We start from the raw sequence: 115,343 nt of genomic DNA, 5'->3' as shown, positions 1-115,343 counted from the left end.
TTGGTGGCGGATTTAATTCAGACAGTGACGTGCTTAAAATGGCTCCCTTCGTGGTAGTCGGCCTATTTACCTTACGTGGTCTGGCTAACTTTCTATCTACTTATGGTATTTCCTATATCAGTGCGCGCATGATCATGGATATGCGTCAGCAAGTTTTTGAGCATTATTTGAAATTGCCTGTGAGTTATATTGATTCTGAAAGTAGCGGCAATCTTATTTCTCGAGTGACTTATGATACCGAACAGATCGCTAGAGCTTCCGGGAGCGCGTTAATTACCTTAGTCCGAGACGGCATTACGGTTATCGGAATGTTGGCGGTGATGTTTTATAGCTCCTGGAAATTATCACTGTGTATCTTAGTGGTTGGGCCGTTAATTGGCTTAGTGATCTCCATTGTCAGTCGCCGTTTTCGTCGTATTTCAAAGCAAATCCAAACGGCAATGGGTGGAGTAACTTCTGTTACTGAGCAGATGATCAAAGGCCATAAAAATGTGTTGGTTTTCGGTGGTCAGAAAACCGAGTCGGCGCGCTTCTCGAAGGTGAATGATGGAAACCGTTCGCGCACGATGAAGTTGGCGCTTGCTCAGGCGATCAGCCAGCCGCTGATCATGATTATTGGTTCCTTCGCTTTAGCGTTTGTTATTTATGCTTCCAGTATTGATAGTTTACGTACCGAATTGACCGCGGGGACTTTCGCGACCATCTTGGCGGCCATGCTCGCAATGTTGGCACCGATCAAGAGCCTGACTAAGGTTAACGCGGAATTTCAGCGAGGTATCGCCGCTTGTAGTACGATTTTTGAGGTGTTAGATACACCGGCCGAAGTCGATAATGGCACTTATGAAACTGACAGAGTGACTGGCAAGTTAAGTTTCAATAAGGTTGATTTTCGCTATAACAACCAAGAAGGTTTGGCTTTAAATCAGATTGATTTCACGGTGAATCCTGGTGAAACCTTAGCCTTGGTTGGCCGCTCAGGCTCAGGCAAGTCTACCATAGCGAGCCTTATCACCCGTTTTTATTCCGATCTTGCTGCTGGCGATATTACATTAGATGAAGTCAGCCTGCGTGATTACAAATTATCTTCACTGCGTCATCAAGTAGCATTAGTGTCACAGCAAGTGACCTTAATTAATGACACCATCGCGGCCAATATCGCTTATGCCTACCCAGGTGAAGTCACCGAAAATATGATTATAGAGGCGGCCAAATTGGCTAATGCTTATGAGTTTATTGAGCAGATGCCGGAAGGGATCCATACTCAAGTGGGTGAAAATGGAGTCATGCTTTCTGGTGGTCAACGTCAACGTATCGCCATTGCCAGAGCCATTTTACGAGACGCACCATTGCTGATATTAGATGAAGCGACCTCAGCCTTGGACACAGAATCTGAGAAGGCAATTCAAAACGGTTTGGATAATTTGCGTCAAAATCGCACTTCCATAGTGATTGCACACCGCTTGTCGACCATTGAAAAGGCCAATCAAATATTGGTGATTGATAAAGGGCAGGTGGTAGAGCGTGGTACGCATGCGGAGCTTTTGGCGCTTGAGGGTGTGTATTTTAATCTTTATCAGATGCAGTTCGGCAGCTAATCGATGCAAAGCTTTATCAATCGTTTATGGTATGGCAAACCGAGTTTACTCAATGTCATTACTGCTTTGCTACTATTGCCTCTGAGTTTGCTGTTTTATCTGCTCTCCAGCTGTCGGCGGTTAAGTTTTCGCTTAGGTTTCAGCAAAGCTTATCGCTTGTCGGTTCCTGTGATTGTGGTGGGAAATATCACTGTCGGTGGCAGTGGCAAGACCCCCACTGTTATCTATTTAATTGAGCTACTTAGACGCCAAGGGTATCGCCCAGGGGTTATTAGCCGTGGTTATGGAGTCGACTTTATCGGAACCCGTTTGGTTAAAATAGGAATGTCACCGAATGAGGTGGGCGATGAGCCTGCGATGATCGTCGGACGCACTCATGTGCCAATGGTGATTGGTCGAGATAGAGTAGCGGCGGCGCAGCAGTTGCTGGCCGAAGCAGAGGTCGATATCATTATTAGCGACGACGGTTTACAACACTATCGATTACACCGTGACGTTGAGTTATTAATCCTTGATGGTGAGCGTCGTTTCGGTAACGGTTTTCTTTTACCCGCTGGCCCACTTAGGGAAGGCGTCTGGCGCCAAAAACAGGTGGATTTCACCATAGTCAATGGTGAGCACTGTCTCGAGAGGGAGTTTGCCATGCAGCTGTTACCCTCTGCGTTTAAGCCTGTTGTAAGTGATAACCTCGATGAGTTCCGCCTTGAGTCTGATGCCGTAGCCTTAGCCGGTATTGGTAACCCACAACGTTTTTTCGACACTTTATCGCAACAAGGCATTAGGGTTTCCCAACATTACAGTTTCGATGATCATCAGGCGTTCAGTTTGAATGACATCGAATCAGTGGCGGCGGATAAACAAGTTTTAATGACCGAAAAAGATGCGGTTAAGTGTCGCGAATTTGCAACACAAAACTGGTGGTATCTGCCGGTTGATGCCAAGATAGACGCAAGATTTGATCAGCAACTGTTAGCTTTGCTGCAACAAAAGAAAATAGAACAAGGAAATAACCATGGCGTTTGATAAGAAGCTTTTAGAAATTGTTGCCTGCCCAGTATGTAAAGGCAAATTAGAGTACCAAAAAGAGAAGCAGCAACTGATCTGTAAGGTTGACAGACTCGCTTACCCGATAGATGAAGGTATTCCTGTGTTATTAGAAAACAAAGCATCGCCTTTAGAAGAACAAGTTTAATCCCCCCTCTAATTTGCGCGCTTAATTTAGCGCGCAATTTATTTTTTCTAACAATTTTTTGTTTGCTGTAGTGAGTCTTTACGATATTAGTTTATTATTTACCAATGGATGTGGTTTCACCTAGCTAGATGAATGGTGAACATGGAGGTGAATTTGTCTGGAGTTACAATTAAATCAGCCATTAAAAAAACGCTACGCGAGAATCAAGGCGAGCGAGCAGTGAGTTTTGAATTTGAAGGACAGCGTTATTGGTTAAAACAAATTGAACAACCAACAGGGGCAATGCGTTGGTTAAAAGCTAATCCTATCAAATCTTTACGTTTAGAAATTGCCAGTTTACAAACCTTTCAACAAACCAATGCACCTGTGGCCAAGTTAATCGATTTTGGGGATAATTATCTGGTGGTTTCCGATGTTGGTCATTCCTTGAATCAGTTTTTATTTACCGATAGCTCGGCAGATGAAAAGCAGGCAAGTTTGATAGCCAGTGCAGTTGCATTAGCTAAGTTACATCAGCAAGGTTTTTCTCATGGACGACCAGTATTGCGCGATATTTGCTGGAAAGAGGGGCATGCGTTTTTTATCGATTTTGAATCTCATCAATTAGGTACGGATATTGATAAGCAGCAGCAACGGGATCTGCTGGTTTATATCCATAGTCTGTTTCGTTACCTTGGTCCGCAGCTAGATATTATCGATCCGGTTATTGAGGCTTATCGCCTGCATGGTGGCGAGTCTATTTGGCAAGCTAGTCAATCTAAGATACTTCGCTGGCATTGGGTGCAGTACCTGTTCTTACCGTTTAAAAACTTCGGTGGTAAAGATCTACGTCCAGTGTACTGGTTATTTCGCCATTTCAAATTAGCCGGAAAGCTTAGCTAAGCGATTCATCAGATACACCTTGGATAAAGTGGGGAATTGTGTTGTCTCAACAAATATAAATATTATCGACAATTTTTAGGAACTGTTTGAATCGCCATACTTTGCTTCATAGCTTAATTTTGCATTTTTTGACGAGTCGATAAAAAGTACTACGAGAGATATTTAGTTCTCTGGCAGCGGCAGAGATATTATGGCTATTACGTTTTATTGCACTGAGTAATAACTCTGTGTCAATTTCAGTGCGATGCTTGGCTAAATGGATCACCTTTGAGGCTGTAGGTGATTCTATGTGTTCTAATCCTAAATCCTCGGCAGTAATACAGCCCGTATCTGCCATTATGATCGCCCTTTGTATGCGGTTTTTAAGCTCTCGAATGTTCCCCGGCCATTGATATTCATTCATTGCGAGGTAAGCATCATGACTAAAACTGAGCGACTGATTCACTGTTGATAGTTTGTCTAGGTAAGTATCGGCCAGCATGGGAATATCCGATTTATGCTGGCGTAGGTTGGGTGTTCTAATTTGTAATATATTGATGCGATAAAATAAATCTTCACGAAAGTGTCCTTCTTCTACAGCGTTTTCTAAATCGACATGGCTAGCAAAAATGATCCGGCAGTCCACATAGGTGGTTTTGTTTGAGCCTAAACGTTCGATGTAATGGTCTTCTAAAAAGTGCAGTAGGTTAATTTGTAACTCCAATGACAGATCGCCAATCTCATCCAGAAATAGTGTGCCATTATTGGCTCTTTCAATGTGGCCGATATATAGCTTATCGGCTCCGGTAAAGGCGCCTTTTTCGTGGCCAAATAGTTCGGAGTAAATCAGCCCTGGTGGTAGTGCGCCGCAATTTACGGTAACAAAAGGACCTTCACATCGTGTCGATAATGAATGAATAAATCGCGCACATAAGTCTTTACCTGTTCCGGTTTCCCCACCGAGTAGTACGGTTTCATCGCTATTAGCCACCTTAAGTAACTTGCTTTTTAGCTGCTGCATAATGGCAGATTGGCCGAAAATCAGTGGCTGTTTGTTATCAAGTAACGCCTTGGCGGGGTAGGATTGATTTTGTATAGCCATTCCATGAAGGTGACCAAGGGTGTGATTAAGACGTGACCAATCGATAGGAAGATGATGATAATCTAAGAAATGATCAGCAATACGCACTTTAAGTTGCGCTAAAGGGCACTCTTTATCATGGGAGATTGCCATCCATAAGAGGAAGGGAAATTGTGTTTTTAGTTGTTTTACCGCTTTGATGGTCGATTGTTGATTGAGACGGTCTACAATAGCAATGGCCACATAACAGGTTTGATTATTGAGTTTTTTCTCGAAGCAAGCGATTGAGTTTGCATGAATAAAATGCCAATGGTGATGGTCTTGAGCATTTGTTAGGCATTCCTTTCCCGTCAGGTTTAATACCAGTACGTAACGCGCTTTATCAGCATCACTTACATTACCATTACTCAAGGAAAATCCTTTGTTCAAGCTAAGAAATTAGCGAGAAAACATACTTCAATTTTAGAAAAGGCTAGGGGATTAGCAAGGATTGTGCTGTTGAGACGCCACAACTCGGACGTCTCATCTAATGGGATTATGATTGATTAAGATCTTGATATAACGTTTTAATCCAACGCTCATCAGGGATAAAACTCCAGCCCCAACCTTTAAGTTCTTCGGGTACACCTTGTTGTTGAATTTCCTCTAAGGTTTTTTGGCTTTCAAGTTGTACTCTCATCCAGTTGATAGAGGCATCTAACATCTGTTTAAAGCGGATTAAATCAGACTTTGTGGCTAGCTCACCGTGGCCTGGAATCACTTTGGTTGTATCATCAATACGCTTGATGATGTTGGAGACGCTGTCTCTGTATCCAAGGACCGAGCCGCCAGCGTCGAGATCGACATAAGGGAAGTGATCCTTGAAAAACAGATCTCCCATATGCACGACCGATTTATCTTGCCAGAGTACAACGCTGTCGCCATCAGTATGGCCGGCACCAAGGTGAATAAGCTGTAGTGTGTCACCATTAAAATGGATGTTGATGCCTTGATCGTAAGTGATCGTGGGTAAGCCTTGTGCTTGGTATTTGTCATTGCCAGCTAAACGTTTAAGTACATTGTCGTGGGCGAAAATTGTCCCGGTTTCACCAAATTTATTGTTACCGCCAGTATGATCGCCATGATAATGGGTATTGATGATGTAACGAGGTTTTCCGGCTTTTATTTCGGCCAGTGCCGCACTAATTTTATCCGCCAAAGGCGCGAATTGATCATCGATAATGATAATGCCGTCGCTACCAACAGAAACCCCAATATTACCGCCGGCCCCCGTTAGCATATAGCTGTGTTCTGTGAGCTTTTGGGGTTTTACCTCAACGTTTGCAAACCTGTCTTCAGCAGCGATACTACAGAGACTGAGTGTGGTCAGGCTTATGGATGCAACAAGACAGGCGTTGTTTATCTGTTTTCTCAACATGGTTTAGACCCTATTTGTATTAAGCGTTATGTAAGCGCGCGTTTAGGTTAATTTATATAGTTGCCTAAAATAAAGACCGCAACAAGCGGCCTTTAATTTATTTAACCATTATTCACAGGTTTTATTACCACAGCGTTAAAGTTTAATGTGCCCATGGCATGAGTCTACGGGTGGTGCGATCCGCTTGCCCCAACTTTATTGCAGCTTGATGTCTGGTGCGGTACAGGGCTTGGTAGCACAAGGGCACTAAATATAAGCTGGTTAAAGTTGAAAAACTTAAGCCCCCGATAATCGCTATTGCCATTGGCGAGTATGCCGGACCTCCGCCACCCAGTTGGGTTTCGCCCATGGCTAAGGGTAATAAACCAAGTACGGTTGTCGCCACTGTCATGAGTACAGGTCGCAGGCGAGTGATACACACCTTATTGATAGTATCTGACAGCTTATCTAGCTCTGGTGTTTGCTGATTTATCTGATCGACCAATACGATACCGTTGTTTACCACGATACCCATTAAGATCAAAATACCGATCATTGCCATGATGGAGATTGACGTTCCAGTAGTAAGCAAAGCCCAAAACACCCCAGTGATTGAGAATAAAATGGAGGTGATAATGGCGGTTGGCAGTAGCAGAGACTCAAACAGTGCCGCCATTACGATATAGATCATGGCGATGGCCAATATCATATTGGTGGCCATTACCGCTTGTTCCTCATCTTGACGTTGGAAGCCACCGCGCAATGAGTAACCATAGCCAGCAGGGAACGACACGGCTTGCATTACTTGTTCGATAGCTTTTTGTGCCTCTTCAGTCGTCAGCTTATCTAGGTTGGCTCCAATGGATAATGCCGTTTGACGATCGTAATGACGAATGGTATCAAATCGAGGTTGAATACTGATATTGGCTAAACTTTCTAAAGTGTAGACGCGGTTACCTTGTCGAATCACGGGTAGCTTTTTCAACTTCTCTAAGGACTTTTGCCACTGTTTTTCAAAGGCTAATTCGATCCGCAATTCACCGCTGGGATCATGTCTAAATGAACGTAGAGGAGAGCCTCTTAGTGCGATAGACACATTTTGCGCCAGCTGATTTAAGCTAAGATCAAGTCTCGCCGCCATGGTGCGGTCGAGTTCAATAACAACTTCTTGCTGAGTGCCATTAAGTTCTGAGCGAACGTCAATTAACCCTTCGACATTAGACAGTAGCGGGATCACTTGTTCACTAAGATTGATCAACTCTGTGGTTGAGCGACCCGTTAGCGTCACACGAATACCATTACTGTCGTTGCCCCAGCCAAATTGAGGCTTCGCCACTGAGAATTTAGGAAAACCTTCACGAATCTTGCGCTTTAGTGCTTTGATATCAAACTCTTTATCTTCTTGCAGGATCAAAGTTGATGACGCATTGTCGGCCGCATAGTAGCTATAAACTGAATCGAGATAGAACTCATCCTTATGAGCATAAAGATAGTTTTCCATATTATTCACTATCGCTTCGGTGACATCTAAGCTGTGACGACCCTCTATTTGATAATTAATATAGAGTCGATTATTGCCTTCACCGTCGGACTGATCTTGTTGAACCAATTGAAGTGGAATGACTGTCGAGGCCAGCATTAACAGTGCAATAGCGCCGGAAATCTTCGGATGGTGTAATACCCAACCAAGACTGCGTTGATAGAAGTTTTGTAACTTATTGGGTTTTGGGTCGGTATCTATGGTGAAGTCGAGCTTACTCAACATCAAGGGAATTAAGGTCTTAGCCACTAACAGTGATGCTGCCAGTGAGATACAGATGGCAATTGCAACGTGCTCTAGGAAGATAGTTAGCTGTACTTTTACGCCAAATATATTGGGCAGAAATACGATGGCTGTGGTCAAGGTGCCAGCCAAAACGGCTAGCGCGACTTTGTTCACTCCAGATAAAACTGCTTGTTGTGTACTCACAGTTTCATCACTCGCATTATTTTGCTGTTTTTGCTGAAGTACGCTTTCACTGACCACTACGGCGTTGTCGATCAACATACCCACGGCCAACAATAACCCCATCATCGAGAGAATATTAAGGCTGTAACCTAGGAAATACATGCCAGCCAGCGTCATACACAGAGAGATGGGTACCGATGAAACTACGACTAAGGTCATCTTTAGGTTACGTAAAAACAGGTACAGTACGGCGAAAGAAAGCAGCGCGCCCATTAAGCCTGCGGCCAGTAGATCTTCAAGAGAGGATTTTACGCCTGATGCCTGATCTTCCATGATGTACAGCTTAATGCCATTAAACTGCTGATCTTGTTTTGCCGCTTCGATGACCTTAAGTACACGATCGGATACATCCACTAGGTTCGCACCAGACTCTTTAAATACATCCAGTCCTACGGCGTAATTTTGATCGAGATGACGGCCATCTAAACGTTCTGGCAGGGCATAACGCACGCTGGCTATATTGCCTAAGGTGATCCCTGGGATTAATACCAGCGAATTTATCTCGTCTAAATCGCGAAATTCGCCTTTGGGTGACACTTGATACACCTTGGCATTTGCCCTAAGCGTGCCAGCACTAACAATAAAGTTTTCTTGGGCTAGACGCGATTGCAATTGCTGCACACTGATGCCACTGGCGCTGAGCTTATCGGCATTAAGTCTGATCTCTATCTGCTTTTGTTCGACCCCATAGAGACGAACTTGAGATACACCTTCTACTCTTTCTAGCGGGCGTTTTAGCTGTTTATCTAACAGATCGAACGCACCAGAAAGCTCCCTGTCACTGGAGATTCGAATGGTCAGCACTGGCATGTCGGCGGTAGAGAATTGTCTTATCAACACTCGCTCGACATCTTTTGGGAGCAGGTGTCGCACAGCATCGACTTTTTCGCGTGCTTCTAAACTCTTGGTGGAGACATTCTCACCCCATTTCATTCGAAGCTCTATTTCGCTACCATTTTGTGATGAACGTGAGCGCAGCTCTTCAATGCCGCCCATAGTAGCCAGAGATTCTTCCAAGACATTGGTGATCTCTCGCTCTACTTCTGCGGGAGTAGAGCCTTTGTAAGGCACTTCTATCATGACCTGTGGAATATCGATGCCAGGAAACATCTCTAATGGCAGTAATCGGCTTGAGGCGAGTCCAAACAGCAAAATTGCCACGAAAAACATGCTGGTGGTGACAGGTCTGCTGATCGCTAAACGGGTGATATTCATTGTGCATCTCCCGTACTTGCAGCAGTTTCTGGAGTGAACTGCTTACGGTCAAACAGGGCGTACAGTGCAGGGATCACGACTAAGGTAAGTAAGGTGGCCAAACAGAGGCCGAAGATCACTGTGATCGCCATTGGTGCTCGTACTTCACTGCCATCACCTAAACCAAGAGCCATAGGTGCTAGACCCAGCGCTGTTGTCATTGTGGTCATCACAATAGGGCGCAGGCGTGATTTCGCAGCCTCCTCAATGGCTTGGCGTTTTTCTACACCTTGCTGACGCAGCTGATTAATTCTGTCTACCAAGACAATGGCGTTATTGACCACAATCCCTGCCAGCATGATAAGACCAATAAATACCACTACACTCAAATGGGTTTGGGTGATAAACAGGCCAAAAATACTGCCACCGACGGCCATGGGTACCGCAATGAGGATCAGCAGTGGATGGATCAAGGATTCAAACTGACTCGCCATTACCAAATAAACCAAGAATACGGCTAACACTAAGGCAATTTGAAGTGACTGGAATGAGTGCTCCATCTCTTCATTTTGCCCTCCAAAACGTACTTGGATCGATGTAGGAAGTTTTTGCTGGCCAATAATATCTCTGGCTTCTGCCACAGCTTCATTAAGATCACCATAGGCTAAATTTGACGACACAATGGCCACTCGTTGCTGACTGATGCGGTTAATGGCGGATGGACCTAAATCTAATGAAACTTTTGCGACAGCACTCAACGGAATAGGCTGATTACTATTGGGGTTGATGATCATCGAATCGATATCACTGATTTGGTCGCGCTCATCTAACTCACTGCGTACCAAAATATCAATTTTTCTGTCTCGAACTGTGTATTGACTGGCAATGGTGCCGCCAATGCGTTGGGCAATACGGTTGGCTACGGTCGGTGCATCCATACCAAGGGCTGCAAGACGGGCATGGTCGAAACGAATACTCAGTTCCGGTTGGCCGTCACGGAGGCTAGTGTTTACATCGGCAAATCTATCCGATTCAGATAAGACTCTGACTAAGTTGTCGGCAGTGGATTTCAGCTGGTTTAAGTCATAACCAATGACCTCGATTTCAAGCGGCGTTTTGAAACTGAATAGCTCAGGATGCTGAATGGTGGCTTCCAATTCTGGAATACGCATGGCGGTGCGGCGCAGTTGTTTGGTTACCGCATCGAAGGCTTGATGGTCGGCCAATACAACCTGGAGACGCCCCCAGTTTTCGCCACCACGAGAGGTATCAGAGGTCATTAAACCGCCACTACCAGCCTGACTATAAGCATGTTTTACATCGTCTCTGTCTTTAATCGATAACGCCAAGGTTTGCAGCACTCGGTCTGTTTCGGTGACTTCTGTACCAGGTGGTAACAAGACTTCGACATAAAACTCACCTTGATTCATCGGCGGGATTAATTCCATACCTAATTTGGGAATAAGTGTCATGGTGGCGGCGGTAAGGCTGAGGGCAATGGCTAAAGTCACCCAAGTGAACCGTAGCGCGTGACGTAACAGCTTGTGATATACCGCTTCGATAAGGTGATAAAACCAGTTAAACAGTTGGCTGACGGGACGCATAATAAGACCAGCGAGCCAAGAAAACCCTCGGGTTAACATTAATACCAAGGTCAGCAGCAGCGAAGGCAAGTAGCTAAACAACACCACAAATGGAAATGAGCAGATGGTGGCACTGTAGTACTTCACTTTAGCCATTTTGGTGGTTAATAGTGGTTTTTCGTTTCGTTTTATCAGTTGGGGCAGAGCTGTGAATCCTTGTCTTGAGGCCAACATTGGGATTGTGGTGAGTGCCACGAGTAATGACGCGAGTAGGGCAAAGGTGACGGTTAAGGCTTGATCGGAGAATAAGGCTCCAGCTACGCCATCGACAAAAACCAGTGGTACGAATACGGCCAGAGTGGTCAATGTTGAAGCGAAAATGGCTCCTGCCACTTCTTTAGTACCAGTGACCGCAGCATCGAGTTTACTCATGCCCAGTTTTTTGCAGCGATCAATATTCTCTAGTACCACAATAGCGTTATCTACCAACAAGCCTACGGCGAGCGCGATTCCGCCTAGGGACATGATGTTGAGACTGATGCCTGCAAAATACATCATATTGAAGGTCGCGATAACCGAGAAGGGGATTGAAATAGAGATGATTAAGGTCGGCACTATGTCGCGTAGAAATAGGTAAATCACCAGCATAGATAATAAGCTACCAATCAGTGCGGCAGAGGTTACTTCACTGACGGCACTTTCGATAAACTCAGATTGGTCATAGATGACTTGCAGCTGATGATTTTTATTAAGCTTATTTAACTCTGCCAGTTTTGCATTTATTTTACGTGCTACGGCAACGGTATTGGCATCACCCTCTTTATAGATAGCCAACTCGATAGATTCTTGTGAGCCGATGCGGGTCACATCGATTCTATCTTTATGACTATCGATAATATCGGCTACTTCAAACAGGCGAACCAGAGTGTGGTTATCGCGATAGACGATGATTTGTCCAAGTTCTTCTAAGGAATTGAACTGATTTAAGGTTCTAACCAAATATTCTTTATCGCCTTGCACCACTTTACCGGCTGAGAGGTTGATATTCTCTGCGGCAATACGCTCGCGAATTTTATCGGCATTTAGATTTAATTGGGTTAGCTTCTCTTGGTTAAGTTGAATATGTACTTCTTGCTCTAGGCCGCCAGATAAGCGCACTGCCGCTACACCTGACAGGGATTCAATTTGTCTTTTTAGCTCCTCTTCGGCAAAGGTGCGCATCTGTTTTAGCTCTTGAGTATTGGCATCTGGTACAGATAAAGCCAGTCTAACTATGGGATCTAAATTAGGGTTAAAGCGCAGTAGTAAGGGCTTTTTAACATCTAAAGGTAGCTCGATGGTATCAAGTTTTTCACGAACATCTAGGCTAGCCATATCCATGTCTGTGCCCCATTCAAACTCAAGCACGACATCAGACATACCCGAGCGAGAAATAGAGCTAATTTTACGTAAACCTTTGACTATCCCAGCCGCCTCTTCGATGGGTTTAGAGACTAATTGTTCGACTTCAACAGGGGCTGCACCTTCATATTGGGTACGAATGGTGATGGTAGGATAGCTAAGATCCGGTAGCAGTTTTACCGCAAGGCGAGAAAACCCCACCATACCGAATAAAATCACCGCTAACATGAACATCCATACCGATACAGGTCGCTTAACGGAAGTAGTAATTATCGACATAATTGCGTTTCCCGTTATTGTTTCGCAGTTGCGACATCAAGAGGTGAGATCACTTCGACTAACGATTGATCCTTCAGGTTCTGTTGGCCGCGAACCACAATTTGTTCGCCAGGTTGGATACCTGAGACAACTTCTACTGTGTCGGCCTCGCGGTAGCCCAGTGTGATTTCTCGGCGTAAAGCGTTTTCGCCATCAATAACATACAGCGCATATTGGTTATCTTGGTTGACGACAGCGTTGTATGGCACAGTGATCACATTAGTATGTGTGTCATATCTTAGTTCGACCCGTGTAAACATACCGGCTTTGAGTTTGGCATCTTGATTCGGTACCGAAAGCGTTACTTTGAAGGTTCCGCTTTGTGCATCGACGATTGGACTAATCCGTAGCACATTTGCATGAATGCTATCGTTAGTCTGTTTATTAATAAACAACTGGGCTTCTTGGCCTAGGCGAAGACGGTTGAGTTGGATTTCGGGAAGGTGAACAATGCCGTAAAGTTCATCTTGATTGACGACATAAAATAGTTGCTCAAATTCTTTTGCCATGTTGCCCGCTTTGACGTAACGCTTTGCGATAACACCATCAATAGGTGAGCGGATCATGCTTTCTTCGACATATAGTGCTGCAAGGTCGCGCTTAGCAATTGCCGCTTGAAGGTTGTATTCGAGTTTAGCCATCGAGTCGGCGCTAACAAACTCTTTGTTGGTCATTTTTTTTAAACGGTTAAGTTCTTGTTCAATAATTTCAACTTCTGCCTGTGAGCGGGCTAAATCGTAACGTTGGCGTTTGGCATCAATCACAGCCAGTAATTGACCTTTTGTCACTCGATCGCCTTCTTCTACTTTGAGATTTTCAATAAGGCCAGCAATACGGGTGACAACATTGGCTTCTTGTGGGGCTTCTAACGTCGCGGTTGTGCTGTAGAAAGAGGAGACATCACCTTGAGATACAGTGGCGGTTTCGACCGGAATGGCGTATTTCTCTTCTTCTTTAACTTGTTCCTCATTTCCACAGGCGCTTAATAGCGAAACCAAAAGCAGTGAAACGGCAATTTTAGATTTTGACAAAGATTCCATGTGAACATACCTAATTTATTTTTCCAATTAAGACCTAATAAGCATGTGTCATGCCAAAAGTGTAAAACTAAATATAATCAATGTTTTGACTCGTATTTGTGCGTTGTTGTAATTTCGGTTTTACGCAAATGTAGTGATTATGTTTACCTTTTGAGGGTTTTGACCAACTGCTCAATAGTCAGTTTAGTGATTTTTTTGCGACATTTTGTATCGTTTGCTTATTTGAGAGAGTTTGTTGCTGTAGAGGGGCGAAGGAGTGAGAGGATTGTTTGTGGATGATTGAAATGGCTAAGGGCGGGCGATGATATTGACTGTACTTATTCCATAAAAAAAGCGCCAAAGAGGCGCTTTTTAATCGGTTAACTCTGCAATTAACGTTTGTCTAAATCAACAAAGTCACGTGCTGGAGCACCAGTATAAAGCTGACGTGGACGACTGATCTTATGTCCTGGTTGGTCTAACATCTCTTTCCAGTGTGCAATCCAACCTACGGTACGAGCTAGCGCGAACAATACAGTGAACATGCTAGTTGGAATACCGATGGCTTTCATGATAATGCCTGAGTAGAAGTCAACATTTGGATAAAGCTTCTTAGACACAAAGTATTCATCTTCCAGTGCAATACGTTCAAGTTCCATTGCTACGTCGAGTAGTGGATCTTGTACTTTAAGCTCAGCAAGGACTTCGTGACAGGTTTCACGCATCACTTTAGCGCGAGGATCGAAGTTCTTGTAAACGCGGTGACCGAAGCCCATCAGACGGAATGGATCGTCCTTATCTTTAGCGCGAGCAATAAACTCAGGGATACGGTCAACAGTACCGATCTCTTCGAGCATATTTAGACAGGCTTCGTTTGCACCGCCGTGAGCAGGGCCCCATAGCGAAGCGATACCTGCTGCGATACAGGCAAATGGATTTGCACCCGATGAACCCGCAAGACGAACTGTAGAAGTCGATGCATTTTGTTCATGGTCAGCATGTAGGATAAAGATACGGTCCATCGCACGTTCGACGATAGGGTTAACCTTGTATTCTTCACACGGTACAGCAAACATCATGCTTAGGAAGTTACCTGCGTAACTAAGGTCGTTACGTGGGTAAATAAACGGTTGTCCAACTGAGTACTTGTAGCACATAGCCGCAATCGTTGGCATCTTAGATACCAAACGGAAAGCAGCAATTTCACGGTGATGTTCATCATTGACATCCAGTGAATCTTGGTAGAACGCAGATAACGCACCAGTCACTCCACATAGCATCGCCATTGGGTGAGCATCACGACGGAAACCACGGAAGAAATGAGCAATTTGCTCGTGAACCATAGTGTGATTTTTTACGGTATGAACAAACTTCTCATATTGAGCTTTGCTTGGTAAATCACCGTAAAGTAATAAATAACACAGGTCTAAATAATCAGATTCGACGGCAAGTTCGTCAATTGCGTAACCACGGTGTAAAAGTATACCTTGGGCGCCATCAATATAAGTGATAGCTGATTCGCAGGATGCAGTTGCTAAAAAACCTGGGTCAAATGTGAAATGACCTTTGCTACCGAGTTTACTGATGTCGATGACATCAAATCCTGCCGTTCCTTTCTTAATTGGCAGATCGATCGAATCGTTCCCTGGTAGTTCTAATTTGGCTATATTATCAGCCATACCCCGTTCTCCTTACTTCATTCTTATGTGAGTGCGGCTTGTTAAGCGCCAATACTTTACAGCGAATCTAGATCACATTTCAATTCAAATAACGGTTTAAATTCGTTAGACCATGGTCTTAATTTATGCTAAGCCCCAGATATCAAGGGCTCTTAGTCGATTTTTTTCTCAAAAAAACAAAATTTGCATAATGTGACGTTTGTATTTGACTTTTTGCAGGCGTATACTTGCTCCCGCTCGAAAGAGCAACAAACAAACCTAATCATAAAGGCTTTTTAACAAGACTTAATTAGTGTTTTTTGAATTAGTTAACTGTTTGTTTCAACTTTTCTTTTGTGGCGAGACGAGGTAGTAAGGTTGCTTGCTGGTGATATTTCGTTCGAAAGAGGTTCAATAACAAAAATAATGCTCAATGGAGCAGAGTGAGCAGAACGTGAAAAAGCAAAGACCTGTCCATCTAGATCTGCAGACCATTCGCTTTCCTGCAACAGCGATTGCGTCAATCCTTCACCGTATCTCCGGTGTCATCATGCTGTTTGCCGTCGGTATTCTTATTTGGTTGTTGAGTGAGTCACTCGCATCCGCAGAAAGTTTCGCTGGCATCCAATCTCTTTTTGATAACTTCTTCGTTAAGTTTGTTGTCTGGGGAATTCTAACCGCACTTGGTTACCATCTGGTTGTGGGCGTACGCCACTTGATCATGGATACCGGTCGCTGGGAAGAGTTAGGCTCAGGTAACGCATCTGCGAAAGTCGCGTTTGTTATTGCAGCGGCACTGTCAATTATTGCGGGGATTTGGGTATGGTAACAAATGCAGCAAGCCTTGGGCGCAGCGGCGTTCATGATTTTATTCTTATTCGTGCTAGTGCAGTTATCCTTACCTGCTACACCATCTTCTTGGTAGGGTTTATTGCCGCTAGTGCTCCACTCACATACGACATTTGGCACGGCTTATATAGCACTCTGCCAATGAAAGTATTTACGCTTCTAGCACTGGTTGCCGTACTTATCCATGCGTGGATTGGTGTTTGGCAGGTGTTAACTGACTATGTTAAATGTGTCAGTGTGCGTGGTGTACTTCAATTTGTCTTCGTCGTGGCTGCCTTCAGTTATTTGGCCGCGGGCATAGTTATTGTGTGGGGTGTTTAAGTGAGTATTCCAGTTCGTGAATTTGATGCAGTTGTTATCGGCGCTGGTGGCGCGGGTATGCGAGCTGCACTACAGATTTCTAAAGAAGGTAAGAGCTGTGCGCTTTTATCTAAAGTATTCCCAACACGTTCTCATACGGTTTCTGCTCAGGGTGGTATTACAGTTGCCCTAGGTAACGCCCATGAAGACCATTGGGAACAACACATGTACGATACGGTTAAAGGTTCTGATTTCATCGGTGACCAAGACGCTATCGAATTTATGTGTCAAACCGGTCCAGAAGCCATTATCGAACTTGAGCATATGGGTCTGCCATTCTCTCGTTTCGAAAACGGTAAGATTTATCAGCGTCCTTTCGGTGGTCAATCTAAGAACTTTGGTGGTGAGCAAGCGGCACGTACCGCTGCGGCTGCTGACCGTACTGGTCATGCCTTACTTCATTGTTTATACCAACAGAACGTAAAGCATAAGACAGAAGTTTTCTCTGAGTGGTATGCACTCGATCTCGTTAAAAACGAAGACGGCGCCATTGTCGGTTGTACTGCAATCGAAATTGAAACCGGTGAAATCGTTTACTTCAAGTCTAAAGCAACCATTCTGGCAACGGGTGGTGCAGGGCGTATTTATGCCTCTACCACTAACGCTCACATTAACACGGGTGACGGTGTTGGTATGGCGATGCGCGCTGGCGTGCAGATGCAAGATATGGAAATGTGGCAGTTCCACCCAACCGGTATTGCGGGTGCGGGTGTATTGGTAACTGAAGGCTGTCGTGGTGAAGGTGGATACCTTCTCAATAAAGATGGCGAGCGTTTCATGGAGCGTTATGCGCCAAACGCGAAAGACTTGGCTTCTCGTGACGTTGTTGCTCGTTCAATGATGACTGAGATCCGTGAAGGACGTGGCCTTGACGGCCCATTAGGTCCACACTGTTTATTGAAGCTGGATCACTTAGGTAAAGAGACCCTTGAAGCTCGTCTTCCTGGTGTTTGTGAATTGTCACGTACCTTCGCTCATATCGATCCAGCAGATGGTCCAATCCCAGTGCTACCGACTTGTCACTATATGATGGGTGGTCTACCAGCCAAAGTGAGCGGTCAGGTTATTCGTAAGAATGATGATGGCAGCGAGCACGACGTAGCGGGTCTATTTGCCGTAGGTGAGATTGCCTGTGTATCGGTACACGGTGCCAACCGTCTTGGTGGTAACTCACTGCTCGATTTAGTGGTATTTGGACGTGCGGCGGGTCAGCATTTAGGTAAAGCGCTAGATGAGACCGCAACCCCGAAAGATGCAACCGATGCCGAAATTGCTAAGTCACTCGAGCGTCTTAACCGTTGGGAAAGCAATAAAGACGGCGAAGATCCAGCTAAGATTCGTAAAGACTTACAGCTTTGTATGCAGCTTAACTTCTCGGTATTCCGTAGTGGTGATGCAATGGCTGAAGGTCTTGAACAACTTAAAGCGATTCGTGAGCGTCTTGCTAATGCTAAGTTGTCTGACAACTCTAAAGAGTTCAATACTCAACGCATCGAGTGTCTTGAATTAGACAACTTGATGGCAACAGCGATTGCAACTGCTTATGCAGCTAACTTCCGTACTGAAAGTCGTGGTGCGCATTCACGTGAAGATTACCTCGAACGTGATGATGAAAACTGGTTGTGCCACAGCCTGTTTGACCCAGTTTCAGAGCAGATGATTAAGCGTGATGTGAACATGGAGCCTAAGCTACGTGCAGCATTCCCGCCAATCAAGCGTACCTACTAAGGAAGATAAGATGAATTTGAAGATTGCTATTTATCGCTATAATCCTGATGTAGACACTAAGCCTTACATGAAGGATTACACGCTAGAAGTGGCTGATGGTACCGATATGATGGTACTGGATGTGTTGATGCAGCTTAAGGAACAAGATCCTACCTTAGCGTTCCGTCGTTCATGCCGTGAAGGTGTGTGTGGTAGTGATGGCGTTAACATGAATGGTAAAAACGGTTTGGCGTGTATCACGCCAATCTCTACCTTTAAAGGTAAGAAGATTGAAATCCGTCCATTACCAGGTATGCCAGTTGTGCGTGACTTGATTGTTGATTTGACTCAGTTCTATAAGCAGTACGAGAAGATCAAACCATACTTGATTAATGACGAAAGAACACCTGCGCGTGAGCATCTGCAATCGCCAGAGCAACGTGAGCACTTAGATGGTTTATATGAGTGTATTATGTGTGCGTGTTGTTCAACCGCTTGTCCATCATTTTGGTGGAACCCTGACAAGTTCATCGGTCCTAGTGGTCTATTGCATGCTTATCGATTCCTTATCGATAGCCGTGATACCGCTACCGAAGAGCGTTTGTCTGAGCTCGATGATGCTTACAGCGTATTCCGTTGCCACGGTATCATGAACTGTGTGGATGTTTGTCCTAAAGGGCTAAACCCAACTAAAGCAATTGGACACATTAAGTCTATGTTGCTTAAGAGAGCAGTATAAATGCCACACACTGAGCTAATTTTAATAATAATGATATAGCTCTTCGAGAGTCACTTTTCCTGTGTGAGAAGTGGCTCTTTTGTGTAATGGAAGACAAGCGCCGTGAAATTTGGACTCTAGGGCGGCAGATATATTGCAATTGCAGTGCGATTAACTGGGATTGCATTTTTAAGACTTTGGCTAAACAAGTGTATAAAGTTTGAAAGGAATAGAAATGCACCAAGGCATCATGAAAGCCTGGCTCGAATCGTCTCACTTAAGTGGTGCGAACTCGACCTATGTAGAAGAGATGTATGAAGCCTATCAAGAGGACCCTCAATCAGTTGGTGACGACTGGAGAGCGGTATTTGATAACCTCCCATATGCCAACGGTGCAACAGCAGATGTGCCCGAAGCTGCCCACTCTAAAGTACGTGAATATTTTCGTAGTTTAGCGTTAGAAGGTCGTCATAAGAGCTCAGCTCGTATGACTGATCCTGATGTTAATGCTAAACAAGTTAAAGTTCTGCAGCTGATTAACGCCCACCGATTCCGTGGTCACCAGAATGCTAATCTGGATCCTCTCGGAATTTGGAAGCGTGAAACTGTTACTGAACTAGCCCCAAGTTTCCACGGGTTAACTGAAGAAGATATGGATCGTGAATTCAACACGGGTTCATTTGCTCATGGTGGTGACACTATGAAGCTACGTGATCTAGTGGGTGCCTTAAAGGCCACTTATTGTGGTTCTATCGGCGCCGAATACATGCATATCACAGATACTGATGAGAAGCGTTGGATCCAGCAACGTTTGGAGCCCTCTCTAGGTAGAGCCAATTACGATAAGTCCACCAAAACCCGAATTCTTGAAGGCCTAAACGCTGCAGAAGGAATGGAAAAGTATCTTGGCGCTAAGTTCCCAGGTGCTAAGCGTTTTTCACTCGAAGGTGGTGATGCGCTTGTTCCTATGATGCGCGAAATTATTTATCGTGGCGGTGAAGCGGGTACCAAAGAGATGGTTGTGGGCATGGCTCACCGTGGTCGCTTAAACCTGTTGGTCAATATTCTCGGTAAGAAGCCTTCTGAACTATTCGATGAGTTTGCTGGTAAACATAGTGATGAATTGAGTGGTTCTGGTGATGTTAAATATCACCAAGGTTTCTCATCTGATTTCGAAACGCCAGGTGGCAACGTTCACTTAGCACTGGCTTTCAACCCTTCACACCTTGAGATTGTCAATCCAGTGGTTATGGGGTCTGTACGTGCTCGTCTCGACCGTCGAGGTTGTAAGACAGGTCGGCAAGTGATGCCAATCACCATTCATGGTGATAGTGCGATTGCTGGTCAGGGCATTGTACAAGAGACATTTAACATGTCACAAACCCGCGCATTTAAAGTGGGTGGTAGCATTCGTATCGTGGTCAATAACCAAGTGGGCTTTACCACTAACTTGACTGAAGATACTCGCTCGACTGAATACTGTACCGATATCGCTAAGATGGTTCAGGCACCGATTTTCCACGTGAATGCTGACGATCCAGAAGCGGTTGCTTTTGTAGCGCAAGTGGCGGTGGATTACCGTAACGAGTTTAAGCGTGACGTGGTCATTGATTTGGTTTGTTACCGTCGCCATGGTCATAACGAAGCCGATGAGCCGAGTGCAACTCAGCCTTTGATGTATGCCAAAATCAAGAAGCATCCTACACCACGTAAGATCTATGCTGACCGTCTTATCGAAGAAAGTACATTAGGTGCCGATGAAGTCACCGGTCTTATCAACGATTATCGTGATGCGTTAGATAAGGGTGACTGTGTGGTTAAAGAGTGGCGTCCAATGACGTTACATACGGTAGATTGGACTCCTTACCTCAATCGTGAGTGGGACGAAGATTATCCAGCACAAGCACCGCTTGAGCGTCTGAAAAACCTGGCTGATAAAATTAGTTATGTTCCAGAAAGCCACAAGCTTCAGTCTCGCGTTGCCAAGATCTATAAAGATCGAGTTGCTATGGCAGCGGGTGATAAATTACTCGATTGGGGCTTCGCCGAAACCTTAGCTTACGCCACAATTCTTGAAGATAAGAAGCGTGTTCGTATTACAGGTCAAGACTCTGGTCGCGGTACTTTCTTCCATCGTCATGCCGTGTTGCACAATCAAAACGATGCTACTGCTTATCTACCACTGCGAAATGTTGATGAAGGCCAAGGTCCAATTGATATTTCAGACTCAGTGTTATCAGAAGCCTCAGTACTGGCTTTTGAATACGGTTATGCTACAGCTGAACCTGGCGGATTAACGATTTGGGAAGCCCAATTCGGTGATTTTGCTAACTGTGCTCAAGTGGTTATTGATCAATTCCTATCATCGGGTGAACAGAAGTGGGGCCGTTTATGTGGTCTGACTATGCTGTTACCTCATGGCTATGAAGGTCAGGGGCCTGAGCACTCTAGTGCACGTTTAGAGCGTTTCTTACAGTTGTGTGCGAATCACAATATGCAAGTGTGCGTTCCTTCTACACCGGCACAGGTTTATCACATGTTGCGTCGCCAAGTGGTTCGTCCTATGCGTCGTCCATTAGTGGTGATGTCTCCTAAGTCACTGCTGCGTCATCCACTGGCGGTATCAACATTGGAAGAGTTAGCCGAAGGCACTTTCCAAAATGTGATCCCTGAGATCGATAACATCGATAGCAGCAAAGTAGACCGTGTGGTGTTCTGTAGTGGTAAGGTCTATTTCGAGTTACTCGAGAAGCGTCGTAAAGAGAACCTTAATAATGTTGCACTCATTCGAGTTGAGCAGCTTTATCCGTTCCCACATGACGATATGACTAAGGTACTTGAACAGTATCAGCACGTTAAAGATTTTGTTTGGTGTCAGGAAGAGCCACAGAACCAAGGGGCTTGGTATTGTAGCCAGCATAACTTCTGGTCTGTGATCCCTGCCGGTGCTCAGTTAACCTATGCGGGTCGTGAAGCTTCTGCGGCACCGGCTTGTGGTTATCCATCACTGCATGCACAGCAACAAGAATCTTTAATTAATAGCGCATTAAATCTGTAGTATTAGACAATTTATAAAAGGATAGCTTTCCATGAGTATCGAAATCAAGGTACCCGTACTGCCAGAATCTGTTGCTGATGCAACCATCGCCACATGGCATGTTAAAGCTGGCGAGCAAGTGTCTCGTGATCAAAACCTAGTCGATATCGAAACCGATAAAGTAGTACTAGAAGTAGTTGCTCCAGAAGATGGTTCAATTGTTGAATTTCTTGCTGAAGAAGGTGATACCGTTTTAGCTGAAGCGGTTATTGCCAAGTTTGTTGCTGGTGCTGTGGCAGGTCAAGAAGTGACTAAAGCTGAAGCTGAAGCTGCAGCGCCTCAGGCCGAAGCTAGCGCAAGTGACGAGTCAAATGATGCGCTAAGCCCATCAGTTCGTCGCTTAATCGCAGAGCATAATGTTGATGCTTCAAAAGTGAAGGGCACGGGTGTTGGTGGTCGTATCACGAAAGAAGATGTTGAAGCTTTCGTTAAATCTGCTTCAGCAGCTAAGCCTGAGGCAGCTGCTGCAGCGGTTGAGCCTCTAGCAGAACGTAGCCAGAAACGTGTTCCTATGACACGCCTGCGTAAGACGATTGCAAACCGTCTACTTGAAGCGAAAAACTCAACTGCCATGTTGACGACCTTCAACGAAGTCAACATGAAGCCAATCATGGATATCCGTAAGCAATATCAAGATATCTTCGAAAAGCGTCATGGTATCCGTTTAGGTTTCATGTCTTTCTATGTGAAAGCGGTGACTGAAGCACTTAAACGTTTCCCAGAAGTGAACGCTTCTATCGATGGTGACGATTTGGTTTATCACAACTACTTCGACGTGAGCATTGCCGTATCGACTCCTCGTGGTCTGGTGACTCCTGTATTGCGTGACACAGATACCATGAGCCTCGCTGAAATCGAAAAGAATGTACGTGAATTAGCCATTAAAGGCCGTGACGGTAAGTTAACTGTTGAAGATATGACCGGCGGTAACTTCACTGTGACCAACGGTGGTGTATTTGGTTCGCTAATGTCGACGCCAATCCTTAACTTGCCGCAAAGTGCGATCTTAGGCATGCATGCCATTAAAGATCGTCCAATGGCCGTTAACGGTCAGGTAGAAATTCTACCTATGATGTACCTAGCACTCTCTTATGACCACCGTATTATCGATGGTCGTGAGTCTGTTGGTTTCTTGGTTGCCATTAAAGACTTCCTAGAAGACCCAACTCGTCTGCTATTAGACCTGTAAGACGACGTTGATTTGATGTCTATCGTTTGGGTAGACATCACCCTCGCTACTGGCTCATAAGAGTTGGTTGGATTTAGAATAGAAGTATATGGATAGATCATCATGAATTTGCATGAGTATCAGGCAAAAGCCCTATTTGCCGAATATGGTTTACCAGTGTCAGAAGGCTACGCATGTGATACCCCTCAAGAAGCGGTAGAAGCAGCGGGTCATATTGGCGGAGATATGTGGGTTGTTAAGTGTCAAGTACACGCAGGCGGCCGTGGTAAAGCAGGTGGCGTTAAAGTCACTGGTGACAAAGAAGAGATCAGAGCATTCGCTGAACATTGGTTAGGTAAGAACTTAGTAACTTACCAAACTGATGAGAAAGGTCAGCCAGTTGCTAAAATCTTAGTTGAAAGCTGCACCGATATCGCAAACGAACTTTATCTAGGTGCGGTTGTAGACCGAGCTACTCGTCGCGTTGTGTTTATGGCATCTACCGAAGGTGGTGTTGAGATTGAGACAGTGGCAGAAGAAACGCCAGAGTTGATCCACAAAGCGATTATCGATCCTTTGACAGGTCCTCAGCCATATCAAGCCCGTGACCTTGGCTTCAAGCTAGGTTTAAACCCAACACAAATGAAGCAATTCACTAAAGTGTTTATGGGTCTAGCAAACATGTTCACCGATCATGATTTTGCACTACTTGAAATTAACCCACTTGTTATCACTACCGAAGGCAACATTCATTGTCTAGACGGTAAGATTGGTATCGATGGCAACGCATTGTTCCGTCAACCAAAAATCCGTGACATGCACGATCCATCTCAAGATGACGCTCGTGAAGCTCATGCGGCTAAATTCGAGCTTAACTATGTTGCATTAGATGGCAACGTAGGTTGCATGGTAAACGGTGCCGGCCTAGCAATGGGTACAATGGACATCGTTAACCTACACGGTGGCAAGCCAGCTAACTTCCTCGACGTAGGTGGTGGAGCGACTAAAGAGCGTGTTGCTGAAGCATTTAAGATCATTCTTTCTGACGATAACGTTAAAGCCGTTCTAGTGAACATCTTCGGTGGTATCGTACGTTGTGACATGATTGCTGAAGGTATCATTGGCGCAGTTAAAGAAGTCGGTGTTGAAGTACCGGTTGTTGTTCGTCTTGAAGGTACTAACGCTGATTTAGGTCGCGAAGTATTGGCTAACTCTGGTCTTGACATTATCGCAGCCGAGTCGCTAACAGACGCTGCTGTTAAAGTTGTTGCTGCTGCGGAGGGCAAATAATGTCTGTATTAATTAACAAAGATACCAAAGTTATCTGTCAAGGTTTCACTGGCGGTCAAGGTACTTTCCACTCTGAGCAAGCTATCGCTTACGGTACTCAAATGGTGGGCGGTGTTTCTCCAGGAAAAGGTGGTCAAGTTCACTTAGGTCTTCCAGTGTTTAACACTGTTAAAGATGCTGTCGCTGAAACCGGTGCTACTGCAACTGTTATCTATGTACCAGCTCCTTTCTGTAAAGATGCCATCCTTGAAGCTATCGACGGTGGTATTGAGCTTATCGTTTGTATTACTGAAGGTATCCCTACTCTGGATATGCTTGAAGTTAAAGTTAAGCTTGAAGAAACGGGCGTTCGTATGATCGGTCCAAACTGCCCAGGTGTTATCACTCCGGGTGAATGTAAGATTGGTATCATGCCTGGTCATATCCATAAGCCAGGTAAAGTGGGTATCGTATCTCGCTCTGGTACGCTTACCTATGAAGCGGTTAAGCAAACGACTGATGAAGGTTTCGGCCAATCAACTTGTGTTGGTATTGGTGGTGACCCAATTCCTGGTACTAACTTCATCGACGTATTGGAAATGTTCCAAAACGATCCATTGACTGAAGCGATCGTAATGATTGGTGAGATCGGTGGTACCGCTGAAGAAGAAGCGGCTGAATACATCAAAGCTAACGTGACTAAGCCAGTTGTTTCTTACATTGCAGGTGTTACGGCTCCTGCTGGTAAGCGTATGGGTCACGCAGGTGCGATCATTGCTGGCGGTAAAGGTACTGCAGAAGATAAATTCGCCGCTCTTGAAGCTGCGGGCGTAACGACTGTACGTTCACTTGCTGATATCGGCAGTGCACTTCGTACTAAGACCGGTTGGTAATATTTTTACCCGATAAAAATACCCAATTAAAAAAGGCGCCTAAGGCGCCTTTTTTGTTGCTGTACGCAATCTAATTACAGATTCACTAAATCAATCTTAATGACGACATCATCAGCGGCAGTTTGAGCAAAACCATCTTTCCAAAAGTTAACCGAATTGACTTGCTTCTCCGATTTGTTGCCTTGGTAGTAAGGTGTTACTAGAGTTTGATCAACTACTTGTAATTCTGCGCCATTGTTAGCGGTTTTGAACAGATAGAACTTGCTGTTGTATTTAACCACAGCAGCGACACCCGCATCGCCATCATTAAGTAAAGCAACGTTTTGAGTATTAAAAGTAATGGTGTTATGTGCAACAACGGACTGAGCACCATTTACAGGATAACCGTTACCGGTCGGTTGCATGGTAAAGAATTCTGATCCTTTATCATCACGGCAATCGATACCTGAAATACTGACTTTAGCGGTAGGGTTTAACCCGTTGTCGTGCTCCATTTGTCCCCAGTAATTTTGATTACATCCCTGAGCGGTTTCATAAGGTTGTCCATTAAAAAAGTTCACACCCTGTTGTGTAATAACCAGAGCAATCTCTGAGGCAATCGCTTTGAACTGGGTAGCGATAGCGAGGGCATCATCATTGGCCACATTAACATCATAGCGATTAGTGCTAGAGGTACTAGTAAAGGTCGCGACGGTTTTGACGTTACCATTACTATTGCCTGAATTAAGGTCGTAGGTTTTAGTCACAGAGAAAGACTCAGTAACGTTATCTGTAGACTCTGAGCCACACCCTGCCAGCAGGAGAGATGCAGATGCCGCAACTAGGATTAACACTTTTTTCATCGTTTAACCTTCCAATTCTTAACAAATAAACAAGATGCTCTAGGCCGTAAGATGGCATCAGGAGCCTTACTTCAGGGTAACTGAGTGGCTACAGAGCGAGACGTACTATGCGTGATGCTTATTTTTTAATCAAATCGGATATCCTTAAACGAAACTTAAATCACAGTTTTTTGTCAAAATGCGCGGTAGGGGGACGCCTTATCAACGCCTGTGAGCAGACCAAAATGCACCGGAAGTGATGCTTAAGCCTATTGTTTACGGTTAAGGCCAAACTCTGCCGGAGTGAGGATATAGGTATCTTCGCAGAAGAAGGTTTCGGCGCTGCACTGCTGCCACCAGGAGGCCCAGGCGGTATCATTCACCCGCTCGTCGATAATGGCATTGGGCTTGAGCGGCGCAACCAGACTGCCGGTTGAGATAAGCAGGCCGTAGGGGGAGCGCTTCTTGATCATCTGAGGCGTCAGTTTGCTTGGGCTGTCCAGTCCCATGCTGCCGACTAGTTCGTAGAAATTTTTCAGGGTGTTACGGTGGAAATTGTTAACTCGATCGCTTTTTACTGCAACATCCAGTGCCTTAGCGCGCGCGGGATCTTGCGTGGCTATGCCTGTAGGACACATATTGGTGTTGCAGTGACGTGATTGAATACAGCCGAGAGATAACATCATGGTTCGGGCGGCATTAACGATATCGGCACCCATGGCGATCTTGCAGAGTAAGTCGAAACTTGATGCCGTCTTTCCCGAGGCGATTAATTTGATTTTATGCCTGAGCCCTACGCCAACAAGTGCGTTGTTGACGAAATAGATCCCTTCGAGACACATCATTCCAAGCCGGTTGGTGAATTCCACTGGTGCAGCGCCAGTGCCGCCTTCGGCACCATCTATGGTGATAAAGTCGGGCGTAATGCCAGTTTTTAACATCGCCTTGCAGATGGCAAGAAATTCGGCAGGATTGCCGATACAAAGCTTAAAACCCACCGGCTTTCCGCCACTTAACTCCCGTAGACGTTTAACAAAATTAAGTAGAGCGATAGGAGTTGTGCATTCTGGGTTTACTGCTGGTGAGATACAATCTTTATCCATAGGAATATGGCGGATAAGGGCGATCTCTGGAGTGATTTTGGCTTTAGGTAATACGCCGCCATGGCCGGGTTTAGCCCCTTGACTGAGCTTGATTTCAATCATTTTTATTTGGGGTCGTTTAGCCATTTTTGTAAAACTGTCAGCATCGAAGTTTCCTTCATTATCGCGACAACCAAACAAGCCCGAGCCGACTTGCCACACCAGATCGCCACCATGTTTTAAATGGTAAGGGCTAACGCCACCTTCGCCAGTATTATGGTAACAACCGGCCTTTACGGCGCCTAAGTTGAGGGCTTCGATAGCGTTTGAGCTTAATGAGCCAAAGCTCATTGCCGAAATATTAAAGTAAGATGCCTCATAGGGCGCAGTGCAATCTGGCCCGCCAATCTTGACTCTTTTGGCTTCATCATGGATGGTTTGTGGCGATAAAGAGTGCCATAGGCTGAGGTAGTTTTCTTCGAGTAGATCTTGCTGGGTTCCAAAAGCAATGGTGTCGCGGACATTTTTAGCTCGCTGATAAACCAGTGAACGCTGTTCACGATTAAAAGGAGCTTCTTCGGTATCGTTGGCAATAAAATATTGCTGAATTTCAACGCGATAAGATTCTAAAAAATAGCGTAAATAAGCGACTACAGGGTAAAGGCGGTTGAGGGTATGGGAGCTGAGATAAAGATCATGTAGGCCAACGAGAGTATAAAGTAGGCTAAATGACAAGAGCAATACGACGGTAAAACCATCCTGAGTGATATATAAATAACCACAAATCGCATTACCAATCGTGGCAATGAACCAGAATACTCGTTGCATTATGGTCATAGGTTCTCTCACTTCGCTAGTCCAATTTATTTGATACTAGCAGAGTCAAGCTAATGATAATATTAGCAACACACTTGATTACTCAGATTTAATCTTGTTGAATATTTAAAAGGAATTAATAACAGTAAACGATGAACTGTATACAAGTTTCGATATATTGAAGCGCAATGGTTTGAGCAAGTCGGTGCGAAACAACGAAAAGACAGTAGAGTAGGGCAATGGATTATATTGAGATAAATAAACAAGCATGGAATAAGCGTACCTTAGTGCATTTTGACTCTAAATTTTATGATGTGGCTGGATTTTTAGAAGGTAAAACATCACTCAACCCGATTGAGTTAGCTCAGGTTGGCAATGTGCAAGGTAAAAGCTTACTGCATCTGCAATGCCATTTCGGACTCGATAGTTTGTCTTGGTCGCGACTGGGCGCAAAAGTCACTGGCGTAGATCTTTCATCTGATGCAATCGATAAGGCTCGATGGTTAGCCGATAAATTGGTTATCGATGCTAACTTTATCGAAAGTGATCTATATCATTTTGGTGCAATTAATAAACAGCAATTTGATTTGGTGTTTAGCTCTTATGGTGCCTTGTGTTGGCTACCTGATCTTAACGGCTGGGCGCAAATTATCTCAGATGCGTTAAATGAGGGTGGGGAATTACATTTAGTCGAGTTTCACGGCATAACGGATTTGTTATCTGGTTATGCCTATTTTGCAAAGGATCAACCTGATGTTGAGCAAGAAGGGACCTATACCGAAAATTGTGTTGGTGAAAAATCGACAACAGTTTGTTGGTCTCATTCACTGAGTGAAGTGATTAATGCCTTACTTTGTGCCGGTTTAACCTTGGTTGAGGTGAATGAATATCCCTATAGCCCTTATAACTGTTTCGAAGGATTAGAATTTGTAGAGGGAGAGGGCTATCAATTGCTATACAAAGGCCAACAGGTTCCTTTGGTATATGCCATCAAGGCGCGTAAATAATTTGATAAAGTCTTGCGGTACCGGACGTGGGCATAACAATATGTTTGCTTATAAAACAAAACAGCCCGCTATTATATAGTGGGCTGTTTTATTTCAATGATAAGCGTGATAGCGATAAGAGTGATAGCCGATAGGCTTATGCTTCACCGTGGTCGCATTTATCGTTGGTGCAAACACCGTAGAGATAAAGGCTGTGGTTGGTTAATTTGATATTGTGCTTCATTGCTATCTCATCTTGGCGACGTTCAATGACATCGTCAGAGAATTCAATAACTTTACCGCAAGATAGACAGACTAAGTGATCGTGATGATGATTTGATGAGAGTTCGAATACCGCTTTACCACTTTCGAAATGATGGCGACTCACAATCCCTGCATCATCAAATTGGTTTAATACGCGATAAACCGTTGCTAACCCAATCTCTTCACCGATATCGAGCAGTTTTTTATAGAGTTCTTCTGCACTGATATGTTGGTTTTCGGGTCCCTGCATCAGTTCGAGGATCTTGACTCGTGGTAAGGTGACCTTTAATCCCGCTTTCTTTAGCGCTTGATTTCCATCTGTCATTATAAGTCTCTTGATTGCAGAACCATTAGCAAAGCCATAGAGGTTCATTTGTTGATGTTGAGAACCATTATAGGGGCTGAATTTGAAAACTTAAACCTTTGATCTGCCATATTGTTCCCTTATATAACAAATTGTCATAAATTGTGTCTTTATATAAGATAATAATGGCAAGTTTGCTTTACTCACTGTTTACTGACTGACCTTGTCTAATACATCTGCTTCGATCACTGTTTATACTAATGCCCAATGTGATTTGGGATTGAGTTCTGGCAGGCTGTAGTGGGTCGACCGAAATAATAAGGAATATCGATGTATCGTCAGATCGTAATATTGACCGGTGCGGGGATCTCCGCCGAATCTGGCTTGAGAACCTTTAGGGATCAAGATGGGCTTTGGGAAGAACATAAAATCGAAGATGTTGCCACCCCAGAGGGTTATCAGCGAGATCCTGAAATGGTGGAGCGTTTTTATAATGAACGCTGGCAGCAGCTTCATAACGGTAAAGTAGAACCCAATGCCGCTCATTATGCCTTAGCTAAGCTAGAACAAGCTTTCGATGGTGAGTTACTGGTAGTGACACAAAATATTGATGATTTGCATGAACGTGCGGGCTCGAGACGATTACTACACATGCATGGCGAGTTAACCAAAGGGCGCTGTCCTCGTTCTCACCAAACCTTTCTATTAACCGATCATTTTGGTGTTAATCATACTTGTACTTGTTGCATTCCGGCTCAGCGTTTGCGTCCTCATGTGGTGTGGTTTGGTGAGATGCCGATTGGCCTTGATCGGATTCAACATGCGTTAGACACTTGCGACTTGTTTATTGCTGTGGGGACATCGGGCTCTGTTTATCCTGCCGCCGGTTTTGTCGATACGGCCAACCATCACGGCGCACAGACGGTAGAAGTGAATTTGGTGGAAGCGGACCGCCATAGCCAGTTCCAATATCACCTTCAAGGCAAGGCCAGTGAGATCTTACCTAAAGTGGTAGAGACCATTTTAAATGGCGACACCATCAGCAATGATCTAGTTAATGGCGTCGGCTGATTGATGAACAAGGATAATTCGCAACAGTGTCAAGATGATGCTGCTGATCTGCCGACTAATCTGGCCATTATCATGCGTGGCTTACCCGGCAGTGGTAAGAGTCATTGGGTCGAGCAGTTTATTGCCGCGTATCCGAGCGAAGTCGCTCAGCAGATTAAACGCAATGGCTATTGTTCGACCGATGCCTTGTTTATTAAACAGGGTCAGTATCAGTTTAATCTCAATCTTTTATCTGAATATCATCAACGTAATCTCACCCTGTTTATTCAGGCACTTTCTAATCGTCAGCCTGTGGTGATTTGCGATAACACTAATATGGCTCGCTGGGAATTTATGGCTTACGATGCGGCGGCAAAGGCTTTAGGTTATCAAGTTCGCCACGTATTAATTGGTGATCCGGCGGATCCTGAGCATCAAGCTTTATGCGCACAGCGGAATCAACATGGGGTGAGTCTGCGTCAAATTCAGCTGATGGCGAAAAAGTTTGAATCTTTCTAGTCTGACCATTAAAGATGAATCCTTATTAATTCATTGTTTGTTTTCTAAGTAAATTCAAACTAATTTGAGTTAAGCCTTTCTATTGTATCCCTTTAAAAACCCACTTCGTTGTTAACTGTAAATCCAAACTGACAAGTTGTTAGACTAAAGTTCACCTTATTTGCGCAGTTAATACTTGCTTTACGTTCGCGTAAACGTCAGAGTGATGTTAATTTGAATGAGATCACAGTTTGGCATGGTGATCCAAGCCAATTAGAGCTTAAATGGAGCGCAAGATGAGTACAGAACAAAGCAATCTAGAAATCGTTATTGTTGCAGCAAAGCGTACGCCAATGGGCGGCTTTCAAGGGGCGCTTTCAAGCGTGCCATCACCCACTTTGGCTGCAACCGCGATTAAAGGATTAATGGATAACACCGCCGTCTCTGGCAGTGACGTTGATGAAGTCTTAATGGGTTGTGTGTTACCCGCTGGACTCGGTCAGGCTCCAGCTCGTCAAGCAACATTGGGAGCCGATCTGCCTCTATCTGTTGGTGCAACCACAGTGAATAAAGTGTGTGGCTCAGGCATGAAAACTGTCATGTTGGCACACGATCTAATTAAAGCGGGCAGTGCCAATATCGTTATTGCTGGTGGTATGGAAAGCATGAGCCAAGCGCCTTATCTGTTAGATAAGGCTCGTGGCGGTATGCGTATGGGTCATGGCAAAGTGCTAGACCATATGTTTTTAGATGGTTTAGAAGATGCCTATACGGGTGGTGCTATGGGCACCTTTGCTCAGAAGACTGCCGATGATTTTGGTTTGACCCGTGAAGCCATGGATAACTTTGCCCTAAGCTCATTACAAAAGGCCAATAGTGCTATTGAAACCGGCGCTTTCAAAGAGGAAATCGTTCCAGTTACTGTTTCAAGCCGTCGTGGAGACGTGGTAGTTGATACCGATGAACAGCCCGGTAACGCGCGTCCAGAGAAGATCCCAACCCTACGTCCCGCTTTTGCTAAAGAGGGCACCATTACTGCGGCGAACTCAAGCTCTATTTCAGATGGTGCGGCGGCGTTAATGTTGATGACTCGTGAGCAAGCACAAAACAAAGGTTTAACCGTGCTGGCAACCATTAAAGGCCATACGACCCATTCACAGCAGCCTTCGATGTTTACCACTGCACCAGTGGGCGCGATGACCAAGTTACTTGAAAAAGTGAACTGGAATAAAGATGACGTCGATCTATTCGAAATCAACGAAGCCTTTGCCATGGTGACTATGTTAGCCATCTCTGAATTGGGGCTCGATGAAGCTAAAGTTAATGTCAATGGTGGTGCTTGTGCTTTAGGTCATCCCATAGGTTGTTCTGGTGCTCGAGTGCTGGTGACCCTGATCCATGCGCTGAAAGCTAAAGGGCTGAAGCGTGGTATCGCTTCACTGTGTATTGGTGGCGGTGAAGCAACAGCGATGGCTGTTGAAATATAACATTGAGGGACAGGGCTTAGCCTTGTCCTTTTTTATTACCTGTACAGCTAGTGAGTATTTTTTGTCACTTACATAGCTTTTAGGTACGCGGCGTAGATCGCGGCTTAAACTGATTAGGAAAGCGATATGACGACTCAAGTTAAACATTACATCGATGGGCAATTTACCCTAGGTGAAGGCACTCAACAGATCTCGGTCACTAACCCTGCCAACAATGAAGTGATTGCGACCATAAATGCAGCGACGACCTCCGAAGTGGAAACGGCTATTGCCAGTGCTAAGGCCGCATTTAGCAGCTGGAAAGAAGTTCCTGTATCTGAGCGCGCTCGAGTGATGTTCCGTTATCAACATCTGCTCAAGCAACATCATGATGAAATCGCCACCATTTTGGCCCAAGAAACCGGTAAAACCTTTGAAGATGCCAAAGGTGATGTATGGCGTGGTATCGAAGTGGCCGAACATGCTTGTAATATTGCCAGTTTAATCATGGGTGAAACCGTTGAGAATGTGGCGCGCAGCATAGATACCTATAGCTACACTCAGCCATTAGGCGTGTGTGCAGGTATTACGCCATTTAATTTCCCAGCGATGATTCCATTGTGGATGTTTCCGTTAGCAATTGCTTGCGGTAATACCTTTGTGCTTAAACCATCTGAGCAAGATCCTATGACACCTCAACGATTGGTTGAGTTGTTCGAAGAAGCCGGTGCGCCCAAAGGGGTTTTACAACTGGTACACGGTGATAAAACCGCTGTCGATGTGTTGCTCACTCATCCTGATATTAAAGCGATTTCGTTTGTGGGTTCAGTGGGTGTGGGTCAATACATCTATAAAACCGGTACTGACAATCTCAAGCGTGTGCAAGCCTTTGCGGGTGCTAAAAACCACTGTGTGATCATGCCTGATGCCAACAAACAGCAAGTGATTAATAACTTGGTGGGAGCCTCTGTCGGTGCTGCTGGCCAGCGTTGTATGGCGTTATCGGTAGCCGTATTTGTGGGTGAGGCTAAGCAGTGGATCCCCGAACTTCGTGATGCTATCGCAAAAGTGAAGCCTGGTCTTTGGGATGATAAGGATGCAGCATACGGCCCAGTGATCAGCCCTGCAGCCAAGGCGCGAGTGCTTAAATTAATCGCCCAAGGTAAAGCCGAAGGCGCCGAATGCTTGCTTGATGGTAGTGACTTTAGCGTTGAAGGTTATGAAAACGGTAACTGGGTAGGCCCTACCATGTTCAGTAATGTAACCACAGATATGAGCATCTATCAGGAAGAGATCTTCGGTCCTGTGCTTTGCTGTATGGAGAGTGAAACGTTAGAAGAAGCTATCGATATCGTCAATGCTAGCCCTTACGGTAACGGTACTTCTATCTTTACCGCTAGCGGCGCCGCGGCACGTAAATATCAACATAATATCGAAGTGGGTCAGGTGGGGATTAACGTACCTATTCCAGTACCGCTACCTTTCTTCTCATTCACGGGTTGGAAAGGCAGCTTCTATGGCGATCAACATGCCTATGGTAAGCAGGCGGTCCGTTTCTATACCGAAACCAAGACTATCACTTCTCGCTGGTTCGAGTCGGATATTACCGAAGCGGAACATCATGCGCCAAACATGACCATCGCACTGAAGTAATTGAACACAACGAGGTCTTAAGTAACAGCTTAAGACCTGCCTTTGGGGGAGCGGCTCAAGCCGCAGTAAGACAAATATTAACAAGCCAAGCACCATAACAAAAATAGCCTAATTAGAGGGCATAAAATCAGGTGCACAAGGAGTATCAGATGGATTTTAATCTGAATGAAGATCAACGTCAGTTTGCCGAGTTAGCCACACAATTTGCCAATGAGGAGTTAGCGCCATTTGCGGCTCAATGGGACGAAGAACATCATTTCCCAAAAGAGGTGATTCAAAAAGCCGGTGAACTGGGTTTTTGCTCACTATACTCGCCAGAATCTGAAGGGGGCATGGGGCTTTCTCGTTTAGATTCTTCGATTATCTTTGAGCAGTTAGCCATGGGCTGTACTGCAACCACGGCTATGTTGACCATTCATAATATGGCAACTTGGATGATCACCAGCTTTGGTTCAGCCACACTGCGTGAAACTTGGTCTGAAGCCTTAACTACAGGTGAAAAATTAGCGTCATACTGCTTAACCGAAGCTGGCGCGGGCAGTGATGCCGCGTCACTTAAAACCAAAGCGGTACGTGATGGCGATGAGTATGTGATCTCGGGCGCTAAGATGTTTATCTCAGGTGCAGGTTCGACTGAAATGTTGGTGGTGATGTGCCGAACAGGTGCTGAGGGTCCTAAAGGCATTTCTGCCATCGCCGTACCCGCAGACAGTGCAGGCATTACCTATGGTAAAGCCGAAGATAAGATGGGTTGGAATGCCCAGCCGACCCGTGAAATCACTTTCGATAATGTGCGTGTGCCAGTGACTAACCTATTGGGTGAAGAAGGCCAGGGCTTTACCTTCGCCATGAGAGGGCTAGATGGTGGCCGTATCAATATAGCGACCTGTTCTATTGGTACAGCGCAGGCTGCGCTCGAACGCGCCACGCAGTACATGAATGAGCGTAAGCAGTTTGGTAAACCTATTGCCGCTTTCCAGGCGCTACAATTTAAATTAGCTGATATGGCAACTGAGCTTGTTGCTGCGCGGCAGTTAGTGCGTTTAGCCGCTTTTAAGCTAGATTGTGGTGACCCCGAAGCGACCGCTTATTGCGCGATGGCGAAACGTTTTGCGACCGATATTGGTTTCCAAGTGTGTGACAGTGCACTGCAGTTGCATGGTGGTTATGGCTACATCCGTGAATATCCGCTTGAGCGTCATTTCCGTGATGTGCGTGTTCATCAAATTCTAGAAGGCACTAATGAGATCATGCGACTCATCATTGCCCGCCGCTTGTTGGACGAAAACGCCAGCCCAATTTTATAATTTTTGCCAAGGAGAGAATCGATGACAGCCATTATTGAAAAGATTGTTGGTCACACTGCTGTGCTGACAATGAATAATCCACCGGCCAATACCTGGACTGCCCAGAGTCTGCAATTGTTAAAGCAGAAAGTGTCCGAGCTTAATGCCAATAAGGATATTTATGCCTTAGTGATCACGGGTGAAGGCGAGAAATTTTTCAGCGCAGGTGCAGATCTAAAGCTATTTGCCGATGGTGACAAAGGTAATGCTGCATCGATGGCAAAATATTTCGGTGAAGCTTTCGAAGCCTTAAGTGGATTTCGTGGGGTGTCGATTGCCGCAATCAATGGTTATGCCATGGGGGGCGGTTTAGAAGTGGCGCTGGCCTGTGATATCCGTATCGCCGAAGAGCAAGCGGTAATGGCATTGCCAGAAGCGACCGTGGGTTTATTGCCTTGTGCTGGCGGCACTCAAAATTTGACCGCATTAGTGGGTGAAGGTTGGGCTAAACGAATGATCTTATGTGGTGAGCGTGTCGATGCTGCGAAAGGTTTAAGCCTTGGATTGGTTGAGGAAGTGGTCGTTAAAGGTGCGGCATTGGATGCTGCAATGACCTTGGCAGAAAAAGTGGCTAAGCAGAGCCCAAGTAGTGTGACAGCTTGCAAAACCTTGATTCAAGCGGGGCGCACCATGCCACGCACCCAGGCTTTACCATTAGAGCGAGAACTGTTTATCGGGCTGTTTGATACACAAGATCAGGCAGAAGGTGTCAATGCGTTTTTAGAAAAGCGCCCAGCAAAGTGGACAAATAACTAATGAGTAATATGCAAACCAATAGTGTGGTATTCCAGACCCTAGGGACCTTATCTGGCAAATTGGTTGGAGTTGCAACCCTCAATATGGAAAAGGCGCTGAATGCGCTTAATACCGAGATGATCCACGCCCTTAGTAAGCAACTGCAAGCCTGGGCTGATGATGACAGTATTGCCATGGTGGTACTCGATGGCGCGGGTGAAAAGGCTTTTTGTGCCGGTGGTGATGTGCGTGCCTTGTATCAGGCTTCGTTGTCGCACCCAGGTGAAGTCACCAATATGGCGCGTGATTTCTTTAAAGATGAGTATCATCTGGATCACATGCTGCACACCTATGATAAACCGGTATTGCTGTGGGGCGATGGCATAGTGATGGGCGGTGGCCTAGGACTCATGGCCGGTGCAAGCCACCGGGTGGTCACCGAAAATTCACGCATCGCGATGCCTGAAGTTACTATCGGGCTTTACCCTGATGTCGGTGGTAGTTATTTCCTAAACCGTATGCCGGGACGAATCGGTCTGTTTCTGGGCATGACCGCCTATAACATGAGTGGCGCCGATGCCTATTTTGTTGGGCTCGGTAATCACTATCTTAATAGCGATGATAAACAGCCATTATTTGATGCCTTAGCCAGTGTGGATTGGGAGTCAGATATTGGTGCCAATCACTGCAAACTAAATTCACTGCTCGATGGTATGAATAGCCGCTGCACCATTCCTATGCAGCCGAGTGTACTTGAGCTGCACCAGAGTGAAATTGACGCATTAATGGCGGGCGACTTAGCGCAGATCATGGCCAGAGTGCAGACCTATGAGACTGAGCATTCATGGCTACAACGTGGCTTAAAAACCTTATTAGCTGGTAGCCCATTGAGTGTTCATCTGATTTATGAGCAGATGCGCCTTGGCTGCGAGCTTTCTCTTGAACAAGTGTTCCAGTTTGAGCTCGGATTAAGTTGTCATTGCTGTGCGTTAGGGGATTTCGTCGAGGGTGTTCGCGCGTTGCTTATCGATAAAGATCGTCAGCCTAAATGGAAATATGCCGGTGTCGACAGCGTGCCACAGGCGGTGGTGCAGCAGTTACTAAGCTCACCTTGGAGTGCATCTGAGCATCCATTGAGTAGCTTGGGTAAATAAAGCATTTTAGGTCAATTGCCATCAAATATTCAGCTTGGGGTAAAGCCTCAACTTAAGGAGTAACAAATGAGTACCGTTGCCTTTATCGGATTAGGAAATATGGGTGGCCCTATGGCGGTCAATCTCGTTAAAGAGGGCTTTACTGTCAAAGCATTCGATTTGTCTAAGCAAGCATTGAGTCATGTGGCTGAGCAAGGTGCTATTCCAGCTCCTAGCGCTTGTGCTGCGGCAGCATCAGCCGATATCGTCATTACCATGTTGCCAGCGGGTAAACATGTTCGTAGCCTATATATAGGGCAAGGTGATGACAAAGGGCTTATCGATGTCGTTGCACAGGGTACCTTGTTGATTGATTGCTCGACCATAGATGCAGAAAGCGCGCGTTTTGTGGCTGAGCAAGCAAAAATAAAAGGGCTTGAGTTCATCGATGCTCCAGTTTCTGGTGGCACGGCAGGCGCGGCAGCGGGTACCTTAACTTTCATTTGTGGTGGTAGTGATAACGCATTCGAACAAGCGCAAAATGTGCTTAATGCTATGGGGGCTAATATCTTCCATGCGGGCGGCCCTGGAGCGGGTCAAGTGGCTAAGATTTGCAACAATATGTTGTTGTCTGTGTTGATGCTTGGCACCAGCGAATCGATTCAGATGGGCATAGATCATGGACTCGATCCCAAAGTGCTTTCAGAGATCATGAAAGTTAGTAGTGGTGGTAATTGGACGCTAGATAAATATAATCCTTGTCCAGAGGTCATGGAAAATGTGCCTTCCTCGAATGGATATCAAGGTGGCTTTATGGTCGATTTGATGGTGAAGGACTTGGGTTTATCCCAAGAGGCGGCGCTGTTAACCAATTCGAGTACTCCGATGGGGGCCTTGGCACGCAGTTTATATGTTAATCATGCAAGGCAGGGTAACGGTCAGCGTGATTTCTCCAGTATTTTTGAGCAGTTTAATAAGAAAGGGTAAGTTGATGGATTTAAAAGATAAGGTTGTCGTTATTACCGGCGGTGCGGGCGGACTTGGTTTTGCAATGGCGCAAGAGCTAGCGGCGGCTGGAGCAAAGTTAGCGCTTATCGATGTCGATCAAGAGAAGCTGGAACGTGCTTGTGCCGACATTGGTGCGGCGACCGAAGTCCAAGGCTACGCCTTAGATATTACTGACGAAGAAGATGTGGTCGCTGGTTTCCGTTATATTTTGGAAGATTTCGGCCAAGTCAATGTGTTGGTCAATAATGCTGGTATTTTACTCGATGGCATGTTGGTTAAAGCCAAAGACGGTGTGGTGAGTGACCGTATGTCACTGGCTCAATTTCAGGCGGTGATCAATGTTAACCTTACTGGTTCGTTTTTGTGTGGCCGTGAAGCCGCCGTTGCTATGATTGAGTCAAAACAGCCGGGTGTAATTATCAACATCTCAAGCTTGGCGAAAGCGGGCAACATGGGGCAGAGCAACTATGCAGCGTCTAAAGCCGGTGTGGCCGCGATGTCTGTTGGTTGGGCCAAAGAGTTAGCGCGCCACAATATTCGCAGTGCCGCCGTGGCTCCGGGGGTGATCGAAACCGAGATGACGGCGGCGATGAAACCTGAAGCCTTAGAACGCTTAGAGAAAATGGTGCCTGTAGGACGTTTAGGTCAAGCTTCTGAAATCGCTTCAACGGTGAAATTTATCATCGAAAACGACTATGTTAACGGTCGTGTATTTGAGATTGATGGCGGTATTCGCCTTTAATCATTAGTTTTCAGCCGGTACAAAAACGGGCATTGGCCCGTTTTTTTGTTCTTTCAATTATCATAGGCGATGTCGTCTGATCCAAATTTATTTTATTCGAAGTTGGTTTTAACTGCCGCTTCAGTGGCCAAGGTGTAGTAAGTCAATGTGTAAAGAGAAAACCAATGTGGATTGAGAAAGTCGCTAAGACCCTGATGCTGGTGGTGGGGATCATAGGTGTGATTGTAATTTATAGCGGTTTCTTTTATCTGCTTTTTAGCAATAAACACAGTGGTAACTTGCCTTGGTATATTTTGTTGTCACCTTGGTTGTGTATCTATTTCGGTTTGAATCAACATCAGCAACATGATGTGCGCCAATGGCTGAAACAAAAGTTTATCTTCAAGCGAAAATAAGCATTTTTGTTAGCTAGCTGGCTTATTCCGACGGTTCATTTGTGGTTTATCTTATTGGTTTTATACCGAGTTAGATTTGCTAAATTGGGCCTAAATCGCTATAGTATCGCGCTTTAATTTATCCCTTTAGCGCGGTTTTTAATCGGTATGCCATCTAAGCTGTTTATACTGTTAGTTCATGGCAACTGGTGTTAAAGCCCATAGGCGCTTCGCTTAACTCAATTTTCGGAATTTCACATTGATCACTACAGCTAATATCACCATGCAGTTTGGCTCTAAGCCGCTGTTTGAAAACATCTCAGTCAAATTTGGCGGCGGTAACCGTTATGGTCTTATCGGTGCCAATGGTTGTGGTAAATCGACCTTCATGAAGATCTTAGGCGGTGAACTTGAGCCAACATCGGGTAACGTGTCATTAGACGTTAATGAACGTTTAGGTAAACTGAGCCAGAACCAATTCGGTTATGAAGAGTTTAGCGTGATCGATACCGTGATCATGGGTCACAGTGAACTTTGGAAAGTCAAGCAGGAGCGCGATCGTATTTACTCTTTGCCAGAAATGAGCGAAGAAGATGGCATCAAGGTCGCTGAACTTGAGATGGAGTTTGCCGAGATGGATGGCTATAGCGCCGAATCTCGCGCTGGTGAATTGCTGTTAGGTGTGGGTATTCCACTTGAGCAACACTTTGGTCTGATGAGCGAAATTGCCCCTGGCTTTAAATTACGTGTGCTATTGGCTCAGGCGCTGTTTAGCGATCCAGACGTATTACTCCTTGATGAGCCTACCAACAACTTGGATATCGATACTATTCGTTGGTTACAAGAGATGCTCAACCAGCGTAACAGCACCATGATCATCATCTCGCATGATAGATACTTCCTTAATTCTGTGTGTACGCACATGGCAGATTTGGATTACGGTGAGCTGCGTGTTTACCCAGGTAATTACGATGAATATATGATGGCGGCAAACCAAGCTCGCGAACGTCTTTTATCGGATAATGCTAAGAAAAAGGCGCAAATCTCTGAGCTGCAAGGCTTCGTTGCTCGTTTTTCTGCTAACGCTTCTAAAGCTAAACAAGCGACTTCACGCGCGAAACAGATTGATAAGATTAAACTTGAAGAAGTAAAGGCCTCTAGCCGTGTTAATCCATTCATTCGTTTCGAACAGGAAAAGAAACTGTTCCGTAATGCATTAGTCGTCGAAAACCTAACCAAAGGTTTCGATCAAGGTCCGCTATTTAAAGACTTCAATCTTATTGCCGAAGTGGGTGAACGTATTGCGGTACTGGGTGAAAACGGTGTGGGTAAGACGACAATGCTGCGTACTCTTATCCATGATATCCCACAAGATAACGGGACAATTCAGTGGTCAGAAAATTCGGCCATCGGCTATTATGCTCAGGATCATGAGTCAGATTTTGAAAATGACATGACACTGTTTGATTGGATGAGCCAATGGCGTAAACCTGAAGATGACGATCAGAGTGTGCGTGGTTATTTAGGCCGTATGCTGTTTAGCTCGGATGACATCAAAAAGTCAGTTAAGGTACTGTCTGGTGGTGAGAAAGGGCGTATGCTGTTTGGCAAGCTGATCATGCAAAAGCCAAATATTTTGGTGATGGATGAACCAACTAACCACTTGGATATGGAATCAATTGAGTCACTTAACAACGCACTAGAGATGTATGAAGGCACATTGATGTTTGTCAGCCATGACCGCGCATTTGTGTCGTCTCTGGCAACCCGTATTATCGAAATTACCGCAGATGGCGTTAATGACTTTAAAGGCACTTATGATGAGTTCCTACGCAGCAAAGGCGTAGAAGAATAAATCATTAGTCACTGCAATTAATCAAAAGCCCAAGTCGATGACTTGGGCTTTTTTGTTGTCTCAGGCTTTTAATATCGCCGTTCGGCTGACGGCTTACACAAGGATTATTTGCTATAGCGTTGCTGTAGGTATTCAAAAACCGCACGAATACCAAAGGCTTCACCACCCACTGGGCGACCCGGTAGTTTGCGGTTATTCCATGCCATCACATCGAAGTGACTCCAGCTGATATCGGAATCAACGAAAGCTTCAAGGTAAAGTGCAGCGGTGATTGCACCACCGAAAGGCGTGCTACCACAGTTAGCGAGATCAGCGATATCACTCTTAGTTAAGTCGAAGTATGCTTGGTGCAGTGGCATGCGCCATACCGGATCTTCAACCTGCAAACCTGCAGAAGTAAAGCCCGCTGCGACCGCTTCATCATTACTGAAAAAGCCGGGTAACTCAGTACCTAAGGCGATACGCATTGCACCGGTCAAGGTGGCAAAGTCGATCAATAGCTCAGGCTTGTCATTACAAGCTTCGGCTAGGGCGTCACATAGTACCAAGCGGCCTTCGGCATCAGTATTATCAATTTCAACCGTTAAGCCTTTGCGAGTAGTGATCACATCGCCAGGACGAAAGGCATCAGAAGATACGGCATTTTCAACCGCAGGTACTAAAACACGCAATCTAACAGGCAGATTTGATGCCATGATCTGGTGAGCCAGACCGATAACATGAGCCGCGCCGCCCATATCTTTTTTCATCAAGCGCATACCTGCACCAGGCTTAAGATCTAATCCGCCGGAATCGAAACAAACACCTTTACCGACTAAGGTCACTTTAGGGGCATTTTCATCACCCCAAGTCAAATCGATCAGTCGGGGTAAGTTGGCACTGGCACGACCGACCATGTGAATGGTGGGATAGTTTTGCTCCAGCAATTGATCGCCGATAATTTGATTAACTTGTGCGCCAAACTCACTGGCGAGCGATTCCATGGTTTCGCCTAAATGCTGCGGCATCATATCGGCGGCAGGAGTGTTGACTAAGTCACGCACTAAGGAAACGGAGCGGGTTAGGGTAAGCACCTGCTCGACAATCGTTTTGCTATCGATAACCAGCTGAGGATACTGCTTATCGTTCTTCTTATAACGGTCAAATTTATAGGCGCCCAATACCCAGCTAAATGCGGCAACATGAAGTTGTTGTGCGTCGGCTTGCAGATAATATTGCCCAGCAGGAAGTTGATTGACGATATCCCCACAAACCCAATATTCATCCGGTTTGTCGGTGACATAGATAATTTGGGCTATGCCGCCTTCGCTGTTCGGGATCAAACTCAATCCCTTACCAGGGAAATGGGTGGCATTGAGCCAGTTTTGTTCGGTTTTAGATTGTTGAGCGAGCCAAGGTTGAAAATCTTGCTCAGCGATAATAGAAAGCGGGGTACCTTGGGTGCCCGATAGCAATAATGATGTCATGAAAGGCTTCTTTGTCGATGGAAAAAACTCATCTAAGACTAGCATGGCGCAACAATAAGGTGAATCGGCTCAGGAGGGAAAGCAGAGAATGTGATTAATTACTGGTGTTATTTTCAGCATCTCGTTTAGTTTGCTGGGCTTTTCGGTTGAGGTTGGCTTTACGTTCAGACAAATTATTAAATGAACTGGGAAGTATGTCGACCCCAACCAATTTACCAAGTTTGACCACCACAGGGATGGTGATTGGAGCAAAAGGCAATACCGCAAAAACACCTAGGCCTAATCCTTTAACTAGATCGGCTAATTGATCATTTGCCTGTTTTAATTCCTCTTTGGTTGCTTGGTTTCGCGTATAGCGCGCATAGGAAACCAACATCTCCTTGGTTTCCTGTTTTTCCTGAGATAAAGCATCCTTCAGCACCAACATGTCACGCTTGAGTCGCAGTGAAAATCTCCGACGACTGATACGCATTACTCGGATAGGGGCTTTATGTAATTTGCGATAAATTTTCATGGCGCGATTGTCTCACAACTTATAGTTGGCAGCATATCTTTTAATCTTCTAGTTGAGATCCAAATTGCGCGGATGGATAGACTTGAATATTCAGCTTGAAGTGTGCCAATCAAGTCTGTTTTAAGACTTTTGTAACGCCTTCAAAATTAGGTGTTAATTATTTTTCAATTTATACAAATCCAGTATCCACTTGGGTTACACGTCATAAGCTTGTTGTTTTGTGGGTTTTCTTAATAAAAATAGTTAAGTGGCGATATATTACAGCTTTATGGGTGTGTTCTTAGTCGGGCAATAATCAAAGAATTAAAGCTGTTAATTGTTAATTAATTGTTTTGCTTTATGTGGGGTTCTTACTGGGATGCCTTTCTTAAGCTCCTGTCATCATATTGACTCTGCCAAAAATCCGACTCTCACACTCTAGCTTTGGGTGTGTGTAAAACTCTGATTTATAAGTGTTAAGTTGCCATCTCGCTGTGGATAAAGATAAATTTTTGCTACAAAACGCTACATTATTTATGACTAGGAGAAATAAAGTTTTACGGGTTTGAATTTGTTACACAAAATTATCATTTGATTAACTTTGCGTGAGTTTCGCGCTATGTACTCCAAAATCTTTTTTTAGTAGATAAGTAGGTGACAAAATAACTTTCGATGTTGCATCGTAAGTAACTATAAGTTTTTTATTAAGATAAAAAACAATAATAAGACAAATTTTAGGAAGTATTATGAAAAGTCGTTTTAGGCTAAACAAACTTGCTGTCCATTGCATGGCGCTGCTAGGAGGTGCATTGTCACTTTCAGCGGTTGCAGAAGATATGGTGGCATTTGAGCATGAAAGTGCAGGATTAGAATTTACGCTGATCACAGGTGATAAAGTCAGCGCGGTAGTGAAAACCGATGGTTCGCTAGCTGGCATCCGTATGGTGGGTAAAGATGGTCAAGATGTTATGACCAGTATCTTTAAACGCGGTAATGATACCTATGTGATCCCTGAAAGTGCACAGCAATTTATTGACAATAAAGTTATTGATAAAGAGTTGTTTAACATCAGTAAGTTGTATCAATCTGGTTATGATGATGCTTCGACAGATAAACTGCCAGTTATCGTGGAATATCCTGATGGGGCTTTGGAAGGCTCGGCGACACCAGCAGAACTTGCAGGTATGTCACTGACAGGTGAAATCGAAATTATTGACAGTGCTGCTTTCGGGATCAGCAAGGATCAGGCGGCTGAAGTGTTTTCGGCATTGACCTCTGATGTTCGTATCGAAGGTGTTTGGCTTGATGCTATGGTGTTTGGTCACAAACAAAATGTGGCGGAAACCCTAGTGCCAACAGTGCCCTTTACTGGTGCCTTAGGTTCAAATGCGATTAATTACAGCGGCGCAGGTGTGCGTGTTGCGGTGCTTGATACCGGATATGACATCGAACATGCTGATTTGATGGGACGAGTCGTGGCTTCTGCTGATTTTTCTTATTCATCAAATGGAGTCGATGATCTTAACGGTCACGGTACGCATACCGCATCGACGATTGCGGGTACGGGTAAAGAGTCCGGTGGTAAGTGGGCTGGTATGGCGCCTGGCGCTGAGTTACTAGTGGGTAAAGTGCTCAGTAATAGCGGTGGTGGCAGTACCTATGGCATTTTGAACGGTATGATTTGGGCGGCCAATAACGGTGCGGATATCGTTAACATGTCTTTGGGCGGCTCTGCCACCAGTTGTGAAGGCCCTATGGTTGATATGGTTGAAGCCCTTCGCGAGCAGACTCTGTTTGTTATCTCTGCCGGTAACAGCTTTACCCGTCAAACCGTGGGTTCTCCAGGATGTGCGCCTAGTGCATTGACTGTGGCTGCACTTGACAGAGATAACCAAACTGCATCCTTCTCATCTCGCGGCCCATCACCAGATGGACATAGTGCTAAACCAGATATCGGTTCTCAAGGGGTGAATGTGGTTGCGGCGGCTTCAGGTGGTAATGGTGCCACAGCTTATCGTGCGCTGTCGGGAACTTCGATGTCGGCGCCTCATGTGGCAGGCGGTGCAGCTTTAGTTTTAGAAGCGCGTCCTGAACTGACACCAATGCAACTGAAAAAAGTGCTGACTTCGTCTGTGGTTGAGAATGATGCACATGTGTTAGAGCAAGGTGCGGGTCCAATGGATGTTAACCGCGCTATGGTGCAAAAGGTGATTGCACAGCCTAATATTGAGTTGGATTCATTTCCTTATGCGGGCAATACCGATGTTACCAATACTTTTGTGACCTTCGAAAACTTATCAGATGAAGATGTGACTTATGATTTGTCACTAGAGCTGATGGGTGAAGATGGTATTACTCGTATGCCAGCTACAATAGCGGGTTTAGGCGTTAAATCTATTACTGTGCCTGCAAATGGTACTGCAGAAGTGCCTGTATGGATTGATCCTACCGTTGGTCTGCGCAGCGGTGCTTATGGCGCTATTACCGGTCGCATCGAAGGTCGTTCAAAAGGTCAAGCCGATGAACAGATCACAGTCCCTGTGTCATTTTGGATCCAGCCTCCTCAAGTATCCTTAAGCTTAAGCGCGACCGATCTACGCGGTATGCCTGCAACCAGTCCTTCAAAAATCTACCTGATCAACGAAGAAGATGATTATGGTAGATATGTGTCGATGAATAGCGGACAAGCTGAAGTTAAAGTGGATGAAGGTAATTACACCATCGTTGCCCATATCATGACTTATGATAATGATGTCAGAACGAGTGGTTTGGTTGAGTCTGCCACGCAGATGGCCTATCTCAATAAGAAAATTTCCTCGAATGAAAGCATTCACTTTGATGCGCAAATAGCACCAAAACTAGAGTTTAAAACGGATAAACCCATTGAAACTCAAGGTTTCTCATTTGGTTTCACCTATGCGCTTGACGATAATAAGTTAGCAAAATTGGCTGCGATTGAGTTGGCACCAGATTATGTTGATAACTTGTATCTGTGGTCACAAGGTCACGATGATCGTTTCCGTGCATTTGCTTCTACTCATGCGACAGCGCCTGAAACTGTGATGACTATGCAAAATGGTGTTGAACTTGATTTAGTTGCTCAAGGCTTAGCGATTGGTTTTGACGGGGAAGGTAGTGCTGAAGTAGTGCCAGTAGGTGATGCAAGTTACAGCACTGACTGGAGCCAATTTGACTTAGCAGGCAAGATTGCTCTAGTACAAAACCCTTTTTACATCGTTAATTATATGGTGAATAATGCGATAAAACAGGGGGCTATAGGCGTACTTTATTACCGCCCTGGAGCACATGGTCGCTATAAGACTTCGTTAACCGGTATTCCTCGCCTGCCAGTGATGGGATTGAGTTCTGAGCAAGGTGAAGTGTTATTTGAGCAGATCAACCAAGGTAATAACATCGTTAGTTGGAAAGGTACTTCGGTAGAGAAAACTCCTTACACTTATGATTTACACCATATTACTGATGGTAGTATCAACGGTGGACAGGTTCGTGTTCATGATAAGGAACTACACCAATTCACTTCATCATATTACTCACAGAATAACGATGAACGTCCAACATTTAAAGATGTTATGGCTCAAACCAATAGTACTGGTGAGTTCTATTCTACAGGTAGCCCACACATGCTACTCGCGCCACTGGTTCGTGAGGAGTATTACACAGCTACACCTAAGAATACTTGGACGAACATCGTGATGCCTCATCCGGATATCAGTACCAATGGAGCTTATTTCGATGGTCCACGTTTCATGACTTCAGGGGCTGAATCTGCCAATAGTTGGTTTAAGGGGCCTAGAGGTGCTAGCTTATCGACAAGTGGTCGCCCGATTGCCTACCGTGATACTAACGTGCTCAGCATGACGTTACCGGTTTATGGTGATTCAGATGGTCACGATGGTTTAGCGGGTCGTAATTCACGTTCAGCATATATGTTAACCCTTAATGGCGAGTCAACTTACTTGTCTAGCGGTACTTTGACTGTGCCTAATGAGACTGCCGAAGTAGGGATTGAGTTATTAAGTTATGCACGTGGCGTGGGAGAACGTTCACCTATCTATGATAACTTAGGCTCTTTATCTCATGTGTTGTATAACTTTACGACTGATGAAACCCTGCAAGGTACGCAAAAAGTGCTTGTGCCTGTTATCGATCTTCCTGTCGATATGCAAAACACCATGACTGCCGGTGTGCCTGCGATGATTAAACTATCGGGCGTGATGGATGGTATTGATAGTGTTGATTTATCAGAAGTGAGCCTACAGTATGGGTATGGACAAGAGTGTGGTGTAAGCTATATTTCGGCTTATATCTATTGCCCAGTTTCAGCTAAGTTTACCGAAGAAGCGTGGGTTGATGCCGAGGTTAAGCAAGTTGATGGCGAGTGGGTAGCAATTGTTCCTAACGCCGCCGCAGCTGGTGAATTTGTTCACCTTCGCGTTAACATGACCGATGAAGGTTCAAGCTCTGCACAAGTTACAACTATGCGTGCTTATGTGCTTAACTAATCAATATTGATTAAAAAGGGTGTTTAATTAAAGCTGGAGAAGTGATTCTCCAGCTTTTTTCGTTTTAATGCAGCAAGATTGATGGCTTCGAGGAATGTTTAGTCATCTGGTTGTCATAAATGCTTCATCTGTTAGTCAAGTTGGCTACTTACTCTGTGAAAAATGAAAAGACTCAAGTGATCAGAGAGTGAGAAAGGTGATGCAAAATACCCTGCTAAAAACGGACGCAAAAGCTGAAATAGCCTCGATAAACCACTCAGAATCTAATCTTATCTTTAGCGTCGATGATGTGGTGTCAAACAATCTGCCTAAACTGAATCAATCACCTTGGTTAGCGACACCGACCAAAGCTTTACTGCGCTATTTTTTGATGGAAAAAGAGTGCCAACAGTTAACGCAAGAGTTTGCCTATCATAAAGGGGTCGACTTTATTGAGCTGGTCCTCGCCAGCTTTAATTTTACCTATAGCGTGCCGAGCAGTGAGATAGAAAATATTCCTCATGAAGGGCGGGTAGTGATTTACGCTAATCATCCCATAGGGTCACTCGACGCGTTGGCGATGATTAAATTAATTAGCCAAGTCCGTCCCGATATCAAAGTGGTCGCCAATGAATTGTTGATGACCTTAGCGCCGCTGCATTCATTATTGCTGCCAGTGAGAAACATGACCGGTGGTACGCCGAAACAGCATCTTAATAACATACATCAACATCTTAAGAATGAAGGCGCGGTATTAATTTTCCCGTCAGGAGAAGTGTCGCGTTTAAGGCCCAGTGGTGTACGCGATCTCCGTTGGCATTCGGGGTTTATTAAAATCGCTAAAGCCTGTCAGGCACCGTTGCTGCCGATGTTCGCCGATGGACGAAACTCGGCTACTTTTTATGGTGTGTCCATGTTGTATAAGCCTTTAGCAACCTTGCTATTGGTGAAAGAGATGTTTAAACAGGCTAAGCGTACTATGCCGATAAAAATCGGTCAGTTGATCCCTAAAGAAGAGGTTGCTAGCAGTGACTTCCCTTTGAAAACTCAGGTTAAGTTGCTGAAGAATCATCTTTATCGTATTGGTAAGAATCGTAGCCCTTTATTTACTACTCAAAATGCGATTGCGCATCCAGAGTCTCGTGCTGATCTCATCGAAGCCTTATCTGGCTGTGAGCTTTTGGGCTGTACTCAAGATAATAAGCAGATCTATCTTTATCGCCACAGCGAGAGCAATCCCATTATGCGAGAGATAGGGCGTTTACGTGAAATTGCCTTTCGCGCCGTGGGGGAAGGCAGTGGAAAGCGCCGCGATATCGATCAATATGATGCGCATTATCTGCATTTGGTACTTTGGGATACTCAGGCGTTAGAGATTGTTGGAGCCTATCGCTTTGCTAGCGCCCAATCTTTGTATCAAGTACAGGCCGATGCGGGGCTTTACAGTCAATCACTATTTGAATATCAGATGGCATTTACTCCCTATTTCGAACAAGGTTTGGAATTAGGGCGCAGCTTTGTACAGCCCAAATGTTGGGGTAAACGCAGTTTAGATTATCTCTGGTATGGAATAGGAGCCTATTTGGCTAAGCATCCGCAATACCGTTATCTGTTCGGCCCTGTAACCATCAGCGATAGCTTACCGGAGCGAGCGAAAGAGATGCTGGTGTATTTTTATCAAACTCATTTTGTTTCGATTGAACGTTTAGCCCAAGCTAAAAATGGTTATCGCTTTACCCAGAGCCGACTAAAAGAACTAGCAAGCCTGTTTCCTGGGCTAGATTATCAAGGGGAGTTTTGCCTTCTTAAACAGGCGCTTGCCAGTATGGGCTGCGCCGTCCCTGCACTGTATAAGCAATATGGTGAGTTATGTGAAGACAACGGTGTTCGCTTCTTGGATTTTGGCATTGATGCCGATTTTGGTGATTGTATCGATGGTTTAGTGCTGGTGGATACCCATAAGCTTAAAGATAAGAAAAGAGCGCGTTATATCGGCTCTCATGGTTAATCTCAAGCTGAGGCCCAAAAGGCTGAGGTATAAATTGAGGATGGTACTTAAATTAAGAGTGAGATTTAAATTAAGACAGGATGAGCAGTCATGTTAGTGGCAGATTGCCTCTAGGGGAGACAATCTGCTACTGGTTTTAGCCGGTGTTTATCCAGTGTGAAGAGCCAATATTTCCTCAAGCGCAAAGGGGGCTGGATAGCGGCAAAAGTCTGTCGTTTGCTGATCTATGGCATAGATAGACATGCGGTCAGCCAATTCATTTCCTTCTATGCCAATATGTGCGGCCACATGGCTTATCTTGAGTTTATCTTTTAACTTGTCATAGATTTCATGGGCGGCTTGAATAATGGCCAAGTTAGCAATATCTCCAGCCGTTTTACGCTTCCAGCCCTTGGCTTTCCAGCCGTAGGCCCAATTAGTGACGCAATTAAGCGAGTATTGAGAATCGCTATGAATATGCACGCTTTTACCTTGAGAAAGGGCATTTTCGGCCATCAGTAATGCTTGATGTAAGGCATTTAGCTCGGCGGTATTGTTAGTGCCAGTAGGATTGTAGAGGCCATACCAAAGCTCAGCTAATACGCCTTGTTGATACAGGGCTAAGCCAGAGCCGGCCTTGCCGGGATTGGGCTCACAGCCACCATCGGTATAAATATCGATATCGCTATCGGGGACAGCATTCGCTGAGGTTTTTGCTGCAGATTTGGCGGTAGGTGTTTTGCTTGTTGAGGCTTTTGCTGTCGATGCTGCGCCACTGCCTCGGTTAAACGCGGCTTTAGCTTCAGCTTCGGTTTTAAAGGATCTGTATTTGGCACCAGCAAAGCCATCGACTAAGGCTTTTGTCTGTGGCCAACTGGTGAAAATACCGGTTTCACGTCCAGCCCAGACAACATAATATTTAGTGGCCATGTGACTCCTTTCTAATGCTGTTGTGGTTTACAGCGTGCTAAAAGATCGATAAAAAACTGACTGCCTTTACGTTCGGCGAAGGCGATATTGCGTTCGGGGATCGATTCTGGAGCATCATATTGTGCTAATGCAAGCTCCATACTGGCTTCACGTATGATGTGCAATGTCGGGTAAGGCGCGCGATTGGTGTAATTGGTCGGGCTATCTTGTGCCTCGCCATCGAAACAATAGTCGGGATGAAAACTGGCTAACTGATAAATCCCTTCATAGCCTTGTTCTATCAGTAGATCGTTGGCAATATCGACCAAATCGAGATAGAGATAAAATCCTTCAAAACCACGCGGTAGAATGAATAAGCTGGTTTCGATTTCTGGGTGCTGGTCTAAAAACTGACATTCGCTAATTAGCTCCGATAACACTTGATCTAGCTTATGGGCTTCAATAACAAGATAACGAATACTGTTGGCCAATACTTCTTTGCGAGCGAAAGGGCAGATATTGTATTTCATGATGACTATTTCGACCCAGTGTTCCATTTCAGTCGCTATTGCTTGGGTAAATTCATCGTTGGCTGGACGTTGCAGGCTCATGTTATCTCCACTAGTGAGGGGCGATCATAGGGATGATAGACAGCACTAGCAAGAGTGCCATGGAGATATTAAACCATTGTTGTTGCTTTTGGTTTTTAAGTAGCCGCTTTAGTGCTACCCCAAAACCAAGCCAAACGATGGCACAAGGAAAGGCCACACTAAAAAATACACTGGCGATGGTCAGCACTTGCGGTGTTAAAGGTTGATCGATGTGGGTAAAGGTCGCCACGGCGCCCACAGCCATGATCCAGCCCTTAGGATTCACCCATTGAAATGCAGCTGCTTGAATAAAACTCAAAGGCTTATTGGTTTGTTTTCCTTCCATTTTATTGCTGCTATTGGCGATAAGCCAAGCTAGATAAAGTAGATAAGTGATACCGACATATTTGATGATCAGATGTAATACCGGGTAATGTTGAAACAGGGTGCTTAGCCCAAGGCCAATGGCCAAGACCATGCAAGGGAAACCAATACAGATGCCTGCGAGATGTGGCAAGCTAGGCTTGATGCCGAAGTTGACTCCAGAGGTCATTAACATAATGTTATTCGGGCCTGGGGTAATGCCTGATGAGAAGGCAAACAGCGCAATGGCGAAGATAAGTTCCATGGAATAGATCAATTTACTCAAAATAAGGGCTATATCATCCCTGACAATATAATTCCTTGCCAGTAAAAAATGATATTTAATCGTGGTGATTATAACTGACTGATATTCATTCGATATTAGTTTGTTACTGTTTTCAATAGTATGGTCATTTAGGGAGTGATATAAGAAAATGACTCGCAATCAAACATTTGCATTGCTATTTTAAGTATTATTTTGATTATAAATGCCGAGATTGGGTCATTATTTGATATGATCATCTCGCTAATTCATTGGACAAGGATGCGTTTTATTATGGTTAAACCCTCAGCAATATTGTTACCCCTGTTATTGCTAACGGCATGTGTCACCGAGCCTCAATCCAAGCAAAAGAGTCAAGTACAAACCGAACGTATTATGACGGTGGCCAGTGGCGATATAAGCTTTATCTCCTCCGATAACCAACGTTTTGCCTTACATCCAAACTTTAGTAAGTTAGCCGTTGATAATACGGTGGATAGTAATGCGTTAATGCATCGTATGCAGCAGGCAATTATCGATACCATGATGACCAAAGGCTATCAGCATGTGCATCCACAGGATATGCCGGATTTTTTGATTGGTTTCGGTGTGGCATTTGAGTCTCAGCTCAGTGATGCACAAATTTTACAAGATACCGGAATGGTGGCTGGGCTCTCAGAGCAGGGCGTTGACATGAGTGAGTATGAGAAAAGTTCGGTGTTGTTAATGTTGTTTGCTGCTAATGAGGTTCGCCCTCGTTGGAAAGTGCTTGCTCAAGGTTTTACCGATCTTGAGCAGCATTTAGATGAAAGTTCTGAGCGACTGCATCATTTAATGCACAATATGTTGGCAGCTTTACCCAACCGCGATTAAGCTCAAAGGGTCAAGGAGGCTTGTATGAGTCAGATGAAACAGATTGCTAAACAATCAGCGATTTTATGTTTAACGTTAGCGATGAGTCTTACCACAATGTTGGCATTTGCAGCCGATGATTGGATCACAATCGCCGAAAAAACTGTGGATTATAAGGCTGAAGTTGATACGGTTAAGCCTCACAACAGTGAGAAAAAAGTCGATAGCATTAAGCTTAAATGTACTCAAGGTACGGTTAATCTTAAGCAAGTCGTGATTAATATGAAAGATGGTGAATCTAAGAGTGTCGATAATTTAGGTGTACTTACTGAAGGCATGTCCAGCCGAGCCATATCAGTTCCCAAAGGAGAGTCGACCATCAGCAGTATTGAACTTAGTTATGATAGTGTTGGTAATCAGAAGCTAGGGTTGGTAGGAGTATCTAAAAAAGGCAAGATCGAAGTATTAGGCCGTAAGGCGGATGATAAATCGGATTAGTCTAACTTGCTAAAGTCACTGACTTTGATGCTTAACTGGTAAATCCCAATATTACAAGAAAAGGCGCCGACGGCGCCTTTTTGATATTCGAATTTTGGCTGAGTGAAGTATAGAAACGACTTAGCCGACAGCTTTTATTATGCCGTAACGCTGATCTCGTATGATGTGAATTTTCTTAGGTTGATCACCCCAGTATCAAAAATCAGATATTGGCCTTTAATTCCCATTAATGTGCCACTGACCACAGGGTTTTTATCAAAGTTATGTGATGCAATTTTACTCGGAAATTCGCTAACTGGATAATCGATATCCACAATCGACTCGTTAAGTCGCTCAATCGCGTATTCACCATGTTCCATTGCCAATTCATGCAACCGGGTTTCAATTTGCGGCAATAATTCATTGGCCTGAACCGTTAAATCTAGCGGCTCGGCATTGCCTTTTAGCATGGTGCGCCAATTGGTCTTATCAGCAATCATTTTGGCCAGTTCCACTTCCACTAATCCAGATAACTGACGGCTTGAAACTTTAAGAATAGGCAAGCCTTGGGTCGCACCTTGGTCTATCCAGCGGGTTGGCAACTGCGTATGACGGGTGATGCCAACCTTGAGCCCTGAAGTGTTAGACAGATATACATAATGAGGAACGAAACAGTTATCTTCTCCCCACTGTGGTTCGCGGCAAGTGCCCTGTGCGAAGTGGCAAGTTTCGGGTTTCATAATGCACATGTCGCAGCTGGCGAGTTTTTTCATGCACACAAAGCAGTGGCCTTGGGAGAAACTCTTCTTGGTTTTTTTATTGCAATTACAACAATAGATATTACCGGTATGGGTAAGGGTGATCTGTTGACCTATCAGCGGATTCATTTCTACCAGATGTTCCGATAATGGCAGTTGATAGTTCACTTGACCATTTGCGTCGAGACTGGACCGCATCTTGCGGATGTTTCCAGTAATGGGGGCATTAGACATTTGAGTTCCAAAAATTTTAAGCTGTTTGAAAATTAAACTAATTCAGCAGGTTATTATTATCATTAATTGAAGTATATCAGATAGTGTTAGCTGTTTTTGAGCCATTTGTAATGGGTTGTTTTGCTTGCTCTTATCAGCGGCAAATGGCTTTAAATAGTACAGCCCTGCATGATAGCAGGGCATGTAAATGGTAAAAGTTGTGTTTAAGGGGTTAATCTAAGACATCGAGCACGACATCATCACCGATAGAGTAGAGGGCTTGGGTGAGTTTTTGCTCCATAGCGTCATCGGGCATATTTAAATTGAAGTTGGCACGAAACAAGAGTACGCCGGTGTGGCTGGCACTTTCGTAGTTGGTAGAGAGCTTTTCGATGTTGATACCTAGATCGCTAATTTTATTTGAAATATCATGAACTAAGCCAGGTCTATCATAGGCTACTAACGAGTAGTGTTTACATTTGGCTGGAGTCATAGCGCGACTGGTTTTGATGTAAGTTAGGCTGAGGCCTTCTATACACTCTAAGTTTTCAAGCAAGGTTTCCCAATTGGCGGCGGGTACTTCAAGTAATAAAATCGCCGCAAAGATACCATCGAGATGACGTAATTCTGAATCGAGCCAGTGACCTCCGTGTCGGCTAACGATATGGGCTATCTGTTCGACTAATCCGGTTCTATCGGTCACTTGTAAGGTAACTAAATATCGTAACATTTCACTAAAGCTCCATAAGTAATTGATGACATTTGTCTGTTGTAACATTAGTGTCATCTTTGCGTCATATAATCTCGAAAGTCAGAAATGGGGTCGTTGTATTTCACTATAGTTAACATAGCTGAAACGACAATCCCAGCGAAAACTCTTAACAACTTTCTTAAATAAGAATAAAACGAGGTTCTTAATGGAAGCTCAGGTCACTCAACCTGGTTCTACAGCAAAAAGTCTGTTGACGGCTAAAGGCTCAAATCGAAGAGCGGTCAAAGACAAACTTACTCAATATGGAGTTACGCTCGGCGGTACTATGGTGTTTGTTGCTTTGCTGCTGATTTTTTTCTATCTGCTTTATGTCGTTAAGCCAATATTTGACGGTGCCGATGTAGCACCTGTCATGAGTGCTGATATTCAAGATAAAACCGTGCCGACCTTGATGGTGGGTAGCGATGAACAAAATGAGCTCCTCTATCGTGTCGCTACCGATGGTAAGGTTTCGTTTTACAGTGCCAGCACAGGACACTTAGTTAACGAGAGTGACATCAAACTTCCGGCTGGTGTTTCGATTGTCAGCAGTGTTGCCGCCATGCCAAGTGAACAGCGTTTTGCTTTCGGACTTTCTAATGGCCAAGTGATTATTGCAGGCGTGAATTTTTCTGTTACGTACCCAAATGATAAGCGTTTAATTACGCCAAATTTACGTTTTCCATTAGGAGAGGCTCCCTTACAAGTTAATGATAGTGGACTCCCCCTGAATCAACTGAGTTTTGTGTATGCCTCAGACAAGATGAGCTTCGCTTATCGAGATACATCAGGCCGTTGGCATGTGACTCGTCACGAAGGTGAAGAAAACATGATGACCGAAGAAGTTGAGTGGGAAGCGACTTCTGAGGTGATTAAAGATGCGCCTTTGCAAGTTGATCAACAATTGATGACGCCGAATCAGCGTCAATTGCTACTTCGCTCAGCTGGTCGTCTGTATGTCTATGATATCCGTGAAGTCGGTGATATTTCATTAGATCAAGTGATCCAACTAGAACGCACCAAGGCCAAAGTAACCGATGTGTCTTTGTTAGCCGGTGCCAGCTCATTGCTTGTCAGCTATGACGATGGCCTTATTCTGCAATATTTTCAGGTTAATGGTGAGAATGGGCGTCAATATCAAGAGATCCGCGAATTCAAAAACAAAGATGGCGTAAAACGTATCGCCAGCGAGTTTTATCGTAAGAGTTTCGCAACCGTGAGTGATTCGGGTGAACTCAATCTGCTTTACACCACCAGTCAGCGTAAATTGTTTTCTAAAACATTCGATCTGAAACAACCTGGAGTAATGGGCTTTAGTCCTCGCTCTAATGCCATTGTGGTTGAAGCGGGCGATAAACTTCATCTGTTCTCGGTTGAAAATAGCCACCCTGAAGTGTCGTGGAGCGCGATGTGGGAAAAGGTGTGGTATGAAGGTTATCCAGAGCCCAAATACGTATGGCAGTCGACTTCTGGCTCAGATGATTTCGAAGCCAAGTTAAGTTTGATGCCATTAGCATTTGGTACCCTAAAAGCCGCACTGTATGCCATGTTGTTTGCAACGCCATTAGCCATTGCAGGCGCGATTTACACTGCTTACTTTATGTCACCTAAGGTACGTTCAATCGTTAAACCTACGATTGAGATCATGGAAGCCTTGCCAACGGTCATTTTGGGCTTTTTGGCCGGACTGTGGTTAGCCCCCTTAATCGAAGATCATTTGCCGGGCATTATCATGCTCATATTGATGTTGCCTATCGGCATATTGCTGACGGCATTTGCTTGGCATAACTTGCCCGCAGTATGGAAGCAGCGTTTGCCTGAAGTGTATCAGGAGTTGATGTTGCTGCCGGTGATCATCTTTATCGGTTGGTTTGCTTTCTATATCAGCCCAACTATCGAAGTGGTTTTCTTCGGTGGCGATACTCGCTTATTTATCACTAACGAACTGGGTATTACTTTCGATCAGCGCAACGCTCTGGTTGTAGGTATTGCCATGGGCTTCGCGGTTATTCCGACCATTTTCTCTATTGCCGAAGATGCGGTGTTCTCTGTACCACGTCATTTGTCTAACGGTAGTTTGGCGCTGGGCGCAACAAACTGGCAGACGCTGACGCGCGTAGTGCTATTAACTGCTAGTCCAGGTATTTTCTCTGCGGTGATGATGGGGCTGGGTCGGGCTGTAGGTGAAACCATGATTGTATTAATGGCCACGGGTAACACAGCGATCATGGAATGGAGTGTTTTTGAGGGCATGCGTACCTTGGCTGCTAACATTGCGGTTGAAATGCCTGAGTCCGCCATTGGTAGTTCGCATTATCGCGTACTGTTCCTTGCTGCTTTTGTACTGTTTATCTTCACCTTCTTGTTTAACACCATTGCCGAGGTGGTTAGACAGCGTCTGCGTGAACGTTATAGCTCGTTGTAATGGAGAACAAGATGATGAATTCTATTTTTTCGCCTGGGATCTTAAGAGGCTTGTGTAATGGGTAAGTGGTTTAAGTCGGGTTCCCCTTGGATTTGGATGACAGGTGGCGCCGTTAGCATCAGTTTGATTGCGGTTTTAGGCTTGTTGCTGTTAATCGCATGGCGTGGTCTGAGTTACTTCTGGCCTGCTCCGATTTATCAGTGGGAGCTGGTGGATCAACAAGGGGTTAAGTCGACCCTAATTGGCGAGATTTATGATAGAGAGGAAGTACCAACGGAGCGTTTAATCGCCGCTGGTCATAAGTTTAACGACGACCCCGGTGAGTTTGTCACTCGCTATCTAGTGAAAACTGGTAACCGTGAATTTGTCGGTTTGGATTTTCGCTGGATACTGGCAACCGATATTGTATCTCGTAGTGAGCCAGCTGAACTCGCAAAACTTGAGCGCAGCAAAAATGGTGATTTCTATGGTTATCCTGTAGCTGTGATTGAAGATGGTAAGCGCCTAGCCCTCGATGATATTGAAGCTTCACTGGAAGAGCATATTGAGCGTGCAGTGGCTATCAGTGACAGAGCGGTATCGTTACAGAAAGGCGATATTGGTTCAATTAACTATCAACTTGAACATCTACGTCTGAAAGAGCGTGGTTATGAGCTAAATGGCAGCTTAACCGAGGCGCGCAAGCAAGAGCTAGCGGCTGAACGTGACAAGCTTCAAACGGAATATCTAGGCTATGAAAAGAATTTCTTTGCACTACGCCAAGAAGCGGCTCGCGATGCGGTAATTATCCGTGATATGCGTGGCCAGGAAGTGACCCTTAAGCTTGATAGCATTCTTAAAGTCACTTATTCAAATCATTTGGGTGTCGTTGGCAAAATTGGTCACTGGTTTGCCGGTGTAGGTAACTTTGTTAGCGCTGACCCTCGTGAAGCTAATACCGAAGGGGGGGTATTCCCTGCGATTTTCGGTACTGTATTCATGGTGATGTTGATGGCGGTTATCGTGACACCGTTTGGGGTTATTGCGGCGGTTTACCTACACGAATATGCCAAGAAAGGCCCAATCACTAAGATGATCCGTATTGCGGTAATTAACTTAGCCGGTGTTCCCTCTATCGTGTATGGCGTGTTTGGCTTAGGTTTCTTCGTCTATATGTTAGGTGGCTCTATTGACCAACTTTTCTACCCAGAAGCTTTACCGAGCCCAACATTCGGTTCTCCAGGGGTGATCTGGTCAGCACTGACTTTAGCTATTTTGACCTTGCCTGTGGTGATCGTGTCTACTGAAGAGGGGCTTAGCCGTATCCCAAGTACGGTTCGTCAGGGCAGTTTGGCCTTGGGCGCTACCAAAGCCGAAACTTTATGGCGGATTATTTTGCCTATGGCCAGTCCAGCAATCATGACGGGGTTAATCCTCGCGGTCGCGCGTGCGGCGGGTGAAGTTGCACCGCTAATGTTGGTGGGTGTGGTTAAGCTTGCACCGACCTTGCCCATTGATATGAATTTCCCATTTGTGCATTTAGAACGTAAATTCATGCATTTAGGTTTCCATATTTATGATGTTGGCTTCCAGAGCCCTAACGTTGAGGCTGCACGCCCACTGGTTTATGCCACCTCATTTTTGTTGGTTTCTGTGATTGTCAGCTTGAACTTAACGGCGATTGCAGTACGTAACCATTTACGTGAAAAGTATCGTTCACTTGAGCACTAATACTTAACAAACCAATGCTTAGTAATCAGTGCTTAAAAAAGAGTGCTTGAACAATAATTCAATACCGCCTGAGCTAGGTTCGGGCGTTAAAAATTTATCCTGAAGTGATATTAGGAATAGAGATGATTTCGATAGATAGTTCGGTAATGACAACAGAAACGGTTGATCTGGCTAATTTAAACAGCGAACAGACTGCGCTTGAGATCCGTAACTTAGATCTTAAGTATGGCGACAAGCAGGCGTTGTTTGATGTGTCGATGAAGATCCCTAAAAACCAAGTGACCGCTTTTATTGGACCCAGTGGTTGTGGTAAGTCAACTTTACTGCGTTGCATCAACCGCATGAATGATCTGGTTGAAAGCTGCAAAATTAGCGGTGAGATCTTACTTCATGGTGAGAACATCTATGGCAAACAAGTGGATGTGGCTACGTTACGTCGTAACGTCGGTATGGTATTCCAGCGTCCGAACCCATTCCCTAAGTCGATTTATGAAAACGTGGTTTATGGCTTACGTTTACAAGGGATCAATAATCGTCGCGAACTGGATGAAGCCGCCGAGCGCTCGCTACGTGGTGCAGCAATTTGGGATGAGGTGAAAGATCGTTTACACGATAATGCATTCGGCTTGTCTGGTGGTCAGCAACAACGTTTGGTTATTGCTCGTGCGATTGCGATTGAACCTGAAGTCTTGCTGCTTGATGAACCGACATCGGCACTAGACCCCATTTCAACCTTAACTATCGAAGAGTTGATCACTGAGCTTAAATCAAAATATACCGTGGTGATTGTTACCCATAACATGCAGCAAGCGGCGCGGGTATCTGATCAAACGGCGTTTATGTATATGGGTGAACTGGTCGAGTATGCCGATACCAATACCATCTTCACAACGCCGAAAAAGAAGAAGACGGAAGATTACATTACAGGTCGTTACGGTTAATCGGCAAGGCTTGAATAGACAGATATAGATAAGGTTGAACCCAATGGATAACATGAATTTAAATAAACATATCTCTGGTCAGTTCAATGCTGAGCTAGATGATATTCGCCACCGTGTTTTAGCTATGGGTGGCTTGGTAGAGCGTCAATTAGAGCAGTCTTTAGATGCCTTAGGTAATTTAGATGCTGAGCTAGCACAAAAGGTGATTGATGGCGATCACAAGGTCAATGGCATGGAAGTGTCTATCGATGAAGAGTGTACTCGTATCATCGCTAAGCGCCAGCCTGCAGCAAGCGATTTACGTTTGATTATTGCCATTTCTAAGACCATTGCCGATTTAGAACGTATTGGCGACGCCTGCGTAAAAATTGCCAATGCAGCACTTGATAAGCGTCTTAAAAATCAGCAGCCATTACTAGTTAGTATTGAGAATATGGGCCGTCACGCGACACGAACGCTACATTCTACACTCGATGCGTTAGCACGTATGGATGCAGATGTGGCGATGGAGCTGCATAAAGAAGATATCAAGTTAGATAGCGAATATGAGGGGATTATTCGTCAGCTGATGACCTATATGATGGAAGATCCTCGCTCTATTCCTGAAGTACTCGATGTACTGTGGGCTGCGCGTGCGGTAGAGCGTGTTGGCGACCGTTGCCAAAATATTTGTGAATACATTATTTACTATGTCAAAGGTAAAGATGTGCGTCACATTAGCTATGAAGATATGAAAAAAATCTAATCCAATACTAGACATGAATGTATTAAAAAGCAGCAGTTTAGCTGCTTTTTTGTTTTCTTATGGCAGTAAAGCTATCATCTATATCAGTTAATAAAAAATAGGTTATTGCGGGGGGCTAATGAAATCATTAATCGAAGATAACCGCATCTTTAGCTGGATAGTGATGGTTATTGCGGTGATTTTGTTAATTCCGTTGACAGCGATGCAGTTTAGTAAAGAAGTAAATTGGGATGTTGGTGATTTTGTCGTGATGGCGGCAATGTTGACTTTAGCCAGTACGATAGCTGTATATACTGCACGTTCAATCCCACGAAAATATCATCGCTTATTGATGATTATGATTAGTTTGGTAGTGTTATATTGCTGGGCAGAAATGGCTGTGGGTATCTTTTTCTCTATTGGCAGTTAAATTAAGTCATTAGTCATATTCTCAACGTGTACTCTACTTTGCTTGTTCAATTTCTATAAAAATGCCGACTCAGTTGAGTCGGCATTTTTATCTTTGATTGAGTTTTTAAGCCCGTTTATCGAGATCTTAATTTTCGATCCCAGAATTGTTTAGGCCTTAGTTATCGAGACTAGCCCAATCAGGTTGCTGCTTTCATGTTGCGAGTAAACTCGGCTAATGCGGCTAATAGTGCCGTTTTATCGTGTTGATTTGCTTCGATGATTTTCACTACGGCTGAGCCTGAAATCGCTCCGGCTGCACCGGCTTCAATGGCGGCTTTTACCTGAGCAGGCTCGGCGATACCAAACCCTAGTAATGGTGGGGCGCTTTTAAAGCTCTTAAGCTGTGACAAGATATCGCCTATGGGCATACCGGCTTTAGATTCTGTACCGGTAACGCCTGCTCGTGATAATAAATAAGTGTAGCCTTCACCTTTTGCAGCCACTTGTTTTAAGGTATCGGCATCGGCATTAGGCGGTGCAATAAAAATAGGCGCGACGTTGTGGGCTTTGGCCGCATCGATAAAGGGTTGCGCCTCTTCCACGGGAACATCGGCGATTAACACTGAGTCGACACCTGCCGCTTGGGCTTTGGCATAAAAATTATCGATACCATTGGCATACACAAGATTGGCATAGAGTAGGAGTCCAATGGGCAGCTGTGGATACTTAGCGCGAATTTGGCTTAGCATCTCAAAACACCGACTCGGCGTAGTCCCAGACGCAAGGGCGCGAAGGTTAGCGCCTTGGATCACTGGGCCGTCGGCGAGGGGATCAGAAAAAGGAAAGCCCAGCTCTAAGGCGTCGGCCCCATTTTCGACCAAGGTGTCAATAATATTGAGTGACACTTCTGGGCTTGGATCGCCAAGGGTAACGAAAGGAACAAAGGCGCCTTGTTGTTTGGTTTTTAAGGCGGCGAATGCTGCTTGATAACGGTTACTCATTGCCGCTCTCCTGTGCTGCTTGTGTTGGTTGCTTGTTGTTTTCCAAGATGTCGGCAACGGTGAAGATATCTTTGTCGCCGCGGCCTGATAGATTGACCACCAAAATGGTTTCTTCAGTGGCTTTTTCTGCCATTTTTATTGCATAGGCAAGGGCATGGGCCGATTCTAAAGCCGGGATTATGCCTTCGCTGCTGGCAAGTAATTGGAACGCTTCGAGTGCTTCATCATCGGTTGCTGATTCGTAGCTTGCACGTCCGGTTGCCGCAAGATGTGCATGCTGTGGACCCACAGATGGAAAGTCCAAACCTGCAGACACCGAGTAAGATTCTTCAATCTGGCCTTCAGCATCTTGCATTAGCGGGGCCTTCATTCCGAAGAAGATACCTGTCTTACCATGTTTTAACGGTGCGCCATGTTTAGGCGTGTCTATGCCTAATCCTGCAGGTTCTACTCCAATTAATTGAACGCTGGCTTCATCGATAAAATCAGCAAACATGCCGATGGCGTTTGAACCTCCGCCGACACAGGCAATCACCGCATCAGGTAAACGTCCTTCACGTTGTAGCAATTGTGCTTTGGTTTCTGCACCTATCATGCGCTGAAATTCACGTACGATAGTCGGGAAGGGATGCGGGCCTGCGGCTGTGCCGAGCAGATAATGGGCTTTATCGTAACTGCCTGACCAATCGCGCATCGCTTCGTTACAGGCGTCTTTAAGGGTCGCAGAGCCTGATGTTACCGGGATAACTTCTGCGCCCATGAGTTTCATTCGAAATACGTTAGGCGATTGACGCTCAACATCTTTAGCCCCCATGTAGACCTTGCATTTAAGGTCGAGCAGAGCACAGGCCAGTGCGGTTGCAACGCCATGTTGTCCGGCACCGGTTTCGGCAATAATTTCCTTCTTGCCCATGCGTTTTGCCAGTAGCGCTTGACCAAGCACTTGGTTTGTCTTGTGAGCGCCACCGTGCAATAAATCTTCCCGTTTTAAGTAAATCTTAACCAGTGGGTTAGGGCTCAAGTTACGAGTCAGGGTGAGTGCGGTGGGGCGACCGGCATAGTTTTTTAATAAGTCAGTAAATTCAGCCTGAAAAGCCTCGTCTTGCTGAGCATCTATAAATGCCGATTCGAGTTGTTTTAGAGCGGGCATTAATATTTGTGGTACATACATACCACCATATTCACCGAAATAGGGATCAAGCTTAGTCATTTTGTTTTCCTAATCGCTAACCGTACAAATGTGTTTTGTCGGAGGTTAATCTTAAAATTTAATTCGTTAACTTAATATTGGCGTAGTGCAGCAAACACTTGTTGTAACTTTTGGCTGTCTTTTATACCGGCAGCAGATTCAACGCCTGAGTTAAAATCTAAACCGTAGAAACCTTGATTGGCGGCCTCAAGTGCATTCTGCGGATTGAGTCCACCTGCTAGCATGGCGGCTTGCTTATTGGGAAGTGGCTGTTGCCAATTAAAACATGTTCCCGTGCCGCCAAATTGGACTCCTTGCTCATTAGTGCTTTTGCTGTCAAACAGGATGCGATCAATATTATTTGGTAGCTTTAAGTTGGCTAGTGTTAATGTGTCCCTTGATGGAGCGTCAACATCAACAGCTATGGCCTTCCATATTTCAGTTTGGCAGCCAGCAGCTTGAAGTGCTTGGCGCAATTGGTCGATTTCATATTCTGTTTCATCACCATGCAACTGTACCGCAAATAAACTTAAGTTCTTTGCCAGTTCGACTATGTCAGCGATCTCTTGGTTAACAAATACGCCAACAAAGTTGAGTGCCTTACCGCTTTGGCGTTGTATTGAGACCAACTGTTGTGCTCGTTCTGGTCTTATATAACGCGGCGATTTTTCGGCGAAAATTAACCCTGCATAAATCGCTCCAGCCGCAGCAACAGCGTTGGCATCTTCGACTCGAGTCAGACCACAAACCTTGTTATGACCCAAGGTAAGGGTACGACAGGCAAGATCAAGATCGGCTTCTGCCATTAATGAGCTACCTACCAGAAAGCCATCAACTAAGGGACTCAAGCGTCTTACCTGGCTTTGGTTATAGATCCCCGATTCACTAATCACGACCCTATCAGATGGGATTTGGGGCGCGAGTGCTTCTGTGGTGGCAAGATCGGTAGAGAGATCGCGCAGATTTCGGTTATTGATGCCAATAATGGCAGCATCTAAGTCGATAGCACGTTTTAGTTCAGCCTCATTACTGACTTCGGTGAGCATGTCTAATTGATACTTCTGTGCTTCTTGTGCCAGCAATCGATATTGCTGATCATCGAGTACCGATAACATGAGCAGAATCGCATCGGCACCTTGATGAGCCGCGAGTCTGACTTGATATGGTTCGACAAAGAAGTCTTTGCATAAAATAGGTTGTGTCACACGAGCGCGAACCTTGGGGATATAATCCATATCTCCTTGGAAAAATTGTTCGTCGGTGAGCACAGAAATCGCTGCCGCATAATTTAGGTATACATCGGCAATCGCCTCTACATCAAAATCTTGACGGATTAAGCCTTTGGAGGGACTGGCTTTTTTACATTCAAAAATAAAACCTGCATTTGGTGCCTTGAGTGCATCGAATAAACTTCTATCCGAGGTCTTAGGTTGTAATGTCGCTTCGGGGAAACGCTGTTTTAAGGCATCAATATGGGCAGCCTTAGTATCGACAATCTTGGTCAACACATTACTTTGCTCTGCTGAACTACTCACTCTGACTCCCAATTTAATTTGCTTGGCGACTAGCTTCGGCTAGTTGCGCGAGTAAACCGTAGGCGTTACCGCCGTTGATGGTATTTAATGCGAGCTTGACACCCGACTGGGGCGAATCACAAACTCCGGCAATATACAGGGCGCAACCGGCATTGACTGCTACCGCATCTCTATGTGCAGATTGTCCTTTGCCTTGTAAAATAGCGCGCGTGATGTCGGCATTTTGCTGTGGGGTACCGCCCTCAAGTTGACTGAGAGGTGCTTTCTCAACACCTAGCTGCTGAGGGGTTAAACGGTATTGACTTAACTCGCCGTTATTGAGTTCGCACACCTGGGTATCACCATGTACAGCGACTTCATCTAAGCCACTACCATGCACCACCATGGCGCGCTTCATTCCCAGCGCCTTAAGGACATTCGCGATAGGCTCGACTAATTCACTGCTATAGACGCCAAGTAAAATATAATCGGGACGAGAAGGGTTGATCAAGGGGCCGAGGACATTAAACAAGGTGCGGGTCTTGATCGCCTGACGAACAGCTACAGCGTGTCGAACGCCACCGTGATAATGAGGTGCAAACAGGAAACACAATCCGAAACTGTCTAAGCAATCCCTTGCCGTTTCTGGCGTCATGGCCAAATCAATGTCAAATTGCGCCAGAAGATCAGAAGAGCCCGATTTGCTCGATACGCCTCGGTTACCATGTTTAGCCACTTTTGCTCCAGCCGCAGCGGCAATAAAAGCTGCCGTGGTTGAGATGTTGATGGTGTTATGACCATCTCCACCAGTGCCGACAATATCGATGATGCCTTGTTTTTTAGTGGCATCGTTTGGAGTAGGAAAAGGCTTGGCTGCTGCCAGTAGTGCATCTGCTGCACCAGAGATCTCTTCGATCGTTTCGCCGCGCATCTTCATTGCGACTAACATTCCTGCCATGGCGGCTTCACTCATTTCACCTTGAACGATAGCGCTGAACAAGTGTTTAGCTTGTTCACGACTGACGCTTTGACCGCTATAAAGTTTATCGAGAATAGGCTGAAGGTCGTTCATCTACAGGCTCCTTGTTGATTGCCATTTAACTGAATGCCATCAGTGAGATAGTCAAGGGTCTGAGTTAATAACTGACTGCCCAAGGTGGTTAAAATTGACTCTGGGTGAAATTGAAAACCTATGGCTTTGTATTGCTTGTGAGAGATTGCCATCGGCATATTTTCAGTAGTGGCAATGACATCTAAACAATCGGGTACTTGAGTCGCCACCAAACTGTGATAGCGCGCTACAGGTAGAGGTGAGGGGAGATTGTGAAAAATCCCTAATCCATTATGTATTGTCGGACTGGCCTTGCCATGTACTACTTGATTGGCTCGTTCGATTTTGCCGCCGAAATGTTCAACCATTGCCTGGTGTCCCAAACAAATACCGAGCATAGGCACTTTACCTGCCAATAGGTCGATGAGCTGCATTAAGCAGCCTGCTTCATGGGGCGCGCCAGGACCTGGAGATAACACTAGTACCGCTTGTTGCTCACTGAGTAATTTGTTGGCGATGAAGTTTGCGTCGAGATCATTACGGTAAACGACGACGTCAAAGCCAAGGGTTCTGAACTGATCCACTAAGTTATAGGTAAATGAATCGAAGTTATCTAATAAGTAGAGTTTCATAGTCCACCTCCCATTTTAATTGCCGAGATAACGGCTTGCGCCTTTTGACGTGTTTCATCGGCTTCCGCTTGCGGATCTGAGTCATACACTACGCCTGCACCGGCTTGTATATGTGCTGTGCCATCTTTAACAAAGGCCGAGCGGATCACAATGCAGGTATCCATATCACCTAATCCATTGATATATCCAACCGCGCCACCATAACTGCCACGTCGTTGCTGCTCGGATTTACGAATTAACTGGGCTGCACTGACTTTAGGTGCGCCTGTTAATGTGCCCATATTCATACAGGCTTGATAGGCATGCAGGGCATCCAAATCTTGTCTTAATTGTCCGGTTACTCGACTAACAAGGTGCATTACGTGAGAGTAACGGTCGACTTTAAGTAGCTCTGGCACTTTACGGCTGCCACTTTGACTGATACGCGCCACATCGTTACGAGCAAGGTCGACCAGCATTAAATGCTCAGAGAGTTCTTTTTTATCTAGACGCAGTTCGAGTTCATTGCGGCTGTCAAGATCAAAGTCGATTTCGCCGTTGGCTTTCTTGCCGCGTTTACGTGTGCCAGCAATGGGATAGATTTCAACTTGGTTGGTCGCCGCTTCATATTTAATGGCACTTTCTGGCGAGGCACCAAACAGGGTGAAATCTTCGCCTCTAAAATAGAACATATAAGGGCTAGGATTAGTTAAACGTAACGCGCGGTATGCACCTAAAGTATTGGGGCATGGCAGGCTAAAGCTGCGTGATGGTACTACCTGAAAAATATCACCCGCTACAATATGTTCTTTTAGGTCGCTGACTATTGCCTTAAATTTATCATCGCTGATATTCACTTGTAGTTCAGCTTCAACAGGCGTTAATGCATCGATAGCATTAAGGCTTTGGCTGGCTTGTTTCAGCTCGGTCATCCGGTTTTTTAGGCTTTGGGATAACTGAGCGTCACCGTTGAAATTGTGAGTAATGATGTCAGCATGCTGCTGTTGGTGGTCGACTAAAATCAGTGTTTCAGCAAGATAAAACAGATAGTCGGGGCAAGTATTATCGCTTGGAGCAACTTGAGGTAGTGGTTCTACGGTGTCTATTAAGTCATAAGCCAGTACACCACCTAAAAAAAGTGATTCAAATTGGTCAGGCTTATCGATTTCTATATGTTTTACCAGTGCTCTGAGGCCATCTAATGGCGACGTGGCTTTTAATCTGGCATCTTCATCGAGTTGTTCAGGGCTTTTTGTGAGTTCTAGCGTTAACGTGTCTGCAGTTAAGGTTGCAGTTTCAAGATTAAAGAAGGCGTTGATTGGTTGCAGTAAAGATTGCCCATTAGGGGTAAGTGCCTTGAAAATGAGCCGGTAACCTTCACAACGAATAATCATGGCAGCATGGGTCAGTATGATACTTTTTAAATGATCCTTACTGTCAATTTCAGCCGACTCCAACAACATGGTATTGGGGGCATTTTGAGTCAGATGTTGATATAAATTCAATGGATCATCGTGATAGGTGATCCGCTCCTTGATTGTACTGACGCTTGCCAGAGTACCGTTTGCCATTGTTATCGCTCCAAGCCTGTTGCTAGACTAAATAATATCTTGTTAGCTTTGTTGAAAGCTTTGCAAATTATTCTATAAAAATTAAACCATTAAACGAAAAAAGCCCGCATTAAATGCGGGCTTTTTGTTGAATCTTGTCTCTTTTACATGAGCACAGAGTTTCACACCACCCGCTAAGTTGGGAAGTGCCACCACCAGTTGATGTTGTTAAACGCTGTAGTCTGTGTCATCTGTTTATCAAATTAAGAGTAAATTTGTTTGTGGCTCTATAAAAACATTGTCACCGTCTTGATGTCAATTGAATATTTTTCTATTTGAGAAGTATTTGGTCTAACAAATATGCTGACAAGCAATTATTCCGCTTATCTTGAGCCAATTTGATGTTTCTACTGATAAAGTCGAGTAGAATGAACAGATGACAGAAGAAACACTTTTGATTGATCTACACAGCCATACCACTGCATCTGACGGGCAACTTTCGCCATCCGAACTTGTGGCTCGAGCGCTCGAAAAAGGCGTGCAAGTATTGGCGATAACCGATCATGACACCTTAGATGGATTAGCTGAGGCGCATCAATATAACAATGCGCAAACGGTGCCGCTGAAATTGATTAATGGCACAGAGATCTCAACCTGTTGGCAGAACTTCGATATTCATATTGTGGCGTTAAATGTCGATATTAACGATCAACAACTCAATGAATTTCTTAACAAGCAGCGACAATTACGTGAAGCCCGTGCCAAAGAGATTGGCTTACGTCTTGAGAAGGCGGGGATTGCTGGAGCCTATGAAGGCGCCTCAGCATTAGCCGATGGCGCGGCGCTGAGTCGAGGTCACTATGCTCGCTGGTTGGCGGATAATGGTTATGCCACAGCCCCTGCTGCAGTGTTTAAGAAGTATTTGGCTAAGGGAAAAACAGGTTATGTGCCTAATAACTGGGCTGATATGGCAACGGCCATCGAGTATATCCACCGAGCTAAAGGAATTGCGGTATTAGCGCATCCTAGTGGTTATAAGTTGTCAGCTAAATGGTTAAAGCGTTTGGTGCGTGATTTTAAGGCTGCCGGTGGCGATGGGATGGAAGTAGTTTTGGGCCAGCAAACGCTAGATGATCGCAACAATTTAATTGCGCTGAGTAAACTTAATCAATTATTTGCCTCCCTTGGAAGTGATTTTCACTTTCCCGGAAGTTGGATTGAATTAGGTAAAAATATGTTCCAGCCCCAAGGTGTCGATTGGGTCTGGCAGATGGATAAGTGGACGGAAACACTATGAGTCAGTTTTTTTATGTACATGAGGAAAATCCTCAAACACGTCTTATTAATCAAGCGGTTAATTTGATTAAACAGGGCGGTGTGGTGGTTTATCCAACGGATTCAGGTTATGCCTTAGGCTGCCTGTTGGGTAATAAAGATGCCATGAGCCGAATCGAGCGTATTCGACAAATTGAGCAAGATCATGACTACTCATTGATGGTACGTGATCAATCTGAATTAGCGAGTTATGCAAGAGTCGATAATCAAGCCTATCGTGTGTTAAAACACAATACGCCGGGGCCTTTTACCTTTATTTTTAAGGCGACCAAAGAAGTGCCTAAGCGCTTACAAAACCCCAAGAAAAAGACCATTGGCATAAGAGTGCCTGACAATATTATCGCACTTGCTTTACTTGAAGCCTTGGATGAACCCTTGATGTCTACCAGTTTGATCATGCCTGGCGAAGAGTTTACCGAGTCAGATCCTGAGCATATTCGCGATATTTTGGAGCATCAAGTGGATGTGATCATTCATGGTGGCTATTTAGGTCAAAAGCCCACCACAGTGATCGACCTATCTGAAGGGGATATAGAAATCCTGCGTGAAGGTGCTGGTGATGTTAGCCAATTTGGTTAAGTTGTACATTCGCCAACCAGCCAGATAAATATCTGTCTATTCATTATGCAAATCGGTATAATCGCGCGTTTGGTGAAATTCAGCTTGTTTTGAGTGTTTTACCTTGCTGTCAATAGCAAGGCTAAGTCGATAACAGAGCTAAACAGGAAGATCGGATGCAGGGAATACAGCAAAGTTTACCCTTAGCCGTGGTACGCGGTGAGGTGGTCAAGCAATTACCCGCCGATCTGTTTATTCCTCCTGAAGCTCTAGAAGTCTTTTTAGAAACATTTGAAGGACCCTTGGATCTGCTGCTGTATCTCATTCGTAAGCAAAAGCTCGACATTGTCGAAATGGCAATTTTTCCGGTAACGGAACAATATTTAGAATATATCGAACTGTTACAGGGCGCTAAAGTTGAAATTGCCGCAGATTATTTAGTGATGGCTGCAACATTAGCGGAGATTAAATCGCGCTTGTTATTGCCTAAACAGGTTGAAACTGAGGATGAAGAAGATGATCCTCGAGCACAATTGATCAGGCAACTAAAAGCTTATGAAGTGATCAAAGAAGCGCAGCAGCGTCTCGATGATTTACCACGATTAGAAAGAGATACTTTTCAGGCTAAGGCTTTGCCCGCTGAAGATATTAAACCTGTTGTCGTGCCGCCAAGTGTATCTCTGGTTGAACTTGCCAGTGCGTTTGCCGCAGTATTAAAAAGAGTCGAAGCGACTGAGCATCATCACGTTCGCCGTGAGACGTTGTCGACACGAGAACGAATGACACAGATTTTAGCTATGCTAGAAGGTAAATCCTATGTGCCATTTGAGCAGTTATTTGATTTCAGTGAGGGACGAGCCGGTGTGGTTGTCAGTTTTCTCGCTTTGATGGAATTGGTCAAAGAGTTATTGGTGGATTTGATCCAGGCAGAACCATTATCAAGCATTCATGTTAGGGCTTATGGCATTGTCGAAAAATAAACTGCAGATAAATCAACAACAATTAAAGCAGCTTATCGAAGCAAGTTTGTTTGTGATGGCCAAAACGGTGTCGATAAAGCAGTTAATTGATACAGTTTTAGCGGATTTCAGTGTGTCGCGCCCAAGAGTCAAAGAGGCTCTACAAGCATTACAGCAAGAGTATCAAGAACGGGGCATAAATTTAGTGAATGTAGCTGGTGGTTATCGTTTTCAAACCATCGAAACATTAAGCCCATATTTACAGCGTTTATGGCAAGAGAAAGCGCCAAAATATTCGCGAGCAACGCTAGAGACGTTAGCGGTGATCGCTTACCGTCAACCCGTAACCCGGGGAGACATAGAGTTAGTCCGTGGTGTGGCTGTTGGCAGTCATACCATCAAAAGCTTATCCGATAGAGATTGGATTAAAATCGTAGGCCATAAAGAGGTGCCGGGACGGCCCGCTCTGTATGCGACTACAAGCGAATTTTTAGCCTATTTTGGCTTAGATACGATAGCGGATCTTCCCGCATTATCCGACGCTGAGTCATTGGCTGCGTTGTTTTCTGGGGTGACAAATTCCAAGGTGAATTTGTTAGCTAATGAATCAACGCCCGAAACCACAGAAGAGTCAACTAATGAGTGAAAAATTGCAGAAAGTCTTGGCCCGTGCAGGCCATGGCTCCCGTCGTGAGATGGAGGCATGGATTGCTGCAGGCCGAGTTAGTATTGACGGTGAAATTGCCAAACTGGGTGATCGCGTCGAAGCGGATGCCAAGATCAGAATTGATGGTCGTGCGGTCTCGATAAAATCTGAAGAAGATATTGTCTGTCGCGTGATTGCTTATCATAAGCCGGAAGGTGAGATTTGTAGTCGTAAAGACCCTGAAGGTCGTCCTACCGTGTTTGACCGTCTACCTCGTACCCGAGATTCTCGCTGGGTTGCAGTGGGACGTTTAGATATTAATACCTCAGGTTTATTGTTATTTACCTCTGATGGTGAACTGGCCAATCGTTTAATGCACCCATCCCATGAAGTGGAGCGTGAGTACGCAGTACGGACTTTTGGTGAAGTGACCGATGCGTGTGTGCAGCGTTTACGCACAGGGGTGACCTTAGAGGACGGTCCTGCTCACTTTGATAAGATTAAACCAGCAGGCGGCGAGGGCATGAACAAGTGGTGGCATGTTTCTCTCGCTGAAGGACGTAACCGTGAAGTGCGCCGTTTATGGGAATCCCAAGAGGTTCAGGTGAGTCGATTAATCCGTATTCGTTACGGTATGATTGAATTACCTAAGTCGTTACCTCGTGGTGGTTGGGTTGAATTGCCTATCGAGCAAGTTAATTACTTGAGAGAAATGGCGGGCATGGAACCTGAAAACCGTACATTAATGGGCACTGATAAGCACAGTGTTGCTCGTGCTAAGGTGAAAAGCGCCAAGATCCGCCGTGCGGTACGTAAGCATAAGACCACTGCAGGTAAGACACCTCGCCAGCGAAGCTGATCTCGTCATCTTTCTAAAAAGCCGCATTAGCGGCTTTTTTTTATCTATTTCATTTGTGCATGTCTTAAACGCGACCGAAATCGAGAGCAATCAGCTAAGTTTATCTGAACTTGGGTTTACAAGTGATGAGTATAGTTGTTAAACGGTCAAACTCTTAACACTGCATCTGAATTACTAAAACTTCCCTGTTAGGCGTGATTTGGCTTCCCAATTTTGGCTTGAATTGCCTGACGAGGGAATAATTATTCCATCATCCACTGCTTTGAATGAGTAGCCAAACAATACGCACAATGGAGCACTTTCAAATACTGATTGCTCAACAAGCGTATCTCCATCTGGGAGCGATTTTGATCTTCACAGGTTATCTCACAAGGGACTCATACAAGATGCACGATTAGCAAGTCACTTATAACAAGCACCAAGCTGTTTTGTTAATTTTTATAACTCAGTTAACTTTTATTGACGTTTATATTGATTTAAACAGAAGGTTAAATATCAGATTGTTAATTTGTTGTTTCATTTTATTCTTTTTTTAAAGCGTTTTTCGAACCTACACATTTTACAATGTGATACCTATGTCTTTTTAAATGTCGCTTTAATTATATTTGATTAACTTTTAAAACAAATCATATACACATGTATTTATTTGTATCATTCACTTGTGACATTTGTATTTATTGTTATTTCTATTTTGTATCTATCTAAGATGTTGATTTAAAAAGATTTAATTTGCTTATGTGTTGACTTGTTTTAATTTGTATCACATTAAATGTATCAATTGTTATCAGTTGGGTTATTTTATTGTGAATATCGTTGACTTATTATTGCTTTTTAAACAATATCATCACCGAAGGAATTAACTTCTCATTCAAAAATAAAACAAATAAATATCAACATAAGCGAGAACTAATTAATTTTAATATCTCGTGCATGAGGGAAATATATGAACTCTTGGTCTCTAACAGCAAAAGCAGTACGCGTTGGCTTAGTTGCCGCTGCGACCTCAAGTATTGCTTTTTCAGGAATGGCATTTTCTGCAGATGAAGAAAATGGTGAAAAAGTAGAACGTATCGAAGTGACTGGCTCACGTATTAAGCAGGTCGATATGGAGACTTCTTCTCCTGTGACTGTTTTGACTGCTGCTGATATTCAAATGACGGGTGAAGCAACAGTTGCTGATGTATTGAACAACTCTTCAATTAACAGCTTCGGTTCATGGCGTGGTACATCTGGTTACGGTTCTGGCGCATCAGCTACAAGTAGCGTTCAGATGCGTGGTCTAGATGCTAAATATACTCTAATTCTTCTTGATGGCCGTCGCATGCCTGGTACCAGCTCTAGTTCTGGTGCTGCTGCTGATACTTCTCGTATCCCTATGGCGATCGTTGAGCGTATCGAAATTCTTCGTGAAGGTGCATCTGCAGTATACGGTTCTGATGCGGTTGCTGGTGTAATCAACATCATCACTAAGAAAAACTTTGAAGGTCTAAACTTCACTTATGATACAGAGCTTCCAAGCATCGAAGGTGGTGATCAAAACCGCTTTAATGTGACGACTGGTTACTCAAGCGACAAAGGTAACATTACGCTAACTTACGAGTATGTGAATACTCAGCACGTAATGGATAATGAAATCTGGAAATTAGACGATCCTACTTACGGTGCTTACTCTTCTTATAGCTCAGTTGTTAACGGAAATGGTGCAAGTGGCTGGGTGACTAATAGTGCTCTTTGTAATGATACAGAAAACACAGTTGATGCAACGGACGGTAGCAATAACGGCCGTTGTTTATACAGCTACGGTGAAGTGACCAAGCTATTTGGTGACAATGTTCAAAATTCAGTATTGTCTAACTTCAATTACAACTTAACTGATGATCTTCAGTTCCGTGGTCGTGCAAGTGCTGCATTGTCTGAAACTGATACCCGTTATGCGGGTACGCCTGTATCGACTAACTTACCAAGTATGGATGCTGGCAACGCATATAACCCAGTTGGTGAAGATTTAACTCTGTACATGCGTTCTGCCCCTATCGGTGAGCGTGATACTCGTACAGAGATCAACTCTATCGACTTCTTAGGTGGTCTAGTTGGTTACACTGATGTCGGTAACGGTCTTGACTGGGAGATTAATGCTCAACATAGCCGTTCTTCAACTAACGTATGGAACACTAACCTGATTAATGATGATATCGTTCAGAACCTGATTGATAGTGAGCAGTATGATATCTTCAACACTACAGGTATGAGCACTGCTGATTATGACACCATGATTACTGATTTCTATGGTCAAGCTGCTCACACTGGTACTTATAAAGCTGAATTTACCAGCACCCAAGTTGATGGCTTAGTGTCTACGCTGCTACTTGAAAGTGGTGACTTCTCGCTAGCAGGTGTAGTTGGTGCCGAGTTTGAACACGTTGAATTTGTTCAGAAGAGTGACCCACAATCTGCATCGGGTCGAGTTTCTGGTGGCTCAGGTGGTGACGATGTAGACGCGACTCGTGACCGTACTTCTGCCTATGTTGAGCTACAAGCTTCTTTACCATTTAATATCGATGTAAACGCTGCTGTTCGTTATGACGAATATGACCAAGAAGGTGACGTTGGTGCACAGCTAGTAAGCGGTAAGTTTGATAGCACGACACCACAAATTGGTGTTGCATGGCGTCCAGTGGATTCACTGCTTGTTCGTGCTAGCTGGGGTGAGTCATTCCGTGCACCAAACATGGGTGAAATGTTCTCTACTCAAGCGCTAAGTTTCGAGACTGCTGATGATAACCTATGGTGTGATGCGGGTAACAATGCTGCTGCGGATCCTATTTACTGTGCACAAGGTGGTTCACAGCACAAAACATGGTTCGGTGGTAACCCAGATCTTAAGCCAGAAGAAGGTGAGTCATTCACGACAGGTTTCGTGTGGAACGCGACTGATGCTCTATCTTTCGAACTTTCTTACTATGACCTTAAGCTTGAGAACCAAATTGCTTCTACCAGCTTGACTCGCTTACTAAAAGATGAAATCGACAACGGTGGTTCAACTGCAATCGTTCGTGATGCTAATGGTAAGATTGATGTTGCTTATAGTTTCGACCGTAACATGGCATCATTGGAAACTTCTGGTCTTGATTTCAAAGCCGCTTACTTCCTAGAAACTGCAATCGGTGACTGGACATTCAAGACAGAGCTTGGCTATGTTGATGAGTACGCGCAAACTTCAGCCGCTGGCGAAGAGCCGTTTGACTATGCGGGTCTGCAAGATTACCCACAATATCGCGGTAACGTGAACATTGGCTGGACTCAAGGTGACTGGAACGCTGCATGGACCACTTATTACATTGGTTCACAAGAATCTGGTAACGAAGAGTTCGGTACTGACTATCTAGCTGACGTTCCATCATACTTCAAACATAATGTTCAAGTGAGCTACATGCATCCATGGAATGGTAAGCTGACTCTAGGGGTTAATAACTTACTTGATGAAGAGGCACCAACTTGGTATGACGGTTTCGTTGATTACCGTGATATCAAAACTGACCTATATGACGTGTTAGGTAGAACAATCTTCTTCAAGATTGAACAAACCTTCTAATACTTGTTAATAACACTCCCTGTTACTTAACAGTAAAAAGCCTCCTTAATTCGGAGGCTTTTTTTTTGGTAATTTATATCGTTTAATCGACAAGTTGTGGGGTTGGCAATCCTTCCCAGTATTGATTATTTGGATTAGTAAGTGAGGCGAAGCTCGTGTCTATGTTCGTGGGAATAGTTGGCGGCGCAGCGAGCACATCGTTGCTCTAGTGGGTTGTCGGATAGTCGCTCTGCTTCTATTTCAGATTCACAATCGGAACACAGTCCATAAAGCCCAAGATCAAGTTGACATATTGCAGCATCAAGCTGGGTCAGTTTAATAAACAGTGGCTGGTCGCATAATTTAGCGGCGCTCATACTGTCTATTAATGCAGACAAGCTCAGCGCTGAGCAGTCTAGTTTTAGCTGATGCAGAGCAAAGAGTTCACTAAGCTCGATTCTGATATTGGCTTCAAGTGTCGACAGTTGGTGTCTAATATGGGAGCTGCTCACAAATTATCGCCTGAGTGATTTTATAGAATATAAAGTCTAAACAGCTTGCCTAAGTTGGCTATGACTAAGATCAAATCACAGCGATATTTTATTGATAGTTGCGTCAATTTGTCACTTAAGTTGCGCCATTTTGACCTACATCAATTCTGCTAATTAACTTTCCTGCAGTAAAGAGAGGATTTGGTCGGTATCTTTTAGTACGCGAACCTGCAGAAAGAGTTGTTCCGCTTCGGGGTAATGACGAGAAATGAATCGCAGCCATTGCTTAATTCGAGCTGGGTAGTATTTTTGTTTTTCACTGACAATTTCAAAATCAGAGTAATGCACTAACAAGGCTTTGACCTCTGGCCAGCTCATAGCCTGCTGTTGCCCTCTAACGACATGGGCAAGGTTAGGCACAGTTAAAGCACCGCGACCGAGCATGACATCATCACAGCCACTGGCTTGTTGGCACTTGAGGTAATCCTCACGGCTCCAGACTTCACCATTAGCAATGATAGGCAGCTTAGTGTGCTGCTTAATTTTGCTTATGTATTGCCAATGTGCAGGCGGACGATAGGCTTCTTCTTTTGTGCGGGCATGTACCGTGAGTTCCGTTGCGCCAGCTGATTCTATAGCCTGCGCAATTTCGATACAGCGACTTTTATCATCCCAACCTAAACGAATTTTGGCCGAGACAGGTTTATTTTGAGGAACGGCTTCACGCACCGCTTTGGTCACTTGATAAATGGTTTCAGGCTCTTTTAGTAATGCTGCGCCACCATTGCTGCGATTTACCATAGGAGCAGGGCAACCATAATTGATATCGACCCCATGAGAGCCTAGTTCGATAGCTCTTAGGGCATTTTCGGCCATCCAGTTCGGATGTTGCCCTAAAAGCTGAAGTCTAACCGGAGTACCTGTTGGGGTATGGCATTGATATTTTAGTTCGGCACACAAGCGAAAGAAGACTTTCTCTGGCAGCAGTTGATCAACCACGCGAATAAACTCGCTGACGACTAAGTCATAACCACCTACGCTGGTGAGCAATGCCCGCATGGGGGCATCGGCGACACCTTCCATTGGGGCTAATATAACGCGCATTGAATCTTCTCTCTAACGGTCAGTGACTCGAATTAATCTTGGGTTTTCGCTGTTTTTAGGACTTGAGCGAAAGGGCGCTTATTCTACGTTAGCTGCTGTAGAGTTTCCATGTTAATCAAAGAGAGTTATCGCGAAATGACGTTAATTTCGGTTGTACTATCATCAAATATGTTGCATAACTGTGATAATTGATCGGTTTTTGAAATAAAATCATAAGCTGTCTGGTCATATTATCCGAGCCAGCAAGAAGCGATGTTGGCAACCCTTGCTATATATGGGATTAACTAAAGGAACATATTATGAAATTAACCAAGAATACTGCAGTGGCTGTTGCGTTAGGAACCGTTTTTGTTGGTGGCAGTCTCAGCATCGAGGCTCAAGCAAATCCATTTGGCTATAGTGAAATGCAGGCTGGCTACCAACTTGTTGACGGTGAAGGTAAATGTGGTGAAGGCAAGTGTGGCGAAAATATGAAGAAAGCGGCAAAAGAAGGGGAGCGAGGTGCCAGTGAAGCTGCCAAAGAAAAAGCCAAGGATAAAAGTAAAGAAGGCCAATGTGGTGCTCAAATGAAAGCCATGAAAGAAGGCAAAATGAAAGAAGGTAAGTGCGGCGAGAAGATGGAAAAAGCCAAAGAGGGTAAATGTGGGGCCGATAAAAAAGCCAAAGAAGGTAAGTGCGGTGGCGAGCAATAACCTATTGTTAACTATTTGAAAATACCAGTATTAGGCCAGTCATTCGCTGGCCTAATTTATTGATAGAGGTGGATATGTCGGTTCAAGCAAAAGTGGGGCTCGGACTGCGACGGGAAATGCTCAATGAGTTTTGTCAGGCAGTGCCAAGTGCAATTGATTTCTTCGAGGTTGCCCCTGAAAATTGGATGAGTTTAGGCGGTAAGTTTGGTCGGCAATTTAAACAACTCAGTGAGAAACATCGCTTTTTTTGTCACGGGTTGTCATTATCGATTGGTAGTCCTGCTGAGCTCGATATTCGCTTTGTAAAACAGGTGAAACACTTTCTTGATAGTCATGGTATCGACATCTATTCAGAGCATCTTAGCTACTGCTCAGGTGCAGGCCATCTTTACGATTTAATGCCGATGCCTTTTACCGATGACGCGGTTATTCACATCGCAAACCGTGTAAAGCAGGTGGAGGATATTCTAGAGCGGCCGCTGATCTTAGAAAATGTGTCTTTCTATACCGCACCTGGCAGCCAAATGAGTGAGCGTGAGTTTGTAACTCATGTACTTAACGAAGCCGATTGTAAGCTGCTTTTGGATGTGAATAACATCTATGTTAATTCGATAAACCATCAATACGATCCCATTGCTTTTATGCAAGCCATGCCGACTGAACGTATCGCTTATCTGCACATTGCCGGGCATTATGAAGAGGCGCCCGATCTGATGATTGATACCCATGGTAGTGATGTTATTGACCCAGTTTGGCAGTTACTTCAAGCCTGTTATGCCTACCATGGGGTGTTTCCTACCTTACTGGAGCGTGATTTTAATATTCCAGCGACCCAAGTGTTACTGCAGGAGGTTAATCAGATCCACCGCTATCAAAGAGATGCTCTATCTCAATGTGAGCGGAGTGCCTAATATGGATTTTGTAGAGGTGCAGCAGTCTTTCATCGATCATATTCGTGATCCTCAGCAACCTTTACCCATAGGTACGGACGAGCGGCGGATGAAGGTCTATCGTGAGTTATTTTTTAATAATATAAAGGGATTCGTTTCAAACGGATTTCCTGTGCTTTGCTCTTTATATAGTGAGGAGCGATGGCAAGCATTAATACAGCAGTTTTTTGTTCAACACGATTGTAAGACACCGATTTTCATCGAGATAGCCCAAGAGTTTATTAGTTTCCTGCAACATGAGTATCAAGCTAAAGCGGACGACCCATCATTTATGTTGGAGCTGGCGCATTATGAATGGCTAGAATTGTTGGTCGCGACAGCATTTGATAACCCATCATATCAACGGGTTGATAATATTGAGTCAGATAAACTCGTGCTCAGTAATAGTGCTAAAGTCGCGCAATATCATTATCCAGTGCAAAAGATCTCTAGTGACTATCGTCCAATAACACCCGATGAACAACCGAGTCTTTTTTGCATTTACCGTGATGCAGAAGATGAAGTGTGTTTTTTGCAATTAAACCCGCTTGCGGCTCAAGTGCTTGCTTATATTGAGCTGCAAGAGGCAATAAGCTTTGATGATATTTGTCAGTGGCTTAGGGACACATACTCAGAAATGGATGCGCAAATGTTGGTGTCTGGATGTCGGCAGATGCTACAGCAGATGGCTGACAAGGAAATTGTGTTATCTAGTCAGCGTTAATTTATCCTATTTTAGGGGTTTCTATCGGGTGTCCAACTCTCTATAATGGCGGCGAAATTTGATCTAGATCAATAAATGCAGTCAATCATGTTATAGAGGAAGTTATGAGTCAGCCGTTTAAAGACCCGTTTAATATCGTGTATTTTGTTGGATTTTTGCTCGTTCTACTGCTGCCAACACTACCAGCTACGCTATCATGGTTGAAGCACCTACAATTAATGTAGTCTTAAGTCTTACTTAGGTATACTAACCACTCATTTGAGTGGTTTTTTTATGGGGATTTGATGGCTTTCAAACGCAGCATCTTGCTATTAATAGGCTGTATCAGTTTGTTATTGGGAGTGATTGGTATTTTTTTACCTTTGCTGCCAACAGTGCCTTTTATCCTACTTGCCTCGTTTTGTTTTGCTCGTTCTAGTGAGCGATTGCATCAATGGTTAATGACTCATCCTTGGTTTGCCGAAGCGCTGCGCGACTGGGAAAGCAAGCGGGCTATTCGTAAAGGCTTAAAGCGTAAAGCCTATTTGGCAACGACGTTAAGTTTTACCGTGAGCATTATTATTGTGCCTCTGCTTTGGGTAAAACTGATGTTGTGCTGCATGTTGATGGCTTTATTACTCTATTTACGGCAAGTCCCCGAGTTAGAGGATTAGATCGTCACCTAGGTAACGCTTTGTGACCTGATCGGTTGCAACAGGCTATAAAGCGGCTTAAGCTTTAGCCGAAAACTCTCCTATGAACTCATTCGACAGTGAGTTTAACCCTGAAATGGGCTTATTGAATAAAGATGATATTAATGAATACAGACAAATTGAATTTGATCAAACAGAGCATCAAAACCATCCCGAATTATCCAAAGCCGGGGATCATGTTCCGTGATGTGACCAGCTTAATGGAAGATCACGATGCTTATCATACCGCGATCGAATTGTTTGTTGAGCAATATAAAGACCTAGGTTTTACCAAAATTGTGGGTACCGAAGCGCGTGGGTTCTTGTTTGGTGCTCCCTTAGCTTTAGCGTTAGGCGTCGGTTTTGTTCCTGTTCGTAAGCCAGGTAAGTTACCGCGCGAAACCATTCAAGAGAGTTATGAACTTGAATATGGTCATGATTCACTTGAATTACATATCGATGCGATTACGGCTGAAGATAAGGTGTTGGTTGTTGACGACCTTTTAGCCACTGGCGGCACGATTGAAGCCACGGTTAAATTAATTCGACGTTTAGGCGGTGAAGTTTCTCATGCGGCGTTTGTGATTTCATTACCTGAGTTAGGTGGCGAGAAGCGTCTGCAAGATATTGGTCTTGAGTTAGTTACCCTATGTGAATTTGAAGGCGAATAAAGCTCGATTTAGCGTCACTATAAATGCTCACTTTGCTTAGCTAAGTGAGCATTTTTTATGTCTGAAGGTGAGCAAATTATCAATATTACAAGCGAAAGTTATTATCGGTGTTTCCACAATGTCTGCTTTATTTTCAACCACTAATGGTGAGTGACGCAGCAGTTTTCATCGTTTTATATTTGCTTTACTTTAATCTTTAAAAATAACGTTTGTGATCGTGTCTGCTTGCTAGCGAGTTGGGGGTTTGCATGTTATTGTTTGCTGATTATCTTCTGATTCGTTGATCCATTTTGGGGAGTTCTATGTCATATCAGGTGTTAGCCAGAAAGTGGCGCCCTGCTAAGTTCGAGCAAGTCGTTGGTCAGTCACATGTTTTACATGCTTTGACCAATGCGTTGACGCAGAACCGATTACATCATGCCTATCTATTTTCCGGCACGCGTGGCGTGGGTAAAACCAGTTTGGCACGTTTATTTGCCAAAGGCCTAAACTGCGAGCAAGGTGTTACCGCCACCCCATGTGGTGTGTGTTCGAGTTGTGTAGAAATAGCCCAAGGGCGGTTTGTCGATTTAATTGAAGTCGATGCCGCCTCTCGAACCAAGGTAGATGACACCCGTGAGCTATTGGATAATGTGCAATATCGCCCATCCCGTGGCCGATATAAGGTCTACCTTATCGATGAAGTGCACATGCTTTCCCGCAGCAGTTTTAACGCCTTGCTTAAGACTTTAGAAGAACCCCCTGAGCATGTGAAGTTTCTGCTGGCTACGACAGATCCACAAAGACTGCCAGTTACTGTCTTATCTCGTTGCTTACAATTTAATTTAAAGAGCCTTACCCTTGATGAAATTTGCCTGAAATTGGCAAAGGTTTTGGGGCAGGAGAGTATCTCATTTGACGATGGGGCCATAAAGTTACTCGCTAAAGCTGCCAATGGTAGTATGCGTGACGCGTTAAGTTTGACCGATCAGGCTATCGCATTTGGCGCAGGGCAAGTGCAGCTAAACCAAGTACAAACCATGCTGGGGACTATCGACGAGCATTATGTAATTGTATTGCTTAAAGCCTTGTGTGATGGCGATATTGGTAATTTATTACAAGTCACCGATGAAGTCTTATCATTTGGTGCCGATCCAATTGAAGTATTGCGTAGCTTGTTGGAATTGTTGCATCAAATCACTTTAACTCAGTTTGCACCTGCTGCGGCGCAGTTATCTAAGTATGCTGAGCAAATTCAAGCGTTTGCATCACAATTAACACCCGAGCAGGTGCAATTGTATTATCAGTTGTTATTGACGGGACGCAAAGATTTACCTCATGCTCCCGATCCTAAATCGGGTTTAGAAATGGCATTACTGCGTGCTGTAGCTTTTGTGCCTGAAACTCCTGTGAAAAAGTGGCAGTCGACGCCTTTGGCTGAAAAGTTAGTGTTACCTACAGCAAGTGTTACTGATGATGCAAGTAACAAGATATCTAATCCTAGCCATGTTGATCCTTCGTCGAAATCGCAGCTTCAAGCTAAACCGTCCACTCCTGCTTCTGCGCCCGAGTCAGATGACTGTGAAGATGAAGTTCTATTGTCTGAGCAAGCGTTGATTTTAAGCCAAGCTCAGAGCCAGTTACAAGCCTCATCAACTCAGAAAACCGCTGAATCCGATCAGAAACCTGAGCCGCGATCTGAGCAGCAATCGGACACGCAACAACGCGCTGCAGAAGATATGACTTCATCAGAGGTCGATTTACAGGCTTATGCCGATTTTGAGCAACAAGCTGATTCTGATCCCGATTCATATAGTGATCTGTTTGCCGAGGCACAAGCTTCTGAGGCGCAACCCCCTGAAATCGTTGCCGAACAAGTTAGCCAGAATGTGGCAAAGAGTCACAATGACATCACAGATGAAACCAAGAGCGAAGAGAGTGCTGATGATAGTACAAACGCTGCTGAAACCCTTGTAGATTCAAATAAACAGGTGGTAACCGCAGCTTCACCTGCGCTGGAGGATGATTTACTGGATGCAGTTTTAGCCGCCAGACAGTCGTTACTTACCGACCTAGATGACACTTCATCTAAGGAGAGTGACACAAAAAAGCCTGAGGTGGGACCCAAAGCGTATGTACCACCTAAGCGTAAGCAACCAGTTAATAATCCCAATGAGGAGTCTGAAACTCAGACCACAGTAGAGCAGCTTAATAGTGATGCTGAAGATAGACCGCCTTGGGAAGCTCCTGCGGAATCATCGCCTCAATTACAAACTCAGCAAGTTGATAACGGTGATATTGAAAGCGTGTTAGTTGCAGCAGATGAATCTGTTGCAACATTAGAGGCCGAGATATCAACGGAGTCTGCATTATTACCTCAAGCTGAACGTGAAACTAATCTAGCCGCTGGCGCGGAAACTGCTGTGTCAGCTCAGGCTGTTCAAACTCCAACGCCATATAGCGACGAGATAAAGGGCAATAGTATCGATCTTAAGTGGTATCGCTTGATGTCGGCATTAGATATTGGTGGGCGAGTGCGTCAATTAGCGGTTAATTCTGTGTGTCAGCAGTTTGTTGACCCATTGCCTTTGGTGTTAAAGCCAAATCAGAAACATCTCGAAGCCCCGGGAGCGGTTAGCCAATTAGAAGCGGCGTTATCCAAGGCATTAGGTGCGGATTGCCAGGTGAGTTTTGCAGTAGGTGTCGAAGCAGGGCGGGAGACGCCACTGGAGATCCGTAAACGCTTTCATCGAGAACTGTTGCAAAAGTCGCAGCATGATTTGTTAAATGATGACAATATACGCTGGTTGACTGAGGTAATGAATGCCGAAATTGATCTCGATAGCCTCAGTTATCCCAATGAATTACTTGGCCAACGGGCTCAAACTATTGAGCTTATCGATAAATCGAACTTTATCGAGTTGGTTCAGTCTTAACTTTATTCGTAACCCTCTTAGGGTGTTAGTTGGTAGATTGGCGATCAGCTTTGATTGCTTATTGGTGCTAATTCAGTAAGATTAGCCAGTTTTTTAATATTGAAGAGAAGTCGATATGTTTGGAAAAGGCGGTATGGGCAACCTAATGAAACAAGCCCAGATGATGCAAGACAAAATGGCCAAGGTGCAAGAAGAGATCGCACGCATGGAAGTTACTGGCGAAGCGGGTGCTGGTCTTGTTAAAGTCACAATGACAGGCTCTCACAGTGTTCGTAAAGTCGAAATTGACCCTAGCTTGTTAGAAGACGACAAAGAGATGCTAGAAGATTTGATTGCCGCTGCATGTAACGATGCTGCGCGCCGAGTTGAAGAGAGTCAAAAAGAGAAAATGGCTGAAGTGACCGGCGGTATGCAATTACCTCCTGGCATGAAGATGCCATTCTAAAATATGAAATTTAGCCCCCTTGTCGATGAATTGATCCAATCGCTGCGTTGTTTACCCGGTGTAGGCCCTAAATCAGCCCAGCGAATGGCATTTCAATTACTCGAGCGTGATCGTAAAGCGGGTCAACAATTGGCTCAGTCTTTGGCTAGTGCAATGAGCGATGTGGGACATTGTAATAGTTGTCGTACTTTCACAGAAGAGACGCTGTGCCCTATATGTGCCAGTAGCCGTCGTGGTCAATCTGAACTTATTTGTGTGGTTGAAACCCCTGCAGATGTGTTGGCAATTGAGGCGGGGGGCTACTTCTCTGGGCGCTATTTCGTGCTACTTGGGCATCTGTCGCCTCTCGATGGTGTAGGGCCTGATGAACTGGGGCTGAGTCTGTTAGAGCAGCATTTAGCCAGTGGTGAGGTAAGTGAGTTAATCTTAGCTACAAACCCAACGGTAGAAGGGGATGCCACCGCGCATTTTATTGCCGATATGGCGAAGCAGCACGAAATTAACGTGAGCCGTATTGCTCATGGTGTACCAGTAGGTGGAGAGCTTGAATATGTTGATAGTACGACGTTAGCCTTATCATTTAATGGGCGGCTTCCTTTGTAATATCGCGCTTTAACTCCTCGTTATGATGAAATCCAGCACCAGTGTGCTGGATTTTTTTTGAGCAAATAAAATTCATAACGACATTTTGGCTTGAAAAGCAAAATTCTAACCCCATCTCTTTAGCCATAGAGCGTTATTTGTGAATTTAAGAAGGAATACTCGATGTCACAACAAGAAACCCATGGCTTTCAAACCGAAGTCAAACAACTACTTAATTTGATGATCCACTCTTTGTACTCAAACAAAGAGATTTTCTTGCGTGAATTGGTCTCCAATGCTGCCGATGCGGCTGACAAGCTTAGATATGAAGCATTAACCAAAGACGAATTGTATGAGGGCGATGGTGAGCTTCGTGTTCGTGTTAGCGCCGATAGCGAAAAAGGCACTGTCACCATTGAAGATAACGGGATCGGTATGACCCGTGATGGTGTGATTGAGCATCTGGGGACGATTGCTAAGTCAGGCACTGCGGAATTCTTTAAAAATCTCTCTGGTGACGAGTCAAAAGATTCACAGTTGATTGGTCAGTTTGGTGTGGGTTTTTATTCAGCCTTTATCGTGGCCGATAAAGTCACTGTACGCACCCGTGCAGCAGGTCATAGTGCCGATGAAGCGGTGCAGTGGGAATCTGCGGGTGAAGGTGATTTCACGGTTGAGAACATAGTTAAAGAGTCACGCGGAACCGAGATCATTTTGCATCTGCGTGAAGATGAAAAAGAGTTTGCTGACGACTACCGTCTGCGCTCAATCATTACCAAATACTCTGATCATATCTCTGTTCCTGTTGAGATGTGGCAAGAAGGTACCCCAGCTCAAGAAGCTACTGAAGAGGGCGGTGAGGCTGTTCCAGCAACAGAAGGTCACTGGCAAGCGATGAACAAGGCCACTGCGCTTTGGACTCGTAATAAGAGCGATGTGACCGAGGAAGAATACCAAGAGTTTTATAAGCATATTTCTCATGACTTTGTTGACCCATTACTGTGGAGCCATAACCGCGTCGAGGGGAAACAGGAATACACGAGTTTGCTGTACATTCCTGCGAAAGCACCTTGGGATTTATGGAATCGCGATCGTAAACATGGTCTGAAACTGTTTGTTCAGCGCGTGTTCGTGATGGATGATGCTGAGCAGTTTATGCCAAGTTATCTGCGCTTCGTGCAAGGTTTGATTGATTCAAATGACTTGCCACTGAATGTGTCGCGCGAAATTTTGCAAGACAACAAGATCACCACAGCACTGCGCACTGCGGTAACTAAACGTGTACTGAGTATGCTTGAAAAGTTAGCCAAGAATGATCCTGAGAAGTATCAAACTTTCTGGGCTGAATTTGGCCAAGTGTTAAAAGAAGGTCCGGCTGAAGATTTCGCGAATAAAGAGAAGATTGCTGGTTTATTGCGTTTTGCTTCGACGCATACCAATGAAGCGGCTCACACTGTGTCATTGGCTGATTATGTGGAGCGAATGAAAGAGGGACAAAGCAAGATTTATTATATTGTTGCCGATAGCCATGAAGCAGCGAAAAACAGTCCTCATCTTGAATTGTTACGTAAGAAAGGCATCGAAGTATTATTGATGTCGGAGCGCATCGATGAGTGGTTAATCAACCACTTAACAGAATTCGATGGCAAGCAGTTACATTCAGTGACTCGTGGTGATCTTGAACTAGGCGAATTAGAAGATGCCGCAGACAAGGAAGCCCAAGAGAAGTTAGAAACCGAGTCTGAAGGCTTAGTTAAGCGTGTTAAAGAAGCATTAGGTGATAAGGTTTCTAACGTCAAAGTGACGACGCGTCTGACTGACACTCCAGCCTGTGTCGTTGCTGGTGAGGGCGAGATGTCATCACAGATGATTAAGTTGATGCAAGCAGCGGGTCAAGCGGTACCTGAGAGCAAGCCAGTATTTGAGCTTAATCCTGAGCACCCATTAGTGGCTCGCTTAGATGCTGAGCAGGATGAAGAGCAGTTTGGACAATGGGCTGACTTGTTATTACAACAAGCGCAACTTTCTGAGAAAGGTAGCTTGGCCGATCCATCAGCCTTTATTAAACTAATGAACAAGATGCTGCTGGCGAGTGTAAAATAACCATCAATTTAATAAGAGGCAGCAAGACTGCCTCTTATGCTTTCTCGCTTAAGGAAAATTATGGATACAGTATTGGATCTAACCAAAGAAAATATCCAGCAGGTTGTCGATGCTTCGATGCAGCAAGTGGTGGTTCTGACCTTTTGGAGTCAACAAAGTCCAGAAAGTATGGCTCTGGTACAAACTCTGCAACAGATGGCAGCGAGCCAATCGGGACGCTTTATACTAGCTAAAGTGAATTGCGATGCCGAAATGGAGATTGCTAACTACTTTCAGATACAAAGTTTGCCGACAACGCTAGTGCTACGCGAGGGCAAACCTATCGATGGCTTCGCTGGAGTGCAGGAGCAACCGCAAATTCAAGCGATGTTCGAGCAGCACCTTCCTCAGTTGTGGCAGTTACAATTAACTGAAGCTAAAACTTTATTGGCTAATGACAATGCTGAGCAAGCTTTACCACTGTTAAAGGAAGCTTATCAAGCCAACCAACAAGCTGAGGTGGCGTTAGTGTATGCCGATGCCTTGTTAAAACTTGGGCAAATCGAGCAGGTGAAAGTCCTGCTTAGTGGCATCGGATTGGCAGATCAAGACAGTTATTACCAAAGCCTTCAGGCTAAATTATCATTAGCTCTGGATGCCGCCGATACGCCTGAGATCCGTAATCTTCAGGCTGATTTAGATGCTAACCCGAACGATTTATCTCTGCTGCTTGCGTTATGCAAGGCACTTAATAGTGCCAAGCGCGATGAAGAGGCTTTAGAGAAACTTTTTAGCGTGTTGGTGAAAGACATTACAGCTCATGACGGCGGGGTAAAGCAGTTATTCATGGAAATATTGACCGCTATGGGTCCAGGCAATCCGCTTGCTAACCAATATCGTCGTAAACTCTATAGCTTGTTGTACTAAGTCTTTGGGTGATAGAGGGCTTGTTTAGTATATTCAACTGGGTTTGGTTCTGAAGTTAGTAGAAAAACTTGTATCAACCTAAAGTCGAATGAAAACTAAGGTTTCGTGACTTCAAATAAGCGGTCATTTGTGCGAAGATCGCCGCCCAATGATAAAAATAAATATTCTAAATTATGCGAAATAAGAGGACTCTCAGATGCGCATTATGTTATTAGGTGCCCCAGGTGCCGGAAAAGGTACCCAGGCCCAGTTCATCATGGAAAAATATGGTGTGCCACAGATCTCTACTGGCGACATGTTACGTGCAGCGGTTAAAGCTGGCACTCCTCTGGGCTTAGAAGCCAAAAAAGTGATGGACGCAGGACAACTGGTATCTGATGAGCTAATCATTGGCTTAGTAAAAGAGCGTGTTGCTCAAGATGATTGTGCCAAAGGCTTCCTGCTTGATGGTTTCCCTCGCACTATTCCGCAAGCTGATGCCATGGCTGCTAGCGGTATCGAAATCGATCATGTTATTGAAATCGATGTGCCAGACGAAGAGATCGTTAAGCGTATGAGTGGTCGTCGTGTTCATCCTGGTTCTGGTCGTGTTTATCATCTTGTGTACAATCCACCTAAAGTGGAAGGTAAGGATGATGTCAGCGGCGAAGACCTTGTTATTCGTCCAGATGATGAAGAAAGTACTGTGCGTAAGCGCCTAGGTATCTATCATGAACAAACTAAGCCTCTAGTTGATTATTACGGCAAAGTTGCGGCTACGGGTAAACTTACTTATAACAAGTTTGATGGTACTCAAAGCGTTGCATCGGTAAGCGATGCGATTGCAAAAACCATAGGTTAATCTTGCTAACTGCATGAGATGTATCTCATAATTTAAAAAGCTCACCACGGTGGGCTTTTTTTATGGCTAAGGCGATGCTAGCCTAGCCTTACAGCAGTTTTACATTTCAGCTAGGGAGTCATGGAACTCAATGTCTTATACAGATACAGCAAAAGTCGGCGTGTTATTAGTGAATCTAGGAACCCCTGATACGGCCACCCCTAAAGATGTTAAACAGTTTCTGAAGCAATTTTTAAGCGATCCTCGCGTTGTTGATGTTAATCCGCTTATTTGGAAACCGATCCTTAATGGTATTATTTTAAACACCCGCCCTAAAGCTGTGGCTAAGCTATATCAGTCAATCTGGTGGCAAGATGGATCACCGTTGATGGTGATAAGTCAACGCCAGCGTAATGCTTTGGAACAAGTTTTAGCAGAGCAATTTGCTCAGCCCATTCCGGTTGAGTTGGGAATGAGTTACGGCAATCCCTCTTTACAAGCAGGCTTAGATAAGCTCATCGCTCAAGGTGTTAAAAAAGTTGTGGTATTACCGTTATATCCGCAGTATTCATGTTCGACTGTTGCACCGGTTTTCGATGCTATTGCAAAGATTTATCAACAGCGCCGTGATTATCCTGAGACACGTTTTAGTAAAGATTATTATCAACATCCTACTTATATTAAGGCGCTGGCCGATTCGGTTCGTCGTCATTGGGATAAACATGGACAGGCGCAGTGCTTGTTGATGTCTTATCATGGCGTGCCGCTCAGATATGTGACTGAAGGCGACCCCTATCAGAAACAGTGCCAGCGAACATCTGAGTTATTAGCTGCAGAGTTAGGCTTGGTTGAGGAACAGTGGCGCCTGTGTTTCCAATCCAAATTTGGTAAAGAGGAATGGCTAACGCCTGCGACCGATGCCATGTTGGAATCCTTACCAGAAACTGGAGTGAAATCGGTGGATATTATGTGTCCGGCATTCTCGGTGGATTGTCTGGAAACCTTAGAAGAGATCTCAATTGCTGGTAAAGAAAGTTTTATTGAAGCCGGTGGCGAGAGTTACCGTTTTATTGATTGCCTCAACGACGATCCAGTGCATATTCAGCTATTAGCCGAAATTGTTACTGAGCAAGCCGGTGGTTGGTTAACGGCGAAATAAACCATCTTCTAGCAAGGCATAAATCACTACTCAATGCTATTTTATGTGGTAGGATCTGCGGCTATTTTATTAGATTAGGCTGCGGCTCCTATCAATAGAGACGCTGCTTGATAAATAGTGAACTAAGGGGTCTAGTTTACTGTTTATTTCGATTCCAATTTGCAGGGATGCGACAAGAGTGAGCTCGGTATGAAGTTTCCTGGTCAACGTAAATCAAAGCATTATTTTCCCGTCAAAAACCGTGATCCATTGTTGGCTCAGCTAACACAGCAGCCGCAACATATTCCTACTCATGTCAGTGGTATAGATCAAACCCTAGTCGACATCGAAGCTAAGGTGGCCGATGAGTTGTTGCATCGCTATGAATTACCTAAAGGCAATTCGACACTGATCGATGACGATAAAGCTCACAAGCTTTATAACGAGCTAAAGCAATCAAACTTGATCTGCGACGAGTTTGCGGGCGGCACCATAGGTAATACAGTACACAATTACTCAATTTTAGCCGATGACCGTTCGGTGTTATTTGGTGTGATGAGTAACAATATTGAAGTGGGCAGCTATGCCTATCGTTATTTATGTAATACCTCTTCTAAAGTGGATTTGAACTATCTGCAGCCCGTCGATGGCCCTATCGGGCGTTGTTTTACACTGATCTCCGAATGTGGTGAGCGTACTTTTGCAATCAGTAAAGGTTCGATGGATAAGTTAACCCCTGAGTTTATTAATAAAGAAATAGTGCAGTCCTCTTCTGCGTTGGTGCTGACGGCGTATCTAATGAGGGCCAGTGGCGGCGATCAAATTGGTGCTGCAGCCTTAAAGGCCATCGAGTATGCCAAAGCGGCAGATGTACCTGTGGTACTGACTTTAGGCACGCGTTTCTTAATCGAAGAAGATCCCTTGTGGTGGCGAGATTTTATCAAACAAAATGTCACAATTTTAGCGATGAACGAAGATGAAGGCGAGGCGTTAACGGGTTTCCGCGACCCATTAAGTGCCAGTGATGCTGCATTGGAATGGTGTGATTTAGTTCTGACCACCGCAGGGCCTTTGGGGTTGTATATGGCGGGATATACTGAGGATTCTGAGAAGCGAGAAACCAGTCATACTCTATTACCTGGCGTGATCCCCGAGTTTAACCGTTATGAGTTCTCAAGACCCAAATTAAAAAGTGATTGTGATACTCCACTTAAAGTGTTTGCGCATATTGCGCCATATATGGGCGGTCCAGATATTATTCGCAATACCAATGGTGCCGGGGATGGTGCATTAGCCGCTTTATTGCATGACTTGGCGTCGAATACTTACCACAAGGCCAATGTGCCAGGTTCAAGTAAACATAAACGTGATGGTTTGTGTTACTCCTCTTTTTCACAGGTTTGTAAATATGCTAACCGAGTAGCCTATGAAGTATTGGCTCAGCATAGTCCGCGCTTATCTCGCGGTTTACCAGAAAGAGAAGATAGCCTAGAAGAGGCATATTGGGAAAGGTAATAGTGGTTTGAATATTTACTTTTTTCAGTGCTAACGCTGTCAAAAAAGGCGCCCCAGATAAGTATCATGGGGCGCCTTTTGCGTTTAGCTTAAAGGTTAGTTACGTTTTAATCTTTGACTTCAGCGTTAACTTGGTCGACGAAGCTACCAGTGGTTTTCCCCGCTTGCGTATCGTTAAATAGCTCTTCGTTAAAGGCTGATTCAGACTTAGCAATGATCACTGTCGCTACACTATCGCCCGTGACGTTTACAGCAGTACGAACCATGTCTAATAATCTATCAACACCCATGATAAGCGCGATGCCTTCAACGGGTAGGCCGACTTGGTTTAATACCATGGCAAGCATGATAAGCCCAACACCAGGAACCCCTGCGGTGCCAATAGAGGCTAAGGTCGCTGTAACGACCACCATGACGTAATCTGTGATGGTTAAGTCGATACCAAATACCTGAGCGATAAACACCGTGGCAACCCCTTGCATGATTGCGGTACCGTCCATATTAATGGTCGCACCTAGTGGCAGGGTAAATGAAGCGATTTTGTTATCGACACCAAGTCGATGCTCTGCGGTTTCAAGAGTCACAGGTAATGTGGCATTTGAACTTGCGGTGCTGAATGCAAATAGTTGCACATCTCTCATTTTACGGATGAAGATCAGCGGACTTAAACCGGAAAAGGTTTTTAGTAGGAAAGGGTAAACAATAAAGGCGTGGAATAATAAGACACCTAGTACCACGAAGAAATATTTAACGACGCTTTCAAATGTTTCTAAACCGATAGAAAGAGCCAGTTTACCCATTAATGCGAAAATACCATAAGGTGCAAGTTGCATGATTAAGGTAACGACGCGCATGATCACTTCATTTAAATCATTAAATAGTGCTGCAACGCGTTTTCCTCGCTCTCCAATATGTGAAATGGCGAAGCCAAAAATAACTGCAAAGATAATGATCTGTAGCATATTACCTTCGGTCATAGCCTGAATTGGGTTGCGTGGTACCAGATTAATCAAAACATTGGATAAGCTGGGCGCTTCTTTAACCGCATAGTGCATATTTTCAGAAGCAAGAGAGGCGTTACCTGGGTGAATTAACAGCGCGACTAAAATAGCAACAGTTAAAGCGATTGCGGTGGTAAATAGATAAAAAACGATGGTTTTTCCACCTAAACGTCCTAACGTAGATGGGTCACTTAGTGAGCAGGTACCACAGACTAAAGAGACAAATACCAAGGGGACAACTAACATCTGTAAACTTGAAATGAAGATGCTACCGATAACATGTAAGAGACCTTCAGTAATATATTCTTGAATAAAATTACTTTCGGGAAATAAATTACGCAGTAAGAGCCCAAATAAAATGCCCCCAGCCATACCAATAAGTATTTTAGCCGTTAAACCGAGCTTTTTGTTTTGAGTTAGAGCCATAGTGCTTCCTGTATTATTTTTAGCCATTTCTTTTATTGACATAAAGCCTAGCAAGAAACCTAAATTGATGAAATGGCTTTGTGGTTAAAGTTTTTATCCATTTTTAGCAATTAAACACTGATTGTGATGGAAAAGTTGTAGGAAAATTGTGTAATGTTAATCTATAAGTAATAAGCAGATGCTTAACATTATAATCTAAGTAACAGGGAGTCTGACAATGAAGTCAGCGTTTAAAGTTTTTACCTCATATTTGTTTCTACTTTTTATCGTTGCCTGTAGTGGTGGTGGTAACGTTACGGACGACGGCACTGGTGGCACTACCGATCCCGAATCTATTACAATCGATCTTTCCATCGATAACACTCAAATTTCTGTTGCCGCACCTGCAACATTAACCGCTAAGGTGAAATATGCTGGTGGCTCTGCCGTGGATACCTTAGTGTCTTTCTCTCTTAATAACGATACCTACGGTACTTTTTCTCCGGGTACGGGCGAAGTGGCTACCGATTCAAGTGGTGTGGCGACTATCCAGCTTAACACTGCGGCGATTAATACCGGTGCCACAGTGACTGCGACCACTTCATCAGGGGAAAGCGCTTCTGTGAATGTCACTATGGTCGGTGATGGCGGTGAAGCCGGTGGTGGTGCCCAAGTATCACTCGTGCTTACCGATGATAGCGGCAATGCGATTCAGTCAATTAGCACATTGTCACCAGGTAAATTAACCGCAACGGTAACAGGTATCAGTAAGCCTGTTATTGTCACGTTTGATAGTGCTATTGGTGATTTACCTATTAAAACGGCTGTAACCGACTCTCAGGGTAAGGCGACTGTTGATATCTACGCTGGTAGCGCTTTAGGTGCTGGTGAAGTTACTGCAACCTTATCAACCAATGAAGTGGGTAAAACCATAGTTGTCGTTGGGGCGACAAATGTGGTGATGGGGAGTGGCTCTCCTTTCGTTAAGGGGCAGGCATCTGTAAGTACAGATACGCTTTCTGCGGGTGGTACCGCAACTATCTCGGTTGAAATCCAAGATGAGCAGGGTAATCCTTTTACCCAGCCTGTTGATGTGAACTTCTCATCGACGTGTGCTACTTCATCGCAGGCACAGCTGAGTTCTCCTGTCTCTTCTAGTAATGGAGTCGCGACCACCACATACCTTGCTAAAGGTTGTGTAGGCGATGATCAAATCAATGTCACAGCTAATGCCGGTGGTATTAGCCTTTCTGCAACGGGCACAATCAATGTACTGCAAGCTGATATTGGCAGTATCGTTTTTGACTCAGCAACCCCCGAAAATATCAGTATTTTAGGCACAGGCGGTATTGAGTCTTCTGTAGTTAAATTTAAGGTGCTGGATAAAAATAGTAATCCCGTGAGTAATCAAAACGTACTCTTTGCGCTTAATACCGTCGTTGGTGGAGTCTCTCTTTCTCCAACATCGGCCACAACAGATGCGTCGGGGATTGTACAAACGGTTGTGACCACGGGTACGGTATCGACTTCTTTGCGCGTAACTGCAACAGTAGATAACGGTGCAACACCAGCGATTTCGAGTCAGTCCAATCAGTTAATCGTATCGACAGGTATTCCTGATCAAGACAGTTTCTCGCTGTCTGCTGAATTATTAAATGCAGAAGGTTGGGATATTGATGGCACTACAGTGAAAGTCACCGCGCGTATGGCCGATGCCTTTAACAACCCAGTTCCAGATGGAACAACTGTGTCGTTTACTACTGAGGGTGGTTCGATTACTGATTTCTGTCAGACAGTGGCCGGTGCGTGTTCCGTGACTTGGACTAGTCAATTACCAAGACCTGAAGGCAATCTTATTTTAGATGGTAGTGGTGCTATGGTGAACAACCCTGATGCCACTTTGGCTTACGATGCTAGCCTTGGAGTTTACGGCAACGTGTATGGTCAAAAATATGGTGGACGCGCTACTATCACGGCTACGGCGATCGGTGAAGAATCTTTCCCTGACCTCAATGGTAATGGCCGCTTTGATGCCAGTGAAATGACCGAATTTACCTCAGGTACTGATGTGACAGGCCACTCTTTTGATTTGACAGACGCTTTCAATGACTATAACGAAGATGGCCTGTTTAATCCGCAGCAAACTGGTGGACAAGCTGGTGGTACCCTTGAAGAGTTGATCGATTTCAATGCAGATGGTGTATTTGCCGACAAAGATGGTTTGTACAATGGCGTGCTTTGTTCTGACCCTGTGCATGCAGGTTGTGCTGACGGTGTGAACGATTCTAAGTCACTTTATATTCGTCGAAGTTTAGTGATTGTCATGTCGGGTAGTACCGCCTATGCGACAGCCCCTGCTGATGTAGCTATTGATGATAAAAATGGTCCACACACGGGCGGCGGAATCACCATCGTTGGTGAAGGTTCAGCGACGGTTGGCTTTACCATTTCAGATCAGCATAACCAGCAGATGCCTGCTGGCAGTATAGTAAGGTTTACTGCTACTGCAGGTTCTGTTGTCAGCTCTAGTTCATACACTTGGCCAAGCACCAATTACAATGGTGGCCGACAGTTCAACGTGACGTTAAAAGGTGAGGCGCAGCCGAACTCTGGGGTTTTACTGGTTGAAGTGGAAACGCCAAGCGGTCATGTGACTGAAGTACTGTCAGTGGGGATCACGATTGAGTAACGCTTGTGCTGAAATTCTGATTAAATTTTAATAATGCGTTAAGTTAAATAAAAAGGTGCCCTAGGCACCTTTTTATTGGGTCGCTTTAAGCGTTAAAATAACGAAGTGAGGGTTAAATGTTATTTTTGAAACTGGTAAACACAACCCAGCTTCATAATTTGTGTCAGCTCATCTAGTGCGGTGCGAGATTCAATAATTAATTGCGGATCGGCTAAGTCCTCGACGGCGAGTTCGTCACGATAGTGTTTATCGACCCATGAGTTGAGGCGCTCAAATAATGCATCATTTAACAGTGTGTGTTGATTCACAGCATTTACTTCGCTTTCAGTCATTGCAACCCGTAATCGTAAACAGGCCGGGCCACCACCGTTTTGCATACTCTGCTTAACATCAAAATAATGTACCTGTTTAATGGGAGTTCCTAAGGTGACGACCTCATTTAAGTAGTCGAATACCGCCGGATTTTCTTGGCAATTAGTTGGGGCAATAATCGCCATCTCTCCATTGGGCAAGGTGATGATTTGAGTATTGAATAGATAGGTTTTAACCGCATCTTCTATGCTGACTTTAGCGGTTGGTACTTCGATAAAATGTAATTCATTGCCATTAAATTTACGGCGTATTTCATCAAGCTTAGTTTGAGTGTCGACAAAGGCTTGCTGATGGTAAAACAACACGTTTTGGTTGCCTACAGCAATCACATCATTGTGAAATACGCCTTGGTCGATCACGTCTGGGTTTTGCTGTATAAATACGCTGTTTTCTTCATCAAGTTGATGCAGGCGAGCAATCGCCTGTGAGGCTTCTAAGGTTTGTCTTGCTGGATACTTACTCGGCTTAGGTGCCGTAGGATTTGTGGCCTGTTGACCATAAACAAACAGTTCTAATCCTTCGTGACCATATTCACGACATAAGCGGGTATGGTTAGCAGCACCCTCATCGCCAAAACTTGTATGTTCTGGAAGATGTTGGTGATGTTGGAAATAGCGCGTGTTATTAAAAGTCGCTGCGAGGATGTTGCCCGTGGTTACTGGTTCGATACTGCGGTGCAGTTTATCGACGAGATTAGCAGGGGTGAAATGAATCTTCCCGTCATGGGTATCGGCACTGGGGGAAACTGTCGCCGCGTTAGCTGTCCACATACTTGACGCACTACAACATGCTCTAAGAAGCTCAGGAGCCTCTTTAGCGGCTTTATTTAACACTTCTGCATCTGTACCTGAAAATCCAATTCGGCGCAGAGTATGAAGGTCTGGTCGCTCCTGAGGTGCTAACATACCTTGTACCATTCCCATATCGGCCAGCGCTTTTGCTTTTTTTAGCCCCTGTTTAGCGGCGGCTTTCGGATTGGATTTTGCGGCGGCATTATTGAGTGAAGCCACATTTCCATAAGAGAGTCCCGCATAATTATGGGTGGGTCCAACTAGGCCATCAAAGTTAGCTTCATAATGCTTCATTGCACATCCTTTTATTTTTTATCTAGGTTTACAAATCAGATGAATTAAAAGATTAAGGTCATTGATTTGTTGAAATTGTGCATCAGTATACTTGAGCGATTAGGCTTAACAAGGTAGGTAAATTGAGTTGGTATTGTGATATCTGCTTAAAAATGCATAACTATTACTTGCTTGATACTTAATAATGAAATATTAGTTTTTAATTACGCAATATTATTTTTCACATTTTTTTCAAAAACGGTTAAAAATTGGCTCTCCGAGACAAATAATAGAGGGATTAGCTTGAAACTATCGATACAACCCTCTATATATGGAGCCAATTTACAGAATTTTGAGACTTTTTGGCGCAGATCATTCTATGGGTAAATCGCTAGTTATTGTCGAATCACCGGCCAAAGCCAAGACTATTAATAAATATCTCGGCAAAGATTACATCGTAAAATCGAGTGTAGGGCACATCCGTGACTTACCAACATCTTCGACTGCGGAAGCGGGTTCGGCAACGAAAACCCCTGCAGAAGTTCGTAAGATGTCCCCTGAAGAAAAAGCCAAATATAAGGCAGATAAAGCCAAGAAAGCGCTTGTTGCCCGAATGGGGATAGACCCCGAACGTGGTTGGAAAGCCAAATACCAGACCTTACCTGGTAAAGAAAAAGTGGTTAAGGAATTACAGTCTCTTGCAGAAAAAGCTGACCATATCTTTCTCGCAACCGATTTGGATAGAGAGGGAGAGGCGATTGCCTGGCATTTGCAAGAGGTGATCGGTGGCGATCCTGAACGCTATCAGCGCGTGGTCTTCAACGAAATTACTAAATCAGCGATTCAAGATGCGTTTAGTCATCCATCGACCCTTGACGCCAACATGGTTAATGCCCAACAAGCTCGTCGCTTCTTAGACAGAGTCGTGGGTTTTATGGTTTCGCCATTGCTGTGGAAGAAAGTTGCCAGAGGTTTATCCGCTGGCCGAGTGCAGTCGGTAGCCACTCGCTTAGTCGTTGAGAGAGAAGGTGAGATTAAGGCGTTTGTTCCTGAAGAGTTCTGGGATATTCACGCGCAGCTCAATACCTTATCTGACGAAGCGTTAAAAATGCAGGTGGCTAAGTATCAGGGACAAGCTTTCAATCCTGTTAATGAATCACAAGCAATGGCTGCAGTCGACGCACTTTCTGGTGCCAGTTTTGTGGTTTCAGCTCGTGAAGACAAAGCCACATCGAGCAAGCCTTCAGCGCCTTTCATCACTTCAACTTTGCAGCAAGCCGCCAGTACTCGCTTAGGCTTTGGCGTGAAGAAAACCATGATGATGGCACAGCGTCTCTATGAGGCGGGCCATATTACTTATATGCGTACTGACTCCACCAACTTAAGCCAAGAAGCACTCGATAACGTGCGCGAGATGATTGGCAGTGAGTTTGGTGATAAGTATCTGCCGGCCGATCCGATTCGTTATGGCAGTAAAGAAGGCGCTCAAGAGGCTCACGAAGCGATCCGTCCATCTAATGTTAAGGTGAGTGCCGCGAGTCTTTCCGATATGGAGCGCGATGCGCAGCGTTTATATGAATTAATTTGGCGTCAATTTGTAGCTTGTCAGATGACGCCTGCAAAATATGATGCGACCCGTTTAACCGTTTCGGCCGGTGATTACGAGCTTAAAGCCTCTGGTCGTACGCTTAAATTTGATGGTTGGACACGAGTTCAAACCGCCATCAAGAAGAAAAACGAAGAAGACAATACGCTGCCATTTGTGGCTCAAGGTGATAACTTGTCGCTGCAAGAGTTACAACCAAAGCAGCACTTTACTAAGCCGCCAGCGCGTTATAGTGAAGCATCATTAGTTAAAGAACTTGAAAAGCGGGGCATTGGTCGACCATCGACTTATGCGACGATCATCTCAACCATTCAAGATCGTGGTTACGTTAAAGTTGATAACCGTCGTTTCTATGCTGAAAAGATGGGTGAGATTGTTAGTGAAAGTCTGATTGGTAGTTTTGAAGAGTTGATGAGCTACGATTTCACTGCGGGTATGGAGCAGACATTAGATAATGTGGCTCAAGGCCAGCTTGAATGGAAGAAAGTACTCGATAACTTCTATAAAGATTTGACCGCTCAACTCGAGAAGGCCGATTTACCACCCGAAGAGGGCGGAATGCGACCTAACGAGATGGTGCTGACTGATATTAAGTGTCCAACCTGCGATCGTCCAATGGGGATCCGTACCGGTACTACCGGGGTATTCCTCGGCTGTTCAGGTTATGCGTTACCGCCGAAAGAGCGTTGTAAAACCACGCTTAACCTGACTGCGGGTGAAGAGGCTATCAGCGAGAATAGTGAAGATGCAGAAACCGATGCGTTACGTGCTAAGCACAGATGTGGTGTTTGTGGCACCGCAATGGATAGCTATCTGATCGATGAAAAACGTAAGCTGCATGTTTGTGGTAATAACCCTATGTGTGCCGGTTATGAAGTCGAGCTGGGACAGTTTAAGATTAAAGGCTACGAAGGCCCTATCTTAGAGTGTGATCGTTGTGGTAATGACATGGAGCTGAAGAATGGCCGTTTCGGTAAGTATTTCGGTTGTACCAATAGCGAATGTAAAAATACCCGTAAACTGCTGAAAAGTGGTGAAGCGGCGCCACCAAAAGAAGATCCTATTCATCTGCCTGAGCTGAAATGTACTAAGTCAGATGGTTACTTCGTACTGCGTGATGGTGCTGCAGGTATCTTTATGGCGGCGAGTACTTTCCCAAGATCTCGTGAGACAAGGGCGCCTTTGGTTGAAGAGTTGGTGAAATACCGTGAGCTATTATGGCCTAAGTATCAGTATCTTGCTGATGCTCCAGTGACCGATGATGAGGGTAACAAAACCTTTGTTCGATTTAGCCGTAAGACCAAGGAGCAATATGTTGCTACTGAGGTTGATGGTAAAGCAACGGGCTGGACTGCCAAATATGTAGGTGGTAAGTGGGTGAGTGAAGCTAAAGCGAAACCTAAGCCGAAGAAAAAATAGCCATTAAAAGCCCTAACTTAGATTAGGGCTTTTTTATATCCTTGATTTATAGATCAATCTATTGAATATTAGGCTATTATGAATTGCAATATTCATTAATGGATAGACAACCCTGAGGTTTTTATCACATCAATGGACTCACATTCACGAGCAGGAGAGCAAGATGAAAACACTATTATTAGGCTTAGGTTTGGCAGTATTAAGCAGCAATGTTGTTGCGGCAGATTGGCAGGTCAGTAATCAAGATTCGATAGTTAATTTTATCTCGGTGAAGAAAGGTGATATTGCCGAGGTACATAAATTTACCGAAGTTGCCGGTAAACTCGACGATAAAGGGGCATTTTCTCTGTCTATTCCGCTGACAAGCGTGATGACTAACGTTGAGATCCGCGATACTCGCATGAAAGAGATCTTATTTGAAGTTGAGAAATACCCTTCGGTTAAATTAACCGCTAAAGTCGATGCAAAAATGGTCGATAAATTGGCTATCGGTGGCACAGAATCTGTCGCGTTAGACGCTGAGCTCGATTTACATGGTACGAGCAAGAAGTTGATGGTTAATGTGCGTGTAGCCAAGTTGGCTCAAGATAAATTGATGGTCACCAGTGAGTATCCGATTATTTTGAATGCAGCCGACTTTGGTTTGAGTGATGGTGTTGAGAAACTCCGTGAGTTGGCTGGATTAAGTGAAATTAGTAAGGCGGTACCTGTTTCATTTGTTTTAACCTTAAGTAAATGATTCAGGTTGAAAATCTCATTCTTAATAGGTCAGCATAGCGATAACAATAAACGATGAGCATGGTATCCCATGCTCATACGATAAGGGCTAGTAGACGATAGATGGTCACAGATACAGACGGATATATACACTTAATACAATATCTCACAGAGCATTTAGGCTTGTTTGAGGCGTCAGAGAATATGGCCGACAATGATCACACCATTATGGAGCTATTTGAAGAACAGCTAGCCGCACAAATCATCATGGTGTGTGGTCAAAACCCTAGGTTAACTTTCTCTGAGCGTAACATGGTGATACGAGAGATAGATGCCATAGTGTATGACTTAGAAGAGATCCTCGCTAAAGTCGCCGATCATAAGGCTTCTGTGGAGCAAAGTATTTTTATCAGTGATTTTTCAGGTTTGATTAAAAACTTGTTTGATCAACAAATTGCTTTACTTACCAAGTAAAAACTTTCTAACAGATAGTTACAACTCTGCAGTTGTTAACATAAGTAATAGTCCTTAATCTGGTACTAAATCCGCAGCAGAGATAGTGAATGTTATCGAGTTATCCTAATAAACAGCACTTTATTATCTACGCTGTACTCTTTTTATTTTGGAATGTGTTTCAATTGTTTAGCATGAATGCTACCGGTTTTGGTTGGGGCTTCATTCCATTTGTCATTTCATTACCCTTCGTGCCTTTTATTCTTGTTTGGTTAGCAGTGCAATTTGTTCGTCACTATCGCCGAATTAATACGCGTCCTAGAGCTAATATGGATTTAGTTCATTGTCTCTGCTGTGGAGCTTTGTTTATGTTATTCGTCTATCAATTTGTTTATTAACTACAATTAGATAAGTTATACCAATCAAAGTAAATGAGTGATCAGCCCGTTTGTAACAGAAAAGGGCGCAGAAAAAATTGTCGAGAACAAGGCGTAACTTGCAGTAACTATTTATTCTAATCACAAAATTTACAACACGGTTATCGGCGATTTTAACTAGCAAGAATGATCATATAATTACTGCAATGGGTATTAATAAGGAGTGATTATGATAGAGCTGCTAGAAGGGTTTGAGCATGATGTGGTCGCTATTAAGGCTCGTGGTGTGCTCAGTAGTGATGACTATCAACAAAAATTGGTTCCTGAGATTGAATCTAAGCTAAAAGATCATTCAACCATTAAGCTTTGGTATGAATTTAGTGATCAATTTGAAGGCATTTCGGTGGAAACCCTGTGGGATGATGCCAAATTAGGACTTTTTCATTTGACTGATTTTTCTAGAGTTGCCATTATCAGCGACAGTGAATGGATCACTAATATGGCTAAATTGTTGGCGTGTATGGCGCCGTGTCCTGTGCAGATTTTTTCTAAAGAACACTTACCCCAGGCTCTGCATTGGTTAACCGAAGCCGACACTGTCTAGTAAATACCTAATATGGAGTGAGCCGACTTTTGTCGGCTTTTTAATTGATTGCTCGAGGTTTTAAATGCTTAAAAGAATTATGTTATGTGCCATTTTTATTGTGACATCGGCTAGCGCAGATGAGAAAGCGATTATCGGTCCGACAGCAGATATGAGGGTTGCTGAAGCAGGTCTCAATTTTGAGGCGAGAATTGATACCGGTGCTGGTAATACTTCTTTAAATGGGTTTGATTTAGAGATCGAAGGCGGCAGCGCCAAAAAGATGAAAGATAATGTTGGCAAGACCCTCTGGTTTAGTACCGAGAATAATAAAGGTGAGAAAAAACGCTTAAGCGCAAAGATTGTTAAAACCTCAACTGTAAGTAATTCTCAAGGCACTGAAACCCGATATATGGTGGCACTGCATGTAGGCTTTGCGGGCAAAGAACGACAAGTTAACGTTAATCTGCGTGAGCGTGAACACATGGATTATAAGTTGCTGATTGGACGAAATTGGTTGAAAGACAAGTATATTGTTGATGTCTCTGAAAAAAACGTCATTGGCCCTTTAGCGCCTATTAGTATCGTTGAGACGGGTTTGATTTATAACACTCGTATCGACAGTGGTGCGGTGGAAAATTCATTACATGCTATCGACTTAAAAGTGGCCGATGGTGACAAGGATATGGAGAAAAATGTCGGTAAAATGCTCTCTTTTACCACTGAAAATGAGAAGGGTGAGTCACAGAGAGTGCATGCGCGAATCGTTGAAACCTCATTGATCCGCAATGCTCAAGGCAGTGAGATACGCTACATGGTTGAGCTTAATGTGGGTGAGCAGGGTAAGGAATATAAGGTCAAAGTGAACTTGCGAGACCGTTCCAAAATGACCAATAAATTTCTTATCGGCCGCAACTGGCTACAAGGGCATTATTTAGTGGATGTATCGCTGTAGTTAGTCGAGCGACTATGATGAGGAGTCATGCTCCTCATCATAGGTTTTAACTGTTTTAACTAATGGTTAATGGCTAAGCGATTAACTGTTGCTGATATTGAGCTGACACTCAATTGTGGTAAATTGATTAATCTTAGAGTCAATAGATACAGTCCCTTGAAACTCCGCTTTTAACCAACGATTTATTTCGGCTAAGGTGCCATATCCACTTTGCTCATCTAATTGCTTATCAATGGCCTCTAGGAGCGCTGAGGTCATCCCGACACCATTATCGGTAACACGGATCTTCAACAAGTTTTGCTGTTGCTCAACTTTAATCTGTAATTGCTTATCTTTATTTTCGGTGACTTCTTCGGTAAACGCATGAAACACCGTGTTATTAATTAATTGATAACACAGGGTAAATAATTGCCATGCCGGGAGGGTGATCGCTATCTGTTTCGGACAGTCGACAGAACAAGTGATCGCCTTACTTTTAAAGTGTGGTGCGAGAACGGTGAGTAGATCTTGTAAATATTGCTCAAGGATGATGGCCTTACTCTGTTGTGTGCTTTTTATCAATGGTTGGCTACGGCGTAAAATATCAATCTGTTCAGTGAGTTTTTCACTTAATAGGGGATGATTTAAACTCGGATCGGTTTGTAGCACAGTAAATAGATTTTCCAATGCTGCCAATTGTTGTTTATTTAACTGATTTATCATCTGCAGCATTAATTTTTGATGAGTAAGTTCAATGGTACCAGCGGCTAACTGTGGCTGCGGTTTCGCTTCTGCAGTGCTATTACTGGCTTGCTGTTTTGCTTTCTCTAACCATTTTTCTAATGTGACCAATTTTGCCGTGAGTGATTGAATAGATTGTTCTTGCTCGGCTTGTTTCTCTTTTAAACTACTGACATCAACGGCCATGGCTCCTAGGCCAATGGTATTTCCGTCGGCATCTTTTATTGGGTACTTGGTGATTAAAAACACTCGTTCGCCATGAACCGTCGGCATAGGTTGCTCAAAGCTGTGAGCATTATCAGACTCTTTAATTAATCGATCTTGATTGGCTATCATTTTAGCTACGTGTATCGGAAATATATTGCTGTCTTTTGCCCCTAATATGCGTTCACGTTCTATGCCTAAAATTTCACAAAACTTATCGTTGACTAAGGTGTACTTTCCATCGGTGTCTTTAATACAGATAATATTTTGCGAGGCATTGAGCAAAGAGTTGATTAATTCCCGCTTGGTTTCTAGTTCAGATTGGGCTAGACGTTGCATTTCCAGTTGTTGTTCTAAAGCTAAGTTGCTGGCATCTAGGCTAGCGTAGGCGATTTCAAGCTGATTACTACGAGAAATAAAGGCCTTAGCCAGCTGACCGACTTCGTCTTGTCGATGGTTAGCGTCGAGTTCTAATTTACCAATATTGCCACTCTGTAAGGCGGAAACAATCTGATAAATAGGGCGAATAAACAGTTTATGCTGAAAGCTGAACAGGATGATTAATGCCAGCAGTTGTGACAGTAGCAAAAAGCTACCAATTTTTATCGCTATCGAGTTGGCTTGTTGTGACAGGCTTGAGACTGGCGTAACTAAAATGATTTTCCATTGTGTTTGCGCCATGGTCAAAATAGACACCAATACCGGCTCGTCAAATAGTGGGCTGGATGGCAGCTCTAATGTGACAACATCTTGTTTGGTGGTTTTTGACTGTAGCGCCGAGTTAATTAACGCCGTTAAACGCTTTTGTTGCTGCGGTGGCGTGTGTTGCAATAAAGTTTGTAACTGCTCAGAGCGGTATGCTGGGTGCTCAATGGCTTGTTGATAAAAGCGATCGTCCAACTCATTAATCGCATTTTCTATTGGATGCAATACCGGGAAACGTTTGAGTAACTCTTGTAGTGGCTTACCCAAAAATGGTGTTTGGCTGCCAAGCTCATCGAAAGGATCGGATAACAAGTTGTTATAAGCGTCGAGGGCTAAAATGTAGCCTTTGGATAAAGGGTTTTGATCGGAAAAGGTAAAGTGCTTATCTAATCCTGAAAGTGAAATATCAACAGTCGCTACGCCAATAAAGTTATGCTCCGAACGCATCGGCACCGAAGCGGTTACCATTAACTCTTTCGTGTAAGGGTCTACATATGACTCGGACCAATTAATATGGGCATTTTGAAAATACTTGATTGGCCGATACCAATCTTCTTGGTGATATCCCGCTCCCTCGATGTTGTTGTATCCATCAACCTGTTCATATTGGCCAGTGTCATTTCTGGCCCAGAATAAACTGCTACCTTGTTGATTCTCAAAAAACACTTTCGGCTCAGGCCAAATGCCACCGCCCGCAATTAACTTATCAGTGCCTTCAACGGTGAGTAGAGAGGGGACAAGCTGTTTTATGACTTGTGGCTGATCTTTATAAGTTTCGCCAACAATACTGATGGCGTTGGCCAATGTATCGATTTTAGCAACAACATTTTGCAACTGTTCAATCACTGAATGGGCGTAGGTTTGGCTCAGAGACAGTTGAGTTTCCATATGGTGTTTTTTTTCGGTAGAAAAAAGCAACCAGATACTAGAGGCTATGATCAAGGTCGCCACAATAATTTGGATAATAGTAAATTTAAAAGTAAGGCTGTTTTTCCAATGTGTTTGCGCGACTGACGCCTTATTTTTGTCTACAGTTACCATTTTCCTTGGGCACTCCCTTTCCTCATTCGATTAATCAAGGTTAAATCATATTCTTTAAAGTTAAAACTAGCATTGATTGAACTTCTTAATTGTTTTTTATGATCATTATTTGTTTTTGCACTTTGTTGGGCCAAAGCTGGGTTAAGTTTCAGTTAGTCTGAACCGTTAGTTAATCAATTGATCGAAGGAGCTGTTCGATGCTAATTGGATACAAAAATGCCAGTTGACTTGCATCAACTGGCATTTTATTTGGATTTGTTTGAGGTGCGCTAAACTTTCAAGCCAATTAGTAGCTTATCTAATTGCTCAGCCGTGGTATGCAGCTCATCACAGCCTGATACGGATTGATTGGCGGATAGCTCCACATCGTGTGACTGATTGCGAATCTCCATCAAATTGCTAGCTATCTCATTAGCGACCGCGGATTGTTCATCGGCTGATGTGGCAATCAACACACTCATTTCAAAGACTTTTTCGCTATGATTAGCAATCGCTTTAAGGTCGTCACCAGTATCAAGTACATGGCGTTTACCTTCGTTGGCTTTTTCTACGGTGCGTTTCATTACTTGAGTCAAGGCCTGAGCACCGGTTTGAAGCGCTTCAATCATTGACTTAATTTCGACAGTGGCTGCTTGCGTTCGTCCAGCTAGTGTTCGCACTTCGTCAGCAACGACAGCAAAGCCTCGTCCCTGTTCGCCAGCTCGTGCGGCTTCGATAGCTGCATTCAGGGCAAGTAGGTTGGTTTGCTCTGAAATAGCGTTAATGGTCGTTACCACTTCATCAATCTTTGAAGCGTTGTCGTTCAATGTATCAACTGCTTGTGATGCATCGTTTATTTCGTTTGATAACTCTCCGATAGCATTGACGGTCGTGGCGATATCTCGTGAGCCTGCATCAACCTGTTGGTTAGCTTCTTGGGTTTCTTGTGAAGATTGCTCTGCGTTACGTGCCACTTCTTTCACTGCGGCGGTCATCTCTTCCATCGCAGTTGCTAGCGAGTCTAAGTGTTGTCTTTGCTCTGCCGCTAGGCTTTGACCTTCCTGCGCAGTTTGTCTAAAGCTTTGAACTACAGTTCGAATTTGTGAACTGGCCTGGGTCATCTGCATCACCAGTTTGTGCTGCCTTTCCACTAAAGTATCGATACTCACAGCCAAGATGCTGAATTCATCTTTGACTTGGAAAAATTTCAAACGTCCAGTGAGATCACCATCGGCGGCACGTTTAAGTGCCATTACGCTGGTATAGAGGGCACCACCGACAAAAGTGGAGATGTAATAGCTGCTAATTAAGATCACCAAAATTAACAGCAGTAAGCTGGTAATAACATACACTTTGGCAGAATTAAGGACTTGATCAAGATTATTAACATTAGTGATAGCAACCAGTCCCTGTGGGGTGGCTTTGCTATAACTTATTAGCGAGCCATTTTCCTTTAGTGTTTGGCCGCCTTGTTGTACAGCTTTTAATGCGACATTAGACAGGCTTTGTTTGGGGCTCACTATACCTTGTACGATCAAGGCATTTTGATAGTCGGTTTGTTGGGCAGCGGGTACATACTCAAGGCTTAATTGAAGTATTTGAGCCATTTTTTGTGCTTCATCTAGCGAAGTCTGTTTATGGCTATTGATTAGTTGGTCATTAAACTGGCTATATAAGATAAATGATAACCCCACTAAAGTAATGATGGGGATCACAGCTAATATAGTAAATTTTGTTTTTAATGTCATATGGATAAGATATTGGTCTATCCAACGAAACTTCACTTCTCTCATCGCAACTCTCTACTGCCTCTCCTAAGATATTTGTTTATCGGCCTGAGCTTGAGCGACTTAAGCTGATATTTAGCTTAAAACGCCTGTTAGTTGGTTATTTGTGCATTTATTTATCAGGGATACTCGCTAAATCTTGTGAGCTCATTTTAAGTGTAAAATAATGAAATTTTTGTCAGCCTCCTAATATCACACACATATGGATGTGCTATTTTTAATCGAGTCGGTTTTCTAGCAGATTTCGCTTGAAAAATAACAAATAAGCCCTAGTCAAATGCCTTAGGGTCACGTAAAATTTGTCTCTTTTTCTATTTTCGAAAGATGAATAGTTAGCCTATAGAAAGTCTTAGCTCCTATCTTGGGGCAGGCGCACTGGAAGAGATGATGTCACAGTTAACAGAAATCGTAGAGCAGGCCTTGCAGGCAATCGAAGGGACAGAGGATCTGAAAGCCCTCGACGAACTTCGTGTCGATTACCTAGGGAAGAAAGGTAAAATCACCGACATGATGAAGATGATGGGAAAACTAAGTGCAGAAGAGAAGCCTGCCTTTGGTCAAGCCGTCAACCAAGCGAAACAAGCGGTACAGCAAAAACTTTCTGAGCGTATTGAAGGGCTAAAAGCACTTGAACTGACTGCTAAGCTTGCTGCAGAAAGTATTGATGTTACTTTGCCTGGTCGCCGCATCGATAACGGTGGCTTACACCCAGTTACACGCACTATCGAACGTATCGAAACCTTCTTTGGTGAACTAGGGTTTAGTGTTAAGCAAGGTCCTGAGATTGAAGATGATTTCCATAACTTCGATGCGTTAAATATTTCTGAGCATCATCCAGCTCGTGCCGATCATGATACTTTCTATTTCAATCCTAAGGTGATGCTGCGTACGCAAACCTCAGGCGTGCAGATCCGTACCATGGAAACTGAAAAGCCGCCACTGCGTATCATCTCTCCTGGTCGTGTTTACCGTAATGATTACGATCAGACCCATACACCAATGTTTCATCAGGTAGAAGGTTTGTTGGTCGATGAAAATGTTAACTTCGCAGAACTGAAAGGGATCTTGCATGATTTCCTGCGTAACTTCTTCGAAGAAGACTTACAAGTACGTTTCCGTCCTTCCTATTTCCCGTTTACAGAACCTTCTGCAGAAGTGGACGTGATGGGTAAAAATGGTAAGTGGTTAGAAGTGTTGGGTTGCGGCATGGTACATCCAAATGTACTGCGTAGCGTCGGGATCGATCCTGAAAAATACCAAGGCTTTGCCTTTGGTATGGGGGTTGAACGTCTATCTATGTTGCGATATGGCGTTAACGATCTGCGTTCATTCTTCGAAAACGATCTGCGTTTTCTAAAGCAATTCAAATAACGGAGCGAGTAAAAAATGAAATTTAGTGAATCTTGGCTTCGTGAATGGGTTAACCCAAGTGTCACCCGTGACGAACTTTCACATCAGATCACCATGGCAGGTCTTGAAGTTGATGCTGTGGATGGCGTTGCTGCAGAATTTAGTGGTGTTATCGTCGGTGAAGTCGTTGAATGTGGCCAACACCCAGATGCTGACAAGCTACGTGTAACCAAAATTAATGTCGGTGAAGACGAACTTATCGATATCGTTTGTGGTGCACCTAACTGTCGTCAAGGCTTAAGAGTTGCGGTGGCTATGGTTGGCGCTGTGTTACCGGGTGACTTTAAAATTAAGAAAGCCAAACTTCGTGGTCAACCTTCGTTTGGTATGTTGTGTTCCTATGGTGAGCTAGGCATCGATATTGAAAGCGATGGTATTATTGAGCTTCCGTTGGATGCCCCTATTGGTCAAAGCGTCCGCGAATACTTAGATCTTGATGATGCGATTATCGATGTGGATTTGACCGCTAACCGTGCCGACTGTTTAGGTATGGCTGGTTTAGCTCGTGAAGTCGGTGTTCTTAACCGTCAAGCAGTAACAGAGCCAACATGGCAAGCAGTATCGGCGACGATCGATACTCGTGTTGTCATTGATAATCAGGCGCCTGAGTCTTGTCCTCGTTATTTGGGTCGTGTGGTTAAAAATGTTGATGTGGCTGCCGAAACTCCACTTTGGATGCAGGAAAAGCTACGTCGTAGTGGTATTCGTTCTATCGATCCAATCGTCGATATCACTAACTATGTATTGATTGAATTCGGTCAGCCAATGCATGCTTTCGACTTGGCGATGCTGGAAGGCGATATCACCATTCGTTTAGGTAATGGCGAAGAGAAGTTAACTCTGCTCGATGGCAATGAGATCACTGTTCCTGCTGATACGCTAGTCATTGCCGATCAGCAAAAAGCCTTAGCTCTAGCCGGTGTGTTTGGTGGCGAAGCATCAGGCGTAACCTCGGCGACCAAAGATATTATGCTTGAGTGTGCCTTCTTTGCTCCTCTGGCCATTATGGGTAAATCTCGTCGTTTAGGTTTACACACAGACTCATCACACCGTTTTGAACGTGGTGTCGATCCACAGCTGCAACACAAGGTTATTGACCGTGCTACCCGTTTAGTGCTTGATATTTGTGGCGGTGAGGCTGGTCCTGTGGTTGAATCTAAATCAGATCAACATCTACCTCAGCCAGTTAACATTACATTGCGCCGCAGCAAGCTTGATAGAGTGTTAGGTCATCATATCGGTGATAACGATGTCACTGAGATTTTAGAACGTCTAGGCTTTAAGGTTGAAGTGGGCGAGGGCTGCTGGAATGTAACCACGGCTACGTACCGTTTCGACATGGCTATCGAAGAAGACTTGATTGAAGAAGTTGCGCGTATTTATGGTTACAACAATATCCCGAATACCGCACCGGTTGCCGCGTTAAGTATGCCCGATCATAAAGAGTCTGATATCAGCCTTAAACGTGTTCGCGCTATGTTAGTCGCGCGCGGTTTCCAAGAGGCTGTTACCTACAGTTTTGTTGATCCTAAACTGCAAGAGTTGGTACATCCTGGTGAAGCGGCGATGATTCTACCTAACCCTATTTCGGTAGAGATGTCGGCTATGCGTTTATCGACTTTTACGGGATTATTGACCGCAGTGGGCTATAACCAGAGCCGTCAGCAAAATCGCGTCCGTTTATTTGAAACCGGTTTACGCTTTGTGCCTGATGAAGCAGCAGAATCTCAAGTTCGTCAACAGGCTATGCTAGGTGCGGTTATCTCGGGTAACCAAAATGATGAACATTGGTCTATGGAGTCAAAAACCGTTGACTTTTTCGATCTGAAAGGTGACCTAGAAGCAATTATCGGCTTGACAGTTTCCGATGATGAATTTACTTTTAAATCAGCATCGCATCCAGCGCTTCATCCTGGGCAATGTGCTGAAATATTAAGAAATGATCGTGTAATAGGTGTGATTGGTGCCGTTCATCCAAGCCTTGAAAAGCCATTTGGATTGAATGGAAAAACAATTGTTTTTGAGCTTGAATTAGATGCGCTATTACATGCAAATTTACCTCAAGCCCAGACTGTGTCTAAGTTTCCAGCTAACCGTAGGGATATCGCTATCCTAGTCGATGAATCGGTGTCAGCAGGAAATGTGCTAAATTTGATAAGAAAAGTTGGCGAAAATCAGTTGGTTGGCTTAAACTTGTTCGATGTATATCAGGGTAAAGGTGTTGAACCAGGTAAAAAGAGTCTGGCGATAGCACTTACACTACAAGACAACACTCGTACACTTGAAGAGAAAGAAATTGCTGAGATGGTTGATAAGGTAGTTTCTGAACTTAAGTCAGAGTTCAACGCATTGTTGAGGGAATAAAAGTATGGCACTTACCAAAGCCGAAATGGCAGAACATCTTTTTGAAACGCTTGGAATTAATAAGCGAGTGGCTAAAGAGATGGTTGAGGCATTTTTCGAAGAAATTCGTCAAGCACTCGAAAACGGTGAGCAGGTCAAGTTATCTGGCTTTGGCAACTTTGACCTAAGGGACAAAAATCAAAGACCGGGAAGAAACCCTAAAACAGGCGAGGATATCCCCATTTCTGCTCGCCGAGTGGTGACTTTCCGTCCAGGTCAGAAACTAAAGAGTCGAGTTGAAAAGGAAAACGCAGGTAAATAGTGTTTCTCGATATCTGATTAAGGCCACTCTTTGAGTGGCTTTTTCTGTTTTTATCACATAGTATTTTTTATTCTTAGCAAGTTTGAGGTTTAACTACTTGTCTCGTAAACCAAAATATTTTGATCGCCGTTTTAAGGCTGAACTACTACATCCAAAATACTGGCTGACTTGGTTGGCAATCGGAATTTTAGTGATATTTGGCTTAATGCCAGCCTGGCTTAGGGATCCCATTGCGCGATTATTGGCGAAATTAGTCAAGAAAATCGCCACTAAACCTCTGAGAGTCGCACGAGTTAATTTAACCACCTGTTTTCCCGAAAAGTCTGATGCAGATATTGAGCAGATTCTTCAAGATAACATCGAAAACTTTGTGATGATCTTGTTGGCACAATCAGAGCTGTTAGTACGTTCAACAGAAAACTTACGTCAACGAGTCGAGCTTGAGGGTTTTGAACATGTACAACAAGCTCGTGATGCGGGTCAGCCAGTCATTTTTATCATGCCCCATGTTTGGGGAATTGAATATGCAGGTTTGAGGTTAAATATTGAGTTGCCTATGGTGACCATGGCAAAGGCTCATCGCAATAAGTTATTTGATTGGTTCAACAACGTCATGCGCAGCTCTCGAGGCGGAAATGTATACATGCGTGAGGCGGGGATCCGTGCTTTGCTTGCCGAACTTAAACAAGGTAATAGTTTTTTCTATTTGCCGGATGAAGATCTTGGCCCTGATAAAAGTGTATTTGCACCATTTTTCTCAACGGTTAAGGCGACAATCCCTGTGGTCGGGAGGCTTTCCACTGCCGGGAATGCTCAAGTGTTACCGGTTAAAATTGGTTACGATCAACTGCGCCGCAAATACAAACTTACAGTGATGCCAGCTATTGCTCCTGAGGAGATGCAGGGGAAAGAAAATGAGGCTTTGGCTCTTAATCGTGTAGTGGAGCAGGTGATCTCAGCGTATCCTGAACAGTACATGTGGTTCTTAAAATTACTACGTACACGTCCACCCGGCGAGCCTTCAATTTATTAAGTATAGCGCTAAGCTATAACGGATTAATTAAATTAAGTGTGAACAGAAAATAAAGCGGTGACCCAAAGGTCACCGCTTTTTTATGCTAACTGTCCAGCGCTTAGTTGACTATCTAACCGCTTGTAAACTTGGCGCTTGTTAAATTAGTCGACGAGTCCACGACGACGAAGAAGCGCATCAACAGAGGGTTTCTTGCCTGTGAAGTTGATGTAATCTTGCATCAGATCTTCACTGTTACCTTTTGAGAGCACGTTATTACGGAAGTTATTACCGTTACTTAGGGATAAGCCGCCATGATGACGCATAAAGTCGAATGCATCGGCTGCGAACACTTCTGTCCAAAGGTAAGCGTAATAACCCGCAGAGTATCCACCGGCAAAGGCATGGCTAAAGTAAGCTGATTTGTAGCGTGGGGGTACAGGAGTAAAGTCTATACCGTGTTTAGCCAAGGCTTGATGTTCAAACTTCTCAATATCTTCGACCTTAGTATCAACACCGATAGAGTGCCATTCCATATCCAGTAGTGCAGCAGCTAAATATTCAGTAGTATCAAATCCTTGACCGAACTTGCTCGCCGCTAGCACCTTGCTGAGTAGCTCTGCAGGAATGGGCTCGCCAGTTTGGTAATGTTTAGCATAATGCTCCAACACGAGAGGATCGATAGCCCAGTCTTCGTTAACTTGGGATGGGAACTCGACGAAATCTCGAGCGGTCGCAGTACCGGCTAAGCTTGGGTATTTAACATCAGAGAACAGACCGTGAACTGCATGACCAAATTCATGGAACATGGTTGTCACTTCATCAAATGTCATTAGGGTAGGGCCTGTAGCCGGTTTTGGAATATTAAGCGCGTTATAAACCACTGGTTTAGTGCCTAATAGTCCGCTTTGAGTGACAAATTCGTCCATCCAAGCGCCACCGTTTTTACCTTCTCGAGCATAAGGATCGAGGTAGAAAATACCCACAGAAGTATCATCTTTATTAAATACTTCAAAAGCTAATACGTCAGGGTTCCAAACTGGAAGATCTTTACGTGGTTTAACTGTGATGCCGTAAAGCTTATTCATCGCAAAGAACATGCCGTCATTGAGTACACGGTTAAACTCGAAATAAGGTGTGACTAAGCTCTGATCTAGGTCGTACTTCTCTTTACGCACTTTCTCGGCGTAATAAGCCCAGTCCCAAGGTTCCAGTTTAAATGTTTCACCTGATTTGGTGATTTCAGCTTGAATATCAGCCGCCTCCTGCTTGGCTTTTGCCACTGCTTTAGGCGCCAGATCATCGAGGATTTCATAAACTGCACTTGGTTTTTTAGCCATTTGATTGGCAACGGTATAAGCCGCCCAAGAATCAAAACCTAACAGTGCTGCTTTTTCTGCATGCAGGTGAGATTGCTTGATGATGTTCGGGCCATTAGCTTCAACGGCACGATTGGCTGAGGTTTCCCAGATACGCTTACGTAATTCACGGTTGTTTAATTGAGATAGTAAAGGCTGGCGCGTAGTGTTTACCAAGGTAATGAGATAACCCGTTTTACCAGCATCTTTGGCGGCTTGAGCCAAGGTTGCTATTTCAGCATCGGATAGACCATCAAGTTGGGCTTTATCTTCAACAATAATCACTTCATTTTTGAAGGAGCCTAAGACGTTATTGGAAAACTCTGTGGTTAAGCTGGCTAATTGACCATTGAGTTCACGCATCTTTTGCTTATCGGTATCGGATAATTTGGCACCAGCGCGAACGAAAGCTTGATAATAGAATTCCACCAAGCGCTGGTCGGCAGCATTAAGTGACTCACGTGCTTGATAGATGGTTTCTACACGAGCAAAAAGATCGGCATTAAGGAAAATATTATCCCAATGATCAGAAAGCTGTGGTGCGAGTTTAGCTTGTAATGCTTGCACTTCATCGGTTGAGTTAACGCTGGCAATGTTAAAGAAAGTCTTAGATACGCGGCTTAAGAGTGTACCGGCTTTTTCCATCGCGACTATGGTATTGTCAAAAGTAGCAGCTTCTTTGTTGCTGACAATTTTCGCAATATCGGCGTCATGTTCACTGATACCTTGGCTAAATGCTGGCGCGTAATCTGCAAAAGTGATTTTATCAAACTCAGGAGCTTGATCTTGCAGAGGGCTTTTATGCAATAGCACGTTGCTACTGGTATTTGCTTTACTAACTTCTGCGGTTTGAGCGGGTTGTTGTTGTTGAGTAGTAGGGGCTTCAGAACAGCCTGAAAGGGCTAGGCCGGCTAAAACAGCCGTGGTGATAATAGAC

General features: G+C 44.4%; 91 protein-coding genes (2 of these 91 cut by a window edge). 62 read left to right on the top strand and 29 right to left on the bottom strand.

The genetic code is table 11. The features are described 5' to 3' along the window. From msbA to L1D21_RS08240, 4 genes are all read left to right on the top strand, one after another. On the top strand, window positions 1-1,595 hold the 3' portion of the coding sequence (msbA, locus tag L1D21_RS08255; RefSeq protein ID WP_239844756.1) for a lipid A export permease/ATP-binding protein MsbA. 220 nt of this gene lie to the left of the window's left edge; 1,595 of the gene's 1,815 nt are visible here — the last part of the coding sequence; its start codon lies off the left edge, out of view; the stop codon is at window positions 1,593-1,595. 3 nt (window positions 1,596-1,598) lie between these two features. Further along, the gene (gene lpxK / locus L1D21_RS08250; RefSeq protein ID WP_239844755.1) at window positions 1,599-2,618 is read left to right on the top strand and encodes a tetraacyldisaccharide 4'-kinase; all 1,020 of its coding nucleotides are present in this window, start codon (window positions 1,599-1,601) and stop codon (window positions 2,616-2,618) included. Then, window positions 2,608-2,787, top strand: coding sequence for a Trm112 family protein (locus tag L1D21_RS08245; protein ID WP_239844754.1), 180 nt, complete (start codon window positions 2,608-2,610; stop codon window positions 2,785-2,787). Before lpxK ends, L1D21_RS08245 begins: the two co-directional genes overlap by 11 nt. A 153-nt stretch (window positions 2,788-2,940) precedes the next feature. Then, on the top strand, window positions 2,941-3,669 hold the full coding sequence (locus L1D21_RS08240; RefSeq protein WP_239844753.1) for a serine/threonine protein phosphatase: 729 nt from the start codon (window positions 2,941-2,943) through the stop codon (window positions 3,667-3,669). 106 nt (window positions 3,670-3,775) lie between these two features. Here L1D21_RS08240 and L1D21_RS08235 read toward each other — a convergent pair whose 3' ends face one another. The 6 genes from L1D21_RS08235 to L1D21_RS08210 all read right to left on the bottom strand — a co-directional run bounded on the left by L1D21_RS08235 (window position 3,776) and on the right by L1D21_RS08210 (window position 15,327). Beyond that, window positions 3,776-5,140: a sigma-54 dependent transcriptional regulator gene (locus L1D21_RS08235; protein WP_239844752.1), complete on the bottom strand. Its 1,365-nt coding sequence runs from the start codon at window positions 5,138-5,140 to the stop codon at window positions 3,776-3,778. Between the two features lie 124 nt (window positions 5,141-5,264). Continuing rightward, complete coding sequence (locus tag L1D21_RS08230) at window positions 5,265-6,146, bottom strand: MBL fold metallo-hydrolase (RefSeq protein WP_239844751.1); 882 nt, start codon at window positions 6,144-6,146, stop codon at window positions 5,265-5,267. Window positions 6,147-6,288: 142 nt separating this feature from the next. Beyond that, complete coding sequence (locus tag L1D21_RS08225; protein ID WP_239844750.1) at window positions 6,289-9,348, bottom strand: efflux RND transporter permease subunit; 3,060 nt, start codon at window positions 9,346-9,348, stop codon at window positions 6,289-6,291. After that, window positions 9,345-12,590, bottom strand: a complete 3,246-nt coding sequence (locus L1D21_RS08220) for an efflux RND transporter permease subunit (protein ID WP_239844749.1) — start codon at window positions 12,588-12,590, stop codon at window positions 9,345-9,347. The genes L1D21_RS08225 and L1D21_RS08220 overlap by 4 nt, the downstream gene beginning before the upstream one ends. Before the next feature lie 14 nt (window positions 12,591-12,604). Beyond that, window positions 12,605-13,669: an efflux RND transporter periplasmic adaptor subunit gene (locus tag L1D21_RS08215; protein WP_239844748.1), complete on the bottom strand. Its 1,065-nt coding sequence runs from the start codon at window positions 13,667-13,669 to the stop codon at window positions 12,605-12,607. 371 nt (window positions 13,670-14,040) lie between these two features. Then, entirely contained in the window at window positions 14,041-15,327 is a 1,287-nt protein-coding gene (locus L1D21_RS08210; protein ID WP_239844747.1) for a citrate synthase, read from the bottom strand. Between the two features lie 412 nt (window positions 15,328-15,739). Here L1D21_RS08210 and sdhC point away from each other — a divergent pair, with 412 nt between their 5' ends. The 8 genes from sdhC to sucD all read left to right on the top strand — a co-directional run bounded on the left by sdhC (window position 15,740) and on the right by sucD (window position 25,367). Next, window positions 15,740-16,135 carry a succinate dehydrogenase cytochrome b556 subunit gene (gene sdhC, locus L1D21_RS08205; RefSeq protein WP_239844746.1) on the top strand — a complete coding sequence of 132 codons (396 nt, stop codon included), beginning with the start codon at window positions 15,740-15,742 and terminating at the stop codon, window positions 16,133-16,135. Beyond that, window positions 16,129-16,476 (top strand): succinate dehydrogenase, hydrophobic membrane anchor protein, encoded by a 348-nt coding sequence (gene sdhD / locus L1D21_RS08200; protein WP_239844745.1) that lies wholly within the window; start codon window positions 16,129-16,131, stop codon window positions 16,474-16,476. The genes sdhC and sdhD overlap by 7 nt, the downstream gene beginning before the upstream one ends. Next, window positions 16,477-18,243 (top strand): succinate dehydrogenase flavoprotein subunit, encoded by a 1,767-nt coding sequence (gene sdhA, locus L1D21_RS08195; protein ID WP_239844744.1) that lies wholly within the window; start codon window positions 16,477-16,479, stop codon window positions 18,241-18,243. Window positions 18,244-18,253: 10 nt separating this feature from the next. Next, window positions 18,254-18,961 carry a succinate dehydrogenase iron-sulfur subunit gene (locus tag L1D21_RS08190; protein WP_239844743.1) on the top strand — a complete coding sequence of 236 codons (708 nt, stop codon included), beginning with the start codon at window positions 18,254-18,256 and terminating at the stop codon, window positions 18,959-18,961. A gap of 214 nt (window positions 18,962-19,175) precedes the next feature. Beyond that, window positions 19,176-21,998, top strand: a complete 2,823-nt coding sequence (gene sucA, locus L1D21_RS08185) for a 2-oxoglutarate dehydrogenase E1 component (RefSeq protein ID WP_239844742.1) — start codon at window positions 19,176-19,178, stop codon at window positions 21,996-21,998. Window positions 21,999-22,029: 31 nt separating this feature from the next. Then, window positions 22,030-23,226 carry a 2-oxoglutarate dehydrogenase complex dihydrolipoyllysine-residue succinyltransferase gene (gene odhB, locus L1D21_RS08180; protein WP_239844741.1) on the top strand — a complete coding sequence of 399 codons (1,197 nt, stop codon included), beginning with the start codon at window positions 22,030-22,032 and terminating at the stop codon, window positions 23,224-23,226. A gap of 102 nt (window positions 23,227-23,328) precedes the next feature. Further along, window positions 23,329-24,495 (top strand): ADP-forming succinate--CoA ligase subunit beta, encoded by a 1,167-nt coding sequence (sucC, locus tag L1D21_RS08175; protein WP_239844740.1) that lies wholly within the window; start codon window positions 23,329-23,331, stop codon window positions 24,493-24,495. Continuing rightward, window positions 24,495-25,367: a succinate--CoA ligase subunit alpha gene (gene sucD / locus L1D21_RS08170; protein WP_239844739.1), complete on the top strand. Its 873-nt coding sequence runs from the start codon at window positions 24,495-24,497 to the stop codon at window positions 25,365-25,367. The genes sucC and sucD overlap by 1 nt, the downstream gene beginning before the upstream one ends. 74 nt (window positions 25,368-25,441) lie before the next feature. Here the strand turns inward: sucD and L1D21_RS08165 are convergent, their stop codons facing one another. Together L1D21_RS08165 and L1D21_RS08160 are read right to left on the bottom strand one after the other, a co-directional pair. Continuing rightward, on the bottom strand, window positions 25,442-26,209 hold the full coding sequence (locus tag L1D21_RS08165; protein WP_239844738.1) for a hypothetical protein: 768 nt from the start codon (window positions 26,207-26,209) through the stop codon (window positions 25,442-25,444). A 248-nt stretch (window positions 26,210-26,457) separates the two neighbouring features. Next, on the bottom strand, window positions 26,458-28,107 hold the full coding sequence (locus L1D21_RS08160; protein WP_239844737.1) for an FMN-binding glutamate synthase family protein: 1,650 nt from the start codon (window positions 28,105-28,107) through the stop codon (window positions 26,458-26,460). Window positions 28,108-28,325: 218 nt separating this feature from the next. Here L1D21_RS08160 and L1D21_RS08155 point away from each other — a divergent pair, with 218 nt between their 5' ends. Then, window positions 28,326-29,093, top strand: coding sequence for a class I SAM-dependent methyltransferase (locus L1D21_RS08155; RefSeq protein ID WP_239844736.1), 768 nt, complete (start codon window positions 28,326-28,328; stop codon window positions 29,091-29,093). A 136-nt stretch (window positions 29,094-29,229) separates the two neighbouring features. Here the strand turns inward: L1D21_RS08155 and fur are convergent, their stop codons facing one another. Then, window positions 29,230-29,661 carry a ferric iron uptake transcriptional regulator gene (fur, locus tag L1D21_RS08150; RefSeq protein WP_239844735.1) on the bottom strand — a complete coding sequence of 144 codons (432 nt, stop codon included), beginning with the start codon at window positions 29,659-29,661 and terminating at the stop codon, window positions 29,230-29,232. A 309-nt stretch (window positions 29,662-29,970) separates the two neighbouring features. On the opposite strand from fur, the gene cobB reads away from it, so the two are divergent. The 11 genes from cobB (at window position 29,971) to L1D21_RS08095 (ending at window position 41,500) form a co-directional block, all read left to right on the top strand. Beyond that, a complete protein-coding gene (cobB, locus tag L1D21_RS08145; RefSeq protein WP_239844734.1) occupies window positions 29,971-30,711 on the top strand; it encodes a Sir2 family NAD+-dependent deacetylase in 741 nt (246 codons plus the stop codon). A gap of 3 nt (window positions 30,712-30,714) precedes the next feature. Next, the gene (locus L1D21_RS08140; protein ID WP_239844733.1) at window positions 30,715-31,209 is read left to right on the top strand and encodes an ATP-binding protein; all 495 of its coding nucleotides are present in this window, start codon (window positions 30,715-30,717) and stop codon (window positions 31,207-31,209) included. Between the two features lie 275 nt (window positions 31,210-31,484). Beyond that, on the top strand, window positions 31,485-32,675 hold the full coding sequence (locus L1D21_RS08135; RefSeq protein WP_239844732.1) for an acetyl-CoA C-acyltransferase: 1,191 nt from the start codon (window positions 31,485-31,487) through the stop codon (window positions 32,673-32,675). A gap of 126 nt (window positions 32,676-32,801) precedes the next feature. Beyond that, on the top strand, window positions 32,802-34,307 hold the full coding sequence (locus L1D21_RS08130; protein WP_239844731.1) for a CoA-acylating methylmalonate-semialdehyde dehydrogenase: 1,506 nt from the start codon (window positions 32,802-32,804) through the stop codon (window positions 34,305-34,307). 149 nt (window positions 34,308-34,456) lie between these two features. After that, the gene (locus L1D21_RS08125) at window positions 34,457-35,614 is read left to right on the top strand and encodes an acyl-CoA dehydrogenase family protein (protein ID WP_239844730.1); all 1,158 of its coding nucleotides are present in this window, start codon (window positions 34,457-34,459) and stop codon (window positions 35,612-35,614) included. A 21-nt stretch (window positions 35,615-35,635) separates the two neighbouring features. Then, entirely contained in the window at window positions 35,636-36,409 is a 774-nt protein-coding gene (locus tag L1D21_RS08120; protein ID WP_239844729.1) for an enoyl-CoA hydratase, read from the top strand. Continuing rightward, window positions 36,409-37,542: an enoyl-CoA hydratase/isomerase family protein gene (locus tag L1D21_RS08115; protein WP_239844728.1), complete on the top strand. Its 1,134-nt coding sequence runs from the start codon at window positions 36,409-36,411 to the stop codon at window positions 37,540-37,542. The genes L1D21_RS08120 and L1D21_RS08115 overlap by 1 nt, the downstream gene beginning before the upstream one ends. A gap of 66 nt (window positions 37,543-37,608) precedes the next feature. Then, window positions 37,609-38,508: a 3-hydroxyisobutyrate dehydrogenase gene (gene mmsB, locus L1D21_RS08110; RefSeq protein ID WP_239844727.1), complete on the top strand. Its 900-nt coding sequence runs from the start codon at window positions 37,609-37,611 to the stop codon at window positions 38,506-38,508. Window positions 38,509-38,512: 4 nt separating this feature from the next. After that, complete coding sequence (locus tag L1D21_RS08105) at window positions 38,513-39,271, top strand: SDR family oxidoreductase (protein ID WP_239844726.1); 759 nt, start codon at window positions 38,513-38,515, stop codon at window positions 39,269-39,271. A gap of 164 nt (window positions 39,272-39,435) precedes the next feature. Beyond that, the gene (locus tag L1D21_RS08100; protein WP_239844725.1) at window positions 39,436-39,666 is read left to right on the top strand and encodes a hypothetical protein; all 231 of its coding nucleotides are present in this window, start codon (window positions 39,436-39,438) and stop codon (window positions 39,664-39,666) included. A 238-nt stretch (window positions 39,667-39,904) separates the two neighbouring features. Beyond that, entirely contained in the window at window positions 39,905-41,500 is a 1,596-nt protein-coding gene (locus L1D21_RS08095; RefSeq protein WP_239844724.1) for an ABC-F family ATPase, read from the top strand. Between the two features lie 104 nt (window positions 41,501-41,604). Here L1D21_RS08095 and L1D21_RS08090 read toward each other — a convergent pair whose 3' ends face one another. Both L1D21_RS08090 and L1D21_RS08085 read right to left on the bottom strand, forming a co-directional pair. Continuing rightward, the gene (locus tag L1D21_RS08090) at window positions 41,605-42,966 is read right to left on the bottom strand and encodes a leucyl aminopeptidase family protein (RefSeq protein ID WP_239844723.1); all 1,362 of its coding nucleotides are present in this window, start codon (window positions 42,964-42,966) and stop codon (window positions 41,605-41,607) included. Window positions 42,967-43,060: 94 nt separating this feature from the next. Then, window positions 43,061-43,480 (bottom strand): LETM1 domain-containing protein, encoded by a 420-nt coding sequence (locus L1D21_RS08085; protein ID WP_239844722.1) that lies wholly within the window; start codon window positions 43,478-43,480, stop codon window positions 43,061-43,063. Window positions 43,481-44,205: 725 nt separating this feature from the next. Here L1D21_RS08085 and L1D21_RS08080 point away from each other — a divergent pair. Next, a complete protein-coding gene (locus L1D21_RS08080; protein WP_239844721.1) occupies window positions 44,206-47,982 on the top strand; it encodes a S8 family serine peptidase in 3,777 nt (1,258 codons plus the stop codon). A gap of 199 nt (window positions 47,983-48,181) precedes the next feature. Further along, a complete protein-coding gene (locus L1D21_RS08075; RefSeq protein WP_239844944.1) occupies window positions 48,182-49,969 on the top strand; it encodes a lysophospholipid acyltransferase family protein in 1,788 nt (595 codons plus the stop codon). Between the two features lie 147 nt (window positions 49,970-50,116). Here L1D21_RS08075 and L1D21_RS08070 read toward each other — a convergent pair whose 3' ends face one another. Genes L1D21_RS08070 through L1D21_RS08060 form a run of 3 tightly spaced genes read right to left on the bottom strand, consistent with a single transcriptional unit; the run spans window position 50,117 to window position 52,075 of the window. Further along, window positions 50,117-50,878 carry a ribonuclease H family protein gene (locus L1D21_RS08070; protein WP_239844720.1) on the bottom strand — a complete coding sequence of 254 codons (762 nt, stop codon included), beginning with the start codon at window positions 50,876-50,878 and terminating at the stop codon, window positions 50,117-50,119. Window positions 50,879-50,889: 11 nt separating this feature from the next. Next, the gene (locus tag L1D21_RS08065) at window positions 50,890-51,468 is read right to left on the bottom strand and encodes a DUF1415 domain-containing protein (RefSeq protein ID WP_239844719.1); all 579 of its coding nucleotides are present in this window, start codon (window positions 51,466-51,468) and stop codon (window positions 50,890-50,892) included. 10 nt (window positions 51,469-51,478) lie between these two features. Beyond that, window positions 51,479-52,075, bottom strand: a complete 597-nt coding sequence (locus L1D21_RS08060) for a LysE family translocator (RefSeq protein WP_239844943.1) — start codon at window positions 52,073-52,075, stop codon at window positions 51,479-51,481. A gap of 291 nt (window positions 52,076-52,366) precedes the next feature. On the opposite strand from L1D21_RS08060, the gene L1D21_RS08055 reads away from it, so the two are divergent. Both L1D21_RS08055 and L1D21_RS08050 read left to right on the top strand, forming a co-directional pair. Beyond that, the gene (locus L1D21_RS08055) at window positions 52,367-52,945 is read left to right on the top strand and encodes a DUF4136 domain-containing protein (RefSeq protein ID WP_239844718.1); all 579 of its coding nucleotides are present in this window, start codon (window positions 52,367-52,369) and stop codon (window positions 52,943-52,945) included. Window positions 52,946-52,969: 24 nt separating this feature from the next. Next, window positions 52,970-53,422, top strand: a complete 453-nt coding sequence (locus L1D21_RS08050; protein WP_239844717.1) for a hypothetical protein — start codon at window positions 52,970-52,972, stop codon at window positions 53,420-53,422. A 137-nt stretch (window positions 53,423-53,559) separates the two neighbouring features. Here the strand turns inward: L1D21_RS08050 and L1D21_RS08045 are convergent, their stop codons facing one another. Both L1D21_RS08045 and L1D21_RS08040 read right to left on the bottom strand, forming a co-directional pair. Then, window positions 53,560-54,378: a DUF2797 domain-containing protein gene (locus L1D21_RS08045; protein WP_239844942.1), complete on the bottom strand. Its 819-nt coding sequence runs from the start codon at window positions 54,376-54,378 to the stop codon at window positions 53,560-53,562. Window positions 54,379-54,604: 226 nt separating this feature from the next. Next, window positions 54,605-55,102 (bottom strand): ACT domain-containing protein, encoded by a 498-nt coding sequence (locus L1D21_RS08040; protein WP_239844716.1) that lies wholly within the window; start codon window positions 55,100-55,102, stop codon window positions 54,605-54,607. A gap of 187 nt (window positions 55,103-55,289) precedes the next feature. On the opposite strand from L1D21_RS08040, the gene L1D21_RS08035 reads away from it, so the two are divergent. From L1D21_RS08035 to L1D21_RS08015, 5 genes are all read left to right on the top strand, one after another. Continuing rightward, complete coding sequence (locus tag L1D21_RS08035) at window positions 55,290-57,548, top strand: ABC transporter permease subunit (RefSeq protein ID WP_239844715.1); 2,259 nt, start codon at window positions 55,290-55,292, stop codon at window positions 57,546-57,548. Between the two features lie 57 nt (window positions 57,549-57,605). After that, window positions 57,606-59,258, top strand: a complete 1,653-nt coding sequence (gene pstA / locus L1D21_RS08030; RefSeq protein ID WP_239844714.1) for a phosphate ABC transporter permease PstA — start codon at window positions 57,606-57,608, stop codon at window positions 59,256-59,258. A 122-nt stretch (window positions 59,259-59,380) separates the two neighbouring features. After that, window positions 59,381-60,199, top strand: a complete 819-nt coding sequence (gene pstB, locus L1D21_RS08025; protein ID WP_239844713.1) for a phosphate ABC transporter ATP-binding protein PstB — start codon at window positions 59,381-59,383, stop codon at window positions 60,197-60,199. Window positions 60,200-60,242: 43 nt separating this feature from the next. Continuing rightward, window positions 60,243-60,944, top strand: a complete 702-nt coding sequence (gene phoU, locus L1D21_RS08020) for a phosphate signaling complex protein PhoU (RefSeq protein ID WP_239844712.1) — start codon at window positions 60,243-60,245, stop codon at window positions 60,942-60,944. A 118-nt stretch (window positions 60,945-61,062) separates the two neighbouring features. Next, window positions 61,063-61,353: a hypothetical protein gene (locus L1D21_RS08015; RefSeq protein ID WP_239844711.1), complete on the top strand. Its 291-nt coding sequence runs from the start codon at window positions 61,063-61,065 to the stop codon at window positions 61,351-61,353. 178 nt (window positions 61,354-61,531) lie between these two features. Here L1D21_RS08015 and trpA read toward each other — a convergent pair whose 3' ends face one another. The 6 genes from trpA to L1D21_RS07985 all read right to left on the bottom strand — a co-directional run bounded on the left by trpA (window position 61,532) and on the right by L1D21_RS07985 (window position 68,271). Further along, the gene (gene trpA / locus L1D21_RS08010; protein ID WP_239844710.1) at window positions 61,532-62,335 is read right to left on the bottom strand and encodes a tryptophan synthase subunit alpha; all 804 of its coding nucleotides are present in this window, start codon (window positions 62,333-62,335) and stop codon (window positions 61,532-61,534) included. Beyond that, window positions 62,328-63,545, bottom strand: coding sequence for a tryptophan synthase subunit beta (gene trpB, locus L1D21_RS08005; RefSeq protein ID WP_239844709.1), 1,218 nt, complete (start codon window positions 63,543-63,545; stop codon window positions 62,328-62,330). Before trpB ends, trpA begins: the two co-directional genes overlap by 8 nt. A 71-nt stretch (window positions 63,546-63,616) precedes the next feature. Then, window positions 63,617-65,059 carry a bifunctional indole-3-glycerol-phosphate synthase TrpC/phosphoribosylanthranilate isomerase TrpF gene (gene trpCF / locus L1D21_RS08000; protein ID WP_345773509.1) on the bottom strand — a complete coding sequence of 481 codons (1,443 nt, stop codon included), beginning with the start codon at window positions 65,057-65,059 and terminating at the stop codon, window positions 63,617-63,619. Between the two features lie 13 nt (window positions 65,060-65,072). Beyond that, window positions 65,073-66,110 (bottom strand): anthranilate phosphoribosyltransferase, encoded by a 1,038-nt coding sequence (gene trpD, locus L1D21_RS07995; protein ID WP_239844708.1) that lies wholly within the window; start codon window positions 66,108-66,110, stop codon window positions 65,073-65,075. Further along, complete coding sequence (locus L1D21_RS07990; RefSeq protein WP_239844707.1) at window positions 66,107-66,721, bottom strand: aminodeoxychorismate/anthranilate synthase component II; 615 nt, start codon at window positions 66,719-66,721, stop codon at window positions 66,107-66,109. Before L1D21_RS07990 ends, trpD begins: the two co-directional genes overlap by 4 nt. After that, window positions 66,718-68,271, bottom strand: coding sequence for an anthranilate synthase component 1 (locus tag L1D21_RS07985; RefSeq protein WP_239844706.1), 1,554 nt, complete (start codon window positions 68,269-68,271; stop codon window positions 66,718-66,720). Before L1D21_RS07985 ends, L1D21_RS07990 begins: the two co-directional genes overlap by 4 nt. Window positions 68,272-68,686: 415 nt before the next feature. On the opposite strand from L1D21_RS07985, the gene L1D21_RS07980 reads away from it, so the two are divergent. From L1D21_RS07980 to L1D21_RS07955, 6 genes are all read left to right on the top strand, one after another. Next, complete coding sequence (locus tag L1D21_RS07980) at window positions 68,687-69,547, top strand: PHP domain-containing protein (RefSeq protein WP_239844705.1); 861 nt, start codon at window positions 68,687-68,689, stop codon at window positions 69,545-69,547. Next, window positions 69,544-70,164, top strand: a complete 621-nt coding sequence (locus L1D21_RS07975) for an L-threonylcarbamoyladenylate synthase (RefSeq protein ID WP_239844704.1) — start codon at window positions 69,544-69,546, stop codon at window positions 70,162-70,164. The genes L1D21_RS07980 and L1D21_RS07975 overlap by 4 nt, the downstream gene beginning before the upstream one ends. A gap of 155 nt (window positions 70,165-70,319) precedes the next feature. Further along, on the top strand, window positions 70,320-71,123 hold the full coding sequence (locus tag L1D21_RS07970; protein ID WP_239844703.1) for a ScpA family protein: 804 nt from the start codon (window positions 70,320-70,322) through the stop codon (window positions 71,121-71,123). 1 nt (window position 71,124) lies between these two features. Next, complete coding sequence (gene scpB, locus L1D21_RS07965; RefSeq protein WP_239844940.1) at window positions 71,125-71,748, top strand: SMC-Scp complex subunit ScpB; 624 nt, start codon at window positions 71,125-71,127, stop codon at window positions 71,746-71,748. After that, complete coding sequence (gene rluB, locus L1D21_RS07960; RefSeq protein ID WP_239844702.1) at window positions 71,741-72,607, top strand: 23S rRNA pseudouridine(2605) synthase RluB; 867 nt, start codon at window positions 71,741-71,743, stop codon at window positions 72,605-72,607. Before scpB ends, rluB begins: the two co-directional genes overlap by 8 nt. A 943-nt stretch (window positions 72,608-73,550) precedes the next feature. Further along, on the top strand, window positions 73,551-76,199 hold the full coding sequence (locus tag L1D21_RS07955) for a TonB-dependent receptor (RefSeq protein ID WP_239844701.1): 2,649 nt from the start codon (window positions 73,551-73,553) through the stop codon (window positions 76,197-76,199). A 134-nt stretch (window positions 76,200-76,333) separates the two neighbouring features. Here L1D21_RS07955 and L1D21_RS07950 read toward each other — a convergent pair whose 3' ends face one another. Both L1D21_RS07950 and dusC read right to left on the bottom strand, forming a co-directional pair. After that, window positions 76,334-76,690, bottom strand: coding sequence for a TraR/DksA family transcriptional regulator (locus tag L1D21_RS07950; protein WP_239844700.1), 357 nt, complete (start codon window positions 76,688-76,690; stop codon window positions 76,334-76,336). 153 nt (window positions 76,691-76,843) lie between these two features. Further along, on the bottom strand, window positions 76,844-77,773 hold the full coding sequence (gene dusC / locus L1D21_RS07945; RefSeq protein ID WP_239844699.1) for a tRNA dihydrouridine(16) synthase DusC: 930 nt from the start codon (window positions 77,771-77,773) through the stop codon (window positions 76,844-76,846). A 299-nt stretch (window positions 77,774-78,072) separates the two neighbouring features. On the opposite strand from dusC, the gene L1D21_RS07940 reads away from it, so the two are divergent. From L1D21_RS07940 to L1D21_RS07880, 13 genes are all read left to right on the top strand, one after another. Beyond that, window positions 78,073-78,465: a hypothetical protein gene (locus tag L1D21_RS07940; protein ID WP_239844698.1), complete on the top strand. Its 393-nt coding sequence runs from the start codon at window positions 78,073-78,075 to the stop codon at window positions 78,463-78,465. Window positions 78,466-78,539: 74 nt separating this feature from the next. Further along, the gene (locus L1D21_RS07935; RefSeq protein WP_239844697.1) at window positions 78,540-79,376 is read left to right on the top strand and encodes a DUF692 domain-containing protein; all 837 of its coding nucleotides are present in this window, start codon (window positions 78,540-78,542) and stop codon (window positions 79,374-79,376) included. A gap of 1 nt (window position 79,377) precedes the next feature. Next, a complete protein-coding gene (locus L1D21_RS07930) occupies window positions 79,378-80,118 on the top strand; it encodes a putative DNA-binding domain-containing protein (RefSeq protein WP_239844696.1) in 741 nt (246 codons plus the stop codon). Between the two features lie 284 nt (window positions 80,119-80,402). After that, the gene (locus L1D21_RS07925; RefSeq protein WP_239844695.1) at window positions 80,403-80,771 is read left to right on the top strand and encodes a YbaN family protein; all 369 of its coding nucleotides are present in this window, start codon (window positions 80,403-80,405) and stop codon (window positions 80,769-80,771) included. Window positions 80,772-80,908: 137 nt separating this feature from the next. Beyond that, window positions 80,909-81,460 (top strand): adenine phosphoribosyltransferase, encoded by a 552-nt coding sequence (apt, locus tag L1D21_RS07920; RefSeq protein WP_239844939.1) that lies wholly within the window; start codon window positions 80,909-80,911, stop codon window positions 81,458-81,460. 302 nt (window positions 81,461-81,762) lie between these two features. Further along, window positions 81,763-84,375, top strand: coding sequence for a DNA polymerase III subunit gamma/tau (dnaX, locus tag L1D21_RS07915; RefSeq protein ID WP_239844694.1), 2,613 nt, complete (start codon window positions 81,763-81,765; stop codon window positions 84,373-84,375). A 115-nt stretch (window positions 84,376-84,490) separates the two neighbouring features. Beyond that, window positions 84,491-84,820 carry a YbaB/EbfC family nucleoid-associated protein gene (locus tag L1D21_RS07910; protein WP_011866032.1) on the top strand — a complete coding sequence of 110 codons (330 nt, stop codon included), beginning with the start codon at window positions 84,491-84,493 and terminating at the stop codon, window positions 84,818-84,820. A 3-nt stretch (window positions 84,821-84,823) separates the two neighbouring features. After that, window positions 84,824-85,423 (top strand): recombination mediator RecR, encoded by a 600-nt coding sequence (gene recR, locus L1D21_RS07905; RefSeq protein WP_239844693.1) that lies wholly within the window; start codon window positions 84,824-84,826, stop codon window positions 85,421-85,423. A 162-nt stretch (window positions 85,424-85,585) separates the two neighbouring features. Then, entirely contained in the window at window positions 85,586-87,505 is a 1,920-nt protein-coding gene (gene htpG / locus L1D21_RS07900) for a molecular chaperone HtpG (RefSeq protein ID WP_239844692.1), read from the top strand. A 60-nt stretch (window positions 87,506-87,565) separates the two neighbouring features. After that, window positions 87,566-88,411, top strand: a complete 846-nt coding sequence (locus L1D21_RS07895; RefSeq protein ID WP_239844691.1) for a tetratricopeptide repeat protein — start codon at window positions 87,566-87,568, stop codon at window positions 88,409-88,411. 196 nt (window positions 88,412-88,607) lie between these two features. Continuing rightward, window positions 88,608-89,252, top strand: coding sequence for an adenylate kinase (gene adk, locus L1D21_RS07890; RefSeq protein ID WP_239844690.1), 645 nt, complete (start codon window positions 88,608-88,610; stop codon window positions 89,250-89,252). A 130-nt stretch (window positions 89,253-89,382) separates the two neighbouring features. Then, a complete protein-coding gene (hemH, locus tag L1D21_RS07885) occupies window positions 89,383-90,390 on the top strand; it encodes a ferrochelatase (RefSeq protein ID WP_239844689.1) in 1,008 nt (335 codons plus the stop codon). A gap of 189 nt (window positions 90,391-90,579) precedes the next feature. Continuing rightward, a complete protein-coding gene (locus L1D21_RS07880; protein ID WP_239844688.1) occupies window positions 90,580-91,884 on the top strand; it encodes an inosine/guanosine kinase in 1,305 nt (434 codons plus the stop codon). A 107-nt stretch (window positions 91,885-91,991) separates the two neighbouring features. Here L1D21_RS07880 and L1D21_RS07875 read toward each other — a convergent pair whose 3' ends face one another. Then, window positions 91,992-93,311, bottom strand: coding sequence for a dicarboxylate/amino acid:cation symporter (locus L1D21_RS07875; protein WP_239844687.1), 1,320 nt, complete (start codon window positions 93,309-93,311; stop codon window positions 91,992-91,994). 217 nt (window positions 93,312-93,528) lie between these two features. Between L1D21_RS07875 and L1D21_RS07870 the strand changes: the two genes are divergently transcribed. Then, window positions 93,529-95,979: a hypothetical protein gene (locus tag L1D21_RS07870; RefSeq protein WP_239844686.1), complete on the top strand. Its 2,451-nt coding sequence runs from the start codon at window positions 93,529-93,531 to the stop codon at window positions 95,977-95,979. Window positions 95,980-96,098: 119 nt separating this feature from the next. Here L1D21_RS07870 and astB read toward each other — a convergent pair whose 3' ends face one another. Then, on the bottom strand, window positions 96,099-97,436 hold the full coding sequence (gene astB / locus L1D21_RS07865; RefSeq protein ID WP_239844685.1) for an N-succinylarginine dihydrolase: 1,338 nt from the start codon (window positions 97,434-97,436) through the stop codon (window positions 96,099-96,101). Window positions 97,437-97,794: 358 nt separating this feature from the next. Between astB and topA the strand changes: the two genes are divergently transcribed. The 5 genes from topA to L1D21_RS07840 all read left to right on the top strand — a co-directional run bounded on the left by topA (window position 97,795) and on the right by L1D21_RS07840 (window position 103,525). After that, window positions 97,795-100,440 carry a type I DNA topoisomerase gene (topA, locus tag L1D21_RS07860; RefSeq protein ID WP_239844684.1) on the top strand — a complete coding sequence of 882 codons (2,646 nt, stop codon included), beginning with the start codon at window positions 97,795-97,797 and terminating at the stop codon, window positions 100,438-100,440. Between the two features lie 163 nt (window positions 100,441-100,603). Then, window positions 100,604-101,179, top strand: coding sequence for a YceI family protein (locus L1D21_RS07855; RefSeq protein ID WP_239844683.1), 576 nt, complete (start codon window positions 100,604-100,606; stop codon window positions 101,177-101,179). A gap of 101 nt (window positions 101,180-101,280) precedes the next feature. Next, window positions 101,281-101,631: a DUF3802 family protein gene (locus tag L1D21_RS07850; RefSeq protein WP_239844682.1), complete on the top strand. Its 351-nt coding sequence runs from the start codon at window positions 101,281-101,283 to the stop codon at window positions 101,629-101,631. 585 nt (window positions 101,632-102,216) lie between these two features. After that, the gene (locus tag L1D21_RS07845) at window positions 102,217-102,591 is read left to right on the top strand and encodes an STAS/SEC14 domain-containing protein (RefSeq protein WP_239844681.1); all 375 of its coding nucleotides are present in this window, start codon (window positions 102,217-102,219) and stop codon (window positions 102,589-102,591) included. Between the two features lie 64 nt (window positions 102,592-102,655). Beyond that, window positions 102,656-103,525 carry a RimK/LysX family protein gene (locus tag L1D21_RS07840; protein WP_239844680.1) on the top strand — a complete coding sequence of 290 codons (870 nt, stop codon included), beginning with the start codon at window positions 102,656-102,658 and terminating at the stop codon, window positions 103,523-103,525. Between the two features lie 81 nt (window positions 103,526-103,606). Here L1D21_RS07840 and L1D21_RS07835 read toward each other — a convergent pair whose 3' ends face one another. Then, window positions 103,607-106,195, bottom strand: a complete 2,589-nt coding sequence (locus L1D21_RS07835) for a PAS domain-containing protein (RefSeq protein ID WP_239844679.1) — start codon at window positions 106,193-106,195, stop codon at window positions 103,607-103,609. Window positions 106,196-106,464: 269 nt separating this feature from the next. Further along, window positions 106,465-107,967, bottom strand: coding sequence for a methyl-accepting chemotaxis protein (locus L1D21_RS07830; protein ID WP_239844678.1), 1,503 nt, complete (start codon window positions 107,965-107,967; stop codon window positions 106,465-106,467). Between the two features lie 381 nt (window positions 107,968-108,348). On the opposite strand from L1D21_RS07830, the gene pheS reads away from it, so the two are divergent. The 4 genes from pheS to lpxM all read left to right on the top strand — a co-directional run bounded on the left by pheS (window position 108,349) and on the right by lpxM (window position 113,069). Next, window positions 108,349-109,332 carry a phenylalanine--tRNA ligase subunit alpha gene (gene pheS / locus L1D21_RS07825; RefSeq protein ID WP_239844677.1) on the top strand — a complete coding sequence of 328 codons (984 nt, stop codon included), beginning with the start codon at window positions 108,349-108,351 and terminating at the stop codon, window positions 109,330-109,332. A gap of 15 nt (window positions 109,333-109,347) precedes the next feature. Further along, a complete protein-coding gene (gene pheT / locus L1D21_RS07820) occupies window positions 109,348-111,735 on the top strand; it encodes a phenylalanine--tRNA ligase subunit beta (RefSeq protein ID WP_239844676.1) in 2,388 nt (795 codons plus the stop codon). Window positions 111,736-111,739: 4 nt separating this feature from the next. After that, window positions 111,740-112,036 carry an integration host factor subunit alpha gene (ihfA, locus tag L1D21_RS07815; RefSeq protein ID WP_239844675.1) on the top strand — a complete coding sequence of 99 codons (297 nt, stop codon included), beginning with the start codon at window positions 111,740-111,742 and terminating at the stop codon, window positions 112,034-112,036. 97 nt (window positions 112,037-112,133) lie between these two features. Then, window positions 112,134-113,069, top strand: a complete 936-nt coding sequence (gene lpxM / locus L1D21_RS07810; RefSeq protein WP_239844674.1) for a lauroyl-Kdo(2)-lipid IV(A) myristoyltransferase — start codon at window positions 112,134-112,136, stop codon at window positions 113,067-113,069. Window positions 113,070-113,212: 143 nt separating this feature from the next. Here the strand turns inward: lpxM and L1D21_RS07805 are convergent, their stop codons facing one another. Then, window positions 113,213-115,343 carry the 3' portion of a M3 family metallopeptidase gene (locus tag L1D21_RS07805; RefSeq protein WP_239844673.1) on the bottom strand. 8 nt of this gene lie beyond the right edge of the window, so only the last 2,131 of its 2,139 coding nucleotides appear in the window; the start codon falls outside the window, past its right edge; its stop codon occupies window positions 113,213-113,215.

Origin of the sequence: Shewanella sp. Isolate11 (assembly GCF_022398315.1) — a bacterium.
Classification (GTDB): domain Bacteria; phylum Pseudomonadota; class Gammaproteobacteria; order Enterobacterales; family Shewanellaceae; genus Shewanella.
Note: the sequence above shows the minus strand (reverse complement) of the source record. Positions and strands in the feature narration are given on the sequence as shown.

Excerpts from the sequence above, each read along its gene's own strand:
- L1D21_RS08100 (WP_239844725.1), top strand. The coding sequence starts at position 39,436 with ATGTGGATTGAGAAAGTCGCTAAGACCCTGATGCTGGTGGTGGGGATC.
- L1D21_RS07980 (WP_239844705.1), top strand. The coding sequence starts at position 68,687 with ATGACAGAAGAAACACTTTTGATTGATCTACACAGCCATACCACTGCA.
- L1D21_RS08050 (WP_239844717.1), top strand. The coding sequence starts at position 52,970 with ATGAGTCAGATGAAACAGATTGCTAAACAATCAGCGATTTTATGTTTA.
- L1D21_RS08225 (WP_239844750.1), bottom strand. The coding sequence starts at position 9,348 with ATGAATATCACCCGTTTAGCGATCAGCAGACCTGTCACCACCAGCATG.
- L1D21_RS08165 (WP_239844738.1), bottom strand. The coding sequence starts at position 26,209 with ATGAAAAAAGTGTTAATCCTAGTTGCGGCATCTGCATCTCTCCTGCTG.
- sdhD (WP_239844745.1), top strand. The coding sequence starts at position 16,129 with ATGGTAACAAATGCAGCAAGCCTTGGGCGCAGCGGCGTTCATGATTTT.
- htpG (WP_239844692.1), top strand. The coding sequence starts at position 85,586 with ATGTCACAACAAGAAACCCATGGCTTTCAAACCGAAGTCAAACAACTA.
- L1D21_RS08055 (WP_239844718.1), top strand. The coding sequence starts at position 52,367 with ATGGTTAAACCCTCAGCAATATTGTTACCCCTGTTATTGCTAACGGCA.
- trpD (WP_239844708.1), bottom strand. The coding sequence starts at position 66,110 with ATGAACGACCTTCAGCCTATTCTCGATAAACTTTATAGCGGTCAAAGC.
- L1D21_RS08115 (WP_239844728.1), top strand. The coding sequence starts at position 36,409 with ATGAGTAATATGCAAACCAATAGTGTGGTATTCCAGACCCTAGGGACC.
- L1D21_RS08130 (WP_239844731.1), top strand. The coding sequence starts at position 32,802 with ATGACGACTCAAGTTAAACATTACATCGATGGGCAATTTACCCTAGGT.
- L1D21_RS07940 (WP_239844698.1), top strand. The coding sequence starts at position 78,073 with ATGAAATTAACCAAGAATACTGCAGTGGCTGTTGCGTTAGGAACCGTT.
- L1D21_RS08190 (WP_239844743.1), top strand. The coding sequence starts at position 18,254 with ATGAATTTGAAGATTGCTATTTATCGCTATAATCCTGATGTAGACACT.
- L1D21_RS07985 (WP_239844706.1), bottom strand. The coding sequence starts at position 68,271 with ATGGCAAACGGTACTCTGGCAAGCGTCAGTACAATCAAGGAGCGGATC.
- L1D21_RS07875 (WP_239844687.1), bottom strand. The coding sequence starts at position 93,311 with ATGGCTCTAACTCAAAACAAAAAGCTCGGTTTAACGGCTAAAATACTT.
- L1D21_RS08105 (WP_239844726.1), top strand. The coding sequence starts at position 38,513 with ATGGATTTAAAAGATAAGGTTGTCGTTATTACCGGCGGTGCGGGCGGA.
- L1D21_RS08065 (WP_239844719.1), bottom strand. The coding sequence starts at position 51,468 with ATGAGCCTGCAACGTCCAGCCAACGATGAATTTACCCAAGCAATAGCG.
- L1D21_RS07930 (WP_239844696.1), top strand. The coding sequence starts at position 79,378 with ATGGATTTTGTAGAGGTGCAGCAGTCTTTCATCGATCATATTCGTGAT.
- dusC (WP_239844699.1), bottom strand. The coding sequence starts at position 77,773 with ATGCGCGTTATATTAGCCCCAATGGAAGGTGTCGCCGATGCCCCCATG.
- L1D21_RS07970 (WP_239844703.1), top strand. The coding sequence starts at position 70,320 with ATGCAGGGAATACAGCAAAGTTTACCCTTAGCCGTGGTACGCGGTGAG.
- rluB (WP_239844702.1), top strand. The coding sequence starts at position 71,741 with ATGAGTGAAAAATTGCAGAAAGTCTTGGCCCGTGCAGGCCATGGCTCC.
- L1D21_RS08075 (WP_239844944.1), top strand. The coding sequence starts at position 48,182 with ATGCAAAATACCCTGCTAAAAACGGACGCAAAAGCTGAAATAGCCTCG.
- sucD (WP_239844739.1), top strand. The coding sequence starts at position 24,495 with ATGTCTGTATTAATTAACAAAGATACCAAAGTTATCTGTCAAGGTTTC.
- L1D21_RS07840 (WP_239844680.1), top strand. The coding sequence starts at position 102,656 with ATGCTTAAAAGAATTATGTTATGTGCCATTTTTATTGTGACATCGGCT.
- hemH (WP_239844689.1), top strand. The coding sequence starts at position 89,383 with ATGTCTTATACAGATACAGCAAAAGTCGGCGTGTTATTAGTGAATCTA.
- L1D21_RS08060 (WP_239844943.1), bottom strand. The coding sequence starts at position 52,075 with ATGGAACTTATCTTCGCCATTGCGCTGTTTGCCTTCTCATCAGGCATT.
- astB (WP_239844685.1), bottom strand. The coding sequence starts at position 97,436 with ATGAAGCATTATGAAGCTAACTTTGATGGCCTAGTTGGACCCACCCAT.
- L1D21_RS08085 (WP_239844722.1), bottom strand. The coding sequence starts at position 43,480 with ATGAAAATTTATCGCAAATTACATAAAGCCCCTATCCGAGTAATGCGT.
- L1D21_RS07855 (WP_239844683.1), top strand. The coding sequence starts at position 100,604 with ATGAAAACACTATTATTAGGCTTAGGTTTGGCAGTATTAAGCAGCAAT.
- trpA (WP_239844710.1), bottom strand. The coding sequence starts at position 62,335 with ATGAGTAACCGTTATCAAGCAGCATTCGCCGCCTTAAAAACCAAACAA.
- pheS (WP_239844677.1), top strand. The coding sequence starts at position 108,349 with ATGTCACAGTTAACAGAAATCGTAGAGCAGGCCTTGCAGGCAATCGAA.
- L1D21_RS08230 (WP_239844751.1), bottom strand. The coding sequence starts at position 6,146 with ATGTTGAGAAAACAGATAAACAACGCCTGTCTTGTTGCATCCATAAGC.
- sdhC (WP_239844746.1), top strand. The coding sequence starts at position 15,740 with ATGGAGCAGAGTGAGCAGAACGTGAAAAAGCAAAGACCTGTCCATCTA.
- L1D21_RS07830 (WP_239844678.1), bottom strand. The coding sequence starts at position 107,967 with ATGAGAGAAGTGAAGTTTCGTTGGATAGACCAATATCTTATCCATATG.
- phoU (WP_239844712.1), top strand. The coding sequence starts at position 60,243 with ATGGATAACATGAATTTAAATAAACATATCTCTGGTCAGTTCAATGCT.
- L1D21_RS08155 (WP_239844736.1), top strand. The coding sequence starts at position 28,326 with ATGGATTATATTGAGATAAATAAACAAGCATGGAATAAGCGTACCTTA.
- topA (WP_239844684.1), top strand. The coding sequence starts at position 97,795 with ATGGGTAAATCGCTAGTTATTGTCGAATCACCGGCCAAAGCCAAGACT.
- L1D21_RS08040 (WP_239844716.1), bottom strand. The coding sequence starts at position 55,102 with ATGTTACGATATTTAGTTACCTTACAAGTGACCGATAGAACCGGATTA.
- L1D21_RS08210 (WP_239844747.1), bottom strand. The coding sequence starts at position 15,327 with ATGGCTGATAATATAGCCAAATTAGAACTACCAGGGAACGATTCGATC.
- L1D21_RS08080 (WP_239844721.1), top strand. The coding sequence starts at position 44,206 with ATGAAAAGTCGTTTTAGGCTAAACAAACTTGCTGTCCATTGCATGGCG.
- lpxK (WP_239844755.1), top strand. The coding sequence starts at position 1,599 with ATGCAAAGCTTTATCAATCGTTTATGGTATGGCAAACCGAGTTTACTC.
- L1D21_RS07895 (WP_239844691.1), top strand. The coding sequence starts at position 87,566 with ATGGATACAGTATTGGATCTAACCAAAGAAAATATCCAGCAGGTTGTC.
- ihfA (WP_239844675.1), top strand. The coding sequence starts at position 111,740 with ATGGCACTTACCAAAGCCGAAATGGCAGAACATCTTTTTGAAACGCTT.
- L1D21_RS08160 (WP_239844737.1), bottom strand. The coding sequence starts at position 28,107 with ATGACCATAATGCAACGAGTATTCTGGTTCATTGCCACGATTGGTAAT.
- trpB (WP_239844709.1), bottom strand. The coding sequence starts at position 63,545 with ATGACTAAGCTTGATCCCTATTTCGGTGAATATGGTGGTATGTATGTA.
- pstA (WP_239844714.1), top strand. The coding sequence starts at position 57,606 with ATGGGTAAGTGGTTTAAGTCGGGTTCCCCTTGGATTTGGATGACAGGT.
- odhB (WP_239844741.1), top strand. The coding sequence starts at position 22,030 with ATGAGTATCGAAATCAAGGTACCCGTACTGCCAGAATCTGTTGCTGAT.
- sucC (WP_239844740.1), top strand. The coding sequence starts at position 23,329 with ATGAATTTGCATGAGTATCAGGCAAAAGCCCTATTTGCCGAATATGGT.
- L1D21_RS08070 (WP_239844720.1), bottom strand. The coding sequence starts at position 50,878 with ATGGCCACTAAATATTATGTTGTCTGGGCTGGACGTGAAACCGGTATT.
- sucA (WP_239844742.1), top strand. The coding sequence starts at position 19,176 with ATGCACCAAGGCATCATGAAAGCCTGGCTCGAATCGTCTCACTTAAGT.
- cobB (WP_239844734.1), top strand. The coding sequence starts at position 29,971 with ATGTATCGTCAGATCGTAATATTGACCGGTGCGGGGATCTCCGCCGAA.
- dnaX (WP_239844694.1), top strand. The coding sequence starts at position 81,763 with ATGTCATATCAGGTGTTAGCCAGAAAGTGGCGCCCTGCTAAGTTCGAG.
- L1D21_RS07935 (WP_239844697.1), top strand. The coding sequence starts at position 78,540 with ATGTCGGTTCAAGCAAAAGTGGGGCTCGGACTGCGACGGGAAATGCTC.
- L1D21_RS07870 (WP_239844686.1), top strand. The coding sequence starts at position 93,529 with ATGAAGTCAGCGTTTAAAGTTTTTACCTCATATTTGTTTCTACTTTTT.
- L1D21_RS08220 (WP_239844749.1), bottom strand. The coding sequence starts at position 12,590 with ATGTCGATAATTACTACTTCCGTTAAGCGACCTGTATCGGTATGGATG.
- L1D21_RS08090 (WP_239844723.1), bottom strand. The coding sequence starts at position 42,966 with ATGACATCATTATTGCTATCGGGCACCCAAGGTACCCCGCTTTCTATT.
- fur (WP_239844735.1), bottom strand. The coding sequence starts at position 29,661 with ATGACAGATGGAAATCAAGCGCTAAAGAAAGCGGGATTAAAGGTCACC.
- L1D21_RS07880 (WP_239844688.1), top strand. The coding sequence starts at position 90,580 with ATGAAGTTTCCTGGTCAACGTAAATCAAAGCATTATTTTCCCGTCAAA.
- L1D21_RS07850 (WP_239844682.1), top strand. The coding sequence starts at position 101,281 with ATGGTCACAGATACAGACGGATATATACACTTAATACAATATCTCACA.
- L1D21_RS07975 (WP_239844704.1), top strand. The coding sequence starts at position 69,544 with ATGAGTCAGTTTTTTTATGTACATGAGGAAAATCCTCAAACACGTCTT.
- L1D21_RS07925 (WP_239844695.1), top strand. The coding sequence starts at position 80,403 with ATGGCTTTCAAACGCAGCATCTTGCTATTAATAGGCTGTATCAGTTTG.
- L1D21_RS07990 (WP_239844707.1), bottom strand. The coding sequence starts at position 66,721 with ATGAAACTCTACTTATTAGATAACTTCGATTCATTTACCTATAACTTA.
- pstB (WP_239844713.1), top strand. The coding sequence starts at position 59,381 with ATGATTTCGATAGATAGTTCGGTAATGACAACAGAAACGGTTGATCTG.
- L1D21_RS07835 (WP_239844679.1), bottom strand. The coding sequence starts at position 106,195 with ATGGTAACTGTAGACAAAAATAAGGCGTCAGTCGCGCAAACACATTGG.
- L1D21_RS07910 (WP_011866032.1), top strand. The coding sequence starts at position 84,491 with ATGTTTGGAAAAGGCGGTATGGGCAACCTAATGAAACAAGCCCAGATG.
- L1D21_RS07845 (WP_239844681.1), top strand. The coding sequence starts at position 102,217 with ATGATAGAGCTGCTAGAAGGGTTTGAGCATGATGTGGTCGCTATTAAG.
- recR (WP_239844693.1), top strand. The coding sequence starts at position 84,824 with ATGAAATTTAGCCCCCTTGTCGATGAATTGATCCAATCGCTGCGTTGT.
- L1D21_RS07955 (WP_239844701.1), top strand. The coding sequence starts at position 73,551 with ATGAACTCTTGGTCTCTAACAGCAAAAGCAGTACGCGTTGGCTTAGTT.
- L1D21_RS08035 (WP_239844715.1), top strand. The coding sequence starts at position 55,290 with ATGGAAGCTCAGGTCACTCAACCTGGTTCTACAGCAAAAAGTCTGTTG.
- L1D21_RS08120 (WP_239844729.1), top strand. The coding sequence starts at position 35,636 with ATGACAGCCATTATTGAAAAGATTGTTGGTCACACTGCTGTGCTGACA.
- L1D21_RS08140 (WP_239844733.1), top strand. The coding sequence starts at position 30,715 with ATGAACAAGGATAATTCGCAACAGTGTCAAGATGATGCTGCTGATCTG.
- L1D21_RS08245 (WP_239844754.1), top strand. The coding sequence starts at position 2,608 with ATGGCGTTTGATAAGAAGCTTTTAGAAATTGTTGCCTGCCCAGTATGT.
- L1D21_RS08135 (WP_239844732.1), top strand. The coding sequence starts at position 31,485 with ATGAGTACAGAACAAAGCAATCTAGAAATCGTTATTGTTGCAGCAAAG.
- L1D21_RS08125 (WP_239844730.1), top strand. The coding sequence starts at position 34,457 with ATGGATTTTAATCTGAATGAAGATCAACGTCAGTTTGCCGAGTTAGCC.
- L1D21_RS08015 (WP_239844711.1), top strand. The coding sequence starts at position 61,063 with ATGAAATCATTAATCGAAGATAACCGCATCTTTAGCTGGATAGTGATG.
- mmsB (WP_239844727.1), top strand. The coding sequence starts at position 37,609 with ATGAGTACCGTTGCCTTTATCGGATTAGGAAATATGGGTGGCCCTATG.
- adk (WP_239844690.1), top strand. The coding sequence starts at position 88,608 with ATGCGCATTATGTTATTAGGTGCCCCAGGTGCCGGAAAAGGTACCCAG.
- pheT (WP_239844676.1), top strand. The coding sequence starts at position 109,348 with ATGAAATTTAGTGAATCTTGGCTTCGTGAATGGGTTAACCCAAGTGTC.
- L1D21_RS08215 (WP_239844748.1), bottom strand. The coding sequence starts at position 13,669 with ATGGAATCTTTGTCAAAATCTAAAATTGCCGTTTCACTGCTTTTGGTT.